This window comes from Streptomyces mesophilus (assembly GCF_011044995.1).
GTDB lineage: Bacteria > Actinomycetota > Actinomycetes > Streptomycetales > Streptomycetaceae > Streptomyces > Streptomyces mesophilus.
In genome coordinates this window covers 1-113,859 of record NZ_JAAKZW010000006.1, presented here as the reverse complement: position 1 = coordinate 113,859, position 113,859 = coordinate 1, and the positions used below count along the sequence as shown (strand labels likewise).

General features: G+C 70.0%; 100 protein-coding genes, 3 tRNA genes, 1 pseudogene and 1 riboswitch (1 of these 105 only partly in view). Of the genes and pseudogenes, 32 read left to right on the top strand and 72 right to left on the bottom strand.

Translation table 11 applies throughout. The features are described 5' to 3' along the window. From G6045_RS04180 to G6045_RS04170, 3 genes are all read left to right on the top strand, one after another. Window positions 1-98: part of a pentapeptide repeat-containing protein coding region (locus G6045_RS04180; RefSeq protein ID WP_206343234.1), annotated on the top strand (this coding region is incomplete at its 5' end). 747 nt of the annotated region lie to the left of the window's left edge; the window shows 98 of its 845 annotated nt. A 64-nt stretch (window positions 99-162) separates the two neighbouring features. After that, window positions 163-1,344, top strand: coding sequence for a glutamate dehydrogenase (locus G6045_RS04175; protein WP_165330399.1), 1,182 nt, complete (start codon window positions 163-165; stop codon window positions 1,342-1,344). 43 nt (window positions 1,345-1,387) lie between these two features. Beyond that, window positions 1,388-2,008, top strand: a complete 621-nt coding sequence (locus G6045_RS04170; protein ID WP_328707648.1) for a TetR/AcrR family transcriptional regulator — start codon at window positions 1,388-1,390, stop codon at window positions 2,006-2,008. Between the two features lie 66 nt (window positions 2,009-2,074). On the opposite strand, the gene G6045_RS04165 is transcribed toward G6045_RS04170, so the two are convergent. Further along, entirely contained in the window at window positions 2,075-2,839 is a 765-nt protein-coding gene (locus tag G6045_RS04165) for an SIMPL domain-containing protein (protein ID WP_165330398.1), read from the bottom strand. A gap of 313 nt (window positions 2,840-3,152) precedes the next feature. Between G6045_RS04165 and G6045_RS04160 the strand changes: the two genes are divergently transcribed. Continuing rightward, window positions 3,153-3,524: an STAS domain-containing protein gene (locus G6045_RS04160; protein ID WP_165330397.1), complete on the top strand. Its 372-nt coding sequence runs from the start codon at window positions 3,153-3,155 to the stop codon at window positions 3,522-3,524. A 28-nt stretch (window positions 3,525-3,552) separates the two neighbouring features. Here the strand turns inward: G6045_RS04160 and G6045_RS04155 are convergent, their stop codons facing one another. The 3 genes from G6045_RS04155 to G6045_RS04145 form a co-directional block, all read right to left on the bottom strand. Then, complete coding sequence (locus tag G6045_RS04155) at window positions 3,553-4,377, bottom strand: SGNH/GDSL hydrolase family protein (RefSeq protein ID WP_165330396.1); 825 nt, start codon at window positions 4,375-4,377, stop codon at window positions 3,553-3,555. Between the two features lie 178 nt (window positions 4,378-4,555). Further along, a complete protein-coding gene (locus G6045_RS04150; RefSeq protein WP_165330395.1) occupies window positions 4,556-5,464 on the bottom strand; it encodes a M23 family metallopeptidase in 909 nt (302 codons plus the stop codon). Between the two features lie 3 nt (window positions 5,465-5,467). Continuing rightward, window positions 5,468-5,632: riboswitch (cyclic di-AMP (ydaO/yuaA leader) on the bottom strand. 275 nt (window positions 5,633-5,907) lie between these two features. Further along, window positions 5,908-7,998 (bottom strand): alpha-galactosidase, encoded by a 2,091-nt coding sequence (locus G6045_RS04145; RefSeq protein WP_165330394.1) that lies wholly within the window; start codon window positions 7,996-7,998, stop codon window positions 5,908-5,910. 250 nt (window positions 7,999-8,248) lie between these two features. On the opposite strand from G6045_RS04145, the gene G6045_RS04140 reads away from it, so the two are divergent. Further along, on the top strand, window positions 8,249-9,046 hold the full coding sequence (locus tag G6045_RS04140; RefSeq protein WP_165330393.1) for a tyrosine-protein phosphatase: 798 nt from the start codon (window positions 8,249-8,251) through the stop codon (window positions 9,044-9,046). Between the two features lie 35 nt (window positions 9,047-9,081). On the opposite strand, the gene G6045_RS42320 is transcribed toward G6045_RS04140, so the two are convergent. From G6045_RS42320 to G6045_RS04045, 19 genes are all read right to left on the bottom strand, one after another. After that, window positions 9,082-9,306 carry a DUF6126 family protein gene (locus tag G6045_RS42320; RefSeq protein ID WP_235967531.1) on the bottom strand — a complete coding sequence of 75 codons (225 nt, stop codon included), beginning with the start codon at window positions 9,304-9,306 and terminating at the stop codon, window positions 9,082-9,084. Then, on the bottom strand, window positions 9,303-9,953 hold the full coding sequence (locus G6045_RS04130; RefSeq protein WP_165330392.1) for a helix-turn-helix domain-containing protein: 651 nt from the start codon (window positions 9,951-9,953) through the stop codon (window positions 9,303-9,305). The genes G6045_RS42320 and G6045_RS04130 overlap by 4 nt, the downstream gene beginning before the upstream one ends. A 67-nt stretch (window positions 9,954-10,020) precedes the next feature. Further along, window positions 10,021-11,466 carry an aspartate aminotransferase family protein gene (locus G6045_RS04125; protein ID WP_235967530.1) on the bottom strand — a complete coding sequence of 482 codons (1,446 nt, stop codon included), beginning with the start codon at window positions 11,464-11,466 and terminating at the stop codon, window positions 10,021-10,023. After that, window positions 11,463-13,352, bottom strand: a complete 1,890-nt coding sequence (dxs, locus tag G6045_RS04120) for a 1-deoxy-D-xylulose-5-phosphate synthase (protein WP_165330391.1) — start codon at window positions 13,350-13,352, stop codon at window positions 11,463-11,465. Before dxs ends, G6045_RS04125 begins: the two co-directional genes overlap by 4 nt. A 79-nt stretch (window positions 13,353-13,431) precedes the next feature. Further along, window positions 13,432-14,586, bottom strand: a complete 1,155-nt coding sequence (ispG, locus tag G6045_RS04115) for a flavodoxin-dependent (E)-4-hydroxy-3-methylbut-2-enyl-diphosphate synthase (protein ID WP_165330408.1) — start codon at window positions 14,584-14,586, stop codon at window positions 13,432-13,434. Window positions 14,587-14,590: 4 nt separating this feature from the next. After that, a complete protein-coding gene (gene hpnH, locus G6045_RS04110; RefSeq protein ID WP_165330390.1) occupies window positions 14,591-15,613 on the bottom strand; it encodes an adenosyl-hopene transferase HpnH in 1,023 nt (340 codons plus the stop codon). A gap of 5 nt (window positions 15,614-15,618) precedes the next feature. Then, window positions 15,619-16,263: a phosphorylase family protein gene (locus G6045_RS04105; RefSeq protein ID WP_165330389.1), complete on the bottom strand. Its 645-nt coding sequence runs from the start codon at window positions 16,261-16,263 to the stop codon at window positions 15,619-15,621. Beyond that, a complete protein-coding gene (shc, locus tag G6045_RS04100; RefSeq protein WP_165330388.1) occupies window positions 16,263-18,230 on the bottom strand; it encodes a squalene--hopene cyclase in 1,968 nt (655 codons plus the stop codon). Before shc ends, G6045_RS04105 begins: the two co-directional genes overlap by 1 nt. 143 nt (window positions 18,231-18,373) lie before the next feature. After that, window positions 18,374-19,495, bottom strand: a complete 1,122-nt coding sequence (locus G6045_RS04095) for a polyprenyl synthetase family protein (protein WP_165330387.1) — start codon at window positions 19,493-19,495, stop codon at window positions 18,374-18,376. Beyond that, window positions 19,492-20,892 carry a hydroxysqualene dehydroxylase HpnE gene (hpnE, locus tag G6045_RS04090; RefSeq protein WP_165330386.1) on the bottom strand — a complete coding sequence of 467 codons (1,401 nt, stop codon included), beginning with the start codon at window positions 20,890-20,892 and terminating at the stop codon, window positions 19,492-19,494. Before hpnE ends, G6045_RS04095 begins: the two co-directional genes overlap by 4 nt. A gap of 181 nt (window positions 20,893-21,073) precedes the next feature. Further along, a complete protein-coding gene (gene hpnD, locus G6045_RS04085; RefSeq protein WP_165330385.1) occupies window positions 21,074-22,027 on the bottom strand; it encodes a presqualene diphosphate synthase HpnD in 954 nt (317 codons plus the stop codon). Continuing rightward, window positions 22,024-22,938, bottom strand: coding sequence for a squalene synthase HpnC (hpnC, locus tag G6045_RS04080; RefSeq protein ID WP_165330384.1), 915 nt, complete (start codon window positions 22,936-22,938; stop codon window positions 22,024-22,026). Before hpnC ends, hpnD begins: the two co-directional genes overlap by 4 nt. Window positions 22,939-23,207: 269 nt before the next feature. Beyond that, window positions 23,208-23,987 (bottom strand): ABC transporter ATP-binding protein, encoded by a 780-nt coding sequence (locus G6045_RS04075; RefSeq protein ID WP_165330383.1) that lies wholly within the window; start codon window positions 23,985-23,987, stop codon window positions 23,208-23,210. Beyond that, on the bottom strand, window positions 23,980-24,927 hold the full coding sequence (locus tag G6045_RS04070; protein ID WP_165330382.1) for an ABC transporter permease: 948 nt from the start codon (window positions 24,925-24,927) through the stop codon (window positions 23,980-23,982). The genes G6045_RS04075 and G6045_RS04070 overlap by 8 nt, the downstream gene beginning before the upstream one ends. 129 nt (window positions 24,928-25,056) lie before the next feature. Further along, the gene (locus tag G6045_RS04065; protein WP_165330406.1) at window positions 25,057-25,902 is read right to left on the bottom strand and encodes a glycosyltransferase family 2 protein; all 846 of its coding nucleotides are present in this window, start codon (window positions 25,900-25,902) and stop codon (window positions 25,057-25,059) included. A 44-nt stretch (window positions 25,903-25,946) separates the two neighbouring features. Next, the gene (locus G6045_RS04060) at window positions 25,947-26,726 is read right to left on the bottom strand and encodes a CDP-alcohol phosphatidyltransferase family protein (RefSeq protein ID WP_165330381.1); all 780 of its coding nucleotides are present in this window, start codon (window positions 26,724-26,726) and stop codon (window positions 25,947-25,949) included. After that, window positions 26,704-27,768 (bottom strand): iron-containing alcohol dehydrogenase family protein, encoded by a 1,065-nt coding sequence (locus tag G6045_RS04055; protein WP_165330380.1) that lies wholly within the window; start codon window positions 27,766-27,768, stop codon window positions 26,704-26,706. Before G6045_RS04055 ends, G6045_RS04060 begins: the two co-directional genes overlap by 23 nt. Then, window positions 27,756-28,493 (bottom strand): phosphocholine cytidylyltransferase family protein, encoded by a 738-nt coding sequence (locus G6045_RS04050; protein ID WP_165330379.1) that lies wholly within the window; start codon window positions 28,491-28,493, stop codon window positions 27,756-27,758. The genes G6045_RS04055 and G6045_RS04050 overlap by 13 nt, the downstream gene beginning before the upstream one ends. Beyond that, window positions 28,490-30,307 (bottom strand): DUF5941 domain-containing protein, encoded by a 1,818-nt coding sequence (locus tag G6045_RS04045; protein WP_165330407.1) that lies wholly within the window; start codon window positions 30,305-30,307, stop codon window positions 28,490-28,492. The genes G6045_RS04050 and G6045_RS04045 overlap by 4 nt, the downstream gene beginning before the upstream one ends. 407 nt (window positions 30,308-30,714) lie before the next feature. Here G6045_RS04045 and G6045_RS04040 point away from each other — a divergent pair, with 407 nt between their 5' ends. Continuing rightward, a complete protein-coding gene (locus G6045_RS04040) occupies window positions 30,715-31,650 on the top strand; it encodes a cation diffusion facilitator family transporter (protein ID WP_165330378.1) in 936 nt (311 codons plus the stop codon). A 304-nt stretch (window positions 31,651-31,954) separates the two neighbouring features. Here G6045_RS04040 and G6045_RS42315 read toward each other — a convergent pair whose 3' ends face one another. From G6045_RS42315 to G6045_RS04020, 4 genes are all read right to left on the bottom strand, one after another. Further along, window positions 31,955-32,320, bottom strand: coding sequence for a transposase (locus G6045_RS42315; protein WP_408056293.1), 366 nt, complete (start codon window positions 32,318-32,320; stop codon window positions 31,955-31,957). An 80-nt stretch (window positions 32,321-32,400) separates the two neighbouring features. Further along, window positions 32,401-33,123, bottom strand: a complete 723-nt coding sequence (locus tag G6045_RS04030) for a hypothetical protein (protein ID WP_165330376.1) — start codon at window positions 33,121-33,123, stop codon at window positions 32,401-32,403. Between the two features lie 15 nt (window positions 33,124-33,138). Next, the gene (locus G6045_RS04025; protein WP_206343232.1) at window positions 33,139-35,439 is read right to left on the bottom strand and encodes a NucA/NucB deoxyribonuclease domain-containing protein; all 2,301 of its coding nucleotides are present in this window, start codon (window positions 35,437-35,439) and stop codon (window positions 33,139-33,141) included. 415 nt (window positions 35,440-35,854) lie between these two features. Then, complete coding sequence (locus tag G6045_RS04020; RefSeq protein ID WP_165330374.1) at window positions 35,855-36,319, bottom strand: hypothetical protein; 465 nt, start codon at window positions 36,317-36,319, stop codon at window positions 35,855-35,857. A gap of 134 nt (window positions 36,320-36,453) precedes the next feature. On the opposite strand from G6045_RS04020, the gene G6045_RS04015 reads away from it, so the two are divergent. After that, window positions 36,454-36,885: a tyrosine-type recombinase/integrase gene (locus tag G6045_RS04015; protein ID WP_206343231.1), complete on the top strand. Its 432-nt coding sequence runs from the start codon at window positions 36,454-36,456 to the stop codon at window positions 36,883-36,885. A gap of 101 nt (window positions 36,886-36,986) precedes the next feature. Here G6045_RS04015 and G6045_RS04010 read toward each other — a convergent pair whose 3' ends face one another. Continuing rightward, window positions 36,987-37,475, bottom strand: coding sequence for an iron chaperone (locus G6045_RS04010; protein WP_165330373.1), 489 nt, complete (start codon window positions 37,473-37,475; stop codon window positions 36,987-36,989). 124 nt (window positions 37,476-37,599) lie between these two features. Here G6045_RS04010 and G6045_RS04005 point away from each other — a divergent pair, with 124 nt between their 5' ends. Together G6045_RS04005 and idi are read left to right on the top strand one after the other, a co-directional pair. After that, a complete protein-coding gene (locus G6045_RS04005; protein ID WP_165330372.1) occupies window positions 37,600-38,115 on the top strand; it encodes a GNAT family N-acetyltransferase in 516 nt (171 codons plus the stop codon). 146 nt (window positions 38,116-38,261) lie between these two features. After that, entirely contained in the window at window positions 38,262-38,855 is a 594-nt protein-coding gene (idi, locus tag G6045_RS04000) for an isopentenyl-diphosphate Delta-isomerase (protein WP_165330371.1), read from the top strand. On the opposite strand, the gene G6045_RS03995 is transcribed toward idi, so the two are convergent. Further along, window positions 38,821-39,321, bottom strand: coding sequence for an ATP-binding protein (locus G6045_RS03995; protein WP_235967543.1), 501 nt, complete (start codon window positions 39,319-39,321; stop codon window positions 38,821-38,823). The two genes, idi and G6045_RS03995, sit on opposite strands and share 35 nt — an antisense overlap. Before the next feature lie 167 nt (window positions 39,322-39,488). Then, window positions 39,489-40,064, bottom strand: a complete 576-nt coding sequence (locus tag G6045_RS03990; RefSeq protein WP_165330405.1) for an HdeD family acid-resistance protein — start codon at window positions 40,062-40,064, stop codon at window positions 39,489-39,491. A 214-nt stretch (window positions 40,065-40,278) separates the two neighbouring features. Here G6045_RS03990 and G6045_RS03985 point away from each other — a divergent pair, with 214 nt between their 5' ends. After that, complete coding sequence (locus G6045_RS03985) at window positions 40,279-41,052, top strand: enoyl-CoA hydratase/isomerase family protein (protein ID WP_235967529.1); 774 nt, start codon at window positions 40,279-40,281, stop codon at window positions 41,050-41,052. Here the strand turns inward: G6045_RS03985 and G6045_RS03980 are convergent. From G6045_RS03980 to G6045_RS03970, 3 genes are all read right to left on the bottom strand, one after another. Continuing rightward, window positions 41,018-41,647, bottom strand: a complete 630-nt coding sequence (locus tag G6045_RS03980) for a DJ-1/PfpI family protein (protein WP_165330368.1) — start codon at window positions 41,645-41,647, stop codon at window positions 41,018-41,020. The two genes, G6045_RS03985 and G6045_RS03980, sit on opposite strands and share 35 nt — an antisense overlap. Window positions 41,648-41,734: 87 nt before the next feature. Then, window positions 41,735-42,370 (bottom strand): DJ-1/PfpI family protein, encoded by a 636-nt coding sequence (locus G6045_RS03975; RefSeq protein WP_165330404.1) that lies wholly within the window; start codon window positions 42,368-42,370, stop codon window positions 41,735-41,737. A 78-nt stretch (window positions 42,371-42,448) separates the two neighbouring features. Continuing rightward, window positions 42,449-43,405 carry a GlxA family transcriptional regulator gene (locus G6045_RS03970; protein ID WP_165330367.1) on the bottom strand — a complete coding sequence of 319 codons (957 nt, stop codon included), beginning with the start codon at window positions 43,403-43,405 and terminating at the stop codon, window positions 42,449-42,451. A gap of 111 nt (window positions 43,406-43,516) precedes the next feature. Between G6045_RS03970 and G6045_RS03965 the strand changes: the two genes are divergently transcribed. The 3 genes from G6045_RS03965 (at window position 43,517) to G6045_RS03960 (ending at window position 47,138) form a co-directional block, all read left to right on the top strand. Continuing rightward, window positions 43,517-44,380, top strand: a complete 864-nt coding sequence (locus G6045_RS03965; protein WP_165330366.1) for an SCO6745 family protein — start codon at window positions 43,517-43,519, stop codon at window positions 44,378-44,380. Between the two features lie 82 nt (window positions 44,381-44,462). Next, window positions 44,463-44,609 (top strand): LPFR motif small protein, encoded by a 147-nt coding sequence (locus G6045_RS41950; protein ID WP_328707647.1) that lies wholly within the window; start codon window positions 44,463-44,465, stop codon window positions 44,607-44,609. Window positions 44,610-44,720: 111 nt separating this feature from the next. Further along, entirely contained in the window at window positions 44,721-47,138 is a 2,418-nt protein-coding gene (locus G6045_RS03960) for a Tex family protein (RefSeq protein ID WP_165330365.1), read from the top strand. 51 nt (window positions 47,139-47,189) lie between these two features. On the opposite strand, the gene G6045_RS03955 is transcribed toward G6045_RS03960, so the two are convergent. The 4 genes from G6045_RS03955 to G6045_RS03940 all read right to left on the bottom strand — a co-directional run bounded on the left by G6045_RS03955 (window position 47,190) and on the right by G6045_RS03940 (window position 53,420). Beyond that, on the bottom strand, window positions 47,190-48,221 hold the full coding sequence (locus G6045_RS03955; RefSeq protein WP_165330364.1) for an oxidoreductase: 1,032 nt from the start codon (window positions 48,219-48,221) through the stop codon (window positions 47,190-47,192). A gap of 128 nt (window positions 48,222-48,349) precedes the next feature. After that, complete coding sequence (locus G6045_RS03950; protein ID WP_165330363.1) at window positions 48,350-50,068, bottom strand: BCCT family transporter; 1,719 nt, start codon at window positions 50,066-50,068, stop codon at window positions 48,350-48,352. A gap of 77 nt (window positions 50,069-50,145) precedes the next feature. Then, on the bottom strand, window positions 50,146-51,438 hold the full coding sequence (locus G6045_RS03945) for a M14 family metallopeptidase (RefSeq protein WP_165330362.1): 1,293 nt from the start codon (window positions 51,436-51,438) through the stop codon (window positions 50,146-50,148). Then, complete coding sequence (locus G6045_RS03940) at window positions 51,435-53,420, bottom strand: Xaa-Pro dipeptidyl-peptidase (RefSeq protein ID WP_165330361.1); 1,986 nt, start codon at window positions 53,418-53,420, stop codon at window positions 51,435-51,437. The genes G6045_RS03945 and G6045_RS03940 overlap by 4 nt, the downstream gene beginning before the upstream one ends. A 254-nt stretch (window positions 53,421-53,674) precedes the next feature. Here G6045_RS03940 and sph point away from each other — a divergent pair, with 254 nt between their 5' ends. Further along, window positions 53,675-54,610 carry a sphingomyelin phosphodiesterase gene (gene sph / locus G6045_RS03935; protein ID WP_235967539.1) on the top strand — a complete coding sequence of 312 codons (936 nt, stop codon included), beginning with the start codon at window positions 53,675-53,677 and terminating at the stop codon, window positions 54,608-54,610. Window positions 54,611-54,685: 75 nt separating this feature from the next. Here the strand turns inward: sph and G6045_RS03930 are convergent, their stop codons facing one another. Continuing rightward, the gene (locus G6045_RS03930; protein WP_328707646.1) at window positions 54,686-56,155 is read right to left on the bottom strand and encodes an amino acid permease; all 1,470 of its coding nucleotides are present in this window, start codon (window positions 56,153-56,155) and stop codon (window positions 54,686-54,688) included. Between the two features lie 138 nt (window positions 56,156-56,293). Then, on the bottom strand, window positions 56,294-58,081 hold the full coding sequence (locus G6045_RS03925) for an AMP-dependent synthetase/ligase (RefSeq protein ID WP_165330359.1): 1,788 nt from the start codon (window positions 58,079-58,081) through the stop codon (window positions 56,294-56,296). A 182-nt stretch (window positions 58,082-58,263) separates the two neighbouring features. On the opposite strand from G6045_RS03925, the gene G6045_RS03920 reads away from it, so the two are divergent. Beyond that, window positions 58,264-59,037: a MerR family transcriptional regulator gene (locus tag G6045_RS03920; RefSeq protein ID WP_165330358.1), complete on the top strand. Its 774-nt coding sequence runs from the start codon at window positions 58,264-58,266 to the stop codon at window positions 59,035-59,037. Window positions 59,038-59,056: 19 nt separating this feature from the next. On the opposite strand, the gene G6045_RS03915 is transcribed toward G6045_RS03920, so the two are convergent. From G6045_RS03915 to G6045_RS03885, 7 genes are all read right to left on the bottom strand, one after another. Then, window positions 59,057-59,980, bottom strand: coding sequence for a GlxA family transcriptional regulator (locus G6045_RS03915; protein ID WP_165330357.1), 924 nt, complete (start codon window positions 59,978-59,980; stop codon window positions 59,057-59,059). Then, window positions 59,977-60,528, bottom strand: coding sequence for a cysteine hydrolase family protein (locus tag G6045_RS03910; RefSeq protein ID WP_165330356.1), 552 nt, complete (start codon window positions 60,526-60,528; stop codon window positions 59,977-59,979). Before G6045_RS03910 ends, G6045_RS03915 begins: the two co-directional genes overlap by 4 nt. A gap of 128 nt (window positions 60,529-60,656) precedes the next feature. After that, window positions 60,657-62,831 carry a 3-hydroxyacyl-CoA dehydrogenase NAD-binding domain-containing protein gene (locus tag G6045_RS03905; RefSeq protein WP_165330355.1) on the bottom strand — a complete coding sequence of 725 codons (2,175 nt, stop codon included), beginning with the start codon at window positions 62,829-62,831 and terminating at the stop codon, window positions 60,657-60,659. Between the two features lie 172 nt (window positions 62,832-63,003). Then, complete coding sequence (locus G6045_RS03900; protein WP_165330354.1) at window positions 63,004-64,218, bottom strand: acetyl-CoA C-acetyltransferase; 1,215 nt, start codon at window positions 64,216-64,218, stop codon at window positions 63,004-63,006. Between the two features lie 47 nt (window positions 64,219-64,265). Continuing rightward, window positions 64,266-65,408: an acyl-CoA dehydrogenase family protein gene (locus G6045_RS03895; protein ID WP_165330402.1), complete on the bottom strand. Its 1,143-nt coding sequence runs from the start codon at window positions 65,406-65,408 to the stop codon at window positions 64,266-64,268. A 14-nt stretch (window positions 65,409-65,422) separates the two neighbouring features. Next, complete coding sequence (locus G6045_RS03890) at window positions 65,423-66,553, bottom strand: CaiB/BaiF CoA transferase family protein (protein WP_165330353.1); 1,131 nt, start codon at window positions 66,551-66,553, stop codon at window positions 65,423-65,425. Window positions 66,554-66,708: 155 nt separating this feature from the next. Continuing rightward, window positions 66,709-67,299 (bottom strand): TetR/AcrR family transcriptional regulator, encoded by a 591-nt coding sequence (locus G6045_RS03885; RefSeq protein WP_165330352.1) that lies wholly within the window; start codon window positions 67,297-67,299, stop codon window positions 66,709-66,711. A gap of 65 nt (window positions 67,300-67,364) precedes the next feature. Between G6045_RS03885 and G6045_RS03880 the strand changes: the two genes are divergently transcribed. Next, complete coding sequence (locus G6045_RS03880; protein WP_206343229.1) at window positions 67,365-68,411, top strand: DMT family transporter; 1,047 nt, start codon at window positions 67,365-67,367, stop codon at window positions 68,409-68,411. Here the strand turns inward: G6045_RS03880 and G6045_RS41175 are convergent. After that, a pseudogene (locus G6045_RS41175) lies at window positions 68,314-68,613 on the bottom strand (MmcQ/YjbR family DNA-binding protein); the annotation flags it as partial. The gene G6045_RS03880 and the pseudogene G6045_RS41175 sit on opposite strands and share 98 nt — an antisense overlap. A gap of 103 nt (window positions 68,614-68,716) precedes the next feature. Here G6045_RS41175 and G6045_RS03870 point away from each other — a divergent pair. Beyond that, window positions 68,717-69,901, top strand: coding sequence for a saccharopine dehydrogenase family protein (locus tag G6045_RS03870; protein WP_165330350.1), 1,185 nt, complete (start codon window positions 68,717-68,719; stop codon window positions 69,899-69,901). Window positions 69,902-69,928: 27 nt separating this feature from the next. On the opposite strand, the gene G6045_RS03865 is transcribed toward G6045_RS03870, so the two are convergent. Genes G6045_RS03865 through G6045_RS03835 form a run of 7 tightly spaced genes read right to left on the bottom strand, consistent with a single transcriptional unit; the run spans window position 69,929 to window position 77,527 of the window. Beyond that, a complete protein-coding gene (locus tag G6045_RS03865; protein WP_165330349.1) occupies window positions 69,929-70,705 on the bottom strand; it encodes a GNAT family N-acetyltransferase in 777 nt (258 codons plus the stop codon). A gap of 50 nt (window positions 70,706-70,755) precedes the next feature. Next, window positions 70,756-71,475, bottom strand: a complete 720-nt coding sequence (locus G6045_RS03860; protein ID WP_165330348.1) for an endonuclease V — start codon at window positions 71,473-71,475, stop codon at window positions 70,756-70,758. 53 nt (window positions 71,476-71,528) lie between these two features. After that, a complete protein-coding gene (locus G6045_RS03855) occupies window positions 71,529-72,938 on the bottom strand; it encodes a cellulose binding domain-containing protein (protein WP_165330347.1) in 1,410 nt (469 codons plus the stop codon). A 51-nt stretch (window positions 72,939-72,989) separates the two neighbouring features. Next, a complete protein-coding gene (locus G6045_RS03850; RefSeq protein ID WP_165330346.1) occupies window positions 72,990-74,402 on the bottom strand; it encodes a beta-N-acetylhexosaminidase in 1,413 nt (470 codons plus the stop codon). A gap of 53 nt (window positions 74,403-74,455) precedes the next feature. Next, a complete protein-coding gene (locus G6045_RS03845) occupies window positions 74,456-75,292 on the bottom strand; it encodes a carbohydrate ABC transporter permease (RefSeq protein WP_328707645.1) in 837 nt (278 codons plus the stop codon). Continuing rightward, on the bottom strand, window positions 75,289-76,254 hold the full coding sequence (locus G6045_RS03840) for a carbohydrate ABC transporter permease (RefSeq protein WP_165330345.1): 966 nt from the start codon (window positions 76,252-76,254) through the stop codon (window positions 75,289-75,291). The genes G6045_RS03845 and G6045_RS03840 overlap by 4 nt, the downstream gene beginning before the upstream one ends. Before the next feature lies 1 nt (window position 76,255). Next, window positions 76,256-77,527 carry an extracellular solute-binding protein gene (locus tag G6045_RS03835; protein ID WP_165330344.1) on the bottom strand — a complete coding sequence of 424 codons (1,272 nt, stop codon included), beginning with the start codon at window positions 77,525-77,527 and terminating at the stop codon, window positions 76,256-76,258. A 207-nt stretch (window positions 77,528-77,734) separates the two neighbouring features. Between G6045_RS03835 and G6045_RS03830 the strand changes: the two genes are divergently transcribed. The 3 genes from G6045_RS03830 to G6045_RS03820 all read left to right on the top strand — a co-directional run bounded on the left by G6045_RS03830 (window position 77,735) and on the right by G6045_RS03820 (window position 79,581). Further along, a complete protein-coding gene (locus G6045_RS03830; RefSeq protein WP_165330343.1) occupies window positions 77,735-78,559 on the top strand; it encodes a GntR family transcriptional regulator in 825 nt (274 codons plus the stop codon). Between the two features lie 156 nt (window positions 78,560-78,715). Continuing rightward, the gene (locus G6045_RS03825) at window positions 78,716-78,907 is read left to right on the top strand and encodes a hypothetical protein (protein WP_165330342.1); all 192 of its coding nucleotides are present in this window, start codon (window positions 78,716-78,718) and stop codon (window positions 78,905-78,907) included. Window positions 78,908-78,984: 77 nt separating this feature from the next. Continuing rightward, entirely contained in the window at window positions 78,985-79,581 is a 597-nt protein-coding gene (locus G6045_RS03820; protein ID WP_165330341.1) for a DUF2867 domain-containing protein, read from the top strand. Window positions 79,582-79,642: 61 nt separating this feature from the next. On the opposite strand, the gene G6045_RS03815 is transcribed toward G6045_RS03820, so the two are convergent. The 3 genes from G6045_RS03815 to G6045_RS03805 form a co-directional block, all read right to left on the bottom strand. Next, window positions 79,643-80,437 (bottom strand): inositol monophosphatase family protein, encoded by a 795-nt coding sequence (locus G6045_RS03815; protein WP_165330340.1) that lies wholly within the window; start codon window positions 80,435-80,437, stop codon window positions 79,643-79,645. An 81-nt stretch (window positions 80,438-80,518) separates the two neighbouring features. Further along, window positions 80,519-81,439: a factor-independent urate hydroxylase gene (gene pucL, locus G6045_RS03810; RefSeq protein WP_165330339.1), complete on the bottom strand. Its 921-nt coding sequence runs from the start codon at window positions 81,437-81,439 to the stop codon at window positions 80,519-80,521. 272 nt (window positions 81,440-81,711) lie between these two features. Then, complete coding sequence (locus G6045_RS03805; protein WP_165330338.1) at window positions 81,712-82,839, bottom strand: WD40/YVTN/BNR-like repeat-containing protein; 1,128 nt, start codon at window positions 82,837-82,839, stop codon at window positions 81,712-81,714. 344 nt (window positions 82,840-83,183) lie between these two features. On the opposite strand from G6045_RS03805, the gene ssgD reads away from it, so the two are divergent. Next, window positions 83,184-83,600: a spore wall synthesis regulator SsgD gene (ssgD, locus tag G6045_RS03800; protein WP_165330337.1), complete on the top strand. Its 417-nt coding sequence runs from the start codon at window positions 83,184-83,186 to the stop codon at window positions 83,598-83,600. Window positions 83,601-83,634: 34 nt separating this feature from the next. On the opposite strand, the gene G6045_RS03795 is transcribed toward ssgD, so the two are convergent. After that, the gene (locus G6045_RS03795; RefSeq protein WP_165330336.1) at window positions 83,635-84,462 is read right to left on the bottom strand and encodes an isocitrate lyase/PEP mutase family protein; all 828 of its coding nucleotides are present in this window, start codon (window positions 84,460-84,462) and stop codon (window positions 83,635-83,637) included. A gap of 403 nt (window positions 84,463-84,865) precedes the next feature. On the opposite strand from G6045_RS03795, the gene G6045_RS03790 reads away from it, so the two are divergent. The 3 genes from G6045_RS03790 (at window position 84,866) to G6045_RS03780 (ending at window position 88,653) form a co-directional block, all read left to right on the top strand. Then, entirely contained in the window at window positions 84,866-86,503 is a 1,638-nt protein-coding gene (locus tag G6045_RS03790) for an ABC-F family ATP-binding cassette domain-containing protein (protein ID WP_165330335.1), read from the top strand. Window positions 86,504-86,702: 199 nt separating this feature from the next. Then, a complete protein-coding gene (locus tag G6045_RS03785; RefSeq protein WP_165330334.1) occupies window positions 86,703-87,677 on the top strand; it encodes an acyl-ACP desaturase in 975 nt (324 codons plus the stop codon). 121 nt (window positions 87,678-87,798) lie between these two features. Further along, window positions 87,799-88,653: a hypothetical protein gene (locus G6045_RS03780; protein WP_165330333.1), complete on the top strand. Its 855-nt coding sequence runs from the start codon at window positions 87,799-87,801 to the stop codon at window positions 88,651-88,653. Window positions 88,654-88,700: 47 nt separating this feature from the next. Here G6045_RS03780 and G6045_RS03775 read toward each other — a convergent pair. Next, window positions 88,701-88,773: transfer RNA gene (locus G6045_RS03775), tRNA-Trp, on the bottom strand. A gap of 137 nt (window positions 88,774-88,910) precedes the next feature. Here G6045_RS03775 and G6045_RS03770 point away from each other — a divergent pair. Beyond that, window positions 88,911-90,299 carry a vWA domain-containing protein gene (locus tag G6045_RS03770; protein ID WP_165330332.1) on the top strand — a complete coding sequence of 463 codons (1,389 nt, stop codon included), beginning with the start codon at window positions 88,911-88,913 and terminating at the stop codon, window positions 90,297-90,299. Then, window positions 90,296-92,107 (top strand): AAA family ATPase, encoded by a 1,812-nt coding sequence (locus G6045_RS03765; protein WP_165330331.1) that lies wholly within the window; start codon window positions 90,296-90,298, stop codon window positions 92,105-92,107. Before G6045_RS03770 ends, G6045_RS03765 begins: the two co-directional genes overlap by 4 nt. A 36-nt stretch (window positions 92,108-92,143) precedes the next feature. Here G6045_RS03765 and G6045_RS03760 read toward each other — a convergent pair whose 3' ends face one another. The 4 genes from G6045_RS03760 to G6045_RS03745 form a co-directional block, all read right to left on the bottom strand. Next, complete coding sequence (locus tag G6045_RS03760) at window positions 92,144-93,391, bottom strand: leucine-rich repeat domain-containing protein (protein ID WP_165330330.1); 1,248 nt, start codon at window positions 93,389-93,391, stop codon at window positions 92,144-92,146. Next, window positions 93,385-94,827 (bottom strand): SDR family NAD(P)-dependent oxidoreductase, encoded by a 1,443-nt coding sequence (locus G6045_RS03755; protein ID WP_165330329.1) that lies wholly within the window; start codon window positions 94,825-94,827, stop codon window positions 93,385-93,387. Before G6045_RS03755 ends, G6045_RS03760 begins: the two co-directional genes overlap by 7 nt. 28 nt (window positions 94,828-94,855) lie before the next feature. Then, window positions 94,856-94,927 (bottom strand) — tRNA-Ala (locus tag G6045_RS03750). A 24-nt stretch (window positions 94,928-94,951) separates the two neighbouring features. Further along, window positions 94,952-95,023 (bottom strand) — tRNA-Gly (locus tag G6045_RS03745). Window positions 95,024-95,161: 138 nt separating this feature from the next. On the opposite strand from G6045_RS03745, the gene G6045_RS03740 reads away from it, so the two are divergent. Further along, window positions 95,162-97,621 (top strand): glucosidase family protein, encoded by a 2,460-nt coding sequence (locus G6045_RS03740; protein WP_165330328.1) that lies wholly within the window; start codon window positions 95,162-95,164, stop codon window positions 97,619-97,621. A gap of 3 nt (window positions 97,622-97,624) precedes the next feature. Here G6045_RS03740 and G6045_RS03735 read toward each other — a convergent pair whose 3' ends face one another. Beyond that, window positions 97,625-97,885, bottom strand: a complete 261-nt coding sequence (locus tag G6045_RS03735) for a WhiB family transcriptional regulator (protein WP_165330327.1) — start codon at window positions 97,883-97,885, stop codon at window positions 97,625-97,627. A 117-nt stretch (window positions 97,886-98,002) separates the two neighbouring features. Here G6045_RS03735 and G6045_RS03730 point away from each other — a divergent pair, with 117 nt between their 5' ends. Beyond that, on the top strand, window positions 98,003-98,536 hold the full coding sequence (locus G6045_RS03730) for a GNAT family N-acetyltransferase (RefSeq protein ID WP_165330400.1): 534 nt from the start codon (window positions 98,003-98,005) through the stop codon (window positions 98,534-98,536). A gap of 75 nt (window positions 98,537-98,611) precedes the next feature. On the opposite strand, the gene G6045_RS03725 is transcribed toward G6045_RS03730, so the two are convergent. From G6045_RS03725 to G6045_RS03710, 4 genes are all read right to left on the bottom strand, one after another. Further along, the gene (locus tag G6045_RS03725) at window positions 98,612-99,433 is read right to left on the bottom strand and encodes a GNAT family N-acetyltransferase (RefSeq protein WP_165330326.1); all 822 of its coding nucleotides are present in this window, start codon (window positions 99,431-99,433) and stop codon (window positions 98,612-98,614) included. A 268-nt stretch (window positions 99,434-99,701) separates the two neighbouring features. Continuing rightward, complete coding sequence (locus G6045_RS03720; RefSeq protein WP_165330325.1) at window positions 99,702-100,097, bottom strand: cupin domain-containing protein; 396 nt, start codon at window positions 100,095-100,097, stop codon at window positions 99,702-99,704. A gap of 196 nt (window positions 100,098-100,293) precedes the next feature. Beyond that, window positions 100,294-101,082, bottom strand: a complete 789-nt coding sequence (locus tag G6045_RS03715; RefSeq protein WP_165330324.1) for a VOC family protein — start codon at window positions 101,080-101,082, stop codon at window positions 100,294-100,296. A gap of 96 nt (window positions 101,083-101,178) precedes the next feature. After that, entirely contained in the window at window positions 101,179-102,258 is a 1,080-nt protein-coding gene (locus G6045_RS03710; protein ID WP_165330323.1) for a multicopper oxidase domain-containing protein, read from the bottom strand. Window positions 102,259-102,458: 200 nt separating this feature from the next. On the opposite strand from G6045_RS03710, the gene G6045_RS03705 reads away from it, so the two are divergent. Together G6045_RS03705 and G6045_RS03700 are read left to right on the top strand one after the other, a co-directional pair. Next, window positions 102,459-104,987, top strand: a complete 2,529-nt coding sequence (locus G6045_RS03705) for a ThuA domain-containing protein (protein WP_165330322.1) — start codon at window positions 102,459-102,461, stop codon at window positions 104,985-104,987. A gap of 26 nt (window positions 104,988-105,013) precedes the next feature. After that, window positions 105,014-107,215, top strand: coding sequence for an OmpL47-type beta-barrel domain-containing protein (locus tag G6045_RS03700; protein WP_165330321.1), 2,202 nt, complete (start codon window positions 105,014-105,016; stop codon window positions 107,213-107,215). 67 nt (window positions 107,216-107,282) lie between these two features. Here G6045_RS03700 and ligD read toward each other — a convergent pair whose 3' ends face one another. Then, window positions 107,283-108,299 carry a non-homologous end-joining DNA ligase gene (gene ligD / locus G6045_RS03695; protein WP_165330320.1) on the bottom strand — a complete coding sequence of 339 codons (1,017 nt, stop codon included), beginning with the start codon at window positions 108,297-108,299 and terminating at the stop codon, window positions 107,283-107,285. Between the two features lie 91 nt (window positions 108,300-108,390). Here ligD and G6045_RS03690 point away from each other — a divergent pair, with 91 nt between their 5' ends. Next, window positions 108,391-109,479 carry an ATP-dependent DNA ligase gene (locus G6045_RS03690; RefSeq protein ID WP_165330319.1) on the top strand — a complete coding sequence of 363 codons (1,089 nt, stop codon included), beginning with the start codon at window positions 108,391-108,393 and terminating at the stop codon, window positions 109,477-109,479. Between the two features lie 126 nt (window positions 109,480-109,605). Continuing rightward, a complete protein-coding gene (gene mgrA, locus G6045_RS03685; protein ID WP_165330318.1) occupies window positions 109,606-110,595 on the top strand; it encodes an L-glyceraldehyde 3-phosphate reductase in 990 nt (329 codons plus the stop codon). Between the two features lie 18 nt (window positions 110,596-110,613). On the opposite strand, the gene G6045_RS03680 is transcribed toward mgrA, so the two are convergent. The 3 genes from G6045_RS03680 to G6045_RS03670 all read right to left on the bottom strand — a co-directional run bounded on the left by G6045_RS03680 (window position 110,614) and on the right by G6045_RS03670 (window position 113,806). After that, complete coding sequence (locus tag G6045_RS03680; RefSeq protein WP_328707644.1) at window positions 110,614-111,537, bottom strand: ornithine cyclodeaminase family protein; 924 nt, start codon at window positions 111,535-111,537, stop codon at window positions 110,614-110,616. A 197-nt stretch (window positions 111,538-111,734) separates the two neighbouring features. Further along, complete coding sequence (locus tag G6045_RS03675; RefSeq protein WP_165330316.1) at window positions 111,735-112,661, bottom strand: ABC transporter permease; 927 nt, start codon at window positions 112,659-112,661, stop codon at window positions 111,735-111,737. Beyond that, complete coding sequence (locus G6045_RS03670) at window positions 112,661-113,806, bottom strand: ABC transporter permease (RefSeq protein WP_165330315.1); 1,146 nt, start codon at window positions 113,804-113,806, stop codon at window positions 112,661-112,663. The genes G6045_RS03675 and G6045_RS03670 overlap by 1 nt, the downstream gene beginning before the upstream one ends. Between the last annotated feature and the right edge of the window lie 53 nt (window positions 113,807-113,859).

Sequence of the window (113,859 nt, the reverse complement as noted above, 5' to 3'; positions counted from 1 at the left end):
TCACCCAGTCCCAGCTGGACGCGGCCAAGGGCGACGCCCGGACCCAGCTGCCCGAGGGGCTGCACCACCCGTCGCACTGGGTACCCGGCCAGCGTTGACATGTCCGCGGACGCCTCCCGATACTGAACGGCCGATCAGTAGCCGCTCCCCCACGGAGGCACGATGCCCCACACCCCGCTGCTCACCCTCACGTGGACCGACCACGTCACCGGACACCGGGGTCACTTGGTCGTGGACCGGCTGGTGCGCGGGGTCAGCAGCGGCGGACTGAGAATGCGCGCGGGCTGCACCCTCGACGAAGTGGCCGGCCTGGCGCGCGGGATGTCCATGAAGGAAGCCCTGCACTACCGGCCCGGCGCCCGGTACATCCCGCTCGGCGGCGCCAAGGGCGGCATCGACTGCGACCCGCGCTCCCCCGAGGCGAACGGCGTGCTCGTCCGCTATCTGCAGGCGATGCGCCCGTATGTGGAGAGTTTCTGGACCACGGGCGAGGACCTCGGCCTCACCCAGGACGTGGTCGACAAGGCGATGACGGAGGCCGGTCTGGTCTCGTCGATCCAGGCCGTCTACCCGCTGCTCGACGACGAGACCGCGGCGCGGCAGCGGCTCGCGGACGCCTTCGCGCTGCGGGTGGACGGCATCGGCCTCGACGAGCTCGTCGGCGGCTGCGGGGTCGCCGAGTCCGCCCTCGCCGCCCTGGACCGCGCGGGAATCCCGTATACGGGGACCCGGGTCGCCGTGCAGGGGCTCGGCACGATGGGCGGCGCGACCGCCCGCTTCCTCGACCGGGCCGGCCTGAAGGTGGTCGCGGTGGCCGACATCAGGGGGACCGTCACCAACCCGGACGGCCTCGACGTCGAAGCGCTGCTCGCCGCGCGCGACGCGTACGGCGCCGTCGACCGCGCCGCCCTGCGCCCGGCCGACCGTCAACTGCCCGGCGACGCCTGGCTGTCGGTGGACGCGGACCTCCTCGTCCCCGCCGCCGTCTCGTACGCGATCGACGCGCACAACCAGACACGGATCACGGCCCGGTGGATCGTCGAAGCGGCCAATATGCCGGTCCTGCCCGAGGCCGAGCGGCTGCTCGCCGAGCGCGGGACCACCGTGCTGCCCGATGTCGTGGTCAACTCCGGTACCAACGCCTGGTGGTGGTGGACGCTCTTCGGGGACATCGACGCCGACGCCGACGAGGCCTTCGCGTACACCCGACGTGCGCTGCGCGACCTGGTGGACGAGACCCTCGAACGGGCCGCCGCGGACGGCGTGACCCCGCGCTCGGCCGCGCACGCGCTCGCCGAGGAGCGGCTGGCCGAGATCGCGCGGCGCTACGGCCACCACCGCTGACCCCGGCCCGTCCGGGCCGGTGATCGCCAACTAGGGTGAGCTGGTGGCCAGGGTCCGGTTGAGTGTGGAGGAGCGGCGCGAGGAATTGTTGCGCGCCGCCGTCGAGCAGATCGAGCAGCGCGGTGTCTCCGCTGTCCGGATCGCCGATGTGGCCGCCTCACTCGGGGTCAGCAACGCCCTTGTCCTGTACCACTTCTCGACCAAGGAGAAGCTGGTCGCCGCGGCGTTCGCGTACGCCGCCGAGGGCGATCTCGCCCATCTGCACAAGCTCCTGGGCCGTCGCACCACGGCGCTTCGCCGGCTGCGCGCCGCGATCCGGTGGTACGCGCCGACCGGCAGCGCCAAGGGCTGGCGGCTGTGGATCGAGGGCTGGGCCGCGGGTCTGCGCGAGCCTGTGCTGCGCAAGGTGACACGGGATCTCGACCAGCAGTGGAAGGGCGCGCTCGCCGAGGTCATCGGCGAAGGCGTCGCGGCGGGCGAGTTCCGCTGCCCGGATCCGGCCGCCACCGCACTGCGCCTGACCGCGCTGCTCGACGGCCTCGCCGTGCAGAACACCGCGTACGGCGCCGGCCCGTCGCGCACGACCATCCTGACCTGGGTGGACGAGGCGCTGGCGCGTGAACTGGGGCTTGCCCGGGAGGCGTTGACACGGAACGCGCGCTGAACGCGGCGGCCCGGCGGACACGCGAGTCCACCGGGCCGTATGTCTGTTGCGAGCTCAACCGGCGGCTCAGCGCAGCTCGTACACCTCGGTCACCGTGATCCGGTCCTCGATCTCGCCGGGCGCGACCGGCACACCTTCCTTGTCGAACTGCACCGCCGGAAGCGCCACCGGCCGCGGCATCCCGCTGTCGCCCTCGTTCACGGACACGAGCCGCCCCAGCTTCATGCCGCTGAGCTCGGCGTACTGGGCCGCCTTGGCGTGTGCGTCCCTGTGCGCCGCCGTACGGGCCCGCTCGCGCAGCCTGCGGGTGTCGGCGACATCGAAGGCCACCGAGTGGATCCGCCCCGCGTCGCCGGCGGCGTCCATGACCTTCTGCAGCACGGAGCCGGCCCTGTCGATGTCGCGGACGCGCACCGAGAAGACCTGTCCGGCCTGGTAGCCGGTGACCTTGCTGGCACCGTTCGGCTCGTGCTGGGTGACGGCCGAGACGTTGAGGCTCTCGGTGCGGACGTCCTTCTCCGCGATGCCCGCCTCGCGCACGGCGGCGAGCATCGCGTCGGCCGCCTTGTTCTGCGCGGCGAGCGCCTGCTGTGCGGTCTTCGCGGTGCTCTCGACGCCGATGTGCAGGATGGCGATGTCGGGCGCCGCCGTGGACTGCCCGTCACCGGTCACGGTCACGAGAGTGGGCGCGGGGGCGGGAGCGCTGTGCGGTGCGGGGGCGGCCGGCTCCGCGGCGAGTGCGGGGACCGCGCCCGCCGTGAGCATGCCGCCCGCGAGGACGGCTGCCGCGGCGGCACGGACGACGAGCGGGGACGGAGTGCGTACGGCCATGGGGTGAGGTCCTCCGGATCGGGGGTGCGGTGCGCCCGGGCGGGGCGGCCCGGGCGCGCGGACATCCCAGCACCGACGGCCCGCCCTGCCGCTGCGCCACTCCCGGCGGGACCGCCCTGTCACCTCACCGGTCCAGCCGGAAATCACCCGCCACGCACCCGCGGACGTCAAGCAGGACCCTCCAAATTCACGCCATCGAGTGACAGCACTCCGGCGCACGACCCCGACTTCATGCACGGCGCTTAGATTCGGCGCCGGACACCCCGGCCCCCGGTGTCGACCGAGCTGCGACAGCAGACGACCTGGGGGAAAGGTGTTTCCCGAAGCTCAACAGTCCGCGCCCCTGATGCGGCGCGATGGCGAGCGGCTCACCGTGGAGCTGCACGGCGAGCTGGATGTGGCCATGGTCTTGGACATCGAGGACCCGCTGCTCCAGGAGCTTCGCCTGCCGACGGCCGAACTCGTCCTCGACATCCGCCTGTTGACCTTCGTCGACTGCAGCGGGATCGCCCTGATCGAACGGCTGCGGGCGCGCCTCGACCTGACCGACGGCCGTATGGTCCTGATCTGCACCGACCCGTTCGTGCTGCGCATCCTCACGTACCTGGGCGTACCCGACTCCATCCCCGTCCTGGCCAGCCCTCCGTACGACTCGTACCGGGCGCAGCCGTCGGCCGACGGGTGACCGCGCGGACGAGGGGTGAGCGGGGAGATCAGCCGACGGGTGCCTTCAGGGGCAGCAGTTCCGGCCGCTTCGCCGAGACATGGTCACCCGAGGACTCACCTCGAAGGCGGCGCCCGATCCACGGCACCAGGTACTCGCGCGCCCACTGGATGTCGTCACGGCGCACCGCGAGCGCGGTGCGCGGCGGCAGCTCGGGCCAGGCCTGGTCGGGGTCGGCGGGGATCTCCAGGCCGAGCACCTGGGCGGCGCGCAGCGCGACACGGGTGTGGCCCTCGGGCGACAGATGCAGCCGGTCGCCGTCCCAGGCGCGCCGGTCCTGCACCGAGCGCAGCGACCACAGATCGAGCACCGGGCACTCATAGCGGTCGGCGATGGCCCGTACATGCGCGGTGTACGTGGCGATCTTCCCGCGCAGATGCCGGAGCACCGGCACGTCACGGGTGTCGAAGCCGGTGGTCACGACGACCGTGCCGACGGCGGCGGTCAGATCGGCGACGGCCCGCTCGAAGCGTTCGGCGACATCGTCCGGGTCGGTGCCGGGGCGGATGATGTCGTTGCCGCCGGCGCAGAAGGAGACCAGCTCGGGCGCGAGCTCCTTGGCGCGCGGCACCTGGTCCTCGACGATCTGGTCGAGCAGCTTTCCGCGGACCGCCAGGTTGGCGTAGCGGAAGCTGTGCTCGGGGTGGCGGTCGGCGAGCAGCACGGCGAGCCGGTCCGCCCAGCCGACGAAGGCACCGTCGGGGCCAGGGTCTCCGACGCCTTCGGTGAAGCTGTCGCCGATGGCCACATAGGAGGCGAAAACCGCCGGGTTCACGGCGGTGAGGGCTGCGGGTGTCGTCGAATCGTCTGCCACGTCGGCATCTTTCACCCCGTTACGTGACCTACGCCACCGTAGGTACCTCTTGACGGCTGGTGAGATAGGACACTCGTAAAGTCTCGTCCAACCTGGAATACGCCCCAGAATCCCAAATGCCCGGTATCCGGGGCCTCATGGGCCCCGGATACCGGGCGGGGACTTCAGTGACCGGGCGTCAGAGCGATACGCCGTGCGAGCGCAGGTACGCCACCGGGTCCACGTCCGAGCCGTAGCCCGGGCCGGTGCGGACCTCGAAGTGCAGGTGCGGTCCGCTGGAGTTGCCGGTCGAGCCGACGAGGCCGATCTGCGTACCGCCCGCGACGCTCTGGCCGGTGGACACCGACAGCTGCGACATATGGGCGTACTGCGAGTAGCGGCCGTCGGCGTGCTGGATGACGACCTCGTTGCCGTACGAGCCGCTCCAGCCGGCGGAGACGACGGTGCCCTCGCCGATGGCCTTGACCGGGGTGCCCGTGGCGGCCGCGAAGTCGGTGCCGGTGTGGTAGCCGCTGGACCACATGGAGCCCGCGGTGCGGTACTGGGTGGAGACCCCGGCGGCGACCGGCGCGGTGAACCCGGAGGTGGTGGCGGCGGCCTGCTCGGCCTTGGGCGCGGGGGCCTCGGCGGCCGGGGCTTCGGCCGTCCCGGCGTCGCTCCGCGCGGAGGACTTCGAGGCGTCCGCCGGCACCTCCTTCGCCGTGCCGGTGGCTCCGGCGGCGGCCTGGACCGCGGCACCGACCTTGAGCTTCGCGCCGGGCACGATCAGGCACGGGTCGTCGCCGATGACCTTCTTGTTCGCTGCGTACAGCGGCTTCCAGCCGCCCTCGATGCCGAGGTCGTCGGCTATCGCGGAGAGCGAGTCGCCGGTGACGACGGTGTAGGTCTTGTCGGCCGACTCGGCCTTCTTGACCGGCACGCTCTTCACGGGGGCGCTGGCCACCGCCGCGGTCTGCGGCGTGGCGGCCTGGGCGCCGGTCGCACCGAGCAGCGGAAGGGCGAGGGCGGCGCCGCCCGTGCCGGCGACGGCGAACGAGCGGGTGAGACGGGCGGACTTGGGACGGCGGTGCTTACCCTTCGCGGGCATGGCGCATTCCTTCTCCGTCGCCTGCGAGGTGAGCTGTCGGGTTAGGACTGGAGATGTCCCGTCGCACAAGGCGACTTCACCCCAAGCCGCTCCGGTGGGACCGGAAACGGCGTCTTACCGTTGGGTCCCCCGCTCCTGCCGTGCACGGGTGTGGGGCGAATTCCGGTGGCGGCAGGATTGGGCGTCCACCGGGTTGTCGGTGACCGTAAGGGAGCGGTGAGGCGGAAAACAAACATCTCAATTCCCTTGGACCACACAGGAGCTGATCCATTCCGGGAATTACCGTCACCCTGCGTGGATAAAGGATCTTTACCATCCGCATACTCAGCGGAATTCACCGACGGAGATCGCCACACACCGTCACGGATATGATCCCGCTCACGCCCGGAACGCCACCACCCTTTACTTCAGGGCCAGTTACCCCTTAGGTACCGAATCGGGCATTAGGGGCGCACCCGACGGAACCGGTAGACACCGGCGTCGAAGTCCCCTTTGAGTCCGGTGCGCAGTCCGTGGTGCAGCAGTACCGAGCCCCGGTGCACCTCGTCCGTCCCGAGGAGTTCGTACGAGGCGTCGGCGGCGATCCCGTGCAGGCGCACCCGCGCCACGGGCTCTCCGTACCGCTGGGCCTGCAGCCACGCCAGGACGACGACCTCGTCCCCGCGTACGTACTGCACCGCGCTCAGTCCGCCCCGTGGGGCGCGCAGCCGGTGCAGCTCGCCGAGCTGGACGGTGTCCCGGATCTCCTTGTAGAGCGCGACCCATGAGCGCGCCTCGTCGAGCTCCTGCCGCGTCCAGGCAGCGAGGTCGCCGCCGACTCCGAGCACCCCCGCCATCGCACTGACGAAGCGGAATCGGAGCGAGCTGACGCGTCCGTTCAGCTGCACGTTCGGGCTGTCGGTGACCCAGGCGGCCATGACCCGCGCCGGGTGGACGTGAGTGAATCCGTGCTGGATGCCGAGCCGGTCGAGGGGGTCGGTGTTGTCCGAGGTCCACACCTGGTCGGTGCGGCTCAGCACACCCAGATCGATACGGCCGCCGCCCCCTGAACAGGATTCGAAGGCGACCCCGGGATGGGTCGCGCGCAGTCGGTCGAGCAGCCGGTAAAAGGCATGCACATGCTCATTCCAGAGCTTCTGCGGATAGGCCTCGCCCGGCCAGCCGGCATCGGTGAAACACCGGTTGAAGTCCCACTTCACATAGTCGATCGGCGCCGAGGAAAGCAGCGTGTGCAGCTGCTCCCACAGATACTCCTGGACGTCTTCGCGTGCCAGATTGAGCACCAGCTGGTGACGGAATTCGGTGCGCGTACGACCGGGATGGTGCTGCACCCAGTCGGGATGCGACCGATACAGATCGCTGTCGGCGTTCACCATTTCCGGCTCGACCCAGATGCCGAACTGCATACCGAGTGCGTGCACGTCATCGGCCAGGGGCTTCAGACCGCCGGGGAAACGGTCCGGGTTGGGGGCCCAGTCGCCGAGCCCGGCCCGGTCGCCGACCCGCGCCCCGAACCACGCGTCGTCCACGACGAACAGTTCCACGCCCATCTCGGCCGCGCGGCGGGCGAGTTCGAGCTGCTGCGGCGCGGAGATGTCGAACCCGGTGGCCTCCCAGGAGTTGAAAAGGACGGGCCGCACCCGGTCCGCGTCCGGGATCACATGCTCCATCTGATACGCGTGCCAGGCCCGGCTCGCCCCGCCGAAGCCGCCGTCACTCCACAGCCCGGCGAACACCGGCGTACGCCAGGACCGCCCGGGTGCGAGGAGCACCTGGCCCGAGTCGTCGTGTCCGGTGCCGCCGGTGAGCTGCACCAGGCCGCGGGGCAGCTTCTGCACGGCGATCCGCCAGGCGCCCGACCACCCCAGCGCACAGCTGTAGACCTCGCCCTGCTCCTCCCCCGCCCCGTCGGCGTCGAGCGCCACCCACGGCAGATACTGATGCCCGGTGTGCCCCCGCCGGCTGCCGATCACATGCTCCCCGTACGCGAGCGGCACCTGCTCGATCCGCGACTCGGCCGCCCAGCGGCCGTGCAGCTGGGTGAGCCGCCAGGCGTCACGCTCGGGCAGCGTCCAGGCCGCCGAGTCGGCCCGCAGTATCTCGACCGCGGGCCCCTCGCCTTCATGGACGAGTTCGACGTCGCGCTCGACGACATCGCCCCGCATCGCGTACCGCAGGGTGATGCGCAGCCCGTGCACGTCGTCCGTGAAGCCGAGCTTCAGCACCCCGTCGTCCTGCACGGCCTGGGCGAACCGCCATTCGGTCCCGCGTACTTCAGGAGTGCGAACCGACAGGGCTGGCCGTACGAACCGCGGCCCGCCCTCGACCGGATACTCCTCGCGTCCGTCGAGCGGTGACTCGAACCCGCTTGCGGCGGGCTCGGGTTGGACCGCGAGCGCCTCGGCGTCGGCGAGGGCGATGCGAGGCCCCCAGTGAAGATGGAGCAGTTCGTCGCGCTCCGTCAGCATCAGCGCGTAACTGCTCGTGGGGCCCGAGAGCAGCCAGATCCGTCCGTCTCCGCCGACCTCGATCATCGGGCCCCCACCATTGGTCACCACATTCCGACAGGTACGCGCAGGTGCGCACATCATCCGCGCCCGGCGCGCTCCGCCGCAATGGCCCGGCACCCGTCGTTCGCATGGAGTTCGCCCGTACCGACTGGCCAGAATGTGCGGGCGGGCGCAGATGATTGCCCCAGGAATCCATGTCGTATCGTCGAATGCGCGTGCACCTGATGCGCAGCCGTCGGCAGTCCTGCCGGCGACCACAGTGGGAGGAGCCCCCGTGACGCAGCAGATCCCGTCGACAGAGCCCGAACTCGCCGGGGTACGCAACTTCCGCGACGTGGGCGGCCTGCCGACCACGGACGGCAGGCGGGTACGCCACGGTGTGCTGTTCCGCAGCGGTCATCTCGCCCATGCCACCGAGTCGGACGCCCAGTTCCTCACGTCGCTCGGTCTGCACACGATCTTCGACTTCCGCAACGCGGCCGACCAGAAGCTCGAGGGCGCCGATGTCGAGCTGCCCGGTGTGCGCAATCTGAACCTGCCGCTGACGGACCCGGCGGACGGCGCCGAGTTCTGGCAGATGGTCCGCGACGGACATGTCGACGAGCTCCGGGGGATCCTCGGCGACGGCAAGGCCGCCGCGCGGATGTCCACCACGTACCGCGTCATCGTCCGTGAGCGCACCGCCGATCACGCGCGGGTCCTAGCCGAGCTCGCCGAGGACAGCGTGCCGGCACTCATGCACTGCGCCGCGGGCAAGGACCGCGCGGGTCTGTCGATCGCGGTGACGCTGCTTGCGATCGGCGTCGAGCGCGAGGCGATCGTCACGGACTACCTGGAGTCCAACGCCAAGCACCGCCGCTACAAGGTGCGCCGCTCGAGCGATGCCCCCGAGGCCTGGTCGGCCGAGGTGATGGAGCTGCTCAGCCCGCTCTTCGACGCGCGCGCCGAGTATCTGGAGGCGGCGTTCGACGAGATGGAGAAGCTCTGGGGCTCCGTCGACCGCTATCTGGAGGAGGGCCTGGGCGCCACGGCCGAGGTCCGCGAGAAGCTGCGGTCGAAGCTGCTCGACTGATCTGCGGTACGTGCACGCAGTCTCGGAGGCCGGACCTACTGGTTCCGGCCTCCGAGCACGAACAGCAGGTACACGAAGAACGCGAAGAAGTGCCCGGCGATCAGATACACGAACAGCCTGATCACCAGGCCGCGCGGAAACTTGTCCTCGATGAACCGGCGCGCACCGCCTGGCGATTCGGAAGTCGTCCCACCAGCGGGTTCGTGTGCCGCCCCGCCACCCGATTCGCGTGTCGTCCCCTCACCCGTTTCGGATGTCATCGCCGGACCTCTTTCGTGTACGCGCCGAGGCAGAGCGCCTCGACCGGGCTCTGCAACAGGGTGTGGACGAAGAGGAGTTCGGCCCCTTCCAGGCCGTCGGCCGCGATGCGGTGCGGTGTGGCCGAGTCGAAGTGGGCGCTGTCGCCGGGCTCCAGGACGTACGCGGTGTCGGCGAGGCGTAGCCGCAGCCGGCCGGTCAGGACGTACAGCCACTCCTCGCCGGGGTGCACGCGCACGATGTCGCCCTGCGCGCCGTACGGCACCTGGACGCGCAGCGCCTGCATCCCGCGCCCGGACGCACCGGCCTGGCGGTAGGTCCAGCCGCCGGCCACGCTCGGCTCCGCTTCGGCGGCCCTGAGCACGGACTGACGCTCGGCGGGGGTCTCGCCGAGCAGCTCGGAGACCGTCGTACCGTAGACGCGTGCCAGCGTGAGCAGCATCGGCAGGGACGGCTGGCGGTGCCCGGTCTCGAGCCGGGACAGATGCGCGGGCGAAAGCCCGGCGGTCACGGCGGCCGCTTCGAGCGTGAGCGCGGCGCGGCGGCGCAGCGCCCGCAGCTGGGGCGCGACACCGAGCAGCGCGTCGGGCCCCGACGGCGCGGGGCCGGTAGTGGGCTGCTGCGGTGTCGCCGGGTCGGCAGGACTCATACCGCCGATTCAGCCAGACCCTTGCCTCAGCGGCAAATCTTTTGCCTCTGAGGCAAAAGTCACGGCCTCACCGGTTGGCGACCGCCTGCTTCACCAAGGTCTTCCCGAAGTCCCACATCAGCGTTCCCCCGCTGTGCGCATCGTCCATCACGGCGGTGAACGCCTCGACGAAGCGGTCCACCTCGCGCTCCCCGATGGTGAGCGGCGGAATCAGCTTGATGACCTCCAGATGATCCCCGGAGACCTGGGTGAGGATCCGGTGCTTCTGCAGCAGCGGCACCACGACCATCTGCGCGAACAGCCCCTTGCGCGCGACCTGGAGTGCCGCCCAACGGCTGCGCAGCTTGAGCGAGTTGGGCCGGCCGAACTCGATGCCGATCATCAGCCCACGGCCGCGTACGTCATGAAGCAGCTCGTAGCGGTCCACGAGCGCCGCGAGCCGTGACTTCAGGAGCTCACCGCTGGCCCGCGCGTTGGCCACGATCTGCTCGTCCTCCATGACCGACAGGACCGCGAGGCCCGCCGCCATGGCCTGGGCGTTGGAGCCGAAGCTCGCCGAGTGGACCAGGACCCGGTCCATCGACGAGTAGACCTTCTTGAAGATCCAGTCCTTGCCGATCGTGGCGCCGACCGGGACATAGCCGCCGGAGAGCGCCTTGGCCACGCAGATCAGGTCCGGTTCGACGCCTTCCTCGTGCTGGTAGGCGTAGAAGTCGCCGGTCCTGCCGAGGCCCGTCTGGACTTCGTCGGCGATGAGCAGTGCCTTGTGCTTGTGCAGCAGCTCCTGGGCGGCGCGCAGATAGCCGGGCGGCGCCTCGAGGACCCCCTTGCCCTGGATCGGCTCCACGATCAGTCCGGCGACGTCTCCCTTCTTCAACTCCCTTGCCAGCGCGTCGAGATCACCGAGTTCGACGGCGGTGTCCGGGAGCAGCGGTGCGAAGCCGTCCCGGAAACCCGACTCGCCGTTGACGGAGAGCGAGCCGGTGGTCAGGCCGTGGAAGGCGTGCGGGCAGTAGAGGATCCGGGGCTTCCCGGTCGCGTAACGGGCGAACTTCAGCGCGGTCTCGACCGCCTCCGTACCGCTGTTGCCGAAGAACACCCGGTCCAGATGCGGCGAGTGCGTGAGCAGCTTCTCCGCGAGCAGACCGGGCAGCGGCTGGCAGTCGAAGCGGGTGAGGTCGGCGAGCGAGGCGTCGAGTACGTCGTGCAGCGCCTTGCGGACGACGGGGTGGTGGCGGCCGAGCCCCATCACCCCGAAACCGGCGAGCATGTCCAGGTAGTCCTGGCCCTCGGCATCCCAGAAGTACGCGCCCTCGGCCCGCTCGTACACCTTGTCGAAGCCGATGGTGTGCAGCATCCGCGGCAGCTGGTGGTTGAGGTGGCGGCTGTGCAGCTCGTACCGTTCGGCGCCCCGCTCGGCCAGGAGTCCGCCCAGGTCGAAGCCCTTCCCGGCCTCGCCCGTGACCTCGACCGTGGCGTCGCCGGCGACCTCGCCCGTGACCTCGTCCGTCATCCTTCGTGTCCTTCTTTCTGCTTACGGTCCCAGGTGGCCCCGATCCGCCCCGCGATGTCCACGGCGGTGAGCCCCAGGTCGGCGAGGACCTCGCCCCGCTTGGCGTGCGCGAGGAACTGGTCCGGAATGCCGAAGCTCCGTACCGGAAGATCCACCTCGGCGTCCTGCAGCGCCTGGGTGACGGCCGAACCCACCCCGGACGCACGGCTGTTGTCCTCGACGACGGCCAGCATCCGGTGCGTGGAGGCCAGTTCGGGCAGCGCGAGATCGACCGGCTTGATCCACCGCGGATCGACGACGGTGCAGCCGATGCCGCGGCCTTCGAGGAGTTCCGCCGCCTTGAGGCAGACCGGCGCCATCACACCGACCGCGACGAGCAGGACGTCCTGCGACGGACCCCGGTGCAGTACGTCCATGCCGCCCACCCGGTCGAGCGCCGGGATCTCGGGGCCGACCGACTCCTTCGGGAAGCGCACCAGGGTCGGTGCGTCGTCCACGTCGACCGCTTCCTTGAGCTGGGCCCGCAGCTGCTGTGCGTCACGCGGTGCGGCGATCCTGAGTCCCGGCACGACCTGGAGGACCGACATGTCCCACATGCCGTTGTGGGAGGCGCCGTCGGCGCCCGTGACGCCGGCCCGGTCGAGCACGAAGGTGACTCCGCACTTGTGCAGCGCGACATCCATCAGGAGCTGGTCGAAGGCCCGGTTGAGGAAGGTGGCGTAGATGGCGACGACCGGGTGCAGGCCCCCGGTGGCCAGACCGGCCGCGGACACGGCCGCGTGCTGTTCGGCGATGCCCACGTCCCAGACGCGGTCCGGGAACCGCTCGGCGAACGCGCCGAGGCCGACCGGGTGCAGCATGGCCGCCGTGATCGCCACGACGTCGGGCCGCTCCTCTCCGATCCGGACGATCTCGTCGCCGAACACCGAGGTCCAGGAAGGCCCGTTGGACGGTGCGAGCGGCTCGCAGGTCAGCGGGTCCATCACCCCGACCGTATGGAAGTGGTCCTCCTCGTGCGCGAGCGCCGGCTCGTATCCGCGGCCCTTCTCGGTGAGGCAGTGCACAAGGACCGGACCGTGGAACCGCTTGGCCCGGCTCAGCGCCGACTCGACGGCCGCGATGTCGTGCCCGTCGATCGGACCCACGTATTTCAGGCCCAGATCCTCGAACATGCCCTGCGGAGCGAAGGCGTCCTTGAAGCCCTTCTTCGCCCCGTGCAGCGACTCGTACAGCGGCTGCCCGATCACCGGGGTGTGCTGAAGTACTTCCTTGCCCCAGGCCAGGAAGCGCTCGTAGCCGTCCGTCGTGCGCAGGGTCGCGAGGTGGTTGGCGAGGCCGCCGATGGTGGGCGCGTAGGAGCGTTCGTTGTCGTTGACGACGATGATCAGCGGCCGGTCCTTGGCGGCGGCGATGTTGTTCAGCGCCTCCCAGGCCATCCCGCCGGTCAGCGCCCCGTCGCCGATGACCGCGACGACATGGCCGCCGTCGCCCCGTACCTGAGCCGCCTTGGCGAGACCGTCCGCCCAGCCGAGGGCGGTGGAGGCATGACTGTTCTCCACGATGTCGTGCTCGGACTCGTCCCGCGACGGATAGCCGGACAGACCGCCCTTGCCGCGCAGCTTGGAGAAGTCCTGCCGGCCGGTGAGCAGCTTGTGCACATAACTCTGGTGGCCGGTGTCCCAGACCAGCCGGTCCACGGGAGAGTCGAAGACCCGGTGGAGCGCGATCGACAGCTCCACCACACCCAGATTGGGACCAAGATGGCCCCCGGTGCGGGCCACCGCGTGGACCAGGAACTCCCTGATCTCCTCGGCCAGTTCGGCCAGTTCCTCCTCGGCCAGCGCTTTGACATCGCGCGGCCCCCGAATCGTCTCCAGGATCGTCACGCCGGGCCCCCTCTCGGTCGGTGCCTCAACTCGCGCTCGACTGCTTGCCTTTCAAGGACGGGCTTTCAGGTACGGGCTGTCAGGAGACGGTCACGGCGGGTTCCCCGGACTCCACGCCGTCCTTCTCCATCTGTTCGGCGATCTTCATGGCCTCGTCGATCAGCGTCTCGACGATCTTCGACTCGGGTACGGTCCTGACCACCTCGCCCTTGACGAAGATCTGCCCCTTGCCGTTGCCGGACGCGACGCCGAGGTCCGCCTCCCGCGCCTCGCCCGGACCGTTCACGACACAGCCCATGACGGCCACGCGCAGCGGGACCTCCATGCCGTCGAGCCCGGCGGCCACCTCGTCGGCCAGCTTGTAGACGTCGACCTGGGCGCGGCCGCAGGACGGGCAGGAGACGATCTCGAGGCGGCGCTGCTTGAGTCCGAGGGACTGAAGGATCTGCAGGCCCACCTTGACCTCCTCGGCAGGGGGCGCCGACAGCGAGACCCGGATGGTGTCACCGATGCCTTCGGACAGCAACGCACCGAACGCGACGGCCGACTTGATCGTCCCCTGGAAGGCGGGACCGGCCTCCGTGACCCCGAGATGCAGCGGATAGTCGCAGGCGGCGGCGAGCTGCCGGTACGCCTGGATCATCACGACCGGGTCGTTGTGCTTGACCGAGATCTTGATGTCGCGGAACCCGTGCTCCTCGAAGAGCGAGGCCTCCCACAGGGCCGACTCCACCAGCGCCTCGGGGGTCGCCTTGCCGTACTTCTTCAGCAGGCGCGCGTCCAGCGAACCGGCGTTGACACCGATACGGATCGGAGTGCCGGCCGCGGCGGCGGCCTGCGCGATCTCGCGCACCTTGTCGTCGAACTGCTTGATGTTCCCGGGGTTCACACGGACCGCCGCACAGCCCGCGTCGATCGCCGCGAACACGTACTTCGGCTGGAAGTGGATGTCCGCGATCACCGGGATCTGCGACTTGCGCGCGATGGTCGCGAGCGCGTCCGCGTCGTCCTGCGTGGGGCAGGCGACGCGGACGATCTCACAGCCGGACGCGGTCAGTTCGGCGATCTGCTGGAGCGTCGCGCCGATATCCGAGGTCCGTGTGGTCGTCATCGACTGCACGGACACCGGCGCGTCCCCGCCGACGGCCACCGGACCGACCTGGATCTGCCGCGACCGGCGCCGCTCGACGAGCTGCGCCGGCACGGACGGCATCCCGAGCGCCACGGGCTCCATCACGTCACCCGCGGTTCCCGGAGACGGTCTCGCGCATCGCCCGCAGCGACTCCTTGAGGGAGCCCATGGTGGCGAGGACGGCGGTCGGCTCGTAGCCGCAGTGCGCCATGCAGTTGGCGCAGCGCGGGTCCTTGCCGCGGCCGTACTTGTCCCAGTCCGTCTCCTCGATGAGCTTCTTGTACGTGGTGACGTACCCGTCGCTCATCAGGTAGCAGGGCCGCTGCCAGCCGAACAGGGAGTAGTTCGGGATGGCCCAGGCCGTGCACGGGAAGTCGACCTTGCCCTCGAGGAAGTCGAGGAACAGCGGCGAGTGGTTGAGCCGCCAGCGCCGCCGGTTGCCGCCGGCGAAGGCCTTCTTGAACAGTTCACGGGTCTGCTCCACGCCGAGGAAGTGCTCCTGGTCGGGCGCCTTCTCATAGGCGTACGCGGGAGACAGCATCATCTCGTCGACCTCGAGGTCGTCATTGAGGAAGTTGAGCACCTCGATGATGGTCTGCGGGGTGTCCGTGTTGAAGAAGGTCGAGTTGGTGGTCACACGGAAGCCGCGCCTCTTGGCCTCCTTGATGGCCGCCACCGCCTCGTCGAACACCCCCTCCTTCGCAACGGATTCATCGTGCCGCTCCCGCATTCCGTCGATGTGCACGGCGAAAGCGAAATAGGGAGAGGGCTTGAATTTGTCCATCTTCTTACGGAGCAGCATCGCGTTGGTGCAGAGGAAGACGTACTTCTTCTTCGCCACCAACTGCCGCACGATCTCGTCGATCTGCGGGTGCATCAGCGGTTCGCCGCCGGCGATCGACACCATCGGCGCACCGGATTCGAGCACCGCACCCACGGCCTGCGCCACGGGCATCCGCTGCTTGAGCACGCCGGCCGGGTGCTGGATCTTGCCGCAGCCCTCACAGGCGAGATTGCACGCGTACAACGGCTCGAGCTCCACGATCAGCGGGAACTTCTCCCGCTTACGGAGTTTCTGCTCGGCAAGATATGTCGCGACCTTGATGGACTGTCGAAGGGGCATGGCCATCTGGCTCACCTCCGGGGGAGCAGCAAAGAACGGTGCCATTCATAGAAAGCGGGAAGTACCGAACGAAGAACGCGGAAAGCTGATATTCCACCGCGCACCGTGCTGATACGGACCAGTTCATGTTCCGGGGCGTCCACGACCACCCGGACGGCCGCAACGGGGTGCGAGCCCCCGGCGCGGGCGGTGTGCAGGGTCGCGGCGGACTCCATGTCCACCGCGATCGAGCCCTTGGCGAGCAGCTCGGCGCGTTCGTGTCCGCGCACGACATGGGCGGATCCGGTGAGCGGACCGGTGTGCACGGTCCGTCCGGGTACCGCCTTGACCAGCTCCTTGACCAGCAGCTCCGTCCCTTCGCAGGGGGTGCTGCCGCGCTCGTCGACCGTGTGCTCGGCGACGACCAGATCGCCCGGGTGCATTCCGGGCGCGAGCCCCGCGCAGAAGCCGGTGGCGATCACGGCCGCGCCTTGCAGGCGCCGATCGGCGAGCGTGCGGCCGACCGCGCGCTCGGCGGCCTTCGGTCCCATACCGGTGCGCAGTACGGTGACCGGCCCGGCGGCTCCGCTGCGGTCGCCGCTGCGCAGGGCCAGTTTCTCGATGCCCAGCGCGCAGGCGATGAGCAGCGGGGGCACCGGTTCATGCGTGGTGCTCATCAACCCCCCTCGTGCCCTTGGCCGCCCAGATAACGACCGAGCGCGGTGAGCGGGAACACCTGCCGGTACAGGTGGTAGTTGATCGAGAAGTCCCAGGGGAAGCCGGTGCCGGTGAAGTACGGCTCGTCCCAGCTCCCGTCCGCCCGCTGCGTCTCGGCCAGCCACGCGACGCCGCGCTCCACGGCCTTGGAGTCCCGCTCCCCCGCCGCGAGCAGCGCGAGCAGCGCCCAGGCGGTCTGCGACGGGGTGGACTCGCCTCGTGCGACCCAGGACTCGTCCACGTACGAACGCAGGTCCTCGCCCCAGCCGCCGTCGTCGTTCTGCACCGACTCGAGCCAGTCCACGGCCCTGCGGATCGCCGGATGTGCGGCGGGCAGTCCGGCGGCCACCAGGGCGGGCACCACGGACCCGGTGCCGTACAGGTAGTTGACGCCCCAGCGTCCGAACCAGGCCCCGCCGGCCTCCTGTTCGGCGAGCAGCCAGGTGATGCCGCGCCGGGTGCGCGGATCGTGCGCCTTGCCCTCGCCCGCGAGGAACTCGACGACATGGGCGGTGACATCGGCGGACGGCGGGTCGATGACCTCACCGAAGTCGCAGAACGGCAGCCGGTTCGGGAACGGACTGGTGTTGTCCACGTCGAACGCGGCCCACGCACCGTTCTTGGACTGCATCCCGTACGTCCAGGTCGTGGCCCGCTTCACCGCGGCGTCCACCCGCGCGGGGTCGGGGTGCTGGACACGGCGCAGCGCGAGCGCGACCTCGGCGGTGTCGTCGATGTCCGGATAGTTGTCGTTGTGGAACTCGAACGCCCAGCCGCCGGGCTCCAGTTGGGGCCTGCGCACCGACCAGTCACCGGGGCGTGCGATCTCCTCGACCAGCATCCAGTCGGCGGCCTTCACCAGGGCCGGATGGTCGGCGGGCAGCCCCGCGTCGGCCAGGGCGATGACGGCCAGGCACGTGTCCCATACGGGCGACTGGCAGGCCTCGATCATCCGTGCGCCGTCCTCGCGCCACACCGCGAACCGGTCGAGGGACGCCAAACCCTCGCGCAGGACCGGGTGGTCGAGGTCGTAGCCGAGCAGATGCAGGGCGATCACGGAGTACACGGCGGGCGGCTGGATCCCGCCCCAGCAGCCGTCGTTCTCCTGCCGCTCGACGATCCACCGGCCGGCCGAGCGCATCGCCATCCGCCGCAGCCCCGGCACGGCCACCTTGTGATACGTGTGCAGCACCTTGTCGAGCCGCTGGAACGCCCCGTCCCAACTGGCCGCAGGGGCAAGGGGCTTGTACGGGTTGGGATCGCGGGCGTCGGTGTGCAGCTCGTCGAGCGCGAACGGCGCGGGCCGCACGGGCCGCTTGGCCGAGACGATGGTGAGCGGCACGATCGTCTGCCGCGCCCAGCAGCCGAAGTCGTAGATGTTGAGCGGGAACCACTTCGGGAAGTAGATGAGCTCCGGCGGCAGTTGCGGCAGGTCGTCCCACTTCCACCAGCCGAACAGCGCCAGCCAGATCCGCGTGAACACCCGCGCGGAGGCGATCCCGCCCTCGGCGCGGATCCACGCGGAGGCCTTCGCCATGTGCTCGGCCTCGGGATCGTCACCGGCGAGCCGCAGCGCGACATAGGCCTCGACCGTGGTGGACAGCTCACCGGGTCCGCCGTAGAAGGTGGCCCACGTCCCGTCCGCGCGCTGCTCGCCCCGGATGAACAACGCGGAGGCCTGCGTGGTCTTCTCGTCCCGGATGCCCAGGAACTGACGAAGCAGCAGGTCCTCGGCGTCCATCGTCACATTGGTCTCGAGATCGCCCTTCCACCACCCCTCGTCGTCCTGGTGGTCGAGCAGATACTCGATCGCGCGCTGATTGGCCTGCCGCGCCCCGTCGAGCGCGGCGGGCGTGCGGACGGATTCGCTGGCCGCGGGAGCGTCGGGCGGGATCGCCCCGGCGCTTCCGTCGGTCGTCGCTGTCATGGCTTCCCCTTACGTGCAGTGTCGACTTCTGCTGTGCTGGGGTTCGCCGTCGGCCGATGCCTTGACCGCTGGGTCAGTGCACCGGCCGGCGACTGCGAGTCATATGAGGCTGAGAGGATCTGCGCTGCGCTTGTCGATGGCGATCATCTCTTCCGTACGACGACGAAATCGGCGAGCGCCGCGAGCTGGGCCCTGACCCGCTCCGGCATGGCGACACTCTCGATCGCCTGGAGGGCGATCGTGTGCTGCCTGCGGGCCTCCGCGGCGGTCCACTCGCGTCCGCCCGCCTTCTCGATGAGCGCGGCGCGGTGCGCGAACTCGGCCTCGGAGAAGTTCTCGAAGTCGTTCGCCTTGGCGTCGGCGGCGAGCAATTGCCCGAGCTCCTCGGACGCGGGCCCGCCGGCGGCGAGCGCGGCCACCACCGGCAGGGACTTCTTGCGCTGGCGCAGATCGCTCCAGGTCTGCTTGCCGGTGGACTCGGGGTCGCCCCAGATGCCGAGCAGGTCGTCGACGGCCTGGAAGGCGAGACCGAGGTGGTAGCCGTACTTCTCCAGGGTGTCGGCGGTCTCGTCGTCCGCGCCGCCGAGCACCGCGCCGATGGAGACGGCGCAGGCGAGCAGGGCGCCCGTCTTGTTGCCCTCCATCTCCAGGCACTCCTCGACGGTGACCCGCTCGCGGTGCTCGTACGAGATGTCCTGGGCCTGGCCGTCGATCAGCGCCCGGGTCGCGGCCGTCAGACGGCGCGTGGCGCGGCCGGCCTCGACGGTGTCGAGTTCGAGCAGCACTTCGTTGGCCAGCGCGAACAGCGCGTCGCCGACGAGGATGGCCTGCGCCGGACCGTGCACCTTCCACACGGTGTCGCGGTGGCGGCGCTGTTCGTCGCCGTCCATCAGGTCGTCGTGCAGGAGCGAGAAGTTGTGCACCAGCTCGACGGCGACCGCGCCGGGGACGCCCACCTCCGGCGCCGCTCCCGCCGCCTCCGCGGAGAGCAGCGCGAGCGCGGGACGTACCGCCTTGCCGCCGTCGCCGTCGGAGGGCCGGCCCTCGGCATCGATCCAGCCGAAGTGGTACGCGGCGACCGTGTCCATCGGCGGCGCGAGCCGGTCGACGGCGGCGCGCAGCACCGGCGTGGCCAACGTCCGGCCACGCTCGAGCAGCGCCGTCACATCGGCGGCGTCCCCCTGACCGTGGTCGGCGGCCGTTGCGGCCGAAGGCTCAGTCGGCACTGTCTCTCCTCTTGTTCCGGTGGTGGTGCTGGTACTCATGCCGCCTCCTCGAACAGATGGTCCTGGGGGCGGCCGAGTGTGCCGAGTGCGGCGCGTGCGGCCGCTGCGCCGCTGCGGACGGCGCTCTCCATGGTCGCGGGCCACCCGGTGGCGGTCCACGCGCCGGCCAGGTACAGGCCGGGAGCTCTGGTGCGCGGTCCTGGCCGCAGCCGGCCCACGCCCGGCGTGGGGGCGAAGGTGGCGGTGCGCTCGCGTGTCACGAAGAAGTCGCGCACCCCGGCGCCGCGGGCGGCCGGCAACAGCCGCTCCAGCTCCGGCAGATACCTTGCGCGCAGCTCGGCCACGGGTGCGTCGATCTCGTTCTGCGCGATGGACTGCGAGACGGCGAGGTACTGACCGCCGCCGTCGAGCCCGGAGGCCTCCGTGCGGTCGAACACCCACTGCACAGGGGTGCCGAGCGCGGCGAAGAAGGGCTGCTTGAGCACCTTGCGGTCGTAGATCACATGCAGATTGAGGATCGGCGCGGTGCCGATCTCGAGGAGCTGGTCCTTGGCGTCGAGCGCGCCGTCGGGCAGCAGTTCATGCGCCTCGCGCTGCGGTACGGCGAGGACGATCGTTTCCGCGTCGATCTCCTCGCTGTCGGTACGCACGCGCCAAACTCCCTCGCCCGTACGGGAGATGCCCGCGACCTTGGCGCGCAGCTCCGTGCGTACACCGGACTTGTCGAGCGCCTCACGGGCGAGCCGGTCGTGCAGGTCGCCGAGCGGGACGTGGGCCCAGCCGATGTCCGCGGCGCCGGGTTCGGAGAGCAGCCCGGTCTTGAACACCATGGCGGCGAGGCCGAGCGAGGAGTCCCCGGCGACCGCGTTCAGCGTGGCGATGCCGACCAGGTCCCACAGCGCCTCGATGGCGCGCGCGGACTGCCCGTGGCGGGCCAGCCAGCTGCCGAAGTCCTCGTCGTCGAGGGCGGGGTCGGCGAGGTCGAGCGCCTTGAGCGCGAGGGCGGCGCGGCCGACCTTGGCGCGCTCGGCGAGCGAGAGATGCGGATACGTGGCGAGGCTGCGGGCCAGATGCAGCGGTACGGGAAGGCCTGCGCGCCGCAGCCGGCCGAGCCGGGGCCTGGGCGTCGCGACATCGAGCACCGGTACGTCGAGCCGGTCCTGCAGCGGCGCGAGCGCGGCGCCGTCGACGCGGTCGAGGAACCAGCGGTAGGCCGTGCAGCACCGCAAGTAGACGTGCTGGCCGTTGTCCACGGTGAGGTCGCCGCGCTGGAACGAGAAGGCGAGGCCGCCGAGGCGGGGCCGGCCTTCGAGCAGCGTGACGTCCAGGCCGGCGTCGGCGAGTCCGAGTGCCGCGGTGATGCCGGCGAGTCCGCCGCCGACCACCACGGCGGAGCGGCGCGCGGCGCCGTCGGCCTGCTCTTCCTGCGCGGTCATACGCCCTCCCCCGCGGCCTTGCCCGGGATGAACTCCTGGTGGGTCATCTCAGTCAGGGACGCCGATCGCCAGTGGAGGGTTGCTTGCCGCTTGGGGGGATTTGCCCGGGCATCGTAAGGGATGCGGGCATCGGTCGGGATGCTGAGGCACACCCCGTACAAACAGCGAGGAGCCCTCATGGTCACGCCCGCCTCCCGGCGGATGTGTGCCGGGCGATGCTGCGGGCGTCGAAACCGGAGAGGCCGCGGACCGCGACGTAGGCCTTTTCGCGTCCGGGCAGCGAGACCCGCCCGCGCAGAACGGCCTCGGGGTCGCGCTCGATGCGGTCGAGCAGACGGCGGTAGATGCCGGCCATCGCGGCCACGCAGGCGCCGCTGCGGCGGTCGAGCATCGGCAGCAGCCGGTAGCCCTCGGCGAACAGGGCGCGGGCGCGGCGCACTTCGAAGTGGACGAGCCCTGCGAAGTCCGAGCCGGCCGGCGGCTCGGCGGAGGCGAACCCGGCCGAGCAGCCGAACTTGGCGAGATCGTCGGCGGGAAGGTAGGTGCGGCCACCTTCGGCATCCTCGCGAACATCCCTGAGGATATTGGTGAGTTGGAGGGCCAGGCCCAGCGTGTCGGCGTACTCCGAGGCGCGTTCGGTGTGCCGCGCGCCGGGTGCGGTGCCGAACACGCCGAGCGAGAGGCGGCCGATCGCGCCGGCGACACAGCGGCAGTAGACCTTGAGGTCGTCCCAGGTCTCGTAGGTCTCGCCGCGGACGTCCATCAGGACGCCGTCGATCAGCTCGTCGAGCCCGTCGAGCGGGATCGGGAAGGCGCGTGCGGCATGGGCGAGCGCGACGCCCACCGGGTCGGTGTCGTCCTCGTCGACGCGGCCTTCGCGGATGCGGTCGAGGAGTTCACGGGTCTCTTCGAGACGGAGCTGCTTGACCTCGGGCGGCAGCGCACCGTCTCCGATGTCGTCGACGCGGCGCGAGAACGCGTAGAGCGCGGACATCGCGCGTCTCTTGGGCGTGGGCAGCAGCCGGATCCCGTAGGCGAAATTGCGCGCCTGCTGCCCGGTGACGGCCTCGCAGTAGCTGTACGCGGCGAGCACCGGGGCGCCCGCGGCGTTGTTCCCTTCCACGGCCTCGCTCACCCCTCTCCACGGTCGGGTCGCAGGACTGCGCCCATCTCACGAAGGAGCTGGGGCTTGGTGGGCTTGGGCGGTCCGGGGAGCACGTCGTACTCGGCGGCGGCGATGGCGCGCAGGGCCGCCCGTCCCCCTGCGACGAAGCCGGCGAGCAGGAGCTTGAGCCTGCCGTGGACGCTACCCACGAGCGGGGTGCCTTCATTCAGGAGGTCCCTGGCGCGTTCTGCTTCGTATGCGATCAGCGAGCGCACCGCGGCGCCCGCGTGCGGGCGTGCCAGGTCGGACTCCTGCACCGAGCAGCGCTTCATGTCCTGTGCGGGCAGATAGATCCGGTCGCGGGCCAGATCCTCGGAAACGTCCTGGAGATGTTCGACGATCTGCAGCGCGGTGCACACGGCGTCCGAGCGGCGGACGCGTTCCGGGGTCTCGGTGCCGGTGACGGCGAGGACCAGGCGGCCGACCGGATTGGCGGAGAGTTCGCAGTACGCGAGGAGGTCGTCGTACGTCTCGTAGCGGCTCACCAGCTGGTCCTGGCGGTTCGCGGCGATCAGGCCGAGGAACGGCTCGGGGGTCAGCGCGCGGCGGCGCACGGTGGGCTGCAGGCGCTGGAGCAGCGGATGGCCGGGGCGGCCGTCGAAGACCTTGCGCAGGTCCGTCTCGAAGGCGTCCAGCATGGCGACGCGGTCGTCGCTCCGCCCGGGGTCGAGGCCGAGGGCCAGGGCGTCGGCGCCGCCGGGGGCCAGGTCTCCGTCGCCGATGTCGTCGACGAGGCGGGCGAAGCCGTAGACCGCCATCAGGTCCTCGCGCCAGGCCTTGGGCAGAAAGAACGGGGCCACCGGAAAGTTCTCGTCGGCGGCCTTGTCGAGGGTCGACTGGACGGCAAAACGCTGTCGGAGCTGGGAGTTTTCCGTAGCCATGGCCGTCACTCTCCCGTTCTACACTGCCGACCCAATTCACCCTATTTCGGACACGCCGCCCGACTGATCCAGCTTACGTTGTACAGCGCCGGGCGGAATGCCGGGGTGTTCTGCACATCACAACAACGCACCTATTCGTGTCAACCTTCCTCACAGGTAAGGAAGTTGACCAGGAATTGACCTCGTCACGCGGTCTCACGGGACTACGCAACCCGTGACGCAAGGGAGCCCCGCCGGGGTTCCGGCGGGGCTCCCTTGCGTTCGAACGGCTACTTGCCGGTGAACTTCTCGTATTCCTTGAGGACCTCGGCGGTCGGCCCGTCCATCCGCAGCTCTCCGCGTTCGAGCCACAGGACCCGGTCGCAGGTGTCGCGGATGGACTTGTTGTTGTGGCTGACCAGGAAGACCGTGCCGGCCTCCTTGCGCAGCTCCCGGATCCGCGCTTCGGAGCGCTTCTGGAAGGCGCGGTCGCCGGTGGCGAGGGCCTCGTCGATCATGAGGACGTCGTGGTCCTTGGCGGCGGCGATGGAGAAGCGCAGCCGCGCCGCCATGCCGGAGGAGTAGGTGCGCATCGGCAGGGTGATGAAGTCGCCCTTCTCGTTGATGCCCGAGAAGTCGACGATCCCCTGGTAGCGCTCCCTGATCTGCTCGCGGGTCATGCCCATCGCGAGCCCGCCGAGTATGACGTTGCGCTCGCCGGTGAGGTCGTTCATCAGCGCCGCGTTCACACCGAGCAGCGAGGGCTGGCCGTCGGTGTAGACCTTGCCCTTCTCGGCGGGCAGCAGGCCGGCGATGGCCCGCAGGAGCGTGGACTTGCCGGAGCCGTTGGAGCCGATCAGGCCGATCGCTTCGCCCCGGTACGCGGTGAAGGAGACGCCCCGTACGGCGTGCACCTTGCGCACACCGCGGTCCTCGCCGCGCTTGATGATGCGGCTCAGGGCCGCGGTGGCGCTGCCCTTGCCGCTCCTGGCGCCGTTGACGCGGTAGACGATGTGCAGCTCGTCCGCGATGACGGTGGGGATGTGGGTGTCGTTCCGCTGCTCAGCCACGGCCGTAGCGCTCCTCTGCCTTCCAGAAGTACACGAAGCCGATGACGCCGGTGACGACCGCCCAGCCGAGCGCGAGGGCCCAGACGTGCGGGGGCAGCGGGTTGTAGGCGGTGATGCCGTCGATCAGCGCGTACCGCATGAGGTCCATGTAGACCGCCGCCGGGTTGGCGAGCAGCACGTCGGCGACCCAGGACGGGGCGTGCGCCTTCGCCAGCATGGGGGCCAGCGGGAACATCACGCCGGACGCGTACATCCAGGTGCGCAGGACGAACGGCATCAGCTGTGCGAGGTCGGGCGTCTTGCTGCCCATCCGCGCCATGATCATCGAGAGGCCGACGTTGAAGGCGAACTGCAGTACCAGGGCCGGGATGATCAGCAGCCACGACAGGTCCGGGTAGTGCCCGAAGCCGATGAGGATCGCGAACAGCACAAGCATCGAGAACATCAGCTGCTGGAGCTGCTGGAGCGAGAACGAGATCGGGAGCGAGGCGCGCGGGAAGTGCAGCGCGCGCACCAGACCGAGGTTCCCGGAGATGGACCGGACGCCCGCCATCACCGAGCTCTGCGTGAAGGTGAAGACGAAGACGCCGGTCACGAGGAACGGCACGTACATGTCGTTGCCCATGCCGCCCCGGCCGCCGAGCAGCAGGCCGAAGATGAAGAAGTAGACCGCGGCATTGAGCAGCGGCGTCGCCACCTGCCACACCTGGCCGAGCTTGGCCTGGCTGTACTGCGCGGTCAGCTTGGCCTGCGAGAACGCGAGGATGAAGTGGCGCCGGGTCCACAGCTGGCGCACGTACTCCAACAGCCCGGGCCGGGCGCCGCTCTGGCTCAGGCCGTACTTCGCGGCCAGTTCGGCACGCGAGAGCCGATCGTCCGGGGACTCTTGCCCCAAAGACGCTGTCACGGTGACACCGCCGTCATGCGTCGTCTCACTCACAAGTGGAAACTTTCGTCTTCTTGAATGCGCCGGGGGTTTCGCGCACAGGCGAGTACCTGGGCCGGCCGGGGTCCGGGGTGTCCCCCCGGGAAAACGCGGTCGGCCCGAATGTTCTCAGACACGAGCTTGTCAGATGACAGGAGGTCGGCCCAGTCGGGTCAGGCGCCACACCGTCCGCCACTTCATGGGGCGCCGCGGACCGCAGGGGGTCCGCAAGCCCTCCTTGAAGCCGCCGAACCACGCTCTGAGCGCGGGCCGTGAGGGCCTGCGCAGCAACGTGAGCAGCATCCACAGGCCCAGGTAGACGGGGACCAGGGGCGCCGGCAGATTGCGCCGGGCCAGCCAGACGCGGTTGCGGGCGACCATCCGGTGATAGACCGCGTGCCGCGAGGGCGCCGTGGTCGGGTGGTACAGGACCATGTCCGCGCGGTAGTCGATCATCCAGCCGGCGTCGAGGGCCCGCCAGGCCAGATCGGTCTCCTCGTGCGCGTAGAAGAACGCGTCGGGCAGACCGCCGACCTCGGCGAAGACCTTGGTGCGTACGGCATTGGCACCGCCGAGGAAGGTGGTGACCCGCGAGCTGCGCATCGGGTCGGACGCCCGCAGGCGCGGCACGTGCCGGCGCTGGGTCTCGCCGGTGTCGGGGTCGGCGATCCGGAAGCTGATGATGCCGAGCTCCGGGTCCGCGGCGAAGGCACGGCGGCACAGCCGGGCCGTGTCCTGCCGGGCCAGCAGACCGTCGTCGTCGAGGAACAGCAGGATGTCGATGTCCTTGCCGTCCTTGCCGAAGGCCTCGATGCCGACGTTGCGGCCGCCGGGGATGCCGAGGTTCTCGGGCAGTTCCACGGTGCGGACGCCCGCGGGGACCTCGGGCACGGGCGAGCCGTTGCCGACGACGACCACCTCGATCCGGTCGCCCTCCTGCTTGGCGACCGAATCGAGCAGCGCGCGCAGCTCGTCGGGCCGGTTGCCCATCGTGATGATGACGGCACCGACCTTCAGACGCTCGGCCTCGACGGTCACTTCAGCCTGCTCGAGGCCAGGATGGACACCAGGTGCAGCAGCGTCTGCAACAGCGCGATGCCCGCGAGTACGGCGACGCCGAGACGCGAGAAGAACAGGTCGCCGCGCGCCGAGTCCACGATCGCGAGGACCAGGATCAGGAGCGAGGCCTCGATGCCGAGCACCAGGCGGTGGAACTTCAGCGCGGACGCGGCCCTGCGGGCCAGGGCCATCCCGGAGGAGCGGATCTCGCTGGCCGCCTCCTGGACCACGGGCTTGTTGGCCTGGTGCCGGGCCACGCCGACCAGGTCCGTCTCGGCCTTGATCAGGATGGCGCCGAGCGCGGCGAGCGTGCCGAGGAACGCCCACAGCCAGTCGATCCTGCCCTCGCCCCAGATATCCGCGGCCCGCAGACCGAAGCCGACCAGGACGGCGGCGTCGCAGAGGTACGCGGCGACGCGGTCGAGGTAGACACCGGCGAGCGAGTACTGCTTCTTCCAGCGGGCCAGTTCGCCGTCGACGCAGTCGAAGAGAAGGTAGAGCTGCACCATGACCACACCGAGCACCGCACCCCAGATACCGGGGATGAGCAGCGCGGGGGCGGCGAGGGCGCCGGCGAGGGTCATCACATAGGTCACCTGGTTCGGGGTGACCTTCGTGTTCACCAGGTGCCGGTCCACCCGCAGCGAGATCTCGCGCATGTAGAGCCGGCCGGCCCAGTGCTCGCCGCTGCGGCGGTCCTTCACCCCGGCGGGGTGAACGACCGGGCGCAGTTCAGCTACCGATGGCTTTTGCATAGTCGGCGTAGGCGTCCTTGATCTGATCGGCGTTGTAGTCGAGGTGCTCGAGGATCGTGTAGCGGCCGGGGCGGGTCTGCGGCGCGAAGAGCACCGCCTCGACCAGGTCCTGCCGGCTGAAGCCCATCTCGTCCGCGAGCACGGGCAGTCCGTGGCGGCGCAGCGTCTGGGCCATCTCGCCGGCGGTCTCCAGGTCTCCCCGCAGGAACGTGGCGAACGCGCCGCCGAATCCGCACTGCTCGCCGTGGAGCGCGTTGCGCTTGGGGAAGAGCAGGTCGAAGGCGTGGCTGATCTCGTGACAGGCACCTGACGCGGGTCGCGAGTCACCCGCGACCGACATGGAGAGCCCGCACATCACCAAGGACTCGGCCAGCACGGTCAGGAAGGCGTCGTCGCCCACACCGCCCGGATGCCGCAGCACCGCATGGGCGGACTGCCGGGCCATGGAGGCGGCCAGACCGTCGACGAGTTCACCGTTGACCTTGTTGGACAGCTCCCAGTCGGCGACGCAGGAGATCTTGCAGATCACATCGCCGACACCGGCGCGCACGAAGCGCACGGGGGCGTCCCGGATCACGTCGAGGTCGATGACCACGCCGATCGGGCTCGGCACGCCGTACGAACCTCGGCCCGCGTCGTTGTCGAGCGTTGCGACCGGGGAGCACAGTCCGTCGTGCGCGAGGTTGGTCGCCACGGCGACCAGCGGGAGACCGACACGGGCCGCCGCGTACTTCGCGCAGTCGACGACCTTGCCGCCGCCGAGCGAGACCAGGGCGTCGTAGCGCCCGGCCTTCTTTATCGCGTCGGCCAGCGCGATCGCGCCGTCGAGCGTGCCGTCGGCCTGGCTGAACCACTGTGCGCCCGGGAACAGCGGGGCGAAGCGCTCCTGGAGCGCCTTGCCGGAGCCGCCGCTGACGGCGAACGCGAGCTTTCCGGTGGGGGCGATGCGCTGGTCGGTCAGGATCGTCGGCAGATCGTCCAGCGCGCCCGCCCGGATGTCGACGACAACCGGGCTCGGCATCAGCCGGGTCAGTACTGGCACGCGATCTCCCGGCCCTTGGCGAGGTCGTCGTGGTTGTCGATCTCGACCCACTTCACATCACCGATGGGGGCCACGTCGATCTTGAAACCGCGGTTCACGAGCTCCTGGTAGCCGTGCTCGTAGAACTGCTGCGGGTCGGCGTCGAAGACCGTCTTGAGGGCGTCGGCCAGCTCGTCGGCCGCCTCGCCCTCGATGAGGGTGAGGCCGATGTACTCGCCGGAGGCCTCCGCCGGGTCCATCAGCTTGGTGATCTTCGTCATGCCCTTCTCGGCGTCGACGACGACCTTCATCTCCTCGTCCGCGAGGGACTTCACCGTGTCGATGGCGAGGATGATCTTCTTGCCGTCACCGCGGGCGGCGAGCAGCGTGTGCTCGACGGAGACCGGGTGCACGGTGTCGCCGTTGGCGAGGATCACGTCGTGCTTGATCGCGTCGCGGCCGCACCACAGGGAGTAGGCGTTGTTCCACTCCTCGGCCTTGTCGTTGTCGATCAGGGTGAGCTTCAGGCCGTACTTCGCCTCGAGCGCCGCCTTGCGCTCGTAGACGGCCTCCTTCTTGTAGCCCACGATGATCGCGACCTCGGTGAGACCGATCTCGGCGAAGTTGCCGAGGGTCAGGTCGAGGATGGTGGTGTCACCGTCGACGGGCACCAGCGCCTTGGGCAGGGTGTCCGTGTACGGACGCAGACGCCGTCCGGCGCCTGCCGCAAGGACGAGGCCGATCATGCGGGTTCTCCTTCGTCGTGTACGGCGGGTGCGCCCTGACGTGCGGCGATCACCCAGAAGCGGATGCTCTCGACGAGCACCACCAAGGCCACGGCCACGGCGAGAACCGTGAGCGCGACCGAGAAGTCTTGTGCGGACAGAAGTGCCGCCGCGACCGCGACGACGAGCGTCCTTCCCTCTTGCCCGCCGATCGCCCGCACGAGCCAGGTCGGGGGCGCACCGGTGCCGCCGCGGATGCGGTACACCGTGTCGTAGTGATGGTAGGCGACCGCGGCCACCAGGCCGAAAGCCGCGGGAAGGGCCCCGTTCACGTCGGCATGGGCCGCGAGGAGGAGGACGGTCACGTACTCGCCGACGCGGAACAGCGGCGGGACCAGCCAGTCGAGGGGGCCCTTGAGGGGGCTGCTGACGGCGAGCCCGCTGAGGATCGCGTACATCGCGGCGGAGCTGATGAGCGCCCAGTCGCCGTAGTCCGACACGGCGGCGTTCAGGATCAGCGCCACGGCGAGCGCGGCGACCACCGGAGCGAAGAAGCCACCGAGCCTGCGACCGCGACCGGGCAGCGCGCCGCCGAGATACGCGGCGAGCGGGCCGTTGTCCGAGAGGTCCACCAAGGCGCCGGCCGCCCTGTCCGTGCGCTCGGCCTTGCGCGTCAGTGACCGCAGCACGCGGCCGGCCGTCGTATAGAGGGCCGCGAAGGCGCAGCCGATCAGCAGCACCACGAACGTGATCCGCGGAGTGGCCACCGCGGTCAGGATCGCTATCAGGGCCCACCGCTCGCCGATCGGCAGCACGATCATCCGCCGCAGCCACACGGTCCAGCCGACGCTGTCGAGCTTGTCGGAGAGCGCGGCGGTGGGGCTGGTGTTGGCGGTGGCGTCGTGGTTGGCCTCGTTGAACGAGAAGTCGACGACGTGCCGGCAGATCTGCAGGATCATCGCGCCGAGCGCCAGGGCCCACACGTCGTCGCCGCCCCGGGCGGCTCCGAGCGCGAGGCCCGCGTAATAGGCGTACTCCTTGGCGCGGTCGAAGGTGGCGTCGAGCCAGGCGCCCATCGTCGAGTACTGCAGCGAGTAGCGGGCGAGCTGCCCGTCGGTGCAGTCCAGGACGAACGAGAAGATCAGCAGCACACCGGCCGCGACGAAGCCCCAGCGCTCACCGGTCGCGGCGCAGCCGGCCGCGATCAGCGCGGTGATCAGCGAGGCCGTGGTGACCTGGTTCGGGGTGAGTCCCCGGCGGGCGCACCAGCGGGCGATGTAGCGCGAGTACGGGCTGATGAAGTGGGTGGTGAAGAAGCCGTCGCGGGACTTCACGGCGGTACGGAGGCGGACGGCCTCCTCGTCGACCGCGTCGACGGCCTGCCGGGCCTCGTTGCGCGCCTGCGGGTCGCCGGGGACCGTGGCGACGAGGGTGCCGAGTTCGGGGCGGTGCACTTCGGTGCCGTCCGCTTCGAGCGCGGCGGCCACCCGGTCGGCGAGCGCGTCCACCCGTACGACGGTGTCGCCGCCCGCTCCCGCGGCAGCCTGCTGTACCGCGCGGGCCAGGGCGCCCAGGGCTTCGGGGAGCACGGCGACCGCGCCGGGCACGGCCGAGGCGCGGAAGCGGGGGTCGGTCAGGCCGAGGCGCAGCGCGTGCTGGTGACCGACGAAGCCCGCGTCGACGAGCGCGACCCGCTCATCGGCCGGTGCGGCGGCGAGCAGCGCGGCGGTGTCCGCCGGCGTGGACGCGACCCGCACGTCGAAACCCAGGGCCCGCAGATCGCCTTCGAGCGACGAGCCGGGTACCGGCGAGCCGGTGAGAATGGCGGTCGACAGACGAACTCACTCCTTGGGGTGCCGGCGCTCGGCGCCGGACGGCGTGCAGGTGGGGACCACCGGACCGACGGCCCGGGCGGCACGTCGGCTGAGGTTATCGGATGAATGGAAGCGGCCGTTCACCGCCCGTTCACGACGTGATCATGGTGGACTGCAGCTGCACCGCCACCGCGTTCATCTTCCTTTATCCGGCCCGCAACTCACAAACCGCGCCGTCTGCGGCAAGGTCGGGACCGGACCGTCGCAAGCCTCTGACCTGCGGAGCATTTGCGCAGGTCAGGGCACATGACAACGGTGTTCAGTGCAGCGTTGCCAGATACCCCCCACCCGTAGTTCACTGTGATCGCCGGCCCGCTGCGAGGTCTGCGCCGCACCTGAGTACGACGAAACTTTGCGAGGGAGGGCCGATGGGAGCCGGGCACGACCACGGGCACACAGGCACCAATTCGGGTGGCACGGTATCCGCCGCACATATGGGGCGGCTGCGTATCGCGCTGTGCATCACGCTCGGCATCATGGTCGTCCAGATCATCGGCGGCATCGCCGCGAACTCGCTCGCCCTGGTCGCCGACGCGGCCCATATGGCGACCGATGCCCTCGGACTCGGGATGGCCCTGCTCGCGATCCACTTCGCCAACCGCCCGGCGAGCGTGAACCGCACGTTCGGCTACGCCCGTGCGGAGATCCTGGCGGCGCTCGCCAACTGTCTGCTGCTGCTCGGGGTCGGCGGCTTCGTTCTCTACGAGGCGGTCGAGCGCTTCTTCACGCCCGCCGATACCGACGGCGGTCTGGCGATCATCTTCGGTGTGATCGGCCTGGTGGCGAACCTGATCTCGATGGCGCTGCTGATGCGGGGACAGAAGGAGAGCCTGAACGTACGCGGGGCCTTCCTGGAGGTCCTCGCGGACGCGCTCGGCTCGGCCACGGTGATCGTGTCGGCGCTGATCATCCTGCTGACCGGCTGGACGGTCGCCGACCCGATCGCGTCGATCGTGATCGGCCTGATGATCGTGCCCCGCACGATCAAACTCCTTCGCGAGACGCTGAACGTGCTCCTGGAGTCGGCGCCCAAGGGCGTCGACATGGAGGAAGTGCGCTCGCACATACTGGCGCTGCCGGGCGTCGAGGACGTGCACGATCTGCACGCGTGGACGATCACCTCGGGCATGCCGGTGCTCTCGGCGCATGTCGTGGTCAGCGCGGAGATGCTGGACTCGATCGGCCACGAGAAGCTGCTGCACGATCTGCAGGGGTGCCTCGGTGACCACTTCGACGTGGAGCACTGCACCTTCCAGCTGGAGCCGGGCGGTCACGCGGATCACGAGGTCAAGCTCTGCCACTGACCAGGGCGGTCGCCGCCAGGGCCTCCGCAGAAGTCCGGCAATGTCCGGGTTGATTCGGCCCCGTTGATGTCAGGCGAGGATGTCAACTGATGTCAGTCAACACCCGGCGACCATACTGTCGGATCGCCCCAATGAAAGGTGGGCCAGAGGCGCATGGTGCATGTCTCCCCCGCCCGGCACTGGACTCCACCAAGCGGATGGAGAGGCCTGTCGTCACAGATGCGTCAGCGAGCCGGAGCGCGAGTGCGGACACCACGCCGTCATGGTCTCCCCGGGCTCCGCTTGCTGCTGTTGTTCTGGCCGCTCAGCTGCCTGGACTACTTCCTCCGATACCCATTCGCCCGAGAATCAGCCTGTCCCGATCAGAGGGGGAACCACTGGGCTGCCTTGCGAAGGATTTCCTTCTCCAGCTCCAGTTCGCGGACCTGCTACCCAGTCGCTTCAGCTCCTCGCGCTCGGCCGGCGTCATCGCCTCACCGCCCGCACCCACAGCAGGGCCCTTGACGGCCCGGACCCACTGGCGCAGTGACTCGGTGTTGACCCCGAGCCCCCGGGCCACCGAGTTGATCGACCGACCTGTGGATCCCACCAACGAGACCGCGTCCTGCTTGAACTCTTCCGAATACCGCTGTGCAGCCACCCGGACACCTCCTCCTCGGACCCCAGGCATGGGGCACAGTGCGCGCGGTCCGACGCCGCTCGGTCCGGACAGACAGGCGCGGGCGGGTCCGGTGACCCGATCCGCGCAGATCAGACGCCGAGGGAGGTCCGGATGGCCTCGATCTCATCCAGCAGTTCCTCCATGCACTCAAAACCCCGGTCGATGTGGCTCATGTCGACCCCGCACTCGGTCTGTCGCGCCCGCAGCAGTGGATAAAGGGCCATGGACGCCGGGAAGGCCAGGGGGTCGAGGTTCGGCGCGCGCTCCTCGAGCAGGCGCAGGCCGCTGCGGGTGCCGTCGGAAACGGAGAGCCAGCCGGTGAACTCGTTGTATCCGATCACTCCGGCCTCGATCCCCTTCGTCCACGTGGTGAATAGGGTTGCCAGGCTGGTCGCGGCCCGCACCGCGTCGAAGGCGTCCGGGGAGATCTCGTAGCGCCAGATCTCGCCTTCGTGCTCACCGGCGAGGACGAACGTGTAGATGATGATGTCGAAGTGGAACAAGGGTAGTTGGCGCCGCCAGGGGAATGGAACGCCGATGGAGAGGGACAGTTGGTTGAGTGCCTCGCCGTCTGCCGGCCACGAAATCAGCTCTCCACCGCCGGGCAGGAGCCGCCCTGTACCCCACCCTTGGGAGTGGAGCCAGGTCACCTGCTCCGCGACGTGGTCCACGTCGAAGAGCCGCCGGACCAGGTCCGCCGGGGGCGGCCCGCCGGACGGGGCGTCCGCCGCGGGCCAGGTGAGACCCGCGGCAGACGCCGCCGTCCGGTAGTCCCGCACCACGTCACGCAGTGCCGGAAGATCGTCGAGCATCACGAGTCGCCTTCGTTACGGAAGCACCTTGGGTTTCATGCAGAGGTCGGTCCCGCCGGGGTTGACCCGGAATCCGAAACTCGGCCCGTTCGCCTCGACCCACGGCTTTATAGGCAGCACGATGAACTTGTCCGTGTCCTTCACCTTGCACTTGCCGTAGAAGGCGGAAAGGTCGTGGGCTTGCGGCAGCGTCTCCGCCTTCGGCACGACCTTCAATGAAGCGGTCAGGCCCGTCAGGTCGACTGCCTGGTCCGAGGCCCAGAACGGGAACTCGTCACAGGTCTTCGCGACCCGCCCGTTGCAGACGTTCGGCTGGAACCGCGGATTGTCGTCGTACCACTTGTGGTCGTAGCCGGCGGCCACCGCCGCCTTGCCGCCCTGGCTGCGCCCCGGGTAGAACCACTTGGCCCGTCCCGGCGGCTGCGGATAGCTGCCGTTGCCCAGCGCCTCCACGATGTGAGTCCCGGTCTCCTTCAACGGTTCGCCGCCGTAGGTCCTGCCTCCGGGAACGTAGACGACGACATCGTCGTCACACGCCGCTATCCCCTGGGTGCCCCGCTGAGCGGTACACGCCGCGTCGATGATGCGCTTGAGTTTCGCATCCTCGCTGTCGTCCCAGGCGAAGGGCAGGGTGTCCCGGGCGGTGACCTCCTTCGTCGTCGTGATCACCTGCTGCCACACCTTGAGGCTGTTGTACCAACGCCCCTTGTCCAGATGCCAGTCGTCGAACTTCGTGAGGTCGTCGTCGTGGTGGATCGGGTACTCCAGGAGTCCCCCGATGGCTATCGGAGTGGGGAAGAGGATCGCCCAGATCACACCGAGGGCGACCCCGATGACGACTCCCACGATGGTGACGACCACGAAGGTGGCGACGGCGGAGGTGCCGGCCGCGGCCGCCGCGGTCTCGACCGCGACCGTCGGGGGCGCCAGTAGCAGAGCGCAGGCGCTTTGGGCGCACCAAGCGACCGTTTGCACCCCGCCTGGTACGAACTGCGCTTCCACCGCACTGGCGATGCCGTCCAGGTGGCCGACCGCGGGGCCCTTCCCGGGTGGGGCAGCCTTCTTGAGCATGTCGGTGACGTCGTCGTCGCAGTCGAGCTTCTTGTCCTCGTCCAGCGGCAGGTTGTCCTCGATACAGGAAGCGTCGGCGGCGGCGTAGCAGCCCTCAAACAGCTGCCTGGCCCCGGCCGGTACCTCGACCTTGCCGCGCAGGCTCGGCGCGATATAGAAGTCGCCGCCCTGCGAGGAGCACTGAGAGCCCTCGCTGGTCACCTGCTGGACGACGGCCTCGGGAACGGCCGGTTCGACGGCCGCGGTGATGAACTCGCCCCCGAAGTCCCGTACCTTCTTGCCGTCCTTGTCGATCGCGTCGACCCGGAACGTGTGCGACGTCTGCTCTTCGAGAGGCTCGATCGGGAACCCGATGATGCTGTCCGCCGTGCACGGGTCGGCCGGGTTCCCCGCCGCGTCCTCGCAGTACTCCTTCAGCGAGAACTCCTCGTACAGCGCACCATCGAGGAACGCCCGGTACGTGACGTCGTAGGCGGGGTCCGGGTGCCAGGTGGCCAGGGCGCCCCCCTCACCGGGGTCGAACTTCAGCCCGACGGGCTCCGGCGGCTTCTTCGCGGTGCGGAAGGTCGCCGTGGCAGGCGTCGGCGACCTGTTGCCGGCCAGGTCGACAGCGACCACGGACACCGTGTGCTCGGTCTCCGGCGCCAGCCCGGTGATGGTGTATGAACGGGTGCCGCTGTTCGTGCGGTGTGCAACGCCCCCGTCCACTGTGATCTCGTAACCACCGAGGCCGTAGTTGTCGGTGGCCGCGGCCCAGCTCGCCTTGGCCGAGTACGCGGTGACGTCGCCGACAGTCAGGCCGGAGACGTTGCTCGGCGGAATGTTGTCGACGACCTTGATGGAGCGCAGGACCTGCGCATGCCGCTTGGGCTGACGCTCGGCACGGGTGCACACCAGGTTCGTGCCCAACTCCGGTGGGCGCAGGCGGGTCTTCCAGGACGATCCCCAGTTCGCGACGCCGTCCGGCGGTGGGCCGAAGGTGAAGTCGGTCGTGACCAGCTTGCCGACGGACACGTCGACCATCGTGGCGTGCTTGTGCAGGACACCGGCGAGGTCGATCTTCCCCTCCTCGTCGACCGCGACCTCGGCACCGTGCTCCGGAGCGTCGACCCGGATGGAGGCATGGTCCTCCTCCTGCGGCGGGGTCATGCCCGCGCAGGCGGCAGGGACGACCTTGACCGGTTCGACAGCCGCCGCCCCTGTCGACGGCAGGCCGAGCAGTGTCACCGGCAGCGCCAGAGACACGACAACCGCCGTTCTTCGTAAGCCAGTTCGGAAGGATCTTTTCCGCATCAGCACCCCTAGGCACATAAATGGCATGGCGTGCCGCGATGCTAGACGGGTTCACGTTGCTTGTCATGACCTCGACCATCGAACGGCGGGCAGTCACCCGGCAAGCAGCACTGGTTGAGGAAATGGCAAGCCGCCGCCAGGGGGCGGCTGGCGCGCCGAGGCATCCGTCCGACTCGCCCGCCGCCCCTCATGCGCAGTCGTACGTCAGCCCGCCCGCTCATAGGTAAGGACGGTCTTCGGGTGGTTGCCGATCTTGCGTAGGCGCAGCGGGCCGACCGACAGGATGTCTGGAACATGCCTGCAGAGGCTCACCCCAGGCGGGCATGAGGCACCTGCCCCCTCTGACCTCACCCCTGTCGATGCGCACTCAGTCTCCGGTGGTCCCCCAAAAGCACAGCTCATCGGGGTGGCCGTCACTGCGATAGGTAACCGTGCAGCAGCCGGATCCGCGGCCGAACGGCGGGAACCACCCGTCACCTGAACGCTTGACCGCCTGCCTGATGATCTCCCGTGATGGCTGGCCGGTGCCGAACAACTCGAGGACTTCCGGATCCTCGATCATCCGCACGTCGCCGGCATCTTCCGTGTCCGGCTCGCACCAGACGACACGCTCAACATCCAGCACCGAATGTGCGGGCTCTTCCTCCAGCCAGCCGCTGTCGTCCAGGTCAGCCAGCGTCTCGACGCCTTCCGCCCGGTAGTAGTCAGCGTCCCGGGCGAAGACGGCCTGGCGCAGGCGATCAAGAGCGGTCTGCCCATCCATGTCGAAGGGCGTGAAGTACACCCACTTACTCGCTCCCATGCAGGTGACCGTACCGATGATGTACGACACCGGCGGAGCGCAGCCTGAACGTGATCCCTGAACTACAGCTGGTAGCAACCGCACCGGGCGCCGTTACGCGCAGAACTTCTGGAATCGCGCTTAGCGGGTTCCCGCCATCCTCCCCGTCTCGCAGTTCCGCGCCGGTGAATCCGACCGCATGGACTTGGCCGAGCGCCACCACACGTCCGGAGAATGGCAAAGCCGCGCAGAAGGCGGCCGACCGAGAACGGGCCAGGACCCTCGGCTGGAAGTGGGTGGAGTCGGATCTCGTCTTCACGACGAAGTACGGCACCCCCATCCAGGGGACGAACTTCCTGACCACGTTCAAGATCATCCGCACGCGGACCGGCCTGACCCACGGAGACCTGCGCACGCTCCGGCGCGGCGTCGGCACGCTCCTGGTCCATCTGAAGGTCCACCCGAGGGTTGCCAAGGCGATCCTGCGGCACAGCCGAATCACCATGACCATGGATGTCTACGCAGAAGCCGTGGACTCCGACGTACGGGAGGCGGTCAACCAAATGGATGCTCACCTGCGCCGCATGATGTCACGCACGCTGTCAAAACCTACTTGACCTGCGGTTATGCGACATACTGCACCTTCCAGCTGGAGCCGGGCGGGCATGCGGACCACGAGGCGAAGGTGTGCCACTGAGACACCCCGGGGGGCGGTCGGTCAGGAGACGGCGCGGCGCACCAGCTCGGCCACCTGCTTCTCGACCTCGGGGGTCAGCTCGGTGATGGCGTACGACGTGGGCCACATCGCGCCGTCGTCGAGGTTGGCGACCTGCTCGAACCCGAGGGTGAGGTAGCGGACCTTGAACTTCGCGGCGGGCGTGATGAAGCAGAGGACCTTGCCGTTCTTGCCGTACGCGGGCATGCCGTAGTAGGTACGCGGGACGAGGTCCGGGCCGTTCTCCTTGATGATCTCGTGCAGCCGCTCGGCGATGGTCCGGTCGCTGCCGGTCATCTCCTCGATCTTCCCGCGCACGACGCCCTCGGGGTCCGCCTTCTCGGCGGCCTTGAGCTCCTTGGCCCGCTCCTTCATGGCCGCGCGCTCTTCCGCGGAGAAACCGTCGTACGACTTCGCGGGGGCCTTCTTGGCGGCGGTCTTCTTCGCTGCGGTGGTCTTCGCTGCGGTGGTGGTCTTCTTCGCGGTGGCCATCGGAGTGCCTTTCGCTGCGGGCCGGCGTCTGTGACTCCAGGCTAGAAACCGGGACGGGTCGGTGGCTTCTTCAAAACTGCTTGATCATGGGGAGATGGACAAGCGGCACGACAGGGAGAAATGCATGGGCAGGGAATGGGCCGTACGACCGGAGAGGCCCTCGGACCGTGCGTCGGTGCACGCACTGAACGCGGCCGCCTTCGACACCTCGATGGAGGCGGACCTGGTGGACGCGCTGCGCGAGGACGGGCAGGCGTGGATCGAGGGCCTGTCGTACGTGGCGGAGACGCCGGACGGCGAGCCGGCCGCGTACGCCCTGATCACCCGTTGCCTGGTCGACGAGGAGCCGGCCTTGGTGCTCGCTCCGGTGGCCACGCTGCCGGAGTACCAGCGCCAGGGTGCGGGCGCCGCGGTCATCGAGGCGGTGATCGAGGCGGCCCGTGCGCGCGGACAGGAGCGGCTGCTCACGGTCCTCGGCCACCCCGCGTACTATCCGCGCTTCGGTTTCACCCGGGCATCGCAGTTCGCTGTGCGGCCGGGGTTCGAGGTGCCCGACGAGGCGATGATGGCGATGGTCCTCGAGGGCGAGGGTCCGGTCCCCGCGGGCACGATCCGCTATCCGGCGGCTTTCGGAGTGTGAGCAACCATCCGGGTACGCGGGGGCGTCACCCCCACATACCCGCGAAGCGCCCGGGCGCCGCCCGGAAAACCGCCCGGTGCGGAGCGGCGGAGCCCGGCACCCCGGAAACTGCGGCAAACTTGAGGCTTCGACCCGAAAGGATGGTTATGCCGATCACCCCAGCCACCGCGGCGAACAGTTCCCAGAACGGCGCCGCGGAAGCGATCCTGCTCGAACTGGTCGACGAGGACGGCACTACCATCGGCACGGCGGAGAAGCTCTCCGCGCACCAGGCGCCCGGGCGGTTGCACCGGGCGTTCTCCGTGTTCCTCTTCGACGAGCAGGGCCGGCTGCTGTTGCAGCGCCGGGCGCTCGGCAAGTACCACTCCCCCGGTGTGTGGTCCAACACCTGCTGCGGGCACCCGTATCCGGGCGAGGCGCCGTTCGCCGCGGCCGCCCGGCGTGTGTCCGAGGAGCTCGGGGTCTCGCCGTCGCTGATGGCGGAGGCCGGCACGGTGCGCTACAACCACCCGGATCCCGAATCGGGCCTGGTGGAGCAGGAGTTCAACCACCTGTTCGTCGGCATGGTGCAGTCCCCGCTGCGCCCGGACCCCGAAGAGGTGGGCGAGACGGCCTTCGTGACGCCCGAGGAGCTCCTTGTGCGGCATGAGCAGGGGCCGTTCTCCGCCTGGTTCATGACCGTGCTCGATGCCGCACGCCCGTCGGTCAAAGAGCTGACGGGTCCCAGCGCGGGGTGGTGACGGCCGGCTTCAGCGGCAGGGCGGCCCAGATCACCTTGCCGCCGGTGGCGGTGTGCTCCGCGTCGCAGGCTCCGCCGGCCTCCTTCGTGATCTCCCGTACGAGCAGCAGGCCGCGTCCGCCCGTCTGCCCCTGATCGGCCTCGAGGGCCTTGGGGCGGTACGGGTGGTTGTCCTCGACGGACACGCGTACCCATTCGGCGCCCACGGCCACCTCGACGGCGAGCATCGGCGAGAGCAGCGCCGCGTGCCGTACGACATTGGTGACCAGCTCGGAGACGATCAGGAGCAGGCCCTGCACCGTGTCGTCGGCGGCGGGGACACCCTGCCGGGCGAGCAGATCGCGGACCGCACGGCGGGCCTGTGGCACCGAGGCGTCCACGGACGGTGCGGTGAATCTCCAGACTCCCTCGTACGGCAGCGGCCCGGCCGTTGGTCGGTCGGGGGGCACCCTGCCGTATTCGCGCATCTGCCGGTCGCCGCCCTCACGCTCGATAGTCACCACCCTTCGAGTTTGGGAAGGTTTTGGTCCGGACCGGATCGGTGACCGGAACTCGTCGCGTATCGACGGCATTTGACCGAGTGCGTATGACGGCGTCAGTTGTGCGACTGCTTCGTGTGCTTCTTGTTCTGACTTCAAGCTGTCGGGGATTCAGGGGGTTTGGGCGCCTCGGAGTCTTCAACTCCGCTTACCAGGCTGACGATTCGGCGGCCCGCGATCCCCATCGCGATCAGACCGAGACCGTCGAAGAGCAGGGCGAGAGAGAAGAAGCACCCGATCACGTACAAGCTGCTGCCGGGCCACTCCGCCAGGATCAGCACACCGATCAGCAGGCCGAACGCGCCCTGCACCAGGGTCAGTCCGAACTGCGGGCCGCGCACCACGACACTGCCCACCAGGCGGAACACACCACCGGTCAGGAACAGCAGCGCGGCGAACATCGTCAGCGCCTCGGCCGTGCCGTCCGGATGCCGGATCACCACGACACCGGCGGCGATGTTGAGGGCGGCCACGACCACGCCCAGCCAGAAGAAGTTGGACCCGCGCATCTGCAGCGCCTGCACCAGACCGACCAGACCGCCGATGAGGAGCAGCCAGCCGAAGAGGATCATCGAGGTGAGCGTGGCCACGCCGGTGTAGACCAGACCGACGAGACCGCCAAGGACGAGGATCGCGCCGAGCGCGGTCATCAGGCCGAGGCTGCGGTGCATCTTGCGGCCGGGTTCGGTGAGCTGCGTACCGCCGGAGGTACTGCCGGGCCCAGTGCCGGGCGTAGTGCCGGACGTGGGCTCGGCGGCTGCGGCGGGCCCGGTCTCCGTGCCCAGGTCCTTGCCTGTTCCTTCTTCGGGTGTGGCCATGGCGTCTCCCTACGGGCCGCCCCCTGGTCCGATCGTACGAGCAGGGGGTGCGGATAGCATCCGGCGCATGTCCACGGATCCCCTGCCGCAGCTCGTCCATGCCCGTGCCGACGGTGTCGCCACGGTCGTGATCGCGCACGCGGCCAAGCGCAATGCCATGACGAACTCCATGTGGCGGGCCCTGCCCCCGCTGCTCGACGAGCTCGCCGCCGACCCCGAGGTGCGGGTGCTGGTCCTGACGGGTGAAGGCGCCACGTTCTGCGCGGGCGCCGACATCTCCGGCCTGGTGGAATCCGCCGACGAGGCGCGGGAGCTCGCCGTACGGGCCGAGGAGGCGCTCGCGGCATTCCCGAAGCCGACGCTCGCGGCCGTACGGGGGCACTGCGTGGGCGGTGGCTGCCAGCTGGCCGTGGCCTGCGATCTGCGCTTCGTGACGGAGGGCGCCCTGTTCGGGATCACGCCCGCGAAGCTCGGGATCGTCTACGCGGCGTCCTCGACCCGGCGGCTGGTGGATCTGGTCGGTCCGGCGACGGCCAAGTACCTGCTGTTCTCGGGCGAGTTGATCGACAGCGCGCGGGCGCTGCGCACCGGGCTCGTGGACGAGGTGCACGCCGAGGACGAGCTGGACAAGCGGGTGGCCGAGTTCGCCCGCGTCCTGGCGTCGAGGTCGTTGCTCACCCAGGTGGCGGCGAAGGAGTTCGCGGCCGGGCGGACCGGCCGCGAGGAGTACTTCGGCGCGCAGATGCGCGAGGGCGGCGACACCGCAGAGGGTGTCGCCGCCTTCCTGGAGCGCAGGGCGCCGCGGTTCAGCTGGATGCCGGGCTCATCGTCGAGCGCATGAGCTCGACCAGGTGCGCGGGTGCCTTGTCGGGCGATCCCGCGTCGTAGGGCGGCTGCGGGTCGTACTCGATCATCAGCTGGACGAACTGGGCGTGGTCGTCGCCCGCGATCTTCCCCGCGAGGGTGAGGCCCATGTCGATACCGGAGGAGACTCCGGCGGCGGTGACGTACTTGCCGTCGAAGACGACCCGCTCCCCCGTCGTCTGGGCGCCGTAGCCCGCGCACTGGTCCATGTAGAGCCAGTGGGTGGTGGCGCGGCGGCCCTCGAGCAGACCCGCGGCGCCGAGCAGCAGCGAACCCGTGCAGACCGAGGTGGTCCAGGTCGTGCCGGCGTCGACCTGGCGCAGCCAGTTCTGGATCGCCTTGTTGTCGACGGGGACGTGCGGTCCGCCGGGCACGATCACGATGTCCGGGCTCGTGACCTCGTCCAGGGACTTCTGGGCGATGAGGGTGAGGTTGCCGGTGTCGTCGCGCACGGGACCCGCCTGTTCTGCGACGAACACCATCTCGGAGCCGGGGAGCGGTCCGAGTGTGGTGTAGGGGCCGATGGCGTCGAGGGCGGTGAAGTCGTCGAAGAGGAGTATCGCGATCTGCATGGGTTCCCCCTGAGTTGGCTGATGCCGGTCTGAGACGGGTTGATGCCGGTCCGAGGCGGGCCGGTGTCGATCTGGCGCGGGCAGGCGTCAGTGCTGCGGGTGCCGGGTGTTGGCCCGGAACTCGGCGACGAGTTCGGCCGGTGCCTTGTGCGGTGCGCCCGCGTCGTACGGAGGCTGCGGGTCGTACTCGGTGAGCAGTTGGATGGACTGCGCGGCGCGGTCGCCCGCGATCCGTCCGGCGAGGGCGAGGCCCATGTCGATCCCGGAGGAGACACCGGCCGCCGTGACGTACCTGCCGTCGAAGACGACCCGCTCCCCGGTCGCTTCGACCTCGAAGCCGGTGAGGAAGTTGAGGGCCAGCCAGTGCGAGGTGGCCTTGCGGCCCTTGAGCAGTCCGGCGGCGGCGAGCAGCAGGGAGCCGGTGCAGACCGAGGTCGTCCAGGTGCTGGTCGTGTCGGCGGTGCGCAGCCAGTCGAGCAGGACGGGGTTGTCCATCTGCGGGGTCTGACCGGGTCCGCCGGGGACCAGGACGATGTCGGGGCGCTCGACTTCGGCGAAGGTCTTGTCGGCGGTGAGCGCGAGGGCGCCGGTGTCGGTGCGTACCGGGCCCGTCCGCTCGCCGACGAAGACCGTCTCGATGCCCGGGACCCGGCTGAGGATCTCGTACGGTCCGACCGCGTCCAGGGCGGTGACGCGGTCGAAGAGGACGATCGCCAGCTGCATCTCAGTCTCCAAATCGATAAAGGTGTACGGGAGTTCGGGCGCCGACGGGTCGCTCAGACCCGGACCGGGCGGAGTCGCTCAGACCGGTACCGGGCGGAAGCGGCGGCGGTACTCGGCCGGCGGCACACCGAGCGTCTTGACGAACGCGCGGCGCATCGCCTCCGGGGTGCCGTAGCCGCAGGAGCGGGAGATCTCCTCGACGCCCAGGGCGGTGTCCTCCAGGAGCCTGCGCGCCTGCTCGACGCGCACCCGCTCCACGTACCGCCCGGGCGTCATGCCCGTCTCGGCCTGGAAGGCGCGCGCGAAGTGGCGCGGCGAGAGGCGGGCGCGGACCGCGAGCGCTTCCACGCCGAGGTCCTCGGCGGGGTGCTCGCTGATCCACTGCTGGACGTCACGCAGTGGTTCGCGCTGTGCGGTCTGGGCCGAGAGCTGCGCGCTGAACTGGGCCTGATTGCCCGGCCGGCGCAGGAAGACCACCAGGACGCGGGCGACCAGGAGCGCGGTGTCGCGGCCGAGGTCCTCCTCGACGAGGGCGAGGGAGAGATCGATCCCGGCGGTCACGCCTGCGGAGGTCGCGACCTTGCCGTCCCGTACATAGATCGCGTCGGGTTCGACCTCGACCTCGGGGTGGCGGCGGGCCAGGGTGCCGCAGAAGGCCCAGTGGGTGGTCGCGCGCCGGCCGTCCAGCAGCCCGGCGGCGGCGAGCAGCAGCGCGCCGGTACAGACCGAGACGAGCCGCTCGGCACGCGGGGCCTGTGCACGCAGCCAGTCGACCAGGCGCTCGTCGGTGGCGCGCGTGCCCTCCCCGCCGGGCACGAGCAGCGTGTGCGGGACGGGTGCCTCGTCGAGCGTCCCGTCGGGCACGAGCGTCAGCCCGCTCGAGGTGCGCACGGGAAGTCCGTCGAGCGAGGCGGTCCGGATCTCGTACGGTGCGTCGCCCATCTTTCCCGCGGCGCTGAACACCTCGACGGGACCGGTGACATCGAGACTCTGGACGCCGTCGAAGAGGACGACGAGAACGGTGCGCTTCGTCATGCGTCCCATTGTTTTGGCTCGCGCGCATGACAGCAATGCCGAGTACCCCACCTTTCCTGCCATGGCCGTCCCGGCCTTCCTTCCATACCGACCCGTCGGTAACGTGCGCGCATGACCACTCCACTGCCCGCGAAGGCCGGGCGCCGCTGCCACAACATGCTCAATCCGCTGCACTCCGCCCACTACTTCTCGCCGGAGTTCGCCAAGGAGATGGGCGCGCTCGGGCTCGACGCGTGGAGCCCCGCCTACTTCGCGGGCCGCTCGGCGGCGATGGGCGCGGTGGGTCCGGGGACCGTGGCGGCCACGTACTACAACTTCAAGTACGAGCTGATCGCCGCCCATGTGCCGGCGATCTGGGAGTCCGCCTCGCCCGAGGACGTGCTTGCCGCCCGGCTGCGCGGGGTCGACGCCAATCTGCGCCGGCTCCTCGGGGACGCCGTCGAGGGCCCGGAGATGGCCGAGGCGGCGCGGCTCGCGCTCACCGCGGCCGAGGCCTGCACCCGGCACGCCCGCCCGCTCCATGCCGCCCACGCGGATCTGCCGGTACCCGACGCACCGCACCTGGCGTTCTGGCACGCGGCGACGCTGCTGCGCGAGTACCGGGGCGACGGCCATATCGCGGCGCTGCTCGCCGCGGATCTCGACCCGCTGGAGGCGCTCGTCAGTCACACCGCGACCGGCAAGGGCTTCACCCCCAAGTGGGCCCTGGAGACCCGCGGCTGGAGCCGCGCCGAGTGGGACGCCGCGGTCGTACGTCTCAAGGAGCGTGGACTCCTCGACGCCGAGGGCGAGTTGACCAAGGCGGGAGTGGAGCTGCGCAAGGGTCTCGAGGAGGCGACGGACCGCATGGACGCCGCGCCTTACGCGCACCTGGGCGCGGCCGGGGTCGAGCGGCTGACCGAGCTCGCCGGCGGATTCCTGATGGCGGCGCTCGGCGCGGGGGCGTTTCCGGCGGATCTGATCGGCAAGGGCTGACCGGAGCGTACGCGCGTTTGACCGGCGCACTCCCGGCTACCCGATCGTCTCCGAGCAGTGTTCGCCGACGAAAGGGGAAACCGTGTTCCGCGCCATCGCAGATGTGCTCCGACAGATAGGCGGGGCCGTCGCCACCGTGGTGACGTTGCCGTTCCGGGCTGTGGCCCGGCTGTTCGGCGGCGCCTCCAGGAGCGGCGGACGCCGCACCCGGGCGCCGCGCCGCGTCTGAGTTCGCGGGCCGGACACCACGGCGCGCCTCCCGCCCCACCGGCTCTCCACCCGCCCTCGCCACCTGCCACAATGGCGGGCTCAAGCTCAGCGAGAAGGCGGTACGGGAATCGTGACGACACCCACGTTGTCCATCGAGAGCAGGATCGCCGAGGAGCTCGGCGTAGCGGAGCGGCAGGTCAAGGCTGCGGTCGAGCTGCTGGACGGCGGCTCGACCGTGCCCTTCATCGCGCGGTACCGCAAGGAAGCCACCGGCATGCTCGACGATGCGCAGCTGCGCACGCTCGAGGAGCGGCTGCGGTATCTGCGCGAGTTGGAGGAGCGCCGCACCGCGGTCCTCGATTCGGTACGGGAGCAGGGCAAGCTCACCGACGCGCTCGAGGCGCAGATCCGTGCGGCCGACACCAAGGCGCGGCTCGAGGACATCTATCTGCCGTACAAGCCGAAGCGCCGCACCAAGGCGCAGATCGCCCGCGAGGCCGGTCTGGAGCCGCTGGCCGACGGCCTGTTCGGCGACCCGACCGTGGAACCGACGGCCGCCGCGGCCGCGTTCGTGGACGCCGACAAGGGCGTCGCGGACGCACAGGCCGCCCTGGACGGGGCCCGCGCGATCCTCACCGAGCGGTTCGCGGAGGACGCGGATCTGATCGGTGAGCTGCGCGAGCGGATGTGGACGCGCGGCCGGCTCGCCGCCAAGGTGCGCGAGGGCAAGGAGACCGAGGGCGCCAAGTTCTCGGACTACTTCGACTTCGCCGAGCCGTTCACCGACCTTCCCTCGCACCGCATCCTGGCGATGCTGCGCGGCGAGAAGGAAGGTGTGCTCGATCTGGTCCTCGAGCCGGAGGAGGCCACGGACGGACCCTCTTCGTACGAGGGCATCGTGGCGCACAAGTTCGGGATCGCCGACCGTGGCCGTCCGGGCGACAAGTGGCTTCAGGACACGGCCCGTTGGGCCTGGCGCACCCGGATCCTCGTGCACCTCGGCATCGACCTGCGGCTGCGGCTGCGTACCGCCGCCGAGGACGAGGCGGTCAAGGTGTTCGCGTCGAACCTCCGCGATCTGCTGCTCGCCGCGCCCGCCGGCACCCGCGCGACGCTGGGGCTCGACCCCGGTTTCCGTACGGGTGTGAAGGTGGCCGTCGTCGACGCGACCGGCAAGGTGGTCGCGAAGGACACCATCTACCCGCATGTCCCGGCCAACAAGTGGGACGAGGCCATCGCCAAGCTCGCGCGGCTCGCCGCCGAGCACAAGGTCGAGCTGATCGCGATCGGCAACGGCACGGCCTCTCGCGAGACCGACAAGCTCGCCGGTGAACTCATCACCAAGCACCCGGAGTTGAAGCTCACCAAGGTGATGGTCTCGGAGGCCGGCGCCTCCGTGTACTCGGCCTCGGCCTTCGCCTCGCAGGAGCTGCCCGACCTGGATGTGTCGATCCGTGGCGCGGTCTCGATCGCGCGCCGCCTCCAGGACCCCCTGGCCGAGCTGGTGAAGATCGATCCGAAATCCATCGGGGTCGGCCAGTACCAGCACGACCTGTCCGAGGTGAAGCTCTCGCGCTCCCTCGACGCGGTGGTCGAGGACTGTGTGAACGGCGTCGGCGTCGATGTGAACACCGCGTCCGCGCCCCTGCTCGCCCGCGTCTCCGGCATCGGCGCGGGACTGGCCGAGAACATCGTGGCCCACCGGGACGCGAACGGCCCGTTCCGCGCCCGTACCGGACTCAAGGAGGTGGCGCGGCTCGGCCCGAAGGCGTACGAGCAGTGCGCGGGCTTCCTGCGGATCCGCGGCGGTGACGACCCGCTTGACGCCTCGTCCGTGCACCCCGAGGCGTACCCCGTGGTGCGGCGGATGGTGAAGACGACCGGCGGCGAGGTGGCCTCGCTGGTCGGCAACACCGCGACGCTCAAGTCCCTGAGGGCCTCCGACTTCGTGGACGAGACCTTCGGTCTGCCGACCGTCACCGACATCCTGCGCGAGCTGGAGAAGCCCGGGCGCGACCCGCGGCCCGCGTTCAAGACGGCCACCTTCAAGGACGGCGTCGAGAAGATCGGCGATCTGGCGTCCGGGATGGTGCTCGAAGGTGTGGTCACCAACGTGGCGGCCTTCGGTGCCTTCATCGACATCGGTGTGCACCAGGACGGTCTGGCCCATGTCTCCGCGCTGTCCAAGACGTTCGTCAAGGACCCGCGCGATGTGGTGAAGCCCGGCGACATCGTCAAGGTGAAGGTGCTCGACGTCGACATCCCGCGCAAGCGGATCTCGTTGACGCTGCGCCTGGACGACGAGGCCGCCAAGGACGGCGGCGAGAAGCCCGCCGGTGGCGGCCGGCGTGAGCGCGGCGGTCAGGGCGGCCGTCCGCCGCAGCAGCGTGACGGCGGCGGCCGGCAGCAGCGCGGGGGCGGCAACCGGGACCGGCGCGGTGGCGGCGGTGCGGGTGGCGGCGCCGGCCGTCCGGCGCCCGCGCCGGCGAACAGCGCGATGGCCGACGCGTTGCGCAAGGCGGGTCTGGTCGACCCCAAGCGCCGCTGACGGCAAAGCGGTTGAAGGGGGCGGCCTCGACAGGCCGCCCCCTTCGGCGTGTCAGCGCACCATCGGCGCGACAAGCACACTGTCCGTGGTCCGCGCCACGATGTACGACTCCCCCTTCACCGCCTTCGCCTCCAGGGCGATCCGGTGCTTGCCGGCCTCCAGGACATCGTCGAACAGCTCGTGCGTATGCGTCCGGTAGAGCCGGTCGAGCCGGTAGCCGGTGAGCCGGACCCGGCAGGTCGAGGTGACCTCGATCCCCGCCTCGCCGTCCGCCGCCACCAGGCGGGTCAGCCGCCGCTGCTCCACCGGGCTGTGGTCGAGCGCGTCCTCGATCTGCGCCACCAGGACCGGGATGATCGGAGCGAGCCCGTCCACGTACACGACCTCCACCCCCGTACGCTCGAACGCCTCGCGCACCAGGGCCCGTTGGGTGTCGGTCACCGCCCGGCCGAAGGCGACGGCGCCGTACGTCCGCAGCTCCTCGGGTGGCACACCGGTGGCGTCCTGGGTGATCTCGGCGCCTATGCCTATGGTGCGCAGCGCGGCGGCGAGCTTGGCGAGCACGGCGACCCTGGCGCCGATCAGCAACACCCGCCGCGGCAGGGCGGGTTCGGGGGTGGCGAGCAGCCGCGCGAGCTCGCTGCGGTACTCGGAGCCGCGGAAACGGAACGGCCCGATGCCGTGGTACGCGTCACGTTCGAGGTCGACCTCGTCCTGGGTCTGCCAGGCGAAGTCCCGCCAGATGAAGTCCTCGCCGTTGTCCGGGTCCTTCTCTATGACCGCGGTGACCGCGCCGCATTCGAGGGACTCGCATTCGGGACAGCCGTAGATGACGAACCTCCCGTCGGGCAGCGGGGCTTCGGCCTCGAGCAGGAGTCTGCGCACATGCGTGGTGAAGATCGCGGGTGGTACGTCCGAGGCGAGCGGGGACACCGCGTCGAGGTCGGACAGCTGGAAGAGCAGCGGCCTGCCTTCCACGATGAAGTCCGTGAAATCACGGTGGACTTGGTAGTCACCGTTGGCCAGGACGCCGCCGGCCCGCATCGCCGGGGCAAGACCGAAGGTCGCGTACTCGGCACACATGCCACGAGTATCCCCATCCGAGGGCGGAAGCGAGCCTGACTGCGATATTCCGCTGATCGGGTTCTTCTCGGGGCACGCACCGAGGGTGTACGAGGGAGCGGGACGCGGTGCGCCCCGCTCCCCCGCTGTCACTCGTCGATCGGCGCCGGTCCGATCCTGAGCTCGAACTCACCGTCGTACTTCTCATGGCCCGCGATCACGGCCATCTCGACGGCTTCCTCACCCATTTCGCCCCGGACGATCAGCGGGTCCCTGCGCAGATCGCGCATCAGCGACCAGCACATGCCGAGCATCACGATCACAAAGGGCGCGGCGGCCAGGATCGTGAGGTTCTGCAGACCTTGCAGGGCGTTGGGCTTGCCGTTGCCGATCATCAGCATCACGGCGGCGACGGCTCCGGTGACCACACCCCAGAACACCACCACGAGGCGGGTCGGTTCGAAGGTGCCGCGCTGCGAGAGCGTGCCCATGACGATGGACGCCGCGTCCGCGCCGGAGACGAAGAAGATGCCGACGAGGACCATGACGAGGATGCTCATCACGGTGGGGATGGGGAACTCCCGAAGCAGCGCGAAGAGTTGACCCTCGGGCGTGGCCTCGTCGCCGAGCCGACCGCTCTCCTTCATCTTCATCGCCGTACCGCCGAAGATGGCGAACCAGACCAGGCTGACCGTGCTCGGCACCAGGATCACGCCGCCGATGAACTGGCGGATGGTGCGGCCGCGGCTGATCCGCGCGATGAACATGCCGACGAAGGGCGTCCAGGAGATCCACCACGCCCAGTAGAAGACCGTCCAGCTGCCCAGCCAGTCCGCGACACCCTCGCCGCCGCTCGCCTCGGTGCGGCCCGCCAACTGCGGCAGATCGCCCAGGTAGGCGGCGATCGAGGTGGGCAGCAGGTCGAGGACGATCACGGTCGGGCCCGCGATGAACACGAAGAGGGCGAGGACCAGGGCGAGCACCATGTTGGTGTTGGACAGCCACTGGATGCCCTTCTCGACACCGGAGACCGCCGAAAGGACGAAGGCCGCGGTGAGCACCGCGATGATCGCCACGAGCACGCCCGTACCGATGGTCTTGGCCCAGTCGAGCTCCTTCATGCCACTGCTGATCTGCAGGGTGCCGAGCCCGAGGGAGGCGGCCGAGCCGAAGAGCGTGGCGAAGATGGCGAGGATGTCGATCACGCGGCCCCAGCCGCCGTTGGCGTGCCTCTTGCCGATGAGCGGGGTGAACACCGCGCTGATCGTCTGCCGCCGGCCTCGGCGGAAGGTGCTGTACGCGATCGCGAGACCCACCACGGCGTAGATCGCCCACGGGTGCAGCGTCCAGTGGAAGAGCGTGGTGGCCATCGCGGTCATCATGGCCGTGGCCGAGTCGGCGGGGTCGGTGCCGGGCGGCGGGGTGGTGAAGTGCGCGAGGGGCTCGCTCACGCCGTAGAACATCAGGCCGATGCCCATACCGGCGCTGAACATCATCGCGACCCAGGACACCGTCCGGAACTCGGGCTCCTCGCCCTCGCGGCCCAGGGTGATCTTCCCGTAGCGGCTGATCGCCAGCCACAGCGCGAAGACCACGAAGCCCGATGCGGCGAGGACGAAGGCCCAACCGGCGTTGTGGATCAACCCGTTGAGCGCCTTCGCCGAGACGTCCTCGAGGCTGTCGGTGGCGAGCGCGCCCCACAGGACGAAGGCGAGCGTGATGGCGGCCGTGACGCCGAACACCACCCGGTCGGTCGTCACCACACCGTGGTCGTGGGGACTGCCGGGGAGTCCCGTGGACAGATGCGGTTCTCCCCGGCCGGCCCTTTTCTTCTGGTCTTCCGGTCTGTTCTGCTCTTCGTGTGGCATAGGCGGGGCCTTTCGAGGTGGCGTCTTCGTAATGCTCGCCTCTTCGCTACCACACGCGTGTCACAGGTCACAGACCATCAGCATTCGTCGGCGGGTTGCCCGTTCACTACGTGGTACGGCGCCCGCTCGTCGAGCAGCAGCGGGACGAGCGCACGCAGCGACTGCCGCAGCGGCACGAGCACACCGTCGCCGTCGGGGCGCACCTTGACGCCGTGCAGCGCGAGTTCGTCGCCGACGTCCGCGTACTGCGCGGCGGTGAGCCGGTAGCCGCAGGGCGGATCGGGGAGGATCTCGGACGGCTCGGCGGGATCGTTGTCGGCGCCGCCGAGATAGACCGGGCCCTCGTCCGCGTACCCGGCGCGACGGGCCTCGCCGGTCGCCCGGTCGACACTGCGCCCCTTCTCGCCGGTGAAGGCGAACAGGCCGTCCAGCGCGGCCAGTTGCGAGTACACGCGGCGACGGTTGTTCAGGCTCTCGTCGGCCTTCTCCTCATCCGTGAGCGGGTCGACACGGCTCTCGATGAGCAGCCCGACCGCGTGCTTGATGCCGGAGGCGTTGCGCAGGATGCGCTCCTGCCCGTCGCCCGCGGTCTGCTTGATCGGCTCACCGGTCTCGGGATCGGTCCAGATCCCGTACGTGCCCGTGGAGTAGCCCTCCTCCTCGGCGGCCGGCCGGACGTAGTCCCCGGAGAGGTCCTGCGCGTGGTCGTGCACGGCGTGGTCGGTGTTGAGGTTGCGCGGCCACAGATCGAAGAGGTCCTTGTCGTAGTACGGGGGTGTGGCGCCGTACTCGTGCAGGTCGTAGATGACGTCGGGGCGCTGGTCGCGGATGACCCGGGCCAGGGTGCGGCCCTCCGCGGTGGCCAGGGCGACGTGGTCGCGGTTGATGTCGACGCCGTCGGAGTTGCCGCGGGTGTCCGCGGCGCGGCCGTCGGGGTTGGCGGTGGGGACGATCAGGATCTCGCTGCGGTCGAGGAGTTCGAGGGTGCGCTTGTCCTTGGCGTAGGCCAGGTCGCGGAGCGTGGTGAGGCAGGCCTCGCGGCCGGAGGGTTCGTCGCCGTGCTGGGAGCAGATGAGGAGCACGGTGGGCGCGCCGGGCCGGTCGGTGCCGAGACGGGCGAGCTGGATCGGCCGGTTCTGCTTGGTGGTGCCGATCTGCTCGACCTTGATCCGGCGGCTGTCGCGGTCGACCGTGCGCAAGAAGTCCTGTTCCTCGGGCTGGGTGGTCCAGTTGGCGCCGTTGGACTGCTCGAATCCCGTCCGGGGTCCGGGCGTCGAGCTGTCCGTCTGGCCGGAGCCCGCGAGGGCGGGGCCGGTCAGGGCCGCCGCGAACGCGGTCGCGGCGGCCGTCAGCGAAAGTGCGCGTCTCAAGGGATCAGGCCTTTCTCCGGGGGAAGACGGTGCGCCTGGGGTGCCTGCGTGAGCCCCTCGTAGCGGCTCTCGCGCGGTGCGGCGGCGGGTGCGCCGGGGCGGGTGGCCTCGGCGAACGCCCGCCAGCCGCCGACGAACGGCAGCTCGGCGGTGGTGCGGCGCAGATCGAGCGTCAACGTGCCCGGTGTCGCGGGCGGTTCGATGAGGCCGGCGTCGGTGCCCGCGACGATGAGGGCGAGACGGTGGCCGGCCGGGATCACATGGTCGCTCGAGGCGAGGTCGATGGTGAGCGTGTGCTGCCTGCCCGGCGTCAGCGGACGTTCCGTACGCGGGTCGGCATAGGTGCCGAGGTCGGCCCAGCCGCGGCTGAACACCGTGTAGTCGACGTCCGCGCTCTTGGCGGCGGTCTCCTTGAAGCACGGGCTGTCGCCCTCGCGGCTCTCGCCCCAGCAGCTGCGTTCGGGCAGCGTGACGATGCCCTCCCCTGCGGCGGCGTAGTCACGGATGGTGGCGGGGCCGAGGTCGACCAGGACGGCGGAGAGGTGGGCCGTCGGGGTCGAGGGGGTCGCAGTCACGGTGACCTGCGAACTCCCGGAGATACGGAGGTCCTTGGCGAGCGGCTCGGTGACGAAGCCCGCCTTGTCCGGCGTCGAGGTGGTGAGCTGGGCGGCCCAGTCCGTCTCGCCGCGGCTCGGGTCGTCCGTGAACGTTTCCGTCGCGCCACGGGGCGCGGACTCGAGGCCCAGGGTGCCGACGCCGGCCTGGGTGCCCGGGCCCGGCTTCACGGCCACGGTGTCCGTGGCACGCGGCGGCCAGTGGCGGCTGGTCCCCCACTGGTCGGGAGCGGTCTCGATATCGGCCATCGGCTCGTCGTCGATGCCGTTGTCGTAGCCGAGGAGTTCATGGTCGAACCAGCGGTGCAGGGTGCGAACCCAGTCGGCCCGGCGGAAGTCGAACGGGTCGACGTGCCCGGTCTGGCTCAGCCAGATCTTGCGCTCGACCCCTTCCTCGGCGAGCGCGTCCCACCACTGACCGAAATGCTTGGCGCGCACGTTGAGGTCCTGCTGACCGTGTACGACGAACACGCTGGCCTCGACCTTGTCGGCGTCCGGCACGTGGTTGCGCTCGTCCCACAGGCGGGTCCAGTTTCCGTTGCGCGGCGCCTCGTCGACCAGCCGCTGCTGTACGGCGCCGCAGCGGGTACGCGCCTCGGGGCTCTCGACGTAGTCGGACAGCCACTCGGGGCCGCTGTCGTAGAGCGGGGCGCCCTGCTGGAAGTAGTAGTCGTACCAGGAGGAGATGGCGCCGATCGGCACGATGGTCTTGAGTCCCTCGACACCGGTCGCGGCGACGCCGTTGGCGACCGTGCCGTCGTAACTCTTGCCGATCATGCCGGTGTCGCCGTTGGACCAGCCGGCCCTGGCGCGCTCGTCGCCGGTGCGGCTGGTGTAGCCGCGGCCGCGGCCGTTCAGCCAGTCGACGACGGCCTTCGCGGAGGTCACGTCGGAGCGCCCGCCGACGTCCACGCAGCCGTCGGAACGGTTCGTCCCGGCGAAGTCCACGGCGACGAAGGCATAGCCGCGCGGGACGAAGTAGTTGTCGTAGTACAGCGGGAACTGCACCACGTTGCCGTCGGCGTCGTAGGTCTTCTTCTGGCTCTCGTTGCCCCGGCCGCAGCACGCGTAGTACGGGCTGGCGTCCATGATCACGGGGATCTTGCGCCCCCGCTGGGCGGGTTCGCGCGGGCGGATGATGTCCGCGGCGACGCGGTCGGTCCTCCCGTCGCCGTCGCCGTCGAGCCCGGTGTCGACCCAGACGGATTCACGGATGGCGTTCGCGTACGAGTAGACCGGCTTGCTCTCCGTGGGGCCGCCGCTGCGTGCGGCGGCGTAGGCGGGCGAGAGCAGCGAGAGGAGAAGGGCCGCCAGGGCAGCCATGAGCACGACAGGTCTGAAGCGGGTGGCCCGCGCAGGTATCGGCATGCGGCGGAAGTTACTCCGGTCAACTCCCGCGCAAAAGAGGGCAGTCGTGACAACCGAGTGTGCGACGCCGCGACAACGTGCCGACATCCGCGGGCTACTCAGAAGTAACCAGCGCTGCTTTGATGAGCGGGCACCACCTCCTGCCCCCACTTCACACGGGAGTCTCTGTGCCTCGCTCTGCTCGTTCCGCTCGCTCTGCTTGTTCCGCTCGCTCTGTTCGTTCCGCTCGTCCGGTCGCTGTCGCGCTCGCCGGTCTGCTCGCCGGTGCCGGTCTGGTCGCGACCTCGCCCGGGTCCGCCGCGGCGGCGGCCGCGCCGGACGTCAAGGTGCTCACGTACAACGCCTTCCTCTTCAGCAAGACGCTGTATCCGAACTGGGGTCAGGACCACCGCGCGGCCGCGATCCCGAAGACGTCCTTCTTCCGCGGCCAGGACGTGGTCGTGATCCAGGAGGCCTTCGACAACTCCTCCTCCGACGCGCTCGCGGCGGGCGCCCGCGCCGAGTATCCGCACCAGACGCCCGTCGTCGGCCGGAGCAAGTCCGGCTGGGACGCGACCGGTGGCAACTATTCGACGACCACGCCGGAGGACGGCGGAGTCACGATCTTCAGCAAGTGGCCGGTCCTGCGCAAGGAGCAGTACGTCTTCCCGGACGCCTGCGGCGCGGACTGGTACTCCAACAAGGGCTTCGCGTATGCGGTCCTGGATGTGAACGGCGCCAAGGTGCACGTGGTGGGGACGCACCTGCAGTCCACGGATCCCGGGTGCGGCTCCGGTGAGGCGGCGGCGATGCGCAGCGCCCAGCTGAAGGACATCGACGCGTTCCTGGACGCGAAGGCGATCCCGGCCTCCGAGCAGGTCATCGTCGCGGGCGATCTGAACGTCGACTCGCACAGCGGTGAGTACGGTTCGATGCTCGCGGACGGGGGCCTGGTGGGGGCGGACGCGCGGACCGGGCATCCGTACTCCTTCGACACCCAGGACAACTCGATCGCGAAGGACCGCTACCCGGACGATCCGCGCGAGGACCTGGACTACGTGCTGCACCGGGCCGGGCATGCGCGCCCTGCGGGGTGGGCGAACCACGTGGTCAAGGAGCAGTCGGCGCCCTGGACGGTCACGAGCTGGGGCACCTCCTACACGTACACGAATCTGTCGGACCACTACCCGGTGACGGCGTCCGCGTCCTGAAAGCGGAGACGGCCTGAAGACGGCAGCGGCCGGTCCCGCCCCGAAGGGCTGGACCGGCCGCTGGGGCGTGCGCCGTTACTTCGAGGAGTCGAGCTTCTCGGCGGCGAGACCGCCGGCCGCGACCTTGTCGCGGACCTTGTACCAGCCGATGACCAGCGCGAGCGCGATGACCGGGATCAGGTAGAGGGTCGGACGGCCGATCTCGGCGTCCTTCCACATCAGGCCGAGCACGGTCAGCAGGAAGACGATCGTGACGATCTCGGTGACCGGGCTGCCGGGCAGCTTGAACTTCGGCAGGGTCAGCAGACCCTCCTCGGCCCGGCGCCGGAACACCATGTGGCAGAGCATGATCGTGATCCAGGTGGAGATGATGCCGAGCGCCGCGATGTTCAGGACGATCTCGAACGCCTTGTCCGGCACCACGAAGTTGAGGCCGACACCGGCCACGCACACACCCGAGGTGAGCAGGATGCCGCCGTACGGCACGTTGGTGCGGCTCATCTTCGAGGTGAAGGCCGGGGCGGTGCCCGCCATCGCCATCGAGCGCAGGATGCGGCCGGTGGAGTACAGACCCGAGTTGAGCGAGGACATCGCGGCCGTCAGGACCACGAGGTTCATCACGTCGCCCGCCGCCGGGACGCCGATCGAGGAGAGCACGGTGACGAAGGGGCTCTCGTCGCCGGAGTACTTCGAGCCGGGCATCAGGAGCGCGAGCAGCACGACCGAGCCGACGTAGAAGAGACCCACGCGCCACATGATCGAGTTCACCGCGCGCGGGACGACCTTCTGCGGCTCGGCGGCCTCGCCGGCCGCGACGCCGATCAGTTCGAGCGAGGCGTAGGCGAAGACGACACCGGTCATCACGATGACGACGGGCATGACGCCGGCCGGGAAGAGACCGCCGTTCTCGGTGATCACGTGCAGACCCGGCTTCTCGCCGCCCACGTCGGACTGCGTGACCAGCAGGAAGATGCCGATCGCCATGAAGATCACCAGGGCGGAGACCTTGACGATCGAGAACCAGAACTCGAGCTCACCGAAGATCTTCACGGAGATCAGGTTCACCACGAGCACGATGGAGAGCGCGATCAGCGCGAGCACCCACTGCGGGATGTCGGTGAAGAAGCTCCAGTAGTGCGTGTAGAGCGCGATCGCGGTGATGTCGGCGATACCGGTCGTCGCCCAGTTGAGGAAGTAGCCCCAGCCGGCGACGTACGCACCCTTCTCGCCGAGGAACTCACGGGCGTACGACACGAACGAACCGGACGAGGGCCGGTAGACGACCATCGCGCCGAGCGCGCGGACGACGAAGAACGCGAAAATGCCGCACACCAGGTAGGCGAGGGCGAGACCGGGTCCTGCCGAGTTGAGGCGGCCGCCCGCTCCGAGGAACAGTCCGGTGCCGATCGCTCCACCGATAGCGATCATGTTGATGTGGCGGGCCTTGAGGTCCTTGCTGTATCCCGCGTCGCCTGCATCGGCGGGCACGTCGGAGGCGACCGTACGGGGCGCCTCCTGTGCCGCGGTGACGGCTTCCTTGCTCACGCGCTGTTCAACTCTCAGTGGGGGGACAGTGCAAAGCCCGTGCCACCCCTGACGCGGCACGGACCTGGCACACCTTTACCCACACTTGATCCAACCTGCGGTGGTACAGGTCACAGAGCGGGACATCTCACATGGTGATCAGGGGCTGTACAGACGGTCGATGTCCGTCCTGTACCGCTCTGTGATCACCCGTCGCCGCAGCTTCAGGGACGGGGTGAGCTCTCCGGTCTCCGGCCCCCACTCCTCGCCGAGGATCGTGAACCGCTTGATCTGCTCGGTGCTGTTGAGGCGCTCGTTCGCCGCCGCCACGGCCTGCTCGATCTCCTTGCGTACGGCCGGATCCCGCGGGTCGGCCGGTATGCCCTGCGCCTGGGCCCAGACCGGGAAGGTCTCGGGGTCGAGGACGAGCAGCGCCACGAGATACGAGCGGCCGTCGCCGTACGCGAGGGCCTGGCCGATCAGCGGGTGTTCCTTGAGGGTGTTCTCGACCAGGGCGGGCGAGACGTTCTTGCCCGTCGAGGTAATGATCATTTCCTTCTTGCGGTCGGTGAGCCAGAGGTAGCCGCCCTCGTCGATCCGCCCGATGTCCCCGGTCGCGAACCAGCCGTCTGCGTCACACGCGTCCTCGACCGATCCGTCGGCCCGGAGGTAACCGTCGAAGACGGTGCCGCCGCGTACGAAGATCTCGCCGTCCTCGGCGATACGGACCTCCACGCCTTCGAGCGGCCGGCCCACCGAGCCGGTCCTGAAGGCGGCCGGGCTGTTGGTAGTGGCGACGCCGACGGTCTCCGTGAGGCCCCAGGCGTCCATGATCGTGAGCCCGAAGCCGGCCCAGAAGCGCATCACGTCCGGTGGCATCGGCGCCGAGGCGCTCGCGGTCCACAGGAGCCGGTCGAAGCCGGCCGAGGTGAGGATCGGGTCGAGTACGTGCTTCTTCACATGCCGGTACGCGGCGTCCAGCGGACCCGGGACCGGCTCGCCCTTCTCGCGGTGGGCGAGATGGGCGCGCGCGGTGTCACAGGCCTTCTCGATCGCCCGCCTGCGCTCCTCGGGGGCCTGCGCGAGCATCGCCCGTACGGCCGCGGCGAGCTTCTCCCAGACGCGGGGCACCCCGAAGAACTGCACGGGCCTGAGCTCGCGCACCGTCGCCGCCAGCTGGGCGGGGTCGGGGCAGAGATGGACGTGGGCGGCACGGAAGACCGGCAAGTAGATCCCGAGCATGCGCTCCGCGATATGGGCGAACGGGAGATACGAGATGTGCTCGGCGTGATCCGGCAGCTCGACGACCGCGTCGAGCGCGAGGGCGTTGCGGATCACGTTGCGGTGCGTGATCCGCACGCCCTTGGGGTCGCCGGTGGTGCCGGAGGTGTAGACGACGGTGAGGGGGTCGGCCGGCCGGATCTCGCGCCAGGCCTTCTCGAAGGCGTCGCCGTTGTGGCCTGCTGCCAGGACTTCGCTGTACGGCGTGTGGCCGGCCGCGGCGTCGGGCTCGACTACGACCAGGCGCTCCAGCTCGGTCTCGTCCAGGAGCGGCGCCCACCGGCCGACTTCCCGCTCGCCCTCGATCACCGCCAGCCGGGCGCGGCTGTGCCGGGCGATATGCGCGATCTGGCCGGGTGCGGCGGTGCCGTAGACCGAGACCGGGACGGCGCCGAGGTGGGTGAGGGCGAGATCGGAGAGCCAGTGCTCGGGCCGGTTGCCCATCATCATCAGGACGTGGTCGCCGCGTACGACGCCGAGCTCCGCGTATCCGGCGGACAGCTCGGTCACGCGGCGGCGGACCTCGGACCAGGTGAGGGTCGACCACCCTTCGCCCTCGCGCCAGGAGAGCGCCGGGCGGTCGCCGTGGTCCTCGACGTTGCGGAGAAGCAGTGCGGGGAGGGTCAGTTCTTCGGGTGCTCCGGGTAGGCGCAGGATCGTACTCATGGCGGCCCCCTGTCCGTCGGGCTGCGCAGAGGCGGCCCACTGTCCGTCGGGCATTGTCCCGGACCGTTTCACAAGGGTGGTGAGACAGCAATACTGTTGCACCGCATTGGTGCAAGGTGCCGGGCCGTGCGAACACGTACGCGTCTCGGTGTGAAGCGAGGCGGGAAGCGAGGCTGCGAGCAATGACCACCCAGGCCGAGGGGCAGCTCGGACGGGAGCGGACGTCCGGCGGGTACGAACCCTCCCTCACCGTCGACGAGTTGGCCGCCCGCGCCGGGGTCACGGTGCGTACCGTCCGCTTCTACAGCACCCGTGGCCTGCTGCCGCCGCCGTCGATCGGGCCGCGCCGGGTGGGCCGTTACGGGGCGGCGCATCTGTCGCGGCTCGCGCTGATCGAGGAGTTGCAGCACCACGGTCTGACGCTCGCGGCGATCGAGCGGTACATGGAGCAGCTGCCGGCCGATATGACGGCGCACGATCTGGCCATCCACCGTGCTCTGGTGGCCAGTTGGATCCCCGAGGGCGCCACCGAGATGAGCCGTGAGCAGCTGGCCCGGCGCGCGGGCGGCGCGCTGGCGGACTCGGATGTGGACCGGCTCGCCGCGATGAGTGTCCTGGAGCGCACCGAGGACCCGGACGTCTTCCGTATCGACCCGGGCCTGCTGCATCTGGGGCTGCGGCTGCTCGACGTGCCGATCGCGCAGGACACGATCCTGGCGGCGCGCGATGTGATGCTGGAGCACTCGCGGCAGGCGGCCAAGGAGCTGACGCGGCTGTTCCAGGACGAGGTCTGGGGGCCCTACCGGGAACGGGAGTCGGATCCCGAGGCGGTCGAGGCGATGAAGGCGCTGTCGGCGGACATGCAGCCGATGGTGGTGCAGGCCCTCGTCACGGCGTTCCAGCGGTCGCTCAAGGACGAGCTGCGACGGCGGTACGTGGACGGGGCCGAGGCCTGAACCGGGCGGCGGCGGTCGCTCACCCGACGCCCTCCGCCGTACGGCTGCGCAGCCGGCGCAGCATCCGCGCGTCCTCGAACCCCACGGCACGGGCCGCCGCCTCCACCGTCTCGCCGTGGCCGATCAGGTGCTCGGCCCGCTCCACGCGCAGGGTCTGCTGGTAGCGCAGCGGTGTCAGACCGCCGGTGGCGCGATGGAACATCCGGGTCAACGTCCGCTCGCTGACGCCCACTTGCGCGGCGAGATCGGTCAGCGGCAGCGACTGGGCGTAATGCGAGTCGATGTGGTCCTGGACCCGGTGCACGGTGTCGTCGAGGTGGGAGCGGAGGCGCAGCATGGCGCTCGCCTGCGGCGCGTCACCGTTGCGGCGGGCGTAGACCACCATGTTGCGGGCCACCCGCGCGGCGAGTGCCGGGCCGTGGCGCTGGGCGAGCAGGTGCAGCACCAGGTCGATTCCGCTGGCGATGCCGGCCGAGGTGACCACGCGGTCGTCGGTCGTGAACAGGACGTCGCGTACGACCGTCGCCCTCGGATAGCGGCCGGCCAGCGCGTCCTGCAGGTCGTGGTGCGTGGTGCAGCGGCGTCCGTCGAGCAGGCCGGCCCGGCCGAGGAGTTCGGCTCCCGCGCAGACGCTGGCGACGGTGCCGCCGGTGTCATGGTGCGCGCGGAGCCGCTCCAGGACGGCCTCGCTCGCCGCGGGCGGATGACGCAGCGCGTCCGAGCGCCAGCCCGGCACCATGAGCAGGTCGTCCGCGGCTGTTTCGGGCCACTTCGTACCGGCGACGAGGGGCAGCCCCTGGGCGCTGGTCACCGGGGATTCCTCGGCGACATACGCCAGCTCGTAGGGATGCCCGAAGTCCCCTGCGAGACCGAAGGCCTGGGCGGGCCCGGCCAGGTCGAGCAGGTGGACTCCGGGCAGGAGCAGGAAGACGACGCGGTTCACGCGGACGATGCTGCCAGGTCCTTCTCGAACTCGGCGACGGTGGCGATCCGTGCGAAGCGGTCGCGCAGCACCGCCTCGGTGCGGGCGATGAGCTCCTCGGGGCTGAATCCGGTGTCGGTGTCGGTCGTCACGGCGTCCGTCACGAACACCATGCGGTAGCCGAGGTCGCTGCCGACGCGGGTGGTGGTCTCCACGCACTGCTCGGCGCGGATTCCGCACACCCACAGCTCGGTGACGCCCGCTTCGGTGAGGAGTTGCTGGAGGTTGGTGGTGGTGAACGCGTTGTGCGAGGTCTTGTGGAGCACCGGTTCCCCGGCAGCCGGCCGCTCCAGCTCGTCGAGGAGGCGTACGTGGCCTTCGGCCGGATCGAAGACCCCGCCCGTTCCGGGCTCCTGGTGCAGCACCCAGATCACCCGGTCGCCGGCCGCGCGGGCCGCACGGACGAGACGGTTCACGGGTTCCGCGATCTTCGGGTTGCCGATCTCGTCCCACAGGGGACGGGCTCGGAACGATTCCTGGACATCGATGACGATCAGTGCTCGGCTCATGTCCCCATGGTGGCCTGGGACTCCACCGCGATTCCAGGCTCGATCCGGGCCACTGCCGGAACGATCCGGTCACCGGATGCCGCGGTGGTACGGGAGGCCTGAGCAGCCTCCCGTACCACCTGTGGCGGTTACGCGTCCGAGAAGCGCTCGCCCTTCTGGGCCTTCTCCACGAGCAGCGCCGGCGGCAGGAACCGGTCGCCGTAGGTGGCGGCCAGTTCGCGGGCACGGGCGACGAAGCCGGGCAGACCGCCCTCGTATCCGTTGATGTACTGCAGGACACCGCCGGTCCAGCCCGGGAAGCCGATGCCGAAGATCGAGCCGATGTTGGCGTCGGCGACCGAGGTGAGGACGCCTTCCTCCAACAGCCGTACGGTGTCGAGGGCTTCGGAGAACAGCATCCGCTCCTGCATGTCGCGGAACGGGATCTCGTACCCGGGCTTGGTGAAGTGCTCCCGCAGCCCCGGCCACAGCGGACCGCGCCTGCCGTCCTCGCCGTACTCGTAGAAACCGGCGCCGGACGAGCGGCCCTTGCGGCCGAAGTCGTCGATCATGCGGTCGATGACGCCTTCGGCGGGGTGCACGGGCATCTCGACGCCCTCGGCCGCAAGGGCCTGCCGGCTCTCCTCGCGGATCTTGCGCGGGAGCGTGAAGGTCAGCTCGTCCAGGAGCGAGAGCACCTTCGCCGGGTAGCCGGCCTGGGCGGCGGCCTGTTCGACGGAGGCGGGCTCGATGCCCTCGCCGACCATCGCGACGCCCTCGTTGATGAAGTGGCCGATGACGCGCGAGGTGAAGAAGCCGCGCGAGTCGTTGACGACGATCGGGGTCTTGTTGATCTGGCGGACCAGGTCGAAGGCGCGGGCGAGGGCCTCGTCGCCGGTGCGCTCGCCCTTGATGATCTCGACCAGCGGCATCTTGTCGACGGGCGAGAAGAAGTGCAGACCGATGAAGTCCCCCTGGCGCTCGACGCCTTCGGCGAGTGCGCTGATCGGGAGGGTGGAGGTGTTGGAGCACAGCAGCGCGTCGGGCTCGACGATGTGCTGGATCTCCTGGAAGACCTTGTGCTTGAGCGCCGGGTCCTCGAAGACCGCCTCGATCACCGCGTCGCAGCCCGCGAGGTCGGCGGGGTCGGCGGTGGGCGTGATCAGGGCGAGCAGGGCGTCGGCCTTCTCCTGGGTCGTACGGCCGCGCTTCACCGCCTTCTCGCAGAGCTTCTCGGAGTACGCCTTGCCCTTGGCGGCGGATTCGGCGGAGACGTCCTTGAGGACGACCTCGATACCGGCGCGGGCGCAGGAGTACGCGATGCCGGCGCCCATCATGCCGGCGCCGAGCACGGCGACCTTGCGGACCTTGCGGGACTCGATGCCCTTGGGGCGGTTCGCGCCGGAGTTGACGGCCTGGAGGTCGAAGAAGAAGGCCTGGATCATGTTCTTCGCCGTCTGGCCCGTGACCAGTTCGGTGAAGTAGCGGGCCTCGATGACCAGCGCGTTCTCGAAGTCGACCTGGGAGCCCTCGACCGCCGCGGCGAGGATGTTGCGCGGGGCCGGGTAGGGCGCGCCGGCCAGCTGCTTCTTCAGGTTGGCCGGGAAGGCCGGCAGGTTCGCGGCGAACTTGGGGTTCGCCGGGGTGCCGCCGGGGATCCGGTAGCCGGGCTTGTCCCAGGGCTGCTGGGACTCGGGGTTGGCGTCGATGAAGGCGCGGGCCTTCTCGATCATCTCCTCGCGGGTGGCGACGACTTCGTGCACGAGGCCGTTGTCGAGCGCGCGCTTGGGGCTGTACTGCGTGCCCTGGAGCAGCACCTTCAGGAGCGCGTCCGCGATACCCATCAGGCGTACGGTGCGGGTCACGCCGCCGCCCGCGGGCAGCAGTCCGAGGGTGACCTCGGGCAGGCCGATCTTCGAGCCGGGGGCGTCGAGGGCGATGCGGTGGTGGCTGGCGAGGGCGATCTCGTAACCTCCGCCGAGCGCGGCGCCGTTGATGGCGGCGACGACGGGCTTGCCGAGGGTTTCGATACGGCGCAGCGCGGCCTTGATGCCGGTGCCGGTCTCGAAGACGCGCTGGGCGTCATCGGGGCCGGCCTTCATCATGTCCTTGAGGTCACCGCCGGCGAAGAAGGTCTTCTTCGCGGAGGTGTAGATGATCCCGCGGATCGAGTCGCGCTCGGCTTCCGCGCGGTCGGCGATCGCGGCGATGGAGTCCTTGAACGCCTGGTTCATGGTGTTCGCGGACTGGTTGGGGTCGTCGAGGACGAGCGTGACGATGCCGGTCTCGTCCTGCTCCCAACGGATTGTTGTGCTCTGCGTCATGGTGCGGTCTCCGTGAAGTCTGAGGGTGTCGGGTGGCGGCTACGGGGAAGGCGGCTGGGCTTGGGGCCGGGTGCGGGCTGTCGTGGGTTGCTCGCGCAGTTCCCCGCGCCCCTGAGATGCGCACTGCGTGCGGCATCTCCCCCGCCACAGCGGGCCGGCCCCGGCGTGAGCTCTAGATGCGCTCCACGATCGTCGCGATGCCCATACCGCCCCCGACGCAGAGCGTGGCCAACCCGAACCGCTTGTCCTGGCGCTCCAACTCGTCGACGAGGGTGCCGAGGATCATCGCGCCGGTGGCGCCGAGGGGGTGGCCGAGTGCGATGGCGCCGCCGTTGACGTTCACCTTGTCGAGGCTCAGGCCCATGTCCTTGACGAACCTCAGCACCACGGCCGCGAACGCCTCGTTGATCTCGACGAGGTCGATGTCGTCGATGGTCAGGCCTGCCTTGGCGAGGGCCTTGCGGGTGGCCGGGGCGGGCCCGGTGAGCATGATGGTCGGCTCGGAGCCGGAGACCGCGACGGAGACGATCCGGGCGCGCGGGGTCAGGCCGTTCCGCTCCCCCGCCTCCTTCGAACCGATCGCGACCAGCGACGCACCGTCGACGATGCCGGAGGAGTTGCCCGCGTGGTGGACGTGGTCGATCTTCTCGATCCAGTGGTACTTCTGCAGCGCCACCGCGTCGAAGCCGCCGAGGTCGCCGATGTCCGCGAAGGACGGCTTGAGCTTGGCGAGGGAGTCCGCGGTGGTGCCGGGGCGCAGGAACTCGTCGTGGTCCAGGACGGTCAGGCCGCTGCGGTCCCGTACAGGAACGATGGAGCGGTCGAAGCGGCCGTCCTTGACGGCGGCCGCGGCGCGCTCCTGGGAGAGGGCCGCGTACTCGTCCACATCGCGGCGGGTGAAGCCCTCGATGGTGGCGATGAGGTCGGCGCCGATGCCCTGCGGGGCGAAGTTGGTGTCCCAGTTGGTCATCGGGTCGGCGAACCAGGCGCCGCCGTCGGAGGCCATCGGCACCCGCGACATCGACTCGACACCACCGGCGAGGACGAGGTCCTCCCAGCCGGAACGGACCTTCATGGCCGCCATGTTGACGGCCTCCAGACCCGAGGCACAGAAGCGGTTCTCCTGGACGCCGGCCACCGTGTCGGGCAGACCCGCGGCAATGGCCGCGATCCGGGCGATGTCCGAGCCCTGGTCGCCGACCGGGCCGACGACGCCGAGCACGATGTCGTCGATCGTGGCCGGGTCGAGGTCCGGGTTGCGGGTCTGGATCTCCTTGATCAGACCGGTCACGAGGTCGATGGGCTTGGTGCCGTGCAGGGACCCACTGGCCTTGCCGCGCCCGCGCGGGGTGCGGATCGCGTCGTAGACGTACGCTTCGGTGCTCACGGATAAGCCTTTCGAGGGTGCGGGGTGAGGGGTGCGTGCTCGGGCTGCTACGGCAGCAGGGACCGTCCGATGATCTCCTTCATGATCTCGGTGGTCCCGCCGTAGATGGTCTGGATACGGCCGTCGGTGAAGGCGCGCGCCACGCGGTACTCGGTCATATAGCCGTAGCCGCCGTGCAGTTGGAGACAGCGGTCGGCAACGCGTTTCTGCAACTCGGTGGCCCACCATTTGGCCATCGAGGCGTGCACGTGGTCGAGCACCCCGTTCGTGTGGTCCTCGATACAGCGGTCGAGGAACGTACGGGTGACGGCGCACTCGGTGGCCATCTCGGCGATCTCGAAGCGGATGTGCTGCAGCTTGGCGAGCTTGCGCCCGAAGGCCTCGCGCTCCTGCACGTACTCCATCGTGATCTGCAGCAGATACTCGGCCGCCGAGATGGCGGCGACCGCGATGCCCATGCGTTCCTGGGCGAGGTTGGTCATCAGGTGCAGGAAGGCGCCTTCCCGCTCACCGAGCAGGTTCTCCTTGGGGACCTTCACGTCCCGGAAGAACAACTCGGCGGTGTCCTGGGCCTTCTGCCCGATCTTGTCGAGGTTGCGGCCGCGCTCGAAACCCTCCATGCCGCGCTCGACGACGAGCAGCGACAGGCCCTTCGCGCCGCCCTCGGGCGTCGTACGGGCGACGACGATCACCAGGTCGGCCAGGATGCCGTTGGAGATGAAGGTCTTCGAGCCGTTGAGCAGCCAGTGGTCGCCCTTGTCCTCTGCGTGCGTCTTGATGCCCTGGAGGTCCGAGCCCGCGCCGGGTTCGGTCATCGCGATCGCGGTGATGATCTCGCCGGAGCAGAAGCCGGGCAGCCAGCGGCGCTTCTGCTCCTCGGTGGCGAGCGAGGTCAGATACGGGCCGATGATGTCGTTGTGCAGCCCGACCGCGAGCCCGGAGGCGCCGGCGCGGGTGAACTCCTCGGCGAGCACGGCCGAGAAGCGGAAGTCGGTGTTGCCGCCGCCCCCGTACTCCTCGGGCACGGCGAGTCCGAGCAGGCCCTGCTTGCCGGCGGCGCGCCAGGCGTCGCGGGAGACGATGCCGTCCTTCTCCCACTGCTCGTGGTGCGGCACGACCTCGCGCTCGAGGAAGGTCCGCACAGTGCCACGGAAGGCCTCGTGCTCCTCTCCGTAGAGCCTGCGCTCCATACCTGATGGCGTGGTCATGCCTGCTCCTTGTCGTCGGTGATGAGGCTCTGCACGTCCCAGTCCCTGGCCACGTCCTCGGTGTGCGCTCCGGGCAGCGCGGGACCCGTGCGTACGGTGCCGGGGGTCGCGGAGAAGCGCGGGGCGGGAGCGGGCTGGGTGATACCGGAGTGCTCCACGAAGGTGCCGCGCTCCTTGAGGTGCGGATGGTCCGGGGCCTCGCGCAGGGACAGGACCGGGGCCACACAGGCGTCCGAGTCCTGGAAGACGGCGGTCCACTCGTCCCTGGTGCGCGTCCTGAACTGCGCCTCGATCGCCGACCGCAGCTCGCCCCAGCGCGCGAGGTCCTTGCGCGCGGGCGCCTGGTCGGCGATCCCGAGGAGCGTCACGAACTCCTCGTAGAACTGCTGCTCCAGGGCGCCGACGGCCATGTAACCGCCGTCCGAGGTCTCGTAGTTGCCGTAGAACGGGCAGCCGCCGTCGAGCAGATTGGCGCCGCGCCGGTCCTGCCAGCCGCCGGCCGCCATCATGCCGTGGATCATCGCCGAGAGATGCGCGGTGCCGTCCACGATGGCGGCATCGACGACCTGGCCCTCGCCGGTGGAGCGGGCGTGCTGCAGTGCGGCGAGCACGCCGACGACGAGGTAGAGGGAGCCGCCCGCGTAGTCGCCGACGAGGTTCGCGGGGATGGCCGGGGGTTCGTCGGTCTTGCCGATCATGCCGAGGGCGCCGGTGATGGCGATGTACGCGATGTCGTGCCCGGCACGCTGGGCGAGCGGCCCCTGCTGTCCCCAGCCGGTCATCCGGCCGTACACCAGGCGGGGGTTACGGGCGTGGCACGGCTCGGGTCCGACGCCGAGGCGCTCGGCGACGCCGGGGCGGTAGCCCTCGATGAGGATGTCGGCACGTTCGACGAGGTCGAGGACCGTGGCCGGTCCGTTCTCGTCCTTGAGGTCCACGACGACGGACCGTTTGTTGCGGTTCGTCACGTCGTACGCGGGTTTGATGGCGAGCCCCGCGCCGCCCGGCCGGTCGATCCGTACGACGTCCGCACCGAGGTCGGCGAGGAGCATCGCGGCGAACGGACCGGGTCCGATCCCGGCGAGTTCGACGACCCGTACCCCTTCGAGTGGCCCGTTCCCTGCCATCTAACCCCCTGCGCCTGCTGGTGAGTTGTCGCGGGGATGCGGCCCGCTCGGACTGATCTGCCGGACTGATCCGACTGTGACACAACCGCTGTAACATCAGCGATGTTAGGAACGGGCCGCGGCGAAGACAAGGGTTTCCGAGCAAGCGCTTATTTTTACTCCCCCGCCGCCGCGAGGAGAGCACCGGCCTCGTCACGGGCGTGTGCGATGGGGTCCGCGAACACGTTCAACCCGTGGGCGACCAGCGCACCTTCGTGCAGCAGCATCAGCGTCCGCCCGAGCCGGTCCGCGCGGTCCGGGTCGATGTCCGCGCACAGGCCGGTGAAAAGGTCCAGCATCCACTGCTTCTGGCCGGTGATGATCGGGTACGCGGGATGGGCGGGATCGCTGATCTCCGCGTGTGCGTTGACCATGCTGCAGCCTTTGGGGGAGTTCTCCAGGGCCCAGGCGCGCGACGCGTCGAAGACGGTCAGGACGCGCTCGCGCGCCGGGCGTTCGGCGTCGAGACGCCCGGCGAGAAAGGTCCGCCAGCGCTCGTCGCGCTCGGCCAGATACTCCACGACGATCTGCTCCTTGGAGCCGAACCGGTCGTAGAGCGTCTTCTTCGTCACCCCGGCCTCGGCGGCGATCAGATCCACCCCGACGGCATGGATGCCGCGCGCATAAAAGAGCCGGCCGGCGGCTTCCAGAGCGCGCCGCGCGGCGGGGGTCAACGCGATCCGCCGGATCCCCTCAGCAGTACTCATACCCCCAATGTATACCGATCTGTATAGTGGAGGGAGTAAACCGATCTGTTTACTGGAGGTCGCCGATGAACATCCTGCTCTCGACCGCCTTCGTGTTCTGCTGGAGCTCCGGTTTCATCGGGGCCAAGCTCGGCGCGGGCGGGGCGTCCGCGGTCACCGTCCTGATGTGGCGGTTCCTGCCGCTCGCGCTCGTACTCCTGGTGGTCGTCACCCTGCGGGGAAACGGGTGGCGGGGCCTCACGGCCCGGCAGGTGGCCGGGCAGGCCGTGATCGGTGTGCTCTCGCAGAGCGGCTATCTGCTCACCGTCTACTACGCGATCCGACTCGGCGTCGCGAGCGGCACCACCGCACTGATCGACGGCGTCCAGCCGCTCGTCGCAGGGGCACTCGCCGGACCGCTGCTGCATCAGTACGTCTCACGCCGGCAGTGGCTCGGCCTCGGCCTGGGCATGGCGGGTGTCGCCCTGGTCACCCTGGCCGATGCCGCCGGCTCCGGGGTCGCCTGGTGGGCGTATCTGATCCCGCTCGTCGGCATGCTGTCGCTGGTGGCCGCCACCTTCCTGGAGAGCCGCACCCGCACACCGGTCGCGCCCACGATGTCCCTGACGATCCACTGCGTCACAAGTGCCGTCGTCTGCACGGCCCTCGCCGCGGCCCTGGGACAGGCGCGGCCGCCCGCCGATGCCGCCTTCTGGGGCGCGATCACCTGGCTCGTGGTCCTGTCGACCTTCGGGGGTTACGGGCTGTACTGGCTGCTGCTCCGGCGCTCCGGCGTCACCGAGGTCAATACGCTCATGTTCCTCATGGCTCCGGTCACGGCGGTCTGGGGAGCGCTGATGTTCGGCGAACCCTTCGGCCCCCAGACCGCTCTGGGTCTGACCGTCGCCCTCGCCGGAGTCGTCATCGTCCATCGCTCCGGTCGAGCTCGGCGACCCGCGTCTTCGGTGCGATCGTCCGGTAGCTCTCCTCCACCCAGTCGCACAGCAGCTCAGCCTGCGGGACATCGGGGCCCTCCAGTGGGATGCGCACCCAGCCCGACTTCCCCAGGCCGTAACCGGCCGGCTCCGCACCCGGAGCGGTCAGGGCGTGCGCATGGGCCTCCGGGTCCTTGAGCTTGACCGTCATGCCCATCGGATACGAGCCGTCCGAGACGCCCAGGAAGACGAAGACCTTCTTGTGCACCTTGGCGACGCTCTCGCCCCAGGGGAATTCCTCTTCGGCGCCGGGCAGTTCGAGGGCGAAGGCCCGGACCTTCTCCCAGCGGGCGAGCGCGGACCTGGCCGGCGGGCGCCCCGCGGGCAACGAATCGGCCATGACGTACCTCCCAGTCCTGGCCGGGCCCCTTGCACCGGCCTGCACGGTGCACGCTAGCCTCGGCCACCGACAACAGCGCGGGGGCAGGGCTGAAGGGTGAGCCATGAGTGAGCGGGACCAGCGCGACCACGACATCGTGCTGTACGGGGCGACCGGGTTCGTCGGGACACTGACCGCCGAGTATCTGGCCCGCCATGCGCCGGACGGGCTGCGCTGGGCGATCGCCGGACGCAGCACCCGCAAACTGGAGCGGCTGCGCGAGCGCCTCACCGAGCTCGATCCACGGGCCTCGAAGGTCGCCGTGATCGCGGTGGACTCCGGTGACCGCGCGGGTCTGCGCGAACTCGCCGCCTCCGCAAGGGTGGTGGCGACCACCGTCGGCCCCTATGTGCAGTACGGCCATGAGCTGGTCGGCGCCTGCGCCGACCTCGGCACCGACTATCTGGACCTGTCCGGCGAACCGGAGTTCGTGGACCTCACCTACGTACAGCACGAGGCGCGGGCCCGTGAGACGGGCGCGCGGCTTGTGCACGCGTGCGGATTCGACTCGGTGCCGCACGATCTCGGCGTCTACTACACGGTGCAGCAGCTGCCCGAGGACGTACCGCTGCGGATCGACGGTTTCGTACGGGCGTCGGCGATGTTCTCCGGCGGGACCTTCGCGTCCGCGCTCGGACAGTTCGCGCGTGGCCGGCAGATGGCCGCGGCAGCGCAGGAACGGCGCCGGCACCAGCCGCGCCTGGTGGGACGCCGGGCGTACGCGCCGGTGAGCGCACCGCGGTACGCGGCGGAAGTCGGGGCCTGGGCGCTCCCGTTGCCGACGATCGACGCGCAGGTCGTACAGCGCTCCGCCCGTGCGCTCGAGCGCTACGGACCGGATTTCCGCTACCGCCACTACGCGGCGGTCAAGACGCTGCCGTTCGCCTTCGGCGGTGTCGCGGCGATGGGCGGGCTGCTCGCGGCGGCTCAAGTGCCGCCGGTGCGCCGGTGGTTGTCGTCCAAGGTCTCGCCCGGTGAAGGCCCGAGCGAGGAGCGCCGTGCGCGCAGCTGGTTCTCGGTGCGCTTCGTCGGCGAGGGCGGCGGCCGCCGGGTCTATACGGAGGTGTCGGGCGGCGACCCCGGCTATGGCGAGACGGCGAAGATCTTCGCGGAGTCGGCCCTCGCCCTGGCCCTCGACGACCTGCCCCGGACGTCCGGCCAGGTCACACCGGCGGTCGCGATGGGCGACGCACTCCTGAAGCGGCTGCGGGAGGCGGGGATCGTGTTCCGGGTGGCGGCCGAACGCTGAGCCGACGGGCCGGCCGCCCACCGGGAGTTACGGCTTACGGATGTACGGAGTCGTCACGCTGAGCTGTTCGAAACCGAGCCGCTCCAGGATCGGGCGGCTGGTCGGCATGGCGTCGACCTGGAGGTATCTGATGCCGCGGGCGGCGGCGATGCGGGTGCGGTGGGCGACCAGGGCCCGGTAGATGCCGCGGCCGCGGAACTCGGCGACGGTGCCGCCGCCCCACAGGCCCGCGAAGTCCGCGTCGTCGCGCAACTCGATCCGGGCCGCGCTGACGGGCCGCTCCCCCGCCATCGCCAGGGTCATCACAAAACTGTCCGGCCGGTGCTCGAGGCGGTCGAGCATCTGCTGCTTCAGCCGGCTGCTGTCCGTACCGAAGGCCTGCTCATGCACCTGCGCGGCGAGCTCGATCCCCGCCTCGTCGGTGACGTCCACCAAGCGCAGCCCCTCGGACAGTTCGACCGTCGTCGACAGCGCGGCCACCTCGGCGATCATCAGGCTCTCGGGCTCCTCGGGCACGAACCCGGCCCGCACCAGCCGCTCCCCCAAGTCGGCCGGCCGGTCATGCGTGTAGGTCTTCCACTCGAATTCGACGCCGAGCGCGCCATAGTGGCGCACCTGTTCGGCGATCACGGCATCGGCGGTCGTCTCGTCGACGGCGGAGAACACGACTCCGTTCCAGTCCGTCGCTCCCCCGCTCTGGCGCACCACCGTGCCCGTGTCCTCGACGCGGGTGCCGGGGTGGTCCGCCGCCAGTCCGCGTCGCACTTGCCGGTCGAACAGCCGCAGCACTTCCTCATGGTCCATGGGCGCATTGCAGCATCTGCCGGAAGGCGGCACAAACGCTTATCGGTGCCCTACCCGGGGGCCAGGACCTGCGCCAACGCCCTGCGGCACAGCGCATCCGCACGCCGCGTCGTCTCCGGCAGCCGATAGCGGGGCGACAGCTCCAGGGTGTGCGCGCAGGCGTTGTCGAGCGAGACGCGGTGCCCGACGGACACGAATACGGGCTTGGTCCGGTCCTGGGTCCTGACGGCCCGCCCGACCTCCTCGCTCCCGTCCACGAGCGCGGCCACCGATCCCCGTACAGCGCCAGGCTCCTCGTACGAGAAGGTGAAGGGGTTCTTCGCGACGCCGAGGGTGGGCAGCCCGGTCAGCACGCCGAGGTGGGCGGCGAGGCCGAAGCGACGGGGATGCGCGAGCCCGTAGCCGTCGCAGACCACGAGCGCCGGCGGGGTCGCCAGCGCTTCGAGTGCGGCGAGCACGGCCGGGAGTTCGCGGAAGGCGAGCAGTCCGGGTACGTATGGGAAGGAGATGCGCCCGACGGCGGTGGTCTGCTCGGTCACTTCCAGCGTCGCGGCGTCCAGCACGACGGCTGCCGCGACGACCACATCACGCTCGTCGTCGTACGCGACGTCGACCCCGGCTACCAGCCCCCGTCCGGGCGGCGGTCCGTCCTCGTCGAGCACGACCCGCGCCCGCAGTTCGTCCTGCACGGCGCGCGCCCGCGCTTCGTTCGTGGGCCAGTCGGCGGGCACTGCGGCAGTGACAGGCACGGTGTCGGTGACGGGATCCATGGTGCGGTCGAGGGTACGCGAGCCGCGCGTACCCCCGACCGACCGGGGATCTGTCAGCTCACGTTGTCCGTGTGCGTCACCTTGTCCGTCCGGTACTTCGCCACCTGGGCCTCGACCTGGGCCGGGGTCAGGATCTGGTCCTTGGCGTAGTACACGTAGTCGACCTTCTCGTCGTACGCCCGGGGGGTGTTGGACGCGACGAGGCCGCCGGAGATGATCCAGTTGTTGAGGTTGATGGACATGGCGGTCTCGGGGAGATATGGCTCGCCGTGCGTGGCGAACAGCTGGCCGTCCACGTAGTACTTGATCGAGGTGTTGTCGACCGTGACCACGAGGTCGTGCCAGCCGGCGTAGCTCTGGCGGGACTCGGTGTGCGCGTTGACGGCCTGCCACGGCTCCGGGTTGTACGTCTCCCAGGACGTGGCGTACAGGATGTTGGCCGGCTCGCCCCAGCCGCCGTTCGGCAGGTACTCGAAGTCGAGTTCGCCGTAGTTCGGATCCATCGGGGCGTTCAGCGGGGTGATGGTGAAGAACGTCTGCACCATGTGGTCGCCGTCCGGTCCCGAGTTGGGCGCGTCGCTGAAGTACACGCGGGACGCGTAGGTGCCCTTGGTGAACTTCTGCTGGTGGTACAGCTCGGTCTGCCTGGTGCCGGCCGCCGTGCCGTCGGTGCTGGTGCGCAGCGTCATGACGCTGTTGCCCGACTCCTGGGCGAACGTGACCTGTTCGGGGGCCCAGGTCGCGCCGGGTACGCCGGGACCGCCCTGGCCGGACTTCACGGTCCAGCCGCGCTGGGCGATGCGCGGGTCGTTGTGGGCGGTGTAGTTGAGGTCGTCGAAGAGCGCGGGCTTCGTGGGGTCGGGGCCGCCCGGACCACCGGGATCGCCGGGGTCACCGGGGTCTCCCGGGTCGTTGCCCTCGGGAGCCGTGCCCCACAGGACGGTGCCGCCGCGCTGGACCGTGACCTTGCTCCAGTTCGCGTACGAGGTCTGGGAGGCGCCGAACGAGTAGTCGTCCTGCTGGTTGAGCGGCTGCCAGTCGGTGCGGTGGAAGCGCAGCTGCATGTCGCCGGTGTTCGCGCCGGCGGCCAGCGATCCTGCGCCCTGGGTGAAGCCGATCTCCAGGTAGCGGTCGGCGGTGGCGGTGGGCTTGGCGAGTGTGCCGAAGGTGCCGGTGATGTTGGCGCAGCCCTTCACCGCCCAGGAGCAGGCGAAGCGGTACGCGCTGGAGGCGGATTCGGCCTTGAAGTAGTAGCGGATGGTGAGACCGCTCAACTGGACGGCGGAAGAACCCGAGTTGGTGAGCTTCAGCCAGGGCTCGGCCTGGTCGCTGCCGGTCGAACCCGTGTGGTACTGGGCCGTGACCGTCTCGTCGGCGGCCGCCGCGCTGGGTGCGGCGAGTGCGCCCGCGGCGGCCAGGGTCAGGGCGGCGGCGACGGCCGTCGTCCGGAATCTTCTGTGCACGAGGTGTTCCTCCTCATGGTGGGGGTGTGCGGCCACCGGCAGGTGACCTGATCAATGCGTCCGGGTCGCCTGGAGTCGGCGCCGGAAATCGGGGAGGTCGCGGGGGCCCTCGCTCCAGGCGACCTCGGCGAGCGCGGCGATCCGCGGGAAGAGCAGGTAGTCGATCTCGGCGGGGGTCGCCGCGTGCTCGGTCCACAACTGGGCCTGGGTGCCCAGGACTTTGGCCCGCTCGGCGGGCTCCCACTCGGCGGGCGCGGGCTCGGCGCCGTACACGTCGTCGAGCGTGACGGGGTCGCCGGGCTGGCCGGGCGGCTCGTGCGGGGCGTCGGACTGCGGATAGTCGAGATACGTGGTCCGGTGCGGGGTCATCACCAGCTCGTGGCCGCGGCGTGCGGCGCCCTGGCCGTGGGCGGCGTCCCGCCAGGGCATCACCACGAACTCCGGTGGCAGCGCGGTCGCGTCGGGCTCCGCCCAGCTCACCGGCGTACGGCCGTTTTCGAGCAGGTAACGGCCGACCCGGGTGAGGAACCAGGCGTTCAGCTCCTTCGGGGAGAGTCCCGCCTCGGCGGCGACGGCGCGGGCGCGGGGGCTCTCCTCCCATTCGCCGGTGGGGCATTCGTCGCCGCCGAGATGGATGTACGGGCCCTCGAAGATGTCCATGACCTCGCCGAGCACCGTCTCCAGGAAGGTGAAGACCTCGTCGTGGACGCCGAGCACGTTCTCGCAGACGCCCCAGCGGTCCCAGACGGTCAGCCGGCGCTCCGGAACGTTGCCGAGTTCGGGGTACGCGGCGATCGCGGCCCGCGCATGGCCGGGCATCTCGATCTCCGGCATGACCCGGACCCCGCGCGCGGCCGCGTAGGTCACCAGGTCCCGCAGTTCCGCCTTGGTGTAGTGGCCGCCGTGCGGTGTGCTGTCGCCCCCGGTCTGGGCGCGCACCGAGCCGATCTCGGTGAGCAGCGGATAGGCGTCCACCGGCATCCGCCAGCCCTGGTCCTCGGTGAGGTGGAGATGCAGCACGTTCAGCTTGTACGCGGCGATGCGGTCGACGAAGTCGCGTACGTACGAGATCGGCAGGAAGTGGCGGCCGACGTCCAGCATCGCGCCCCGCCAGGGGAAGCGGGGGCTGTCGCTGATCTGGGCGCAGGGCAGGCGGTGGCCCCGTTCGATAAGGGCCGCGAGGGTGTGCACCCCGTTGACCAGGCCGGCGTCGGTACGGGCCCGCAACAGGACCGCGTCCCGGCCCACGGTCAGTCCGTATCCCTCGTCGCCGAGTCCGCTGAGTGCCGGGTCGATCGCGAGGACGAAGCTGCTGTCCGGCGCCGCTTGCAGCGGCAGTCCCGTACGAAGGCGCAGCAGGTCCGCCGCACGCTCCGCACCCGGCGCGAGGTGCAGGGTGGTCTGCGTGTCGAGGATGAAGTGCCCGCTCTGGCGCACGACTTGGCGGGGGCGCGGAATCAGCATGCAGGTCAGCCCTTCAGGTCGGCTTTGTGGGTCGGCCTTTGACGGAATCCGAGTCAGCCCTTGACGGAACCCGAGACGAAGCCGGTCGTGACTCGGCGTTGCAGCACGAGGAAGAGGATCAGCACCGGCAGCGCGAAGAGCGTGGAGGCGGCCATGGTGGCGCCCCAGTCGGTGCCGAAGGTGTTGGAGAACGAGGAGAGCCAGACGGGCAGGGTGCGGTCTTCCTGGTTCTTGACGATGAGCATGTTGGCGAAGGCGAACTCGTTCCAGGCGGTGATGAAGCCGAACAGCGAGGTCGCGAGCAGGCCGGGAGCGAGCAGCGGGAAGGTGACGCGGCGGAAGGCGCCGAGTCGGGTGCAGCCGTCGACCTGGGCCGCTTCCTCCAACTCCACGGGGACGGCGGCGAGGAAGCCGCGCAGCGTGATGATGGTGAACGGCAGCGTGAAGATGAAGTAGAGCAGCGTCAGCATCGCCAGGCGGTCGAGCAGATCCGTGTCGCGGGCGATGATGTAGACGGGGATGAGCATCGCCTCCCAGGGCGCCATCTGGGCGATGAACACCATGAGGACGAAGCCGCGTTTGCCGCGGAACCGCAGGCGGGCGACCGCGAAGGCCGCGCCCATCGCGATGAGCAGCGCGAGCAGCACCGCCGTGACGGTCACGAAGAGGCTGTTGCGCCAGAACGTGCCGAAGCCGTCCGCCGCCACGGCCGTACGGAAGTGTTCGAGGGTGAGGCTGGTCGGGACGAACACCGGGGTGTCGGCGTTGATGTCGCCGGAGGGTTTGAACGCGGTGGACGTCATCCAGTACACGGGGAAGATCGTGACGACGAAGACGGCCAGGGCGGCGAGGTTGAGGGGCAGTCGGCGCAGCTGGGCTCGCGGGTTCACAACTCCCCCTCCTGGCGGAACAGTTGGCGCAGATAGACGAAGAGGATCACCGCGAGCAGCAGGACGGTGATGGTCGAGGACGCGGCCTGCAGGTCGTAGTGCTGCTGGGAGACGGCCACCTGGTACGCGTAGACGGGCAGCGTCGTGGTGGCGTCATTGGGTCCGCCTTCGCTGATCACCCAGATCTGCGGGAAGCATTTGAAGACCCAGATCACTTCGAGACAGAGCACCAGGCCGAAGATGGGCCGCAGGATCGGCACGGTCAGGGAGCGGAACATCCGCCAGTCGGAGGCGCCGTCGAGGCGCGCGGACTCGTAAATCTCGGCGGGCACGGTGGTCAGCGCGGAGTAGATGGTGATCGCCGCGAACGGGACCGACTGCCAGACCACGAGGATGACCAGGATGCTGAAGGTGGCGGTGCCGTCCGCGAACCAGGAGTAGCCCTCGTACGATTCGAAACCCAGCTGGACGAGCACCCAGTTGACCACTCCGAGGCGCGAGGCGAACAGCCACTGGAAGATCGTGGTGGCCGCGAGGATCGGGGTGGCCCAGGCGAGGGCAAGCGCGCTCATGACGAGGATGCGCATCGTGCGGCCCAGGCGCTGGAGCATCAGGGCCACGAGGGTGGCGAGGGCGACGATCAGGACGACGTTCACGGTGGTCCAGATCAGGGTGCGCTGGACGACGTCCCAGAACTCCTGACCGGTGAGCAGCTCGCGGTAGTTGTCGAAGCCGACGAACTCGGCGCCGCCGCGGATGAGTTCGGCCAGGCCGAAGTTCTGGAACGACAGCTGGACGTTGCGCAGCAGCGGATAGACGAGCAGGAAGACCACGCCGAGCACGGTCGGCGCGATGAGCAGATACGGCCACAGGACTACGGACCTGCGGCGGCCGGGGGCAGCCGGCCGCCGCAGCTCCTGCCCCGGGGCGCGCACTTTGCGCGGCGCGGTGGACAGGGTCATCTCAGCCGCCGAGCGCCTTGCTGATGGACTCGGTGGCGGTGGCCCCCGCCTTCTTCGGATCGGCGCCGGTGAGGACCTGCGTCATGAACTCCTTGACCGGGTTGTTGGCCTCGACGGCCGCCCACTGCGGGGAGTTGGGCGTGGCGCGGCCGTTCGAGGCGCCCTGGGCCATGGCGGAGGCGCCCGGGTCGGCTTCGAGCACGCTCGCCAGTGCCTTCTTGTTCGGCACGTAACTCATCGTCGTGGCCAGCTTCTTCTGCCACTCGTCGCCCGAGAGAGCCTTGATGAAGGTGTACGCCGCCTCCTGGTCGGCGGAGGCCTCCGGGATGATCAGGTCGGAGCCGCCGGTGAACACGGCGCCGGGCTTGTCGGCGCTCTTGCCCGGAATCGGGAAGAAGCCGAGCTTGCCCTTGAGTTCGGGGTTCTCCTCCTCGATCAGCTTGGCCCCGCCGGGCACCGCGATCACCTGGGCGACATCGCCCTTGGCGACCACGCCGACCTGCGGCGGCTCGGCCTCGTCGGAGTCCTTCGGTCCCTTGCCGAGGGCCTGGAGCTCCTTGTAGAAGTCCATGCCGGCGAGCGCCTCGGGGGTGTCGAGGGCGCCCTTCCAGGTCTCGCCCTCCTGCACGGCGAGGTCGCCGCCCTCGTCCCAGATCATTCCGGCGAGGGTGTACCAGTTCTGCCCGGGCAGATAAATACCCTGCTGCTTACCGGTGTTGAGCTTCTTGGTCGCGGCCAGCCACTCCTCGCGGGTGGTGGGCGGCTGCTTGATGCCGGCCTTCTCGAAGAGGTCGGTGCGGTAGATGACGACACGGTTCGCCGCGTAGTACGGGATGCCGTACTGCTTGCCGTCGACCTTGCCCGGTTCGGCCAGGCCCGGGATCCAGTCGCCGCCGCCGAGCTCCCCGACCTTGTCGCTGAGGTCCTTCACGCCGCCGCTGGCCGCGTACTGGGCGACCTGGGTGTTGCCGACCTCGATCACGTCGGGGGCGTCGTTGGAGGCGAGAGCGGCGGTGATCTTCTGGCCGATCCCGTTCCACTCCTGGATCTGGATCTTGGCGTCGATGGTGGGGTTCTTGGCTTCGAAGTCCTTTTCGAAGTCCTTCTGGAAGGCCTCGGAGACACTGTCGCGCATCAGCCACACATCGATGGTGGTGCGCCCTCCGTCCCCCTTGCCCTTCTCGTTGCCCTTGTCGTCGCTGCCACCGCATGCGCTGAGCGAGGCGGCGACCGCGAGTGCGGCGGCGCCTGCGAGGAGACGTGCTGTCTTCATGACCCAGCCCTTTCAGACCCACACAGAGATGACCAATTGGAAAGGTGACCAGTTGCTGATGGAGCAAGGTGGCATGGACCAATGAAGCCGTCAAGAGGCCTGGACCAGTTGATAGTTGGCCAGGTGAACGTCCGATGACCGCCGACCTCGACGCGGTTGACCACCTCACCAGGCAAACCAACTGGTCACCTCTGGTAAGGTCCGCCCATGGACGGTGAATCCTCAGGAGTGCTGAAGCGGGATCGTGTACGGGAGTTCCTGCTCGAACTCGTCGAGTCCCGGCGCCCGGGCGACGCGATCCCCTCCGAGCGCACCCTGTGCGGCCGGCTCGGTGTCTCCCGGCCGACGCTGCGGGCCGCGGTGGACGAACTCGTCGCCACGGGTGTCCTGGTGCGTGAGCACGGGCGCGGGATGTTCGTCGCACCGGAGAAGATCACGCAGGAGATGGTCTCGGACGACCACTCCCTCGCCCTCCCCCAGGCCGCCGGCACCTGGACGAGCCGGCTGCTCGAATTCACCACGCTGCCCGCGGGTGCCCGCGTGGGCCGTCGGCTGCGCATCTCGCCCGCCGCCGAGATCACCTACGTGGCGCGGCTGCGCATCGTCGACGAGGCCCCCATGGCCATCGAGTACCTGCATATCCCGGCCAAGTTGGTGCCGGGTCTGACCGCCGAGGAGCTGGAGGGCGGCGACCTCTACGAGCATCTGCGCACCCAGCACGGGGTGCATGTGCGCGACGCGACGCAGTCCATCGAGCCGACGGTCACCAGCGAGGCCGAGTCCCGCCTCCTGGACGTACCGGTCCTGTCCCCCGCGTTCCTCTTCGAGCGCCTGACGACGGACACGTCGGGCCGCAACGTCGAGTACGTCCACTCCGTCTACCGCGGCGACCGCTACCGCATCGTCTCCCGCCTCACCCTGGGCGCGGCCTCCACCACCGACGCCCACCACCCGGGAATGCCACCGGACGCGGCGGGGTTCGGGGCGGCGGTGCGGTCGATGACGCGGGGGGATGTGCACGGGGTGGACTGAGGGTTGTCCTCGCCTGCGGAAACTTTGGACCGTATGGGGCATCGACCCGCGGTTCGGGCGTATCGTCCAACACGCAGACATAGCCGTCGCTGGTGGACTGGGTCCGCAGGCGCGCCGACGGGTACAGGTTGCCCGTCCGGGTGGACACTTCGCAGTGTGGAGTCCCTGGCCGCGACAGGCAACGCGCCCGTTCCGGGGCAGGTGGACGCCGCGGGCAACGACGACGGCTCCGTCTGCGCGCACCCCCTGCCCGACGCGACGTGCATCTACTTCATCGTCACGCTCGACCTTCCCCGTTGCCCCGTCGAGACGTTCTATCTGTTCCGGGACAATCGTCTTGCGCGCTGAGTGCGCTCAGTACTCTCCCTGTGGCCTACGCCAGCAGCCGCTGTCTGATGAGCCACCGTATAGACAGGGGTTTGCTCATGCGACTTCCCCGAACCGCCCACACAGCTCGGCCCTGGCGCATCCATGAGATCGCCGGCGACTTCACCGTCGAGGACGTCTGGGCGCTGCCCACGCCCGGCGGACCCGACGACTTCGTGTGGCTGGTGCGCCAGATCGCGGACGGCATGCAGGACGGAGTGAAGGGCGAAGGCCTGGTCTCCCGCACGCTCTTCGCCATCCGCTGGAAGCTCGGTGCGCTGCTCGGCCTCGACAAGCCCGCCACCGGCGTCGACCACCGGGTGTCTTCCCTGCGCGACCGGCTGCCGGCGGACCTTCGCGAGGGCGCGCACGGGCCCGGACTCGGCGCGTCCCCGTTCACCTCCCTGTATCTGCAAGGCGACGAGTGGGCGGCCGAGTTGGGCAACAAGACCGTGCATGCCGTGATGCACATCGGCTGGGTCCCGGACGGGTCCGGTGGCCACCGCGGGCAGATGGCCGTCCTGGTGAAGCCGAACGGGCGGCTCGGCACGCTCTACATGGCGGCGATCAAGCCGTTCCGCTACGTCGGGGTGTACCCGGCACTGATGCGCTCCATCGGCCGCGAGTGGCAGGCGAACGCCGCCGCGCGTACCTGAACCGTCCTACGCGGCTGAACCGCGGGACGCAGCTGAACCGCGGGCCCTGATGAACGCCCGGTCAGCCGGCGATGAGCTCCATCAGCCGGGCATGGGTGGCCGCGTCGGCCGCCGCCACAAGTCCCCGGCCCCCGGCCCCGATCGGGCCGCCGTCCACTCCCGTGACCACACACCCGGCGGCCCGGCACAGGGCGATCCCGGCCGCGAAGTGCACGCTGGCGGACAAGTCGCCGCCATCGGTGACGTAGGCGGTGCGCTTGCCCGCCGCGACCCACGCCAGCGCGAGCGAGGAGGAGACGACCCGCGGGCGGAAGTCCTCGATGAATCCCTGCCGGGCAAGCAGTTCGACCGCCCGGAACGAGGGCGCGCCCGGGAACGGCGGGTCGAGGTTGACGTCGACCAGACAGGTCGCGGGCGTCGGGGCGAGCGCGGTGTCCACGCCGTCTGCGGACGAGACCCAGGCACGCTGCCCGTCGGTGGCGAACACCTCGCCGCTGAACGGATCGGCCACGGCGGCCGCCCGGTCGGGCAGCGCGACATTGACGGCCACGACCATGTTCCCGACCGCGTAGTTGAGCGTGCCGCACAACGGATCCACCAGCCACTCGCGCCCGGCGGACTCGGCGCCCTGTCGCCCGCCCTCCTCGCCGAGGACCGCGTCCTCGGGCCGGGCGGCGCGCAGTACGTCCAGGATCGCCTGCTCCGCCGCCACATCGGCGGCCGTGGCGAAGTCCCCGGCGCCCTTGTCGATCCGGGCCAGGTCCTGCCCGTACATGCCCCTTACGACAGCCGCTCCGGCGCGCGCGGCCGCTATGGCGACCCCGGAATCGTCAATCCCCGCCCATGAGTTGATCATCCCCGCACTCTAAAGGGCCCCGCTCCAAAGGGCTCCCGCGATCCGCCCCCCGGCGGACCACAGGAGCCCAAGCGCGAGGTGTTACGCCACGATCCAGTCGCTGGTCGCGATCACCGGCTGGACGCCGTCGCGGTGGATCGTGCCTTCGATGAGGCCGTACATCCGGTCCGCCGCGTAGTACACCTCATTGTCGTTCTTGAGGCCGAACGGCTCCAGATCGACAAGGAAGTGGTGCTTGTTGGGGAGGTTGAGGCGGACCTCGTTGACCCTCGGGCAGTGGTCGAGGACCCGCTCGGCCATCTGGTTCAGGGTCTGCTGCAGCGAGTAGCTGTACGTCTCGGCGAACGCGTCGAGCAGGTGCGAGCGGACCTTCGCGTACGAGCGGTCCCAGTCGAACTCCCCGTCGGACGCGGCCGCCGCCGAGTACGCCCAGCGCGAGGTGACCTTGGTGGCCAGGATGCGGTCGTACGCCTCCCGCAGGGTCGTGTACTTGTCCTTGATGAAGCCGTGGAACTCCGAGTTGGTGGAGTTCATGACGGTCAGGTCCTTCAGGCCGGAGATCACCTGGAGCTGACCGGTGTGCTCGCTGAAGGTGATCTGCGAGGTGCGGGTCTCCTGCCCCTTGCGCACGAAGGAGTGCTGCTCCTTGCGCGTGGGCACGGAGATCCGCTCCCAGGCGTACTCCTCGATCCGGATCTGCGCCTCGTGGATGGGCGCCTGCGAGGTCACGAAGTGCTTGGCGAGCAGGATGCCGAAGGCCTCCGGCGAGCTGATGCCGTGCTCCTTGGCGAAGGCGTAGACGGTGTTCTTCGTGGTGTCCGTCGGCAGGCAGTTGGCGTTGTCGCCGGTGAGGTGGACCTCGCGGAACTCACCGCGCAGGGCGACCGAGACGTTCAGGTCGCGGATCTCGTGCCAGGAGCCGTCGTTGCCCTTGCGGGTGACGTGGACGATGCGGTTCTCGGCCTTGCCGTACTGGTTCTGGGCGAGTACGTGCTTGGTCATCAGCCTGATCCTTCGGGTACGTGGATACGTCGATCCCGTACGCCCGGCGTCCAGCGCCTCGTCTCGCGGGCGCTCCCCGCCGTCCGGTCCGCGCGGTGCGGACCGCCCCGGGCCTGACGTGCATCCCGGTCCGTCGGTGCCTACGGATTGGAGCACGCCGGAGCGGCGGGTCGCAGGTGGCTGATCACCCAAGATGGGGGCGGTGGTCTCGTGCGGTCCGACAAGGCGTCCGCACTCAACCCCCGCCCCCGGTAAGGGCCTTGGACCGGCTCCTACGGTTCCAGGCGGGCGATCCGCCCCTTCTCGCCGGAGGCCCAGCAGCCGAAGTCCTCGGCGCAGTCCACGGTGTCGAAGGACCCGGTGTCGAACGCCTTCCAGGTGCGGCCGCCGTCGACGGTGACGTCCGTGCCCGTCGGGCCGACCGCGAGCGCCACCGACTTCGTGTGCGGCACCCACGTCACGCCGGAACGGTAGGCGGGGACCGGCGACGCGGAGGTCTCCCACGTGCGGCCGCCGTCCCTGCTGACCGCGGACGCCTTCGGGGAGGCATGGTCGGCCCGGTAGTCACCGCCGACGGCGATGCCTTGCGTACGGGAGCGGAAGGCGAGCGCGAACACGCCGCGGGCCGGATCGCCCGCCGGGATCGGCGTCTCGGCCGCAGTCCAGGTCAGCCCGCGGTCCTTCGAGTGCAGGACGCGCGCGGTCGCCCCGCCGCCGGTCGCCAGCCACACATCGGAGCGCCCGTGGCTGACCAGGCACTGCCCGCTCGCCGCGAACCCGGCCTCACCGGTCTGCGCCGGCGGCATGCCCTCGCTGGGCAGTACCCGCCAGCTGCGGCCGCCGTCGCTCGTGGACAGGATCCGGTACTTGCCGTCGACCGGATCGCTCATCGCGAGCCCGTTCTTCGAGTCGAAGAAGGTGATGCAGTCGTAGAAGGCCCTGGGCTCGTCGTTGCGGAAGGCCTCGGTCCAGGTCTTCCCGCCGTCCTCCGTACGCAAGACCCGCGACGCCTCCCCCTCACCGATGGCCAGGACCACGGCCCGCTTGCGGTCGAAGGCCTCGATGTCACGGAACTCGAGCTCTCCGGCGCCGGGCGGCGACACGTTCGCCCAGCTCGCCCCGCTGTCGGTGGTCCGCAGCACGGTCCCCTTGGAGCCGGCCACCCAGGCGGTGCTCCGGCTGACGGCGGCAAGACCGCGGAAGCGCACCTCGGCGCCGCTGGGCTTGAGCTTCCAGCCCAGGCCCTTCGTATACGTGGACGCGCCGCCGTTGCCCGCAGCCGCCCCGCCGCTGTCCGCCGCGGCCTGGGCGGGACCGGTGAGCACCGCCGCCACCGCCACGACACACGCCCCTGCGGCCACCGAGCGGCGCATGCGCCTCGACTTCCCCATAGCTGTCATGCGCGGCGAAGCTAGCCGACCGGGCGCGGGCCGTCCAGGGGGCGTGAACGCGTCAACCAGCACGGAAATGCCCGGCGTTGGACCGTGCGGGTGTGCGGACGCGGGTGTGCGACGTCAACTCCGCGGGTCCCCCGCGCGGCGGTCGCGCCCGCCCGCGTACGCCCCTAGCGTGACGCGAAGCCCCGAGCAGCTTCGGATGGGCACGCCCCGCCGCCCACGCACCCGACGCCGCTCGGCGGCGCGCGGTGACACACGTCACGGCACCGCGCGTGCACGGATTGAGGAATTCCGCCGTCTATTTCATTGCAGGCCCATCCAGCCAGCCGTCGTAAGGGAGCCAGGGGTTGTCCACCGTCATCGAGCAAGACGTCGAAGCTCGACTCGTCGCCGCCGCGCCGCGGATGCCCACGATTCCCGCGACGCTGTCCTACGACCGCAACGATCCCTTCGCCGTGCGCATGAGTTTCCCCGCGCCGGCCACGCTCGAGGGCGTGGACGTGGCCTGGGCGTTCGCACGCGAGCTGCTGATCTCGGGGATCGAGGGCCCGGCCGGTGAGGGCGACGTACGGGTGCGCCCGTACGGCTACGACCGCACCGTGCTCGAGTTCCACGCACCCGAGGGCACCGCCGTGATCCATGTCCGCACGGGCGAGCTGCGCCGCTTCCTCAAGCGCGCCACGGCCCTGGTCCCCGCCGGACGCGAACATCTGCATCTCGACGTGGACCAGAACCTGGCGGAGCTGCTCGGCGGGGCCTGCTGAGGCAAGGCCCCCCCCCGCGCGGTTTCCGGGGCGCTCAGCCGAACAGCTCGTTGAGCTCCCCGTACTCGATCGCGTCCGTCATCTGCGTGTACCCGCCGGTGGTCAGGACCTCCTTGGCGGCCCGCCGCACCAGGCCGTGCACGGCCTCCGCGATCCGCCCGCCGACGCTGATCCGCGCCACCCCGAGCCCCGCGAACTCGCTCACGCCGGGCGCCCCGGGGCCTGCCAGGACGTTCAGCGGCGCGTCGATCGCGTCGACCAGCTCCTTGACCGTGCCCAGGGCCACGACGCCGGGCACGAAGATCCCGTCGGCGCCCGCCTCCCGGTAGACCGCGGCCCGGCGTACCGTCTCCGCGAGCCGCCCCTCCTGCTCCCCCACCTGCCGCAGATACGTGTCGGTGCGCGCGTTGATGAACAGCGGCACCCCCGCCTCGTCCGCCGCCGCGCGGGCCGCGGCGATCCGCTCGGCCATCTCCTCGTCCGTGAGCAGCCCGGCGCCGACGGAGTCCTCGATGTTGATGCCGACCGCGCCGGCCTCGAGGATCGCGTGCACGGTGACGGCCACATCCTTGGGCAGCTCGCCGTAGCCGCGCTCGATGTCGGCGGTCACCGGCAGCTCGACCGCTCCGGCGATCTTCCGCACCGCCTCGACCGCGCGCTCGCGCTCCAGGTGATCGCCGTCCGCGGCTCCCAGCTCCCAGGAGATGCCCGAACTCGTGGTGGCGAGGGCGGTGGCCCCGGCCTCCTGGACGATACGGGCCGAGGGGATGTCCCAGACGTTGGCGAGGACCAGCGGCTGTCCAGGGGTGTGCAGGGCGTGCAGGGCGCGGGCCTTGGCGATGAGTGCTGCGGTGTTCGTCATGCCTCCACTCAATCAAGCGCGCGTCCGTCGGCGCTGGCGGAAATCCGACATCGAAGTGCGGGATTCGGACATCACAGTGGGGCGCAAAAGATCGGTTGACAGTCCGACGAGCACCGTTCTACGGTGTAAAAGCTTCTGTTGCCGCCGATTGGAGAAGGACGTTGCTCGTCTGAGGTCCTGAGACACCGACCGCGCCTGATGCAGTGCTCGTTCACTGTGCGCGTCGTGTGCGACCTCGGCATATGAGCCGTCCTCCTGCGGGACAGGGCTTTTTTTCTCTGCCCTGAGACGTTCCTGAATCCCTTCACGGAACGCCCCGCCGGGACCTTTCCTCTCTCCGAGCTGTTGCCCGCGGTGTCTCGTACGTCGCCATCACCCACCACGCGACCTCGAGAGGCAGCTCATGTCTACTTTCCCCACCTCTGTTTCCGCCACCGCGCTCGACTTCACCTGGCCCGACGGGACCGAGGTCTTCGCCGGTCTCCAGCTCGCCGTGGGTCCCGGCCGTACCGGCCTGATCGGCCTCAACGGGTCAGGGAAATCAACCCTGTTGAAGCTGATCGCCGGCGAGCTCACCCCGTCCGAGGGTGCAATCCGGATCACCGGCGAGGTCGGCTATCTGCCGCAGAACGTCACGCTCGACACCACGCTCAAGGTCGACGAGGCGCTCGGCATCGACCGCACCCGCGCCGCGCTGCACGCCATCGAGGCGGGCGACGCGAGCGAGGAGAACTTCACGGCGGTCGGCGACGACTGGGACGTCGAGGAGCGCGCCGTCGCGATGCTCGACCAGCTGGGTCTGGGCCACATCGGCCTCGACCGCGCCATCGGCGAGGTCTCGGGCGGCGAGTCCGTGCTGCTCAGACTGGCGGCGCTGCTGCTGCGGCGGCCCGACGTCCTGCTGCTCGACGAGCCGACGAACAACCTCGACCTGTACGCGCGACGCCGGCTGTACGCCGCCGTCGAGGGCTGGTCCGGAGTCATGATCGTGGTCAGCCACGACCGTGAACTCCTCGACCTGGTCGACCAGATCGCCGATCTGCGGTCGGGCGAAGTGGTCTGGTACGGGGGCAACTTCACCGCGTACGAGGAAGCGCTCGCCGTCGAGCAGGAGGCGGCCGAGCGCATGGTGCGCGTCGCCGAGGGCGATCTGAAGAAGCAGAAGCGCGAACTGACCGAAGCACACGTCAAGTTGGCGAAGCGGGTGCGCTACGGCAACAAGATGTTTGCGCAGAAGCGCGAACCGAAGATCATCATGAACGCCCGCAAGCGCGAGGCGCAGGTCTCCGCGGGCAAGCACCGCATGATGCACGAGGAGAAGCTGAAGGAGGCGAAGGAGCGTCTCGACGAAGCGGTCGAGGCCGTACGCGACGACGACGAGATCCGCGTCGATCTGCCGTTCACCGCGGTGCCGCCGGGGCGCGAGGTCCTGACCCTGCGGGATCTGGAGCTGGCGTACGGGGCCACGGCGGGCAGCTTCGATCTGCGCGGACCGGAGCGGATCGCCCTGATCGGGCGCAATGGAGCGGGCAAGACCACGCTGCTTCGCACGATCACCGGCGAGCTCGCCCCGGTCGCGGGCGAGGCGGTGCCGCACGTACCCCTGCGCTTCCTGCCGCAGCGACTCGACGTCCTGAACGACGCGTTGACGGTGGCGGAGAACGTGGCGAAGGCCGCGCCCGGCGCCACCAACAACCGGATCCGGGCGCGCCTCGCCCGCTTCCTGTTCAAGGGCGCACGGGCCGACCAGCTCGCGTCGACCCTCTCGGGCGGCGAACGGTTCCGTGCGGCGCTCGCGGCCCTGATGCTCGCCGAGCCCGCCCCGCAGCTCCTGATGCTGGACGAGCCGACGAACAATCTGGACATGGCGAGTGTGCGTCAGCTCACAGGCGCCCTCGACTCGTACGAGGGTGCGCTGATCGTGGCGAGTCACGATCTGCCGTTCCTGGAGTCGATCGGCATCACCCGATGGCTGCTGCTCGACGGCGAGTTGAGGGACACATCCTTGGAGGAGGTTCGGGAACTGATGGCCATGAACTGACGCGCCAGGGGTACGCGAGTGGTCGATCCACCACCACTCCCGTACCCCACGGGGCGGGACAAACCGGACGGCGAGGGCCCCTGATCAGGGATCTCCTTTATGCGGCGCTTAACCTACGGTCTCGTAACCTACGAGTCCGTAGGTACGGCGTTCCTTCGCCATGCCTGCGCGTCCCCTGCCCCAGTCCCCAGGAGCACCCGTGACCCTCACCTCGCCCCACCTCGGCAGTCCGACCGGCTGGACGGACGCCCGGTTGCTGTACGCGCTGGAAGAGGTTGTGGAAACAGAGCTCAACCGGCATCTCAAGGTCACCAAGGACTGGATGCCGCACGAGTACGTCCCCTGGTCCGACGGCCGCAACTTCCCCGGTTTCTTCGAGGACGGGGAGGCCTGGGACCCCAGCCAGTCCAAGGTCACCGAGATCGGCAAGATCGCCCTGGTCGTCAACCTCCTCACCGAGGACAACCTCCCCAGCTACCACCACGAGATCGCCTCCCTCTTCGGCCGCGACGGCGCCTGGGGCACCTGGGTGCACCGCTGGACCGCGGAGGAGGGCCGGCACGGCATCGTGATGCGCGACTATCTGCTCGCCTCGCGCGCGGTCGACCCGGACAAGCTCGAGCAGTTCCGCATGGTCCACATGTCCGAGGGCTTCGAGTCGGACAACCGGCACTCGATGCTGCACTCGGTCGCGTACGTGGCCTTCCAGGAGCTCGCGACCCGGATCTCGCACCGCAACACCGGCCACCAGTCCGGTGACCCGGTCTGCGACCGCATGCTCTCCCGTATCGCCACGGACGAGAACCTGCACATGGTCTTCTACCGCAACCTCCTGAAGGCGTCGTTCGAGCTCGCCCCGGACCTGACCATGCAGGCGGTCCGCGATGTCGTCGTCAACTTCCGGATGCCCGGCCACGGCATGCCCGGCTTCGAACGCATGGCGGCCCAGATGGCCATCGGCGAGATCTACAACATGCGCATCCACCACGACGACGTGCTCTCGCCGGTTCTGCGCCACCTCAAGGTCCTCCAGATCGACGGCCTCGGCCCCGAGGGCCTCAAGGCCCAGGAGGAGCTGGGGATGTTCATGGACGGCCTGGACTCGGAGGCGAGCAAGTTCGACGAGAAGCTCGCGGCCCGCAAGGCGCGGATCGCGGCGCGCGCCAACGCCTGAGCGATGGACAGTGGTTGAGGGGCGGGCCGTCACGGTCCGCCCCTTTCTGCCTTACCGGATCACGGGCGCCTCGCGAGAACTCGCTACTCAACGGCCCCTGGCCTGCGGCATCATGCGCCCCATGGCGTACACCACCGCGCGGGACCGCGCCGTCTCCTATCTCCTCTCGCTGGCCGACCCGGACGATGCCGGCCGGATCGAGCAGCGCATCGGCCTTGCCCCGCAGAACGCGGTCGAGCACCGCCTGGAGACGGAGGCCGTCCGGCGGACGTGGTCCGCGGCCCGGCAGCTGCCGGTCGCCGTCCTGCACTGGGTGATGCAGCAGGACGATCCCGAGCTCAATGTCCTTGTCTGCCGGCACCCTTCGGCCGACAACGCGATACGCCGCCAGATCCTGCGCGGTGTGCCGTGCGCGCCGGAGTCGAAGCGGTCCGTCCTGCCCGTCTCACCGCAGCTGAACCACGGCGTCGAGGAGGCCCGGCTGCCGGGGTGCTTCCACGAGTTGGGCCTCATCGGCACGCTGCGCGCGGCGCGCACAAGGGGCGCGGGCCGGTCGGCGGCGAGCATGGTCCTCGACCGGCACGACTGGGCCGCGGTGACGCAGGCGGACCTGGAACACGCGCTGCCCGGATACGCGCGCTGGGCCCTGGCCGTACGGCATGACTGCCCGCCCGAGCTGCGCCGGCAGTTCGGCACGCATGCCAAGTTCCACAACCGGGTGCGTGCGGCAGGGGCGTTCGACTCCCCGGAGCAGTTCGCCCTGGAGCACGCTCCGGCGGTGGATGTGCTGGCCGTGCTCTCCCTGGGCCACCGCCTCTTCCCGCAACGCCTCGCCGACGCTTCGGACGCGCTGCGTCCCCTCGTCCGCGAGAACCTGGCTGGCCATACGGAGGCGTGGGCGGTGCTCGCGCAGCTGGTGGAGGAGTTCCAGGGCGGTGTCGAGGAGTTGGTGATCACCGCCGGAGCCGTGGCCTGAGACCTGGATGAGGCCTGGAGGGGACCTGGAGGGGAGCGCCGAGGGGGCCGGGGTGGCTGGATTCGAACCAGCGTGTCCCAGTTTTGGAGACCGGCGCGACTGCCTCTGCGCTACGCCCCCGACCCTTGCCGCGGATCATAGGCCCCTCCTGCCGGATGCGGCACCCGACTTGATCCACTGCGGGGCGTAAACCGTTCGTCCGTTGTCAGAGCCTCCTGGTACCAATGACGCACGGGGAAACCACGGGGGGTGGGGGCATGGAGGGGCGCCGGCGGCATGTGATCGATCTCGCCGACCGCCGTGCCGTCGAGCGGTTCCGGCCGGCGGCGCCGGAGACGGTGGCGGAGGCGGTGCGGCTCAAGGAGGCCGCGCTGCTCGACTTCGGGCTGACCGAGTCGGCCGTCGCCTCCTGGCTGTATGCGAAGTGCCCGCACCAGATACCGACGACCGCGGTGGACACGGCGGCCGTCGTCGCCTCCGGTGACGGGTCCTGCCTGCTTCTGTTCAACCCGGAGTTCTTCGTACGACTCGGCCTGGACGGCGTGAAGTTCGTCCTGTTCCACGAGGCGCGGCACCTGGTGCACCGGCATCTGTTCACCGAGCCCGAGCTCCAGGTGGACCCCGTCTTCGAGCTGGCGGCCGAAGTGGCCATCAACCATGTGGCGTTGGTACGGCTCGGCCGTGACGCGCTGCCGCTGCTCGGCGACGTACCGACCGGTGTCGACCCTCGGCGGGTCCACGCGCTCTATGAGGCCGACTTGCGGGCGCAAGGCCTCGCGCCGCTCCCGTACGAGGAGTTCGTGCACACGGATCTGCGCGTCCACGGCGAGCTGCGCCGGATGCAGCATCCGCCGGTCGCCGCACCCACACTGTGCGTGCACATGACGCACGGTGCGCTGCCCGCGGATCCGGAGACCGTCGGCGCCGTGGCCTCGTCGGTGCTGCTCAACGCGCTGCTCGCCGCGCGGCGTGGACACCGCGGCGCGGAGCGGGAGTTGCTCGATCTGATGGGGCGCACGGAGGACTCGGCGGGCGCCGCGAAGCTCTGGGGGAATCTCGGCGCGGGCGTCCTGCGCGGCGAGACGAGCCGCACCCGCAGGATCGACTGGTGGCAGCGCTGGCTGGTCGACGTGCTCGGCTCCAAGCTGGCCGACGGTGAGCGGCTCGTCTATCCGAAGAAGCGTGGCGCGCTGCTCGCGGCGCTGGGCCAGGACCCGACGCTCTCGCGGCGCGGACCGGTACGCCACAAGGTCCTGGTGATCGCCTATGACACCTCCGGGTCGATGCCCGACGAGGTGCTCACGTGGCTGACCACCTTGGTCGGCGAGATCGACGGGGTCGAGGCGCACTGGCTGGCGTTCGACGGCGAGGTCTGGCCGTTCAAGCCCGGTGAGCGGGTGCTCGGTGGCGGCGGCACGAGCTTCCAGGTCGTCGTCGACTATGTCGAGGGCCGCAGCACGGTCGACGGACGACCCTTCGAGGAACGGCCGGACGCGGTGGTCGTCCTCACCGACGGCTATGCGCCCCCGGTCACCCCGGCGGACCCGGACGCGTGGATCTGGCTGATCACCGAAGGCGGCCACGACTGGCCCGAGACCCACTCCCCCGCGATGGACTGCCATCGCGTCACGACAGGATCGAGATGACGAGCACCACCACCGAGCACACGGCCGGGCCGCGGCGGGTCCTGTCCCGGCTCGAGGAGTTCATCGACGCGATGATCGACCTCGGGCAGACCGGCCAGATCTTCGGCGAGCACGGCATCGGCAAGACGGCCACGTTCTTCTCGTACGTCCAGGAGTCGCGCCCCGAGGCGACGCTGGTCTATGTGCCGGCGGCCAATCTCACGCCGGACGACCTCCTGGTGAACGCTCCGGTGCGCGATCCGCGCACGGGTGAACTGGTGCTGCGCCAGCTGGTGATGAGCCAGCTCAAGCCGGGCCGGCCGTTCGTGCTGCTCATCGACGACTCGCTGCAGGCCGGCGACACCATCCAGTCGCAGCTGATGCAGATCGCCTGCGACTGGACGCTCGGCGAGCACGATCTGCGGGCGCTCGGCTGTATCGGTGTCTTCCTCACGGACAACGAGTCGCTGGCCGAGACCTCCGCACGGCGCAGCGACCTCGCGCTGCTCGACCGGATGGTGACCCTGCGGATCGGCGCCAACGACACCGCGTGGCGGGAGCATCTGGCGGCGAAGTACCGGGAGTGGGACCTCACCGGGGTGTTCACCGTGTGGGCCGCACTCAGCCCGGCGCTGCGCGAGCTGCTCTCGCCCCGCACCCTGGACCACATCCTGGCCAACGCCCGCGAAGGCTTTCCGCTGCGCTGGGGGCTGCCGCTGGTGGGCGGTGAGCGGCTGCGCCTCCAGGATCCCGAGGCGCAAGGGGCGGGCAACCGCACGTCCGAGATCCTCGACCGCATCGCCGAGGCCCTCGGCGTACCGAACCCGTCCCGTATCGCCGATCCCGTACGCCAGGTGGTGCGGGCCGCGCTGCGCAACCGCTGGACGGTCCTGCTCCAGGGCCCGCCGGGCTGCGGCAAGACGGAGCTGGTGCGCGAGACGGTGCGCGAGGGGCTCAACGGCCGCGATCCGCTGTACTTCTCGCTGCCGGTGACCAATGTCGAGGACCTGTGCGCTCCGGTGCCCACGGCCGACGGCTCGCTCGACAACCTCCTGGCCGCGCCGTTCACCGGTCCCGAGCCCAAGGCGATCGTGTGGGACGAGTACAACCGGCCCAAGGACAAGGCCGCGTTCGCAAAGCTGATGGAGATCACACAGGAGTGGTCGCTCGCCGGGCGGCGCATCGCGAACCTGCGGGCGCAGATCGCGGTGCAGAACCCGCCGTACCACCTGGGCCGCAAGCTCCTCGTGGCGCGCAACAACATCGCGCAGGCCTCCCGCTTCACCGCGTCCCTGACGGTCGAGCCGGGCGACATCCCGGCCAATGAGTGGCTGATACGGCAGTACGGCGCCGATGCCGAGACGGTCCTCGAGTGGTGGAAGCACGACATCGACGACGACGGCCGGGCGTGGATCACCAAGCGCACCCTGGAGCGGCTGATCAAGCTGCACCGCAAGGGACTTCCGCTGCACATCGGGACGGTCTATCTCGGCGACGGCGAGTACGCGCCGGTGCCGCTCACCGCGCTGATGGACCGGCTCGCGCAGCGGCAGGTGACCGGGCTGCGCGAGCTCGCCCGGGATCTGCCGGGCTGGGAGGAGCGGCTGCGCAAGGCGGCCGCACAGACCAGCGAGGGCGCCGACGACACGGATGTCGTGCACCAGGTGCTCGCCAACGCCGAGTTGTCCCAGCTGCGCAAACACCGCAAGGCGGTGACCCGCCTGGTGGCGCTGCTGCCGGCCAAGCTCCGGGCGACGTATCTGGTCGGGGCGGCGGCGGAGCAACAGCGGTTCTGGACGGAGGTGTTCGTCTCGCTGCGCAAGCGGTGAGCCGGGCCGCGGTCAGGTCGAGCCGGGCCGCGGCGGTCAGTTCTCCTCTGCGGGCGGCGCGGTGCGGTGCACGCTGCGTACGGCGGCGATCGCGTCGGGAAGCGCCGGGGCGGGGACGTGAGCGCTCAGCTCGTTCAGCCGCCGTTTGATGCTGGACGCGATCGAGGTGCCGAGCACGAAGCGGGTCGCGGTCGTGGCGTGCACGGCGGTGTCGAGGAGCCGGTGCGCCTCGCGGCTGCGCAGTCCCGTATGGCTCAGGACCAGGTGGACGAGGCGGTGTTCCTGTCCGGCGAGCGTCCGGGCGACCGCCGTGGCCGCGGCCAGATCCAGGCGGTTGTCCGCCGCTGCGAGCGTGCGGGCCGCGCGGACCCGGCCGAGGTCGAGCACCTCGACCCCGGCGGTGGTCGCGGCGGACACCAGCCGGGCCGCGGCGAGCGGCCCGATGCCGTTGCTCGCCACGGACAGCCGGGTGAGCCGCCCGTACGGTGCCCGGTCGAGCGCCTCCGCCAGGTGCCCGGCGCCCTCGTCGCCCAACTGCGCCGCGGATACGTACAGTTCACCGACGGCGCCCGCCGAGACCAACGCGCCGAGCACATGGCCGCCCGCGGCGCCGAGCGGGTTGCCGCCGACGAAGAGCCGCTCCACCGTGCGGCCCTCGCCCGTGGCCGTCAGCAGCGCGTCCACGAGCACCGCGAGACCGGCCGGATCGAGTCCGGTCTGGACGAGGTCGAGCGTGCGCAACGTACGGACCGCTTCGATCAGTTGGGCCGCCGCCTGTCCGCCGGCCGGCCCCAGGGGGTTGCGCTTGAGCCAGAGCCCGGCCACGACGGTCGGCGAGGCACGCAACTGGTCGGCGATACGGCAGGCTCCTGGGGCGGTGATGCCGTTGCAGCCCAGGTACAGCGTCTCGACCTGCCCGTTTTCGGCCGCCCTCGTCGCGGCGAGCGCACCCTCGTCCCCCAGCCCGTCGGTGCCGAGCAGCACATGACGTACCGGGGCGTCCTGTGCACCGTCCGACGCCCGCGCCGACGCGGTCGCGCCGGCCGCCGACTCCCGCAGCGCGTCGGCGATCAAAGCCGCGCCCTCCGCGCCGAGTTCCTGTTTGCACAGGTCGAGGCGGCCGTCGGGCAGTGCGGTACCGGCCGTGAAGTCCAGGCGCTGCTCGGCTCTCTCACCGCCCCGCAGCCAGTCGAGCAGCGGCGTGAGGTCGGCGAGCGGCCGGGGCACCACGCTCGGCACCCCCGCGAACGGCTCCTCCGGCAGATCCTCGGGTCCGGTCACCATGCCGCCTCCCGGTAGTCCTTGAGGAACACACCGGAGACCGGATCCCCGGCCTCGCCGCGCACGATCGGGTCGTACACCCGCGCCGCGCCGTCCACGATGTCCAGCGGGGTGCGGAAGCCCGCCCCGGCCATCCGGGACTTCTTCGGCGCGGGGTTCTCGTCGGTGATCCAGCCCGTGTCCACGGCGCACATGTGCACGCCCTGGCCGGCGAGTTCGTCGGCGCTGGTGCGGGTCAGCATGTTGAGCGCGGCCTTGGCCATGTTGGTATGCGGATGTCCGGCCATCTTGTTGCGTACGGCGAACCGGCCCTCCACGGCGGTCACGTTGTAGCGACGCGGGCGCGGTGCGGCGAGCAGCAGCGGCAGCAGCCGGTCGCAGAGCAGTGCCGGGGCGAGCGCATTGACCAGCTGGGTCTCGAGGACCTCGGCCGGATCGAGTTCACCGAGCTTGGCGGACCAGGAGTTCGCGGGGGCGAGGTCGGGCAGCAGTCCGGCCTCGTCGACCTCGCTCAGGAGGCCCGCGGCGTCGACCTCGCTCAGGCGGCCCGCAGTGTCGACTCCACGCAGGACGCCGGCCTCGTCGACCTCGCGCAGCACCGAATCCAGCGCTCCGGAGGCGCCCGGACCGAGCTCGCGTACCGGACGGAAACCCGGCGCCGACCAGGCACCGGACGGCAGTTGGTCCGCCTCTCCCGCGCTGAGGAGCGCGTACGACTCCGGCGGTCGGCGCACGGTCTGGGCGGCGTTGTTGACGAGGATGTCGAGCGGTGTGCCGTCCGCCCTGAGCCGTTCGCACAGGCCGAGCACCTGACGGGGGTCGCGCAGATCCACGGCGACGACGGTGAGCCGGTCCAGCCACCGCTCGCTGCCCGGTGCGGCACGGAAGCGGCGCACGGTGTCATGCGGAAACCTGCTGGTGACCGTGAGGTGGGCGCCGTCGCGCAGCATCATCAGGGCCAGCTGGAAGCCGATCTTGACCCGCCCGCCCGTGAGGAACACCCGCCGGCCGGTGAGGTCGGTGCTCAGGGCGCGCCGGGCGCGGTTCTCGGCGGCGCAGCCGGGGCAGAGCCGGTGGTAGAAGCCGTCGACCTCTCGATAAGGCGACTTGCAGACGTAGCAGGCGCGCGGCTTGCGCAACAGGCCGACGGGCGCGCCCCGCTCGCCGGAGACGGACAGCGGAGCGTCCTCGCGCCGGTCGGCGGCCCCGGTCCCGGTGCGGGCCATCAGCTCCGCGTCCCCGGCCGAGCGTTCGGCTCCGCGTGCCTTGCGCCGACGCAGCCGCCCGTCGCGTGCGAACGACGCCGCGACCTGCTCGGCGCGCAGCCGTACCGGATCGTCCACGGGCAGCGCCCGCAGCTTCCCCACGAGCTGATCGAACCGGGCGATCTCGGCAGCGGACAGACCCCCGACCGCCTCGTCGCCGTCGCTTCCGGCCATCCCCACCCCGTCGCCCTCGGTCGCTCTGTGATCCCGGCCGGATTCGAACCGGCGTACCCGCCCTGCAAAGGCGGCGCGCCTGCCTCTGCGCTACGGGATCCCCCGGGCCTCGGCCCCGGCACTGCCCGGACGGCCGGATTCGAACCGGCGTACCCGCCTTGGCAGGGCGGTGCGCCTGCCTCTGCGCTACGCCCGGACAGCGCCGTCATCCTAAAGCCTGGACCACACCCGTCCCGCTGGTGGCCCACCGGCCGCACACGTCCCGGGGGGACCCTCCGCAACCAGGCCGAACCACCCCGTTTACGAACCACCCGCCCGGTGCCACGGTGCCCCCATGGCACAGACCCATGAGTGGATGTTCTACGAGGTCATGTGGCGCGGTTGGACGCGCAAAGCGCTGCCGGTCCCGTGGTGGGCGCGGCAGGCGTTCCGGGCGTGGAGCGATGAGTTCGACCGCGGGACGTACGAGTCGAAGGAGGCGGCGTTCGCCTCCAACGCCCTGTACCGCTACTGGCACATGGTGGGGGTGAAGGACCACCGGCAGGAGAGTCTGATCGGGCAGGCCGGCGAGGTGGAGCCGGTGTACGACAAGTACGTGCTGTCGTTCTTCCTGTACGACCCGGCCACCGGGCTCACCCACCTCCCGCAGCTCGCGGACGGCGAGGCGGTCGAGCAGCGGGTCCTCGAGCCGCATCTGCCGACGGTCGTCAGCACCTATCGGGCCGACCATCACGTCACGCTCGCGGAGCGGATCTTCTCGGCGCCGGTCGGTGCACGGCAGCGGGCGGTGACCGTCGTGCAGGCGAGCGCGCGGTCCACGGACGGTGCGCCGAGGGAAGGGTGGCTGTGCGCGGCCGTCGTGCCCGCGGGACCGAGCGGATTCCAGCGGCACGACCGGCAGGGGCGTCTGCTCACGGACCGGCGCCTGACGCAGCTGCGGTACGCGGCGGACCAGTTGCTCGTGGAGACGAACACGGGATGGGGGCCGGCCTTCGACACGGCACCCGAGCAGTTCGGTGTGTACGGCAACCCGGACCACTCGCACGACCCGGAGAGCTATCTCGTCCGCAGTCCGTTCCACGATCTCGCCCACGGCGGCAAGCTGAACGGGTCGACGCTGGCCGAGGACCAGATCGCCGGTCTGTGTTCGGCTGCCTTCGTCTGGCCGTTCCGTGTCACCGGCGAAGAGGAGTTCCAGATCACGGTGCGGCTGCCGGTCGACACGTTCCAGGGGGCCGACGATCTCGCCGAGCTGCGTTCCGTATCGGCGGACGAGCTGCATATCGCTCATGAAGCGTTCTGGGACCGGAAGATCAAGGGCAGCGGACCCCAGCCCGAACTGCCCGGCGGCGTCTTCCATCTGGGCGCCCTGTTCCGGCAGACGCGCGCGCAGCTGCTCGTGCTCTCCGATCACGGGGAGATCCATCCGGGGCCGACCGTCTACGACTCCTTCTGGATACGGGACTCCTCCGTCGAGGCCACCGCCTGCTCCCTTGTGGGCGACGAGGCGCTGGCCGAGCGGCAGTTGGGGACGCACTATCCGCTGAAGTTCAACCAGGGCGGCGGACGGATCGGACCCTGTGCCGAGTACGGCTTCTTCGGCGGGCCGCACGAGCGCGACGACCGGGAGTGGGACTCCAACGGACAGGCGCTGTGGGCCATCGGGCGCTACGACCGCACGCACCGCGGCAGCGGACTCGGGGCCAGGCTGTACACCCCGTACGTACGGGACGGAGCGCGCTGGCTGCGCGACAACCGCGACGCGTACGGGCTGCTGCACAGCGGCTGGAGCGCCGAACATCTCGGCGAGCGGGACAAGCCGCACTACTGGGACGATCTGTGGGGTCTTGCCGGCCTGTACGAGTCGGCGCGGCTCGCCGAGCGGATCGGGGCGCCCGAAGTGGCGGAGCTGTGGGGCGCGTTCGACGACCTGAAGGCCGCGACCGCCGCCTCGGTGCGCTGGGTGCTCGGTGAGCAGGGGCGGCGCGGGGAGTGGGAGACGTACATCCCGACCGGGCCCGGGGACGTGGGGCGGCGCGACTCGACGATGATCGGGGCGGCGGCGTACTTCCATCCGCTGCGCCTGCACATGGGCAACAAGCTCGGCGACGACATCGACCGGGCCGCCCGGCACACCCTGGACACCATGTACGCCCGCTTCGTCACCGGCGGCTTCCGTCATGACGCCGCCTGGAACGCGTACGGGCCGTATCTCACCCTGCAGTTGGCGCACGCGTACCTCTTCGCCGGCGAACCGGAGAAGACGGATCGGCTGCTCGGCTGGACCGTGGACGCGGCGTTCCCGAGGGCGGGCGGACAGGCGGCGGCGCTGGGCGCGTGGAACGAGCAGCACGCCTATTCCGTGGCCTCCGATTTCGCCGAAGTGCCGCAGCGGCCCTGGTACATGGGCGACATCCCGCACGGCTGGGCGGCCGCCGAGTATCTGCTCCTGCTGCGCGACATCCTCTTCTTCGAGGCGGACGAGGACCGCGATCCGCACCTCTACATCGCCCCGGGAGTGCGGCCGCACTGGCTCGGTGAGGGCGAGACGATCGGGATCGACCGGTCACCCACGCTGCTCGGCGGGGAGTTCGGCTACCGGCTGACCCATGTGCCCTCCGAGAGCCGGGTCACCGTGGAGATCCTGCGGGCGCCGCAAGGGGTGCGCTTTGTGTATCCCTGCCGGTTCGGGCGCGTCACCGCCGTCTCCGTGGACGGGCAGGCGGTGGATGTCACCGGCGACGACGTCCCTGTCCCTTCGGGAACACGGAGGTTCACGGTCGAGTACGCCTGAAGATCAGGGCCGCGTACGCCTGAGGGCGTGCCGCTCCTTCTCGGAGAGGCCGCCCCAGACGCCGAAGCGCTCGTCGTGGGTGAGCGCGTAGTCGAGGCAGGCGGCGCGGCCCGCGCACGAGAAGCAGATGCGCTTGGCCTCGCTCACGGAGCTGCCGGGCTCGGGGAAGAAGAACTCCGGACCCGTCTGGGCACAGAGCGCGTCCTCGTGCCAGGCGGGCGCGGCGGAAGTGGGGGTGGGGGTGTCTGCGGTGGTGCGGGGCATGAGGCGAGCCTGACGGGTGGCGCAAAACGTTCCCTGAACGAGCGATCAACGGGCCGGCGAGGGCCTGGCAGGGAGCCGATTACCGGTGTGACCGCCGCCTTGGGCAAGATGGGCGCCATGACCGAGATCCGCACCCCCCGCCTCATCCTCCGCCGCTGGCACGACAGCGACCTCGTCCCCATGGCGGAGATCCACGCGGACCGGCGGGTGATGCACTGGATCGACGACGGTTCGGTGCGGGGCCTGGACGCCACGGCGGAGGACATCGAGCGGTGGGAGGAGGAGTGGGACGAGGAGGGCTTCGGCCTCTTCGCCGTCGAGCTGATGGCCTCGGGCGAACTGGCCGGGTTCGCCGGCCTGTCCCTGCCCGAGTTCCTTCCGGAGGTCATGCCCGATGTGGCGATCAGCTGGCGGCTCGGCTCGCAGTTCTGGGGCCAGGGCTATGCGTCCGAGGCCGCCCACGCCACGCTGGAGTTCGCGCTGCAGGACCGCGGTCTCGACCGCGTCATCAGCATCAGCCGGATCGGGGACGAGGCCTCGGCGAACGTGATCGACAAGCTCGGCATGGTGCCGGAGCACGAGACGGTCCACCCCGTGTACGACGTTCCCCTGCAGATCCACAGCATCGACCTCACAGAGTTCCACGCCTGACCGCCGGTCCCGAACGTCGCACTGCCCGCCGCGCGTGAGGACGCCTCGACGCCCTCAGGGGTACGAGCTCCGCGTTCAGGCTTGGCCGATCGCATGCTCCGTGTACTGCCCGCACTCCCGGAAGCCGAGCCGGCGGTACACCGGCTCGCCCGCCGCGGAGGCCTGCAGTACGGCGACGCGGTAGCCGTGCGCCAGGGCGGCGCGCAGGGCGGCCAGGGTCAGGGCGCCGCCGTGGCCGCGGCGGCGGTGCGCCGCCAGGGTGCAGATGTTGTAGAGGCCCGCGACCCCCGCGTACAGGAAGATCTCCGCCGTGGCGACGGGCCGGCCGTCCTCGTAACCGACGAGGCAGCGCGCCGGGCAGTCGGGCGCGAGGAGCCGGTCGGCGGTGCGCCGGTAGAACGCCGGGACCGTCGGCGACGGCGGTGACCAGTTGGCGGCCACGACCTGGGCGTAGTCGGCGAGTTGGGCGGGCGTACGGACCATCCGGATGTCGAGCCCGTTCGGCTGCGGCTTCGGCACGGTGTCGTCGAGCTCGGCCCACATGGCGCTCGACCGCTCGGTGGCCGGGAGACCCGCGGCCGTGAGGCGCGCCGACAGTTCCCCGGGCGCGGAGGCCGGTCCGACCCACCACGAGAAGGGCCGTCCTCGTGCCCCTGTCTCGGCGAGCGTCTCGGCGATACGACGGTCCGCGTCGTGTGGGGCGAACCGGGCCGCGGCCACGATGTTGAAGGTGTCGTCCGGCAGTCCGCTGTCCGCGATCAGCAGGTCGCCGGCTTCTCTGACGCTCGCACCCGGCAGGCCGCGGTGCAGATGGCAGGCGCGCTCGGCGAGATTGCGCTCACCCGCCTCGGGCAGGTCGGCCGGGGCGGGGCGGAAGGGCGGGGTGCGGCGCCTCATGGGTCACCAGTGTGGTGGACGGCCACGTGACGTGCGGCCGGGTCGGCTTTCTCCACGCCGGTCGATTTCGGTGCGCTGATCCACGTACGGGGCTGTGCGCTCTGTGACCGGTACGGGTGCCATGCGCTCGGTGACCGCTACGGTGCCGTGCGGTCGGTAACCGGTGCAGGTGCCATGCGGTCCGTGACTGGTACGGGTGCCATGTGCTCGGTGACCAGTACGGCGCACCATGTGCTCCGTGACCGGTACGGTCCGGCACCCGTCGCCGTCAGGCCACGGCCTGCAGGTGGCGCTTGTCGCGCCCCGGGGTGCGCTTGGCGCGCGGCAGCCGGTCGACCGCGGGGCCCCGGGTGAGCACCGCGAGCAGGGTCGCCGGGCGGCTGGTGCGGTTGGCCAGCGTGAACAGCTGACCACGGGGTACCATCACACACGCACCGGGCCCCAGCGTGACCTGCGCCCGCCCGGGATCGCCGACCTCCACCTCGCCGTCGACACCCGTGAGCAGCACCTCGGAGTCCTCGTACACATGCGCCTGACGCGCGGCGCCGGCGAGCAACTGGATCCGCGCGGCGGCCAGTTCCTCGAAAGGCGCGCCCTTCGGGTCGAGCCGGGTGACCGGCTCCCCGTCTCGTACGGTCGCGGTGTCTATGCGGATCGGGTACATCGAGGGCTCCCGGAGTCGGGCGACGGTTCTGCCGCACGGAAGGGCTCAGGCCCCGCACGGCACGCTCCCCGATTATCGCATCTCGGACATTTCCCCCATCGAGGGGGTCCGGATACGCCACCGGGGGCCTCACGAAGAGGCCCCCGGCTGCACGCTCAGCGCTTCACACCTGGTCCGGAACTCACAGGTCCGGAACTCACACCTGGCCCGGGTCCCCCTTGATCAGCGCCAGCCGCGCCCCGAAGGGATCCGTGATCTTGGCCAGCCGCCCGACGCCCGTCATGGACGTGGGCTCCATCTCCACGCTCGCCCCGAGCTCGCGCGCCTTGGCCACGGCCTGGTCCACGTCCGCGACCTCGAAGTACGGCAGCCAGTGCGGCCCCCGCTCGGCCTCGACCGGGTCGTCGGACCGGTGGACGAGCCCTCCGTACATCCCCTCGTCGTCCATGCCCGCCGGGTGCACGCTCGTGTACGAGCCGCCCGGGAACTCGACCGCGCTGGTCTCCAGTCCGAGCGCCGCCCCGTAGAACGCGGCGGCCGCGGGGACGTCGGTGGTGTAGAGCTCGACCCAGTTGAGGGAGCCCGGCTCATTGACGAGCTCGAACCCCTTCATCTCGCCGGGCTGCCACAGACCGAAGCCCGCGCCTGCCGGATCGCTGTAGAGCGCCATGCGCCCCAGCGGTCCGACGTCCATGGGCGCCATGAGCTCGGCGCCCGAAGCCTGCTCGACGGCCTTGGCGGTCGCGTCCGCGTCGGGCGTCTGGAAGTAGACGCCCCAGCCGGGCTCGCCCTCCTCGAGCGAGACCTGCATACCTCCGGCGACCGCTTTTCCGTTGCTGCGATAGGTCACATAGCCGCCGAATTCCTCGGCGGCCTGCGCCTCCCAGCCGAAGAGGCTTCCGTAGAACGCGTTGGCCGCCTCGATATCCGGGGTGCCGAGGTCTACCCAGACCAATGAGCCGGTGACAAAACGGGTGGTGAGCATGATCCACTCCTTTGTGGGTCCCGGGGCCCTGCCGCCTTCGAGTCTGGCACCGGCCACTGACAACCGCCCCGCAACCGGGGAAGCGGACGGGAGCACTCAGTGGTGGTGCGCCGCTCCCGCGTCGCCACCCGACGTCTTCGAGTCGCCCGTCGACTTCGCGTCGCCCGACTCCTTCGACCCCGCGCCATGCGCCGTATGTCCCCCGTCATGCCCCGGGATCGTCCCGTCCGGCTTCGCCACCAGGAAGAACCCGGCCATCCCCATGTCGGAGTGGCTCTGCACATGGCAGTGGTACATCCACGCCCCCGCCCCCACCCGCTCGCCGGCGATGATCTGGAATCCGAAGGAGTCGGCGGGCCCGGTGATCTTGTTGTCGATCACCGGCGAGGGATCCTCGGGGCCGGAGAGCATGCCGGTGCGGTTGTCCGCCCAGCGATGACCGTGCATGTGGAACGTGTGGTAGAACTCGCCGTGCGTGATCATCACGATCTCCACGCGGTCGCCCACCGTGGCCTTCAGATCAGGGCCCGTCTTCAGGTTGTTGATCGTCATGTCGTTGAAGACGATCGTGAAGGTCTTGTCCGGCAGGATGTCACCCTTGCGGCGCACGATCAGCGGACCGTACAGGCCCTTGCGCAGTCCCCCGGTGCCGTGGTCGGTGCCGACGACATGGTCGTGGTAGTGCCAGTAACCCGCGCTCCCCGCACGCCAGGTGCCGTCCGCACGCCGGCCCGGCACATGCGTGCGCCAGGTATACGTGCGCGAACCACCCGGTTCCACATGGGAGTTGTTGTGCCGGGTGCCGTCGCTGGTGATCTCGTAGTCGACGCCGTGCGGGTGCAGGGAGACGTCGATGTCGAGGGTGTTGATGACCTCGATGTGCAGGGTGTCGCCCTCGATCATCTCGATCAGCGGGCCGGGTATGGACGCCTTGCCCTTCTCCAGGCCGTAGCCGAGCTGCCCGTCGGCCAGCGCCTCGACGTACAGCTTCATGTGGCGCACGGTGCCGCCCGCGGGCGCGGTGGGGACCTCCAACTCCGCGGAGGCGGAACTCGCCGATCCGGCCACCGACATCGATGTCAGACCGGTCGCCACCACCGCTCCGCCGGCGAACAGGCGCCGATTGAAAACGCGTCTGCCGAGGTTCTCGGGACTACTGGCCGCCTGCTCGGTCATCTACGAACTCCCCATGCCGGTACGGAGATTGGTGGGGCCAAAGAGCCCCCAGGGACGGGCACACGGTAGCGACGGGATCTTCGTTTATCCACACTCAGGACAAAGTTCGGGTCAGTCCGGTCATAGCTATTGGCGGGTCGGCCAAAGCCGTCTACTTTCCTAGGCGCTGATGCCGTAACGGACGAGGGGTGGGTGAACACATGCGGTCATCACCGCATCAACAGCCCTGGAAACACCGAGGGTTGAGCACAACCAGACGCAGATCGAGACAAGCCTGGGCGGCCGGGATCGCGGCCGGGGCCATGACCGTGGGGCTGCTCGCCACATCACCGGCCACCGCGCGTCCCTACCCGGACCCGCCGAGGACCGCCACCGAGCAGACAACGATGTCACTGCCGTCCCCGCCGGGCGGCAGCAATGTGCGCGTCCTGGTCTTCCACTCCTCGGCCACCGAGGAGTCACCGGTGGTCAACGCCGGTATCGAGGCCATCGAGCGGATCGGCCTGACCGGTCCGGAGAACCAGCGCTTCACCATCACGGCCACCGACGACGCGTCGGTCTTCACCAACGACACGCGTCTTGGCAGGTTCAACGCCGTGGTCTTCCTGACCGGCGGCGGCGATGTCCTCGACGCCGACCAGGAGTTGGGCCTCGAGGCCTATATGGAGGCGGGCGGCGGTTTCGTCGGCCTCCACGACGCCGCGCGTACGGAGCCGTACTCGGACTGGTTCACCGGTCTGATCGGCGCGCGACCCGCGGCCGGCAGCGGTGCGACGACGCAGCGCGCCACCGTCGAGGTCGGCGACCGCCAGCATCCGGCCAACGCCGGGCTTCCGTTGCAGTGGAAGCGCCCCGACAAGTGGTTCAACTGGAAGGAGAACCCGTCGGGCAAGGTCCACACCATCGCGCGCGTCCGCGAATCCACGTACCAGCCGGGCACGGGCGCCAACGGCTGGGACCACCCGGTCTCCTGGTGCCGTGACTACGACGGCGGCCGGTCCTTCTACACCGCCATGGGCGGTACGGCGGACGCGTACTCCGAGACGGACTTCCGGGCGCATCTGCGCGGCGCACTGAACTGGACCACGCGTCTGGTGCGGGCCGACTGCAAGGCCACGATCGACAGCAACTACAAGGCCGAGCGCCTGACCGTGCCCAACCAGCCGGGCCTCAACGACCAGATCGGTGAACCGCACGGTCTCGTGACCGCGAAGGACGGCCGGATCCTGTACATCGGCCGCGGCGGCGCGGACTCCTCGGGGCCCGTCGTCACCGACTGGAACGACCCCGACATCGGCAAGGGCAACGGCGAGGTCCACGTCTACGACCCCAAGACGAAGACGGTCACCAAGGCGGCCTCGCTCAGCGTCTTCGGCAACAAGGGCGGCGGCGACGAGCTGATCAAGGTCGAGGAGGGATTGCTCGGCGTCGAGCTCGACCCGGACTTCCTGACCAACGGCTGGGTGTACCTGCACTACACACCGCATTCGAAGATCGACCGTGACAAGCGGATGGCCCAGCGCTACGTCTCCCGCTTCACGCTCGACCTCGCGACCAACAAGCTGGACCTGGCCAGCGAGAAGGTCCTCCTTCAGTGGCCGGTGCAGATCCACAGCTGCTGCCACGCGGGCGGCGGGATGTCCTGGGATTCCAAGGGCAACCTGTACATCGCGACCGGTGACAACAACTCCTCGCGGTTCAGCGACGGTTACTCGGGCAACAACCCCGAGCCCAACTACAAGGGCGTCTCCTTCGCGGACGCCCGGCGCACCGCGGGCAACACCAACAACCTCAACGGCAAGATCCTGCGTATCCACCCCGAGGACGACGGGACGTACACGCTCCCGGCGGGCAACCTGTTCACGGGCCAGGAGCCGGACGAGGGCGGCGGCAAGACGCGCGGCGAGATCTATGTGATGGGCGTCCGCAACCCGGCGCGCATCTTCGTCGACCAGAAGACCGACATCCTGTACGCGGGGTGGGTCGGCCCGGACGCCGGGCAGCCGTCGACCACTTGGGGTCCGGCGAAGTACGACACGTTCGCCGCGATCACCGGTCCGGGCAACCACGGCTGGCCGTACTGCATGGGCAACAAGCAGCCCTACCGCGACCGCAATCTGCCGGACCCGACCAAGCCGCTCGGCTGGTACGACTGCAACGCCCCGAAGAACGAGTCGCCGAACAACGACGGTCTGGTGAAGCTGCCGCCGATCACGTCCAACACGATCTGGTACTCCCCCGCGGGCGGCGGCCCTGACTTCCCCCGGGACGCTAACGGCATTCCGTCGTACAAGGCCGAGGAGCAGAAGTTCCTGCTGCCGTGGCTCAAGGGCGGCGGCCAGGCGACGATGAACGGCCCGGTCTACCGCTACGACGCGGCCGCGACGGGCGAGGGCAAGTGGCCCTCGTACTGGGACGGCAAGTGGTTCGTCGGTGACTTCTACTTCGGCGACCAGCCGCGGCACGCGATCCTCACCGACCCGAACACGGTCGGCAAGGGCGGCACCCCGGTGCACGCCGAGTCCCTGAAGAAGATCATCCCGGGTGGCAATGACGCCATCAACAACCTGATGGACTGGAAGTTCGGTCCCGACGGCGCCCTGTACGTCCTCGACTACGGGCGCGGCTTCTTCACCTCGGACGCCAAGTCGGCGCTGTGGAAGGTCGGTTACCACGGCGGCGCGGCTACTCCGGCGGCGAACCAGCTGGCGAGAGGGGCAGCCCAGTGAGAAAGCACCTGGTGTACATGCGGCGGATGAAACCGCTGAGGCTCCTGCTCGCCACCTTGCTCCTGGTGCTCGGTCTTTCGGCGCCCATGGCATACGGCGAGGAGCCCCCGGCAGCCGAGCCGTCGGCGGTCGCGGCGCAGACGCTGACCTGGACGGCGGGCGATCCGATCGACCGCTATCTGTCGGCGCCGACCACCGCGGTCGCGGGCGCGACGACGATCGTCTTCGAGAACAGCACGGCCACCGGCAACACCACCGGGATGCCGCACACGCTGACCTTCGACATCGCGGACCCCGAGTACAACAACGACGTACCGCTGAACATCCTGGCCAACCCCAACGACGACCAGGGCGGCAAGCACACCGCCGAGGTGGTCCTCACCCCGGGCCGGTACCTGTACCACTGCACCATCCCGGGCCACGGCACGATGCAGGGCATCCTCGTCGTGACCGAGGGCAGCGGCGAGGACACCACGGCGCCGGTCACCTCGGCGAAGGTGGACGGCACCAAGAACGCCGACGGCGCGTACGTCGGCCAGGCCACGGTGACGGTCGACGCCGAGGACGAGGTCGGTGGTTCGGGCGTCGAGAAGACCGAGTTCGCCGTCGGTGACGACGGCGCCTGGCAGCCGTACACCGGTCCTGTCGTGGTGAACACGGTCGGCGATCACAAGATCCGCTACCGGGCCGCCGACAAGGCGGGCAACGTGGCGGCCGAGAAGAGCGAGTCCTTCAAGGTCGTCGCGCCCGACACGGGTGACACCACGGCGCCGGAGACCTCGGCCGCGGTGACCGGTGAGCAGAACGGCCAGGGCCAGTACGTCGGCATGGCCACGGTCACCGTCTCGGCGACGGACGCGGGCTCGGGGGTCAACACCACCGAGTACGCGATCGGCGCGGACGGTGCCTGGCAGCCGTACACCGCTCCGGTGATGTTCCACGACCCGGGCACCTACAAGGTGCGCTACCGGGCCACGGACAAGGCCGGCAACGCGGCGGCCGAGAAGAGCGTCGACTTCACGCTGGTCGCGGCCCCGGCCGAGGACACGACCCCGCCGGAGGTCACGGCGAAGGTCGACGGGAACAAGAACTCCGATGGAGCGTACGTCGGTTCGGCCAAGGTGACGCTGACGGCCACGGACGACGACTCGGGTGTGGACAAGGTCGAGTACTCGCTCGACGGCGCGCCCTACGTCACGTACACACAGCCGCTGGTCCTCGACCGCTTCGGCCGGCACACGGTCGCCTACCGTGCGACGGACAAGGCGGGCAACGGGTCCGAGGCGCAGCAGACGGCGTTCACCGTCGTCCAGGGCGCGGGCCCCGAGGCCCCGAACTGCCCGGAGTTCGACGAGCGCGACACGGTGTTCGTCGGCACGGTCAACTCGGGAGTGCCCAACCGGATGACCAAGGCGCGCTGCACCATCGGCGAGCTGATCGAGGACGAGCGGTCCTGGTCGTCGCACGCGCTCTTCCTCAAGCACGTGGACACCATCCGCGACCGGGTGGTCGCCGAGGGCGTCATCAGCGCCCGTGAGGGCCGGCTGATCTACCAGGCCGCGAAGGCCTCCGGGATCGGCACGCCCGGCAACACCACGGGCTACACACCGCTGTTCGACGGCACGCAGCGGTCGTTCGACAAGTGGCAGCATGTGGGCGGCGGTTCGTTCGGTCTCAACCCGGACGGGACGATCACCTCGGGCACCTCGAAGGCCGGCCTCGGCATGCTGTGGTTCCCGGAGCGCAAGTACACGGACTTCTCCTTGAAGCTCCAGTGGCGCGACGACGCCCCGGCCAACGGCAACGCCAACTCCGGTGTGTTCGTGCGCTTCCCGTGGGTCCACGACCACCCGGAGGAGTCGCGTCCGGAGTGGGTCGCCATCAAGTACGGGCATGAGGTGCAGGAGTTCGACAGCCCTGTCGGCGACATGTACAAGACCGGTTCGATCTACGGCTTCGACCGCGTGGGTCTGGCCGGTGCGGGCGTGACCCCGAAGGGCACGTGGAACGACTACGAGATCCAGGTGGTCGACCAGCACTACAAGATCTTCCGCAACGGTGTGCTGATCAACGAGTTCGACAACACCGGCGGCCAGGTCTTCGAGCCCCCGCGGGCCGACGACCCCGGCACGGACGGCCGGCGCTTCGCGTCCGGCTACATCGGGATCCAGGTGCACGGGGTGACGGACGTCGTCTCGTACCGTGACATCCGGATCAAGGAGCTGTAGGAACAAGGCAGTTGTGCAGGTGCCCCCATCCCCTTCGCACGGGGTGGGGGCACCCGCACGTCCGCGGCTACTGCTCCTTCTTCGCCCGGCTCGGCGCCACCCGCTTCGGCTCGCCCGGCATCTTGGGGTAGTCCGGCGGATACGGCATGTCGCCCAGGCCGCGGTCCTTCGCGTCGCGTTCCGAGAGCTCCAGGAGGGCGTCGAGGGTGTGGCGGGTGCGGTCCATGTCGGCGTGGACGTCGCCGAGTTCGGCGTACCGGCTCTGCATCGTCTTGAGGTCGAAGTCGTCGGGATGCACCTCGTCGACCTCGTCCCACGTCAGGGGCGCCGAGACGAGGGCCTTCGCGTTCGGCCGTACGGAATAGGCGGAGGCGATGGTGCGGTCGCGGGCTGCCTGGTTGTAGTCGACGAAGATCCTCTCGCCGCGCTCCTCCTTCCACCAGGCCGTGGTCACCGAGTCCGGCATCCGGCGCTCCAGTTCACGCCCGGCGGCGATCACCGCGTGCCGTACCTCGATGAAGTCCCAGCGCGGCTCGATCGGCACGAACACATGCAGACCGCGGCCGCCGGAGGTCTTGGGCCAGCCGACCAGCCCGCCGAACTCGTCGAGCACCGCCCGCAGTTCGTGCGCGGCGCGCACCGCGTCCTCGAAGTCCGTACCGGGCTGCGGGTCGAGGTCGATCCGGAGTTCGTCGGGGTGGTCGGTGTCGTCCGCGCGTACCGGCCAGGGATGGAAGGTGCACGTGCCGAACTGGGCCGCCCAGATCACCGCCGCCACCTCGGTCGGACAGATCTCGTGCGCCTTGCGTCCGCTGGGGAAGGTGATCTCGGCCGTCGGGATCCAGTCCGGGGTGTTCTTCGCGGCGCGCTTCTGGAAGAAGGACTCGCCGCCGACCCCGTCCGGATAGCGCTCCAGGGTCGTCGGACGGTCGCGCAGCGCGCGCAGGATGCCGTCGCCGACCGCCAGGTAGTACTCGGCGAGGTCCCGCTTCGTATAGCCGGCCTCCGGAAAGAACAGCTTGTCCGGGCTCGAAAGCCGCACTTTCCGGCCGCCCGCATCCAGCTCGATCGCAGCTCCACCCATGCCTGCCACGGTAGGCGGGGCGCGGGGGCGCTGCATACGGAAGTGGGGATCCACCGGGCGCACGACGGCGTCACGCCCCACAATCGACAGCATGGACCTGCCGGTGATGCCGCCCGTCAAGCCGATGCTCGCGAAGTCCGTCGCCAAGATCCCGCCGGATATGCAGTACGAGGCGAAGTGGGACGGCTTCCGGGCCCTGGTGTTCCGCGACGGCGATGAGATCGAGGTGGGCAGCCGTACGGGCAAGCCGCTGACCAGGTACTTTCCGGAGCTCGTGGAGTCGTTGAAGGCGAACCTGCCGGCACGCTGTGTGATCGACGGCGAGGTGGTCATCGCCCGCGAGGGCCGGCTCGACTTCGACGCGCTCACGGAGCGTATCCACCCGGCGGCATCGCGCGTGAAGCTGCTCGCCGAGCAGACGCCGGCCTCGTTCGTCGCCTTCGATCTGCTCGCGCTCGGCGACGAGTCGCTGGTGGACACGCCGCTCGCGGACCGCCGGGCCAAGCTGGTGATGGCGCTCGCGGGCTCTTCGGCGCCCGTGCACATCGCGCCCGCGACCACGGACCAGGACGTGGCCCGCCAGTGGTTCGAGCAGTACGAGGGCGCGGGTCTGGACGGGGTGATCGCGAAGCCGCTGGATCTGCTCTACCGGCAGAACGAGCGGCTGATGTTCAAGATCAAGCACGAGCGGACCGCCGATGTGGTCGTCGCCGGCTACCGCCTCCACAAGAGCGGGCCCGTCGTCGGCTCCCTGCTCCTCGGGCTGCACGACGACCAAGGCGTGCTCCAGCACGTGGGCGTGGTGGCGGCGTTCTCGATGAAGCGGCGCGAGGAGCTGGTCGAGGAGCTGGAGCCGCTGCGGATGGAATCGGCCGAGGGCCACCCGTGGGCGGCGTGGGCCGAGGAGGCCGCGCACGAGTCGGCCCGGCTGCCGGGTGCGGTCAACCGCTGGAGCGGCAAGAAGGACCTCACCTGGGTACCGCTGCGGCCCGAGCGCGTGGCCGAGGTGGCGTACGACCACATGGAGAACGGGGCGCGCTTCCGGCACACCGCCCAGTGGCGGCGCTGGCGCCCCGACCGTACGCCCGAGAGCTGCACGTACGAACAGCTCGAGGAACCGGTGAACTTCGACCTGAGCGAGGTCCTGGGGCCGCGGCAGGCGGGCGACACCTCTCCGTAGGAACCTCTCCGTAGGACGGACGCGGGGAGCCATACGGGAAGATTTTGTTCGTTCTTGTTGGACAGCCGGGCGCCGGGCGGGTGAGGCTGGGCAGAAACGTTCTTCGACTCTGGAGTGAGGTCCTTCGTGTACGCAGCCGCACCCGGCCGTTACGAGTCCATGCCCTACCGCCGCACCGGCCGGAGCGGTCTGCTGCTGCCCGCCGTCTCCCTGGGCCTGTGGCACAACTTCGGCACCGACCGCTCCCTGGACCGCCAGCGGGCCATCGTGCACAAGGCCTTCGACCTGGGCGTCACGCACTTCGACCTGGCCAACAACTACGGTCCGCCGCCCGGCGCCGCCGAGACCGCGTTCGGCCGGATCTACCAGGAGGATCTGCGCGCCCACCGCGACGAGATCGTCGTCTCCACGAAGGCCGGCTACCTCATGTGGCCGGGGCCGTACGGCGAATGGGGCTCGCGCAAGTACGTCCTGTCCTCCCTCGACCAGTCCCTGAAGCGCATGGGTCTGGAGTACGTCGACATCTTCTACTCGCACCGCCCCGACCCGGACACCCCGCTCGAGGAGACGATGAGCGCCCTGGACGCGGCGGTACGCCAGGGCAAGGCGCTGTACGCGGGCATCTCCAACTACTCGCCCGAGCAGACCCGTGAAGCCGCCCGCATCCTGCGCGAGTTGGGCACGCCGCTCCTGGTCCACCAGCCGAAGTACTCGATGCTGGACCGCACGCCGGAGAACGGACTGTGGTCGGAGCTCGCCGAGGCGGGCGCCGGTTCGGTGGTCTACTCGCCGCTCGCCCAGGGACTGCTGACCAACCGTTACCTGGACGGCATCCCCGCCGACTCGCGCGCGGCCGGCCTCAGCCCGTTCCTGAACGCCGACAACATCACCGATGACACGGTCACCCAGCTCAAGGCGCTCAACGACATCGCCCGCGAGCGCGGCCAGTCCCTCGCGCAGATGGCCCTCGCGTGGGTGCTGCGCGACGGCGCGGTCACCTCGGCGATCGCGGGCGCGAGCAGCCCGGAGCAGCTCGCGGACAGTGTCGCGGCCACGGAGAACCTGGAGTTCTCCACGGAGGAACTGCAGCGGATCGACAAGCTGTTGGCGGGCTGACGGGGTTCCGGGGGCGGCTCATCCCGCAAGGTCGACGGTCAGCCCCACGCCCCGCTCCGCCGCCCGGTCGATCAGCAGCCGCGCCACCGCCAGGTCCTGGAGTCCGACACCCACCGAGTTGAAGAGCGTCAGCTCGTCGTCGGTGGTGCGGCCCGGGGCCTGTCCGGTGAGCACCGAGCCGAGTTCGGTGCGGAAGGCGTCCTCGGTGAGGGCGCCTTCCGCGAGGGGAATGAGCACCTCGCCCGATTTGGCGCGCGCCGTGTCGTACGCGTCGACGACGATGCGGCAGCGCAGCACCGCCTCCGTGTCGAGTTCGCGGTGGTCGGGGCGTGGCGGGGCGCCGACCGCGTTGATGTGCTGCCCCGCCTGGAGCCAGGCGCCGTGGACGAGCGGGTCGCGGGACGGGGTGAGGGTGCACAGGACGTCGGCGTGCTCCGTGACGGAGCGGGGGTCGGCGAACACCTTGGCGGGGACGTCGAGTTCGGCCGTGATCCACTGCGCCAGCGCCTGGGCGTTGGCCGGGGTGCGGCCCCAGATCAGGACGTGCTCGTACGGGCGCCCGGGCAGCAGCGCCCGTACGTGGGCGCGGGCCAGCGGGCCCGTACCCAGAATGCCGAGGGTGCGGGCGTCTGCGCGGGCCAGCGCCCGGGTGGCGACCGCGGTGGCGGCGGCGGTGCGGATCCGGGTGAGTTCCGCGCCGTCGAGCAACGCCACGCAGGCACCGGTCTCGGCGTCCACCGCGAGGACCGCGGAGCGCTGGACCGGCAGTCCGCGCTCGCGATTGGCGGGCAGATCGGCGAGGAGCTTGACCGTGGCGAGCCGATCGGGCGCGGAGGCCGCGGCCATCGCGAGATAGGCGCCGTCCCCCGCCGGCTGCCGCATCGCGGGCGGCGCGGGCAACACGGCCCGCCCCCGCGCCAGATCCCGATGGGCGCGCCCCACCGCCCGCTCAACCTCCTCGACGGCTTCGCCTCGGCCTTCTCCTCCGCCTCCGGCGAAAAGATCACGTATCACTGACCGGGTAAGAATCAGGCTCATGGGTGCGGATGCTCCTGTAGTAGTGATCGGGGGACCGTTCGTCCTGCGCGATGTCCGCTTCGGGCGATACGTCCCGTACAGATGGTCCCCTTGTCGGGGCCTCAACTGGCGCGGACGAACGGGGTGGTCAGGCCCGAAGGGGCGCGGCTGCGGCCGACCAGGCCGCTCACAGCGAGGAGGGCGAAGACGTACGGCAAGGTCGTCAGGAGCGGGGCCGAGAGGTGCAGGCCGAGCGCGGGCGCCGCGAACTGCAGGGACTGGGCAAGCCCGAAGACCAGGCAGGCGAGCAGCGTCGGCCAGGCGCGCCAGCGTCCCGCGATGACCGCGACCACGGCGAGATAGCCGATGCCGCCGGTGATGTTGTCGCTGAAGGCATGGACTTCGGAGAGTGCGAGATGCGCGCCGGCGAGGGCCGCGGTGACACCGGTCAGCAGGACGGTTCCGTATCGGATGAAGGCGACCGGCAGTCCGCTGCGGTCGGCGGACAGGGCGTCCTCGCCCACCGCGTCGATCGCGAGCCCCGCGGTCCTGCGGCGGCTGAAGCCGACGGCGAGCGCGATGGCCACGGCGAAGGCGAGATAGCCGAGGAGGGTCTGCTCGAAGAGGGCCGGGCCGAGGATCGGGAGGTCGCTGAGCAGCGGAAGGGCCAGCGGGTCGAGGCCGGGCAGGGACTTGGCGCCCGCGCCGTCGCCGAAGACGAGGCGTGCGCCGTAGGTGGTGGCGCCGAGCGCGAGGGCGTTGGCGGTGATGCCGGTGACGATCTGGTCGGCGCGCAGGGTGACGCTGAGCAGCGCCTGGAGTGCGGCGAACAGCAGCCCTGCGGCGACCGCGGTGACGACTCCGACGGCCGCGCTGCCCGACTGGTGCGCACCCACGGCGCCCGCGAACGCGCTGGTGAGCATCATGCCTTCGACGGAGAGGTTGAGAACTCCCGCGCGTTCGCTGAGCAGTTCACCACTGGAGGCGAGCAGCAGCGGCAGGGCCATCCGTACACCACCGGAGGCGAGTTCTTCGGCTACGGCGCTCATCAGCGGCTCCCTGGACGGCGCGTGGTGAACAACATCGCGGCGGCGATGAACAGCACGAGCAGGCTCTGGACGATCTGGACGGTGGACGCGGGTACTTCGGCGGCGAGTTGGAGGTTGATGCCGCCGGAGGTCAGGAAGCCGAAGAGCAGCGACACGGCGGCGACGGCGGTGAGCGAGCCGCGGGCGAGCAGTCCGACGACGAGGCCCGCGAAGCCGTACCCGGAGGAGAAGTGCTCGGCGAGGACATACGGGGCGGTGGCGACGAGCGCCGCGCCCGCGATCCCCGCGAGCCCCCCGGCGAACGCGAGCCCGCCGCCTTCGAGCCGTCCCACGGGCAGTCCGAGCCGGGCCGATGCGGCCGGGGAGTGTCCGACGGCGCGCAGCCGCAGGCCGAGTGCGGTGTGCCGGAGCACGATGCCGGTGGTCACGACAGCGAGCGCGGCGACGACGACGATGGCGGTGGCGGGTGACTCCACGTCGCCGATCAGGGGGAGTTGGGCCCCGGTCGGCAGGGGTGCGGACTGCGGCAGGGTCTCCGACGAGGTCACTGGCTGGCGCAGCAGTGCTTCCTCGTGGACGGCGAGGGAGACCATGCCGATGCCGATGAAGTTGAGGAGCAGGGTGGTGATGACCTCGCTGGTGCCGCGCTTCACCTTCAGCCAGGCGGCGATGCCCGCCCATGCGGCGCCGGCGAGGAAGCCGGCGATCAGGATCAGCGGTACGCCGAGGGCTGTAGGCACCTGCGCCGGGAGCGCAAGTCCGGTTGCCGCCGCGGCTGCTCCGCCCGCGCAGAGCTGACCCTCGCCGCCGACGTTCACCAGGCCGGCGCGGTGCGCGACGGTGAAGCCGGAGGCGATGAGGGCGAGCACGGCCGCGGAGTTCAGCGAGCTGCCGATGGCGTACGAGGACCCGAACATGCCCTCGTCCAGGGCCTGCCACGCGGTGGCCGGCTCCGCACCGGCCGCGACGACCAGGACCACGCCGACACCGGTGGCGCAGAGGGCGGCGAGCAGGGCGACGGTGAGCGGGTGACGCGGGAGGGCGCGCAGGCGGCCGGCCGGCGGCGCAGCCTGTGACGGCTCGACCGTGGATGGCGGCTCGGGCGGCGGCTCGGGCGGCGAAGTGGTCGCGGTGGGTGCTGACATGGGATGGGGTTCCTTGAGGGGGAGGCGAGGTGGGTTGCGGCTCGGCTGGGGTG

Excerpts from the sequence above, each read along its gene's own strand:
- G6045_RS04175 (WP_165330399.1), top strand. The coding sequence starts at position 163 with ATGCCCCACACCCCGCTGCTCACCCTCACGTGGACCGACCACGTCACC.
- G6045_RS04165 (WP_165330398.1), bottom strand. The coding sequence starts at position 2,839 with ATGGCCGTACGCACTCCGTCCCCGCTCGTCGTCCGTGCCGCCGCGGCA.
- G6045_RS04150 (WP_165330395.1), bottom strand. The coding sequence starts at position 5,464 with ATGCCCGCGAAGGGTAAGCACCGCCGTCCCAAGTCCGCCCGTCTCACC.
- G6045_RS04145 (WP_165330394.1), bottom strand. The coding sequence starts at position 7,998 with ATGATCGAGGTCGGCGGAGACGGACGGATCTGGCTGCTCTCGGGCCCC.
- G6045_RS42320 (WP_235967531.1), bottom strand. The coding sequence starts at position 9,306 with ATGACATCCGAAACGGGTGAGGGGACGACACGCGAATCGGGTGGCGGG.
- G6045_RS04130 (WP_165330392.1), bottom strand. The coding sequence starts at position 9,953 with ATGAGTCCTGCCGACCCGGCGACACCGCAGCAGCCCACTACCGGCCCC.
- G6045_RS04125 (WP_235967530.1), bottom strand. The coding sequence starts at position 11,466 with ATGACGGACGAGGTCACGGGCGAGGTCGCCGGCGACGCCACGGTCGAG.
- ispG (WP_165330408.1), bottom strand. The coding sequence starts at position 14,586 with ATGGAGCCCGTGGCGCTCGGGATGCCGTCCGTGCCGGCGCAGCTCGTC.
- hpnH (WP_165330390.1), bottom strand. The coding sequence starts at position 15,613 with ATGGCCATGCCCCTTCGACAGTCCATCAAGGTCGCGACATATCTTGCC.
- G6045_RS04105 (WP_165330389.1), bottom strand. The coding sequence starts at position 16,263 with ATGAGCACCACGCATGAACCGGTGCCCCCGCTGCTCATCGCCTGCGCG.
- shc (WP_165330388.1), bottom strand. The coding sequence starts at position 18,230 with ATGACAGCGACGACCGACGGAAGCGCCGGGGCGATCCCGCCCGACGCT.
- G6045_RS04095 (WP_165330387.1), bottom strand. The coding sequence starts at position 19,495 with ATGAGTACCAGCACCACCACCGGAACAAGAGGAGAGACAGTGCCGACT.
- hpnE (WP_165330386.1), bottom strand. The coding sequence starts at position 20,892 with ATGACCGCGCAGGAAGAGCAGGCCGACGGCGCCGCGCGCCGCTCCGCC.
- hpnC (WP_165330384.1), bottom strand. The coding sequence starts at position 22,938 with ATGGCTACGGAAAACTCCCAGCTCCGACAGCGTTTTGCCGTCCAGTCG.
- G6045_RS04065 (WP_165330406.1), bottom strand. The coding sequence starts at position 25,902 with ATGGGCAACCGGCCCGACGAGCTGCGCGCGCTGCTCGATTCGGTCGCC.
- G6045_RS04060 (WP_165330381.1), bottom strand. The coding sequence starts at position 26,726 with ATGCAAAAGCCATCGGTAGCTGAACTGCGCCCGGTCGTTCACCCCGCC.
- G6045_RS04050 (WP_165330379.1), bottom strand. The coding sequence starts at position 28,493 with ATGATCGGCCTCGTCCTTGCGGCAGGCGCCGGACGGCGTCTGCGTCCG.
- G6045_RS04040 (WP_165330378.1), top strand. The coding sequence starts at position 30,715 with ATGGGAGCCGGGCACGACCACGGGCACACAGGCACCAATTCGGGTGGC.
- G6045_RS42315 (WP_408056293.1), bottom strand. The coding sequence starts at position 32,320 with ATGCCTGGGGTCCGAGGAGGAGGTGTCCGGGTGGCTGCACAGCGGTAT.
- G6045_RS04030 (WP_165330376.1), bottom strand. The coding sequence starts at position 33,123 with ATGCTCGACGATCTTCCGGCACTGCGTGACGTGGTGCGGGACTACCGG.
- G6045_RS04010 (WP_165330373.1), bottom strand. The coding sequence starts at position 37,475 with ATGGCCACCGCGAAGAAGACCACCACCGCAGCGAAGACCACCGCAGCG.
- G6045_RS04005 (WP_165330372.1), top strand. The coding sequence starts at position 37,600 with ATGGGCAGGGAATGGGCCGTACGACCGGAGAGGCCCTCGGACCGTGCG.
- idi (WP_165330371.1), top strand. The coding sequence starts at position 38,262 with ATGCCGATCACCCCAGCCACCGCGGCGAACAGTTCCCAGAACGGCGCC.
- G6045_RS03995 (WP_235967543.1), bottom strand. The coding sequence starts at position 39,321 with ATGCGCGAATACGGCAGGGTGCCCCCCGACCGACCAACGGCCGGGCCG.
- G6045_RS03990 (WP_165330405.1), bottom strand. The coding sequence starts at position 40,064 with ATGCACCGCAGCCTCGGCCTGATGACCGCGCTCGGCGCGATCCTCGTC.
- G6045_RS03985 (WP_235967529.1), top strand. The coding sequence starts at position 40,279 with ATGTCCACGGATCCCCTGCCGCAGCTCGTCCATGCCCGTGCCGACGGT.
- G6045_RS03980 (WP_165330368.1), bottom strand. The coding sequence starts at position 41,647 with ATGCAGATCGCGATACTCCTCTTCGACGACTTCACCGCCCTCGACGCC.
- G6045_RS03975 (WP_165330404.1), bottom strand. The coding sequence starts at position 42,370 with ATGCAGCTGGCGATCGTCCTCTTCGACCGCGTCACCGCCCTGGACGCG.
- G6045_RS03970 (WP_165330367.1), bottom strand. The coding sequence starts at position 43,405 with ATGACGAAGCGCACCGTTCTCGTCGTCCTCTTCGACGGCGTCCAGAGT.
- G6045_RS03965 (WP_165330366.1), top strand. The coding sequence starts at position 43,517 with ATGACCACTCCACTGCCCGCGAAGGCCGGGCGCCGCTGCCACAACATG.
- G6045_RS03955 (WP_165330364.1), bottom strand. The coding sequence starts at position 48,221 with ATGTGTGCCGAGTACGCGACCTTCGGTCTTGCCCCGGCGATGCGGGCC.
- G6045_RS03950 (WP_165330363.1), bottom strand. The coding sequence starts at position 50,068 with ATGCCACACGAAGAGCAGAACAGACCGGAAGACCAGAAGAAAAGGGCC.
- G6045_RS03940 (WP_165330361.1), bottom strand. The coding sequence starts at position 53,420 with ATGCCGATACCTGCGCGGGCCACCCGCTTCAGACCTGTCGTGCTCATG.
- G6045_RS03925 (WP_165330359.1), bottom strand. The coding sequence starts at position 58,081 with ATGAGTACGATCCTGCGCCTACCCGGAGCACCCGAAGAACTGACCCTC.
- G6045_RS03920 (WP_165330358.1), top strand. The coding sequence starts at position 58,264 with ATGACCACCCAGGCCGAGGGGCAGCTCGGACGGGAGCGGACGTCCGGC.
- G6045_RS03910 (WP_165330356.1), bottom strand. The coding sequence starts at position 60,528 with ATGAGCCGAGCACTGATCGTCATCGATGTCCAGGAATCGTTCCGAGCC.
- G6045_RS03905 (WP_165330355.1), bottom strand. The coding sequence starts at position 62,831 with ATGACGCAGAGCACAACAATCCGTTGGGAGCAGGACGAGACCGGCATC.
- G6045_RS03895 (WP_165330402.1), bottom strand. The coding sequence starts at position 65,408 with ATGGAGCGCAGGCTCTACGGAGAGGAGCACGAGGCCTTCCGTGGCACT.
- G6045_RS03890 (WP_165330353.1), bottom strand. The coding sequence starts at position 66,553 with ATGGCAGGGAACGGGCCACTCGAAGGGGTACGGGTCGTCGAACTCGCC.
- G6045_RS03885 (WP_165330352.1), bottom strand. The coding sequence starts at position 67,299 with ATGAGTACTGCTGAGGGGATCCGGCGGATCGCGTTGACCCCCGCCGCG.
- G6045_RS03880 (WP_206343229.1), top strand. The coding sequence starts at position 67,365 with ATGAACATCCTGCTCTCGACCGCCTTCGTGTTCTGCTGGAGCTCCGGT.
- G6045_RS03870 (WP_165330350.1), top strand. The coding sequence starts at position 68,717 with ATGAGTGAGCGGGACCAGCGCGACCACGACATCGTGCTGTACGGGGCG.
- G6045_RS03865 (WP_165330349.1), bottom strand. The coding sequence starts at position 70,705 with ATGGACCATGAGGAAGTGCTGCGGCTGTTCGACCGGCAAGTGCGACGC.
- G6045_RS03860 (WP_165330348.1), bottom strand. The coding sequence starts at position 71,475 with ATGGATCCCGTCACCGACACCGTGCCTGTCACTGCCGCAGTGCCCGCC.
- G6045_RS03850 (WP_165330346.1), bottom strand. The coding sequence starts at position 74,402 with ATGCTGATTCCGCGCCCCCGCCAAGTCGTGCGCCAGAGCGGGCACTTC.
- G6045_RS03840 (WP_165330345.1), bottom strand. The coding sequence starts at position 76,254 with ATGACCCTGTCCACCGCGCCGCGCAAAGTGCGCGCCCCGGGGCAGGAG.
- G6045_RS03835 (WP_165330344.1), bottom strand. The coding sequence starts at position 77,527 with ATGAAGACAGCACGTCTCCTCGCAGGCGCCGCCGCACTCGCGGTCGCC.
- G6045_RS03830 (WP_165330343.1), top strand. The coding sequence starts at position 77,735 with ATGGACGGTGAATCCTCAGGAGTGCTGAAGCGGGATCGTGTACGGGAG.
- G6045_RS03820 (WP_165330341.1), top strand. The coding sequence starts at position 78,985 with ATGCGACTTCCCCGAACCGCCCACACAGCTCGGCCCTGGCGCATCCAT.
- G6045_RS03815 (WP_165330340.1), bottom strand. The coding sequence starts at position 80,437 with ATGATCAACTCATGGGCGGGGATTGACGATTCCGGGGTCGCCATAGCG.
- pucL (WP_165330339.1), bottom strand. The coding sequence starts at position 81,439 with ATGACCAAGCACGTACTCGCCCAGAACCAGTACGGCAAGGCCGAGAAC.
- G6045_RS03805 (WP_165330338.1), bottom strand. The coding sequence starts at position 82,839 with ATGACAGCTATGGGGAAGTCGAGGCGCATGCGCCGCTCGGTGGCCGCA.
- G6045_RS03795 (WP_165330336.1), bottom strand. The coding sequence starts at position 84,462 with ATGACGAACACCGCAGCACTCATCGCCAAGGCCCGCGCCCTGCACGCC.
- G6045_RS03790 (WP_165330335.1), top strand. The coding sequence starts at position 84,866 with ATGTCTACTTTCCCCACCTCTGTTTCCGCCACCGCGCTCGACTTCACC.
- G6045_RS03780 (WP_165330333.1), top strand. The coding sequence starts at position 87,799 with ATGGCGTACACCACCGCGCGGGACCGCGCCGTCTCCTATCTCCTCTCG.
- G6045_RS03770 (WP_165330332.1), top strand. The coding sequence starts at position 88,911 with ATGGAGGGGCGCCGGCGGCATGTGATCGATCTCGCCGACCGCCGTGCC.
- G6045_RS03765 (WP_165330331.1), top strand. The coding sequence starts at position 90,296 with ATGACGAGCACCACCACCGAGCACACGGCCGGGCCGCGGCGGGTCCTG.
- G6045_RS03760 (WP_165330330.1), bottom strand. The coding sequence starts at position 93,391 with ATGGTGACCGGACCCGAGGATCTGCCGGAGGAGCCGTTCGCGGGGGTG.
- G6045_RS03755 (WP_165330329.1), bottom strand. The coding sequence starts at position 94,827 with ATGGCCGGAAGCGACGGCGACGAGGCGGTCGGGGGTCTGTCCGCTGCC.
- G6045_RS03740 (WP_165330328.1), top strand. The coding sequence starts at position 95,162 with ATGGCACAGACCCATGAGTGGATGTTCTACGAGGTCATGTGGCGCGGT.
- G6045_RS03735 (WP_165330327.1), bottom strand. The coding sequence starts at position 97,885 with ATGCCCCGCACCACCGCAGACACCCCCACCCCCACTTCCGCCGCGCCC.
- G6045_RS03730 (WP_165330400.1), top strand. The coding sequence starts at position 98,003 with ATGACCGAGATCCGCACCCCCCGCCTCATCCTCCGCCGCTGGCACGAC.
- G6045_RS03725 (WP_165330326.1), bottom strand. The coding sequence starts at position 99,433 with ATGAGGCGCCGCACCCCGCCCTTCCGCCCCGCCCCGGCCGACCTGCCC.
- G6045_RS03720 (WP_165330325.1), bottom strand. The coding sequence starts at position 100,097 with ATGTACCCGATCCGCATAGACACCGCGACCGTACGAGACGGGGAGCCG.
- G6045_RS03715 (WP_165330324.1), bottom strand. The coding sequence starts at position 101,082 with ATGCTCACCACCCGTTTTGTCACCGGCTCATTGGTCTGGGTAGACCTC.
- G6045_RS03710 (WP_165330323.1), bottom strand. The coding sequence starts at position 102,258 with ATGACCGAGCAGGCGGCCAGTAGTCCCGAGAACCTCGGCAGACGCGTT.
- G6045_RS03705 (WP_165330322.1), top strand. The coding sequence starts at position 102,459 with ATGCGGTCATCACCGCATCAACAGCCCTGGAAACACCGAGGGTTGAGC.
- G6045_RS03700 (WP_165330321.1), top strand. The coding sequence starts at position 105,014 with ATGAAACCGCTGAGGCTCCTGCTCGCCACCTTGCTCCTGGTGCTCGGT.
- ligD (WP_165330320.1), bottom strand. The coding sequence starts at position 108,299 with ATGGGTGGAGCTGCGATCGAGCTGGATGCGGGCGGCCGGAAAGTGCGG.
- G6045_RS03690 (WP_165330319.1), top strand. The coding sequence starts at position 108,391 with ATGGACCTGCCGGTGATGCCGCCCGTCAAGCCGATGCTCGCGAAGTCC.
- G6045_RS03675 (WP_165330316.1), bottom strand. The coding sequence starts at position 112,661 with ATGAGCGCCGTAGCCGAAGAACTCGCCTCCGGTGGTGTACGGATGGCC.
- G6045_RS03670 (WP_165330315.1), bottom strand. The coding sequence starts at position 113,806 with ATGTCAGCACCCACCGCGACCACTTCGCCGCCCGAGCCGCCGCCCGAG.